Here is a 108,729-nt window from a genome sequence, read left to right as displayed (position 1 = left end):
GACGCGAAACCTCCTCGAACGCAACGGCCGCTCCATCGACGACTACGACCTCGTGGAGCTGAACGAGGCGTTCGCTTCCCAGGCGGTCTACGCGCGCGGCGAACTCGGCGTCGACGACGAGAAGTACAACGTCAACGGCGGCGCAATCGCGCTCGGCCACCCGCTCGGAGCCAGCGGCGCGCGCCTCCCCGTCGCAGTCGTCCACGAGATGATTCGCCGCGACGTCGACCGCGGACTGGCGACGCTCTGCGTCGGTTTCGGCCAGGGCGCGGCCATCGAGTTCTCGCGATAGATCGCGGGAGCGAAGCGGTGCAGTTCGGCGGGCGACTCACGGGTCGCCCGAGACGAAGGAGGGGGCGAGTCGGCTCAGTTGCGATGGGACCCGAGGCTTTTGCAGGTGGATGTGGACGTGCTACGCGGAAATGAGCCAGAAGAAGAAGGCGAGACAGGCTGAAACGACTCGGCGTGAACTACTGCGTACCGCGGGAGTCGGCGTCTTCGGCCTCGCCACGGTGGGTTCGTCCGCCTCCGTCGGGTCCGCACAGACGGTGACGACGACGGCGGCGATTTCGGACGACGCACCGACGTTCAGCGGCTCTGACTACACTGGGCTGTTCGTTCACGTCCGGAGCGTCTCGAACGACCAGAGCGTCTCCAGACTCGACAGCTGTGACTTCTTTAGCGGCGACGACGAGACCATCGTCTACGTCGCGCGCCTCATCGACCGCACCGCCGAAGACCACCCGAGCGAGGAGACGCTGCTCTACGCCGTCGAGGGGACAGACGAACTCGGCGTCGGCAATCTCTACGTGATAAACGGCCAGCAGTCCTGCGGCGGCCCGCTGGTCCAACTCGAACTCGAATCCGTCGGTGCCAGTGCGATAAACGTCTCCAGCGGTGACGGCGGCGGTGCGGGTACCGAGAGCGGTCCCGTCGAGGAGTCGACCACGACGGGCGGTGAGGGGGCCACCGACAGTGCGGAGACGACGGGGTCGACAGAGACGACGACGCCCGGCTTCGGCCCGCTCGCGGGCGCAGCGAGTCTCGGCGGCGCGGCCCTCTGGTTCGGGCGCTCCGCCGACCGCGAGTAGTCGCCGCGTCGCCCCCGTTCGCCCGAACTGAGAGACGTACTACCGTTTATTGGGATGGGGTCGGTCTCTCCTCGTATCAGCATGTCGGAGGCACACGAGACGACGGCGGGCGTGACGCGACGAGAGCTGGTCCGCGCTGCCGCGTCGGGGTCGGGGACGACGGCCGTCGGCCCGGCGTTCGGAGCCGCCACGAACGCCGGGCGGGCGGAGACGGTCACGGCCGAGGCGACCGTCGGTTCGGAGGCGACGAGCGACGACACCGACTCGTCGTTCGAGCGTCGCAGCGCGATGACCGCCGGCGTCGGCACGCTGTCGGCGGTCGTCGGTATCGTCGCGGTGTTGTACGCGTTCGGTCGATGGCTCGGCGGTCGGTGACCGCCGCAGGGCCTCAGTCGTCTGCGGGGGCCGAGTCGGACGAGTCGGCCGCGTCGGGAACGGTCCCGTCGGGGTTCCAGCCTCGGGCCTCGTAGTACTCGTCGAGCGCCGCCTCGAAGTCGGGGAGGTCGTACGGGACCGCGTCGTCGTCGCGGTCGAAGCCGCGGGCGTTGTTGAACGCGCGTTCGAGTTCGACGACGCGTGCACCGACCTCCTGCAACTCGTCGTACGGGGCGTCGAGCAGCGTCGAGAGCCGCTCCGGCGAGAGGAAGTCCCGGGAGAACTTGCAGGCGACGGCGCTGTCGAGCACCGCGTTGTGGTTCTCCTTTTCGACGACCAGCGGCGCTTTCCCGTCGAGGCCGTCGGGGGCGACCGCCTGGTCGCGGGGGACCAGCGGGTACTCCTTGGCGTACACTTCCGCGTACATGTGGTCCGCGCCGCGGTTGGAGGTGGCGAACGCGAGCCCCTGTCCGTTGAGGTGGCGACCGTCGTGAGCGGGGAACTCCATCCCTTTCACGCTCCAGTTCTCGACGCCCAGTTCCTCGTGGACGCGGGCGACGCCCTCCGCGAGCCTGTCGCCGACGCCCTCGCGGTAGGCGATTTGCTCGACGAGTTCGTGGACCAGGTCGGCGTCGCCGAAGGCGTCCTCGCTGGCGAGGTACGCCGAGACGGTGTCGCCGCAGGAGATGGTGTCCATCCCCAGTTCGTCGCACAGTTGGTTCGACTTCATGACGGCGACGAGGTCGGCGACGCCCGCGTTCGCGCCGAACGCCATCACCGTCTCGTACTCCGGCCCCTCAGTTTCGAGTCCGGTCTCCTCGTCGCGCGTCGGCAGTTTGCAGGCGAACGCGCAGGCCGAGCAGGTGCCGCGCTTGTACTTCTTCTCGGCGACGGCGTCGCCGCCGATGGCTTCCGCGCCCTCGAAGGAGAGCTCCGAGAAGTAGCGCGTCGGCAGCGCCCCGACCTGGCTCGCGTACTCGGTCATGCCCGCCGTCCCCGACTTCTTCATCGAGTGGTCGGCGGTGGCCGCCTCGCGGTGGACCTCCGCGGTCACGTCCGCGAGGTCCAGAGTGGATTCCGCGTCGCCGTCGAAGGTGACGAGCTTCACCCCCTTGGACCCGAGCGCCGCGCCGAGGCCGCCGCGGCCGAACGCGCGGTGCTCGGAGGTCATGATGGAAGCGAAGCGGACGCGGTTCTCGCCCGCGGGGCCGACGCAGAGCGTGTGGTCGGAGCCGAACTCTCGGGTCTCCTCGACGTACTCGGTGACCTCGGAGGTCGTCGCCTCGGCGAGTTCCGGGACCGTTTCGAACTCGACACCCTCGTCGGTGACGTGGACGGCGAGCAACTCGTCGCTCGCACCGGTCACCTCGACGGCGGCGTAGCCCGTTGCGACGAAGTTCCGCGAGAGGAACCCACCCGCGTTCGAGGAGAGCAACCCGTCGGTGAGCGGCGAGAGACCCGTCGCGCTCATCCGGCCGGTGAAACTCATCTGCGAGTGCTGCAGCGGACCGGTGGCGAAGAGGACGCTGTTCTCTGGCCCGAACGGGTCGGCGTCCGTCGGGATGCGGTCGGCGGCGAGTTTCGTGCAGACGCCGCGGCCGCCGACGAACGAGTCGAGCACGTCGTCCACGTCGACTTCCTCGGCGGTTCGGTCGCCGACGTCGATGGAGAGGAGTGGTCCCTGTGCGTGGTGCATACGCCCGGTTTCGCGTTCACGCCGATAAACGTTCGTGAACGTCAGCGATCTGAATCGAGCGACGACTCGGAGTTCGGTTCCGCGACGGCGCGCACCGGCGAGCCGTCGACGCCGACGAACGACAGCGGGTAAGCGTGGAGACGGAACTGGCCGGGGAGCTCGGCGTCTCCGAGGCGCAGATTCTCGAAAATCAGTCGGTTGGTGCCCGAGAGCGCCCGGTGCGCCCGGAGGTCGGTGCTTCCGAACGGGTCGGGGCTGGCGCAGTCGAGCGCCACGTCGTAGCCTCGGTCGGCACACCACGTCGCCGCCTCCGGCGGCAACGACGGGTGGTCGTAGTAACGGTCGGTGCCCCAGTGGACGTCCCACCCCGTCCGGAGGACGAGTAGATCACAGTCGGGGGCGGGGTCGGCGGCTTCGAGCGCCGCGATCGACACCGTCGCCCCCGCGTCGAGCGGTCGGAGGTCGACGAGCGCCGCGTCGAGACGGAACCGAGAGACCGGAAACGCCGAGAGCGGGTCGCCGTCTTCGAGGACGTGCGACGGCGCGTCGACGTGGGTGCCGGCGTGGCTGCCGACTCCGATGTCGGTGACGCGATAGCCGTCTGCGGCGTGGGTGGCGTGGGGGTCGAGTCGAACCGGTGGGTCGCCGGGGTAGACGGACGTGTCGGGCGAGAGCGGGTGCGAGAGGTCTTTCACGGGCACCGATTCGGCGACGACGGACAAGAATCGTGACGAGAGCGACCCGGCGAACGAGACGCCCGCCTACCCCCTCTCGGGGTGGACGTACGACATCGCCTCACGCACCGCACCGCGCCGCCCGAGGAGGGTGATGCGGTCGCCCTCGCGCAGCGTGTACTCGGCCGACGGTACTTCCGTCGTCTCGCCGTTGGAGACGAGCGCAATGAGGCAGCCGTCGGGGAGGTCGTCGCCGAGGTCGCGTATCTGCTTGCCGACGAGGTCGGCGGCGGTCACCGCAATCTCTTGGACGTCGCCGCTCTCGCCGAATTCGTCCATCCAGTCCGACAGCGTCGGCCGCTCGATGAAGTTGTCGATGGACTGCGCGGTGGCGACCGTCGACGAGATCGTCTCGACGCCCAGCTCGCGGAACGCGCGCGCGTTGTCGGGGTCGTTTGCGCGGGCGACGATGGTCTCGGGGGCGAACTTCGTCTCCGCCAGCTGCGTGACGAGCAGGTTCACGTCGTCGTCGCCGGTGGCCGCGACGACCACCTTCGCGTTGGCCGCTCCGGCGGCTTCGAGCACCGCCGTGTCGGTAGCGTCGCCTGCGTGGACGGTGAACCCCTCGTTTCGGGCGAGTTCGACGATGTCGGGGTCGTTCTCTATCAGTACGACGTTCTCTCCGCGGGTTTCGAGGCGTTCGGCGAGCGTCCGGCCCACCTTCCCACCTCCGATGACGAGTATGCGCATGGGTATCACATCGAGGTATTCCGCGATTCGGCGGGCGAAACCGCCCTCGAAGACGACGGTGGCGAGGATGACGAGAAAGACGGTGCCGACGAGGGTATGCGCCGCCTGGTCCATCCCCTGCGTCCGGAGTTCGATAGCGAACAGCGTGGCCACGGATGCGGGGATGATGCCGCGCGGGCCGACGAAGCTCATGAACAGTTTCTCGTTGCGGCTGAATCGGTCGCCGGCCGTCGAGACGAACACTAAGAGCGGCCGGAGGACGAGCGCGACGACGACGACGACGACCAACCCGCCGACCCCGAGCTGTCGGAGTTCGTTGAACTCCAACAGGGCCGCGAGCGTGATGAAGACGAACGAGAGGACGACTAGCGTGACGTCGCCTTTGAAGTCGGTCACGTCCTCCTCGTAGGGGATGTCGGCGTTGCCGAGGAGGACGCCCGCCGTCGCCGCGGCGGCGACGCCCGCCTCGGTGGCGATGGTGTCCGCCGTTCCGTAGGCGACGAGCGCGCCCGCGAGGACGAGCAGGCGAGCGTTTCGCGGTGCGCTCGCCGGCGAGAGGTCGATGTACTGCAGCACGTAGTAGAGCACGCCGGCGACGGTGAGCCCCACGAGGACGCCGACACCGAGCCGTTGGGCGAACAGTTCGAGCAGTTCGACAGGTGCGGTGACGCCCGTCCGGATGGCCTCGAAGACGACGATGGCGAGAATCGCCGCCGTCACGTCGTTGACGATGCCCTCCGTCTCCAGCGCCGCCCGGACGCGGTCGCGCGTCGGGACGACTTCGAGAATCGGCGTGATGACCGTCGGTCCGGTGGCGATCAGCAGTGCGCCGATGAGGAAGGCGACCGCCCACGTCGAACCGAGGACGTAGTGGACGGTGACCGAAGTGCCGACGAGCGCGATGAGCGCGCCGACCGTGACGAGACGAACAGTCGCCGCCGGGGCCTGCCGTAGTTTGTCCACGCTGAGGTGAAACGCTCCCTCGAAGACGATGATGGCGACCGAGAGGCCGACGATGGCCGACAGCGCGTCGCCGAATGCGTCCGGCTGCAGAAAGCCGAGTACCTCCGGACCCATCACGATACCGGCGGCGACGAGGAAGACGACGCTCGGCACGCGGTATCGGTCCGAGAGCACCTGCGCGACCACCCCGACGCCGATGATGGCGGCGACGAGCGGGATGAGATCACCTCCTGCTTCGGCCATTAGATCGCCCTCATATCTCTCTGCAGAGGTGACGCTCGGATAAAAACTACGGCGTCCCGGAAACGTTCGAGAGTACGACCGACGTCGACTGTCGGAGCGAGGACCGGACCGAAGCGGTCAGCGCGTCGTGGGGGTGTCGTACAGCAGGTCGACCTGCTCGGCGTAGCGGTCGAGGATGTTGCGCCGCTTCTTCTTCATCGTCGGCGTCATGAGGTCGTTGTCTTCGGTGAACTCCTCGGGGACGAGGCGGAACTGCTTTATCCGCTCGTAGGGCTCGAACTCCTCGTTTGCGGCCTCGATTTCCGCCTCGATACGCTCCCGAACGCGGTCGTTTCGACAGATGTCTTCCGGGTTCTCGGGCAGGTCGAGTCCTTCGCGGTCGGCCCACTCGCGGACGCCGTCGAAGTTGGGGACGACGAGCGCGCTGACGAACTTGCGACCGTCGCCGAGCACCATGCACTGTTCGACGAGCGCACTGGACGCGAACGCGTCCTCGATGGGCCCTGGCGCGACGTTTTTGCCCGTCGAGAGGACGAGAATCTGTTTGGCGCGCTCGCGGAAGGCGATGTAGCCGTCCGGCCGTATCTCGACCACGTCGCCGGTGCGGAACCATCCCTCGGCGTCGAACGCCTGCTCGGTCTCCTCGGGGCGGTTCCAGTACCCCTGCGCGACGTTGGGGCCCTTGACGAGTAGTTCGCCCACCTCGCCGGCCACCGACTCGCGGGTCTGTTTGCCGACGACGCTGTCGTCGACGCGCGTTTCGACACCGTGGACGGCCGGACCGATGGTGCCGATCTGGGGGTTCTCGGGGGGGTTGACGGCGATGACGGGTGACGTCTCGGTCAGCCCGTAGCCTTCGAGGATGGGCAGCCCTATGCCGTGATACAGCGCGCAGAGCTCCGGCGAGAGACTCCCGCCGCCGCTGATGAAGAAGTCGATGCGGCCGCCGAGCGCCTCCCGAACCTGCTTGAAGACGAGTCTGTCGGCGACGCGGTGTTTCGCCGAGAGCAGCGTCCCCGGGTTCTCCGTCGTGTGGTACTCGCGGCCGACGCCGATCGCCCACTCGAAGATGCGCTCTTTGACCGCGGACTCGGACGCCTGGGTCCGAATCGCGTCGTACAGTTTCTCGTAGACGCGGGGGACGCTCGTGCCGACGGTGGGTCGGACGAGTTGGAAATCCTCGCGGAGCGTGTCGGGGCTCTCCGCGTACGCCACGGTGGCACCCGCCGCGAACATCAGGAAGTGGCCCGCGAGACGCTCGAAGACGTGCGCCAGCGGCAGGAACGAGAGCGTCGTCGACTGCGTGTCGATGACCGGCAGGTCGCCCCTGTCGCGCCGCGGCCCGAAGCGTCGGTAACACTGGTTGACGTTCGAGCGGAAGTTCCAGTGGGTGAGTTGGACGCCCTTCGGTTGGCCGGTCGTCCCGGAGGTGTAGATGAGGCTCGCGAGCTCGTCGGGGTCGCGGGCGTCGAGCCACGACTGGTACTCGGCCTCGTCGAAGCGGTCCGCGCCGCGGTCGTGGAGCTCGCCGAGCGTGAGGATGTCGTCGCGGTCGCGGAGCGCCCCGCCCATCCCGCTGCCGTCGGCGAGGTCGTCGACGACGACGATGAACTCGAGGTCGAGCTCGTCTTCGACCGCGAGCACTTTTCGCAGAAGTTCGGCGTTCTCGACGACGACACCCGAGGCGTCGGGGTCGCCGAGCAGGTACCGCACCTGCTGCTCAGACGACGAGGTGTAGACGGTGGTGACGACACCGCCGGCGGCGAGAACGGCGAAGTCGCTCTGCGCCCACTCCATCCGGGTGTGACAGAGGATACCGACTCGATCGTCCGTTTCGAGGCCGAGGTCACGAAAGCCCGCCGCGAGATTGCGGACGATGTCGCGCATCTCTGCGTAGGTGACGGTGCCGTACTCGTCGGCCGACGCCGCCGGAACCACGTCGGGCGCGAGCGATCGGTCGTAGATGCCGCCCTTGTACCGCTGTGCGATGCGGTTGGCGTTGCGCTCGGCGCTCTCCTCGAACATTACGGGAAGCGTCGTTCGACCGATGACCTCGCTGTCGTACGCCGCTTCCGCGTCCCGCCATTCCATACCATCCAGATACGGTATTCCACATTGAAAAGAATGTACGTTTGCGAACACGACAACTCGGGGCGCGTTGCACGCGATTGAACCAGACGCGAAAGCGGTCGGCGGAGACGTTACTCGCGCTGGCCGTCTCGGTAGTCGAGATAGCCCAACACGCCGCGGACGTTCAACCGTTCCTCGGCGGTGGCTTTGCGCTCGCCCCACGTTCCGGCCATGTCGGTGTGTTCGACGAAGTGGTCGATGACCGCATCGTCGTCGTCGAGCGTCTCGCGGCGGCGCCGGACTGCTTCGACCCACTCGACGAGAGTGCGTTTGTACTCGCTCATCAGTTCCTCGCTGAACTCGCAGGGGCCGAAGTGGCCGAAACAAAGCGTCTCGGGGTCGCGTTCGACGATGGTGTTGACGTCTTCGAGACACTGTTCGAGGTCGAACTGCGACGGCGGCGACGTCTGACGAATCGTGTTCTCGCTCGGCACCCAGATACCGGCGGCGTCGCCCGTGTAGAGTGCGTCCGTCGACCGGTCGTGGAACATCACCTGGTGCGGGGCGTGCCCCGGCGCGTGAACCACGTCGAGCGTTCGGTCGCCGAGGTCTATCTCGTCGCCGCCGTCGATGCCGTCGATGCGCTCCTGTGGGACGGGTTTCGGTTCGACGTAGAACTCCCACTGGTCTTCGACGGCGGCTTTCGTCCCCTCGACGAGTCGCGAGGGGTCGACGAGGTGGCGGACGCCGATGTCGTGACAGAGCACGGTTGCGTTCGGGCACGCTTCGGCGAGAAAGCCCGCGCCGCCCGCGTGGTCGAGGTGGACGTGCGTCGGGAGAACGTACGCCACCGCTTCGGGGTCGATTCCCACTTCGTCCATCGCGTCGAGGATGTACTCGTAGTGGGTGCCGATTCCGGTGTCGATCACTGCGGGTCGGTCGGCGTCGACGAGGTAGACCGACCCGTACGACTCGGTGTCGTACATGCCGGTGTCGACGTAGTAGGTGTCCTCGGTGCCGGAAACTGGATCAACGTCGCCGATTGCCATGTACCGTTGGCGTCCGCGGCGGAGAAAAGCGTTCGGACGCTGGCGAGAAAGAGACCCGGCGCGGAGGCGACGATGAGACGCGGGCACACGGATGCGACACGGTTTTGCCGGGGCCGCCTGAATCTCGCACAAATGCTCAGCAGACAGTACCTCCGGGAGCACGCCGAGGAGGTCCGGGCCGCGCTCGACCAGCGAGGGATGGACGACGTAGACCTCGACCGGATTCTGGCCGTCGACGAGGAGTGGCGTTCGCTGAAGAGCGAAGGCGACGACCTGCGGCACGAGCGCAATCAGGTGTCGAGCGAGATCGGCCAACTGAAAGCCGAGGGGAAAGACGACGAGGCCGACGAAGCCATCGCCCGCTCGCAGGAGCTGAAAGGGAAGCTCCAAGACGTCGAGGAACGCGCCGACGAACTCGAAGCCGAGTTGCAGGAGTCGCTGCTCGAACTGCCGAACGTTCCGCACGAGGACGTCCCCGTCGGCGACGACGAAGACGACAACGTCGAGGACCGCCGCTGGGGTTTCGACGACCTGCGCGAGCTGCCCGGCGAGGTGACGCCGCACTTCGAGCTCGGCGAGGATCTCGACATCATCGACGAACAGCGCGCCGCGAAGACGACGGGATCGGGTTTCTACTTCCTCAAAGGCGAGGGCGCGATGCTCGAACACGCGCTCATCCAGTTCTTCCTCGACGTCCACCGCGAGCAGGGCTACGTCGACCTGTTCCCGCCGATTCCGGTCAAGAGCACGTCGATGGTCGGTACCGGGCAACTCCCCAAGTTCGCCGAGGACGCCTACCGCATCGGCGGCGGCGAGACCGAAGCGTACGCGGACGACGATCTCTGGCTCTGCCCGACCGCAGAGGTCCCGGTGACCAACATGTACGCCGACGAGATTCTGCTGAAGGACGATCTCCCGCTGAAGCACCAGGCGTACACGCCGAACTTCCGCCGTGAAGCGGGTGAACACGGAACCGAGACGCGAGGAATCGTCCGCGTCCACCAGTTCAACAAGGTCGAACTCGTCAACTTCGTCGAACCCGAGGAGAGCTACGACCGCCTCGAAGCGCTCGTCGAGGAGGCCGAGGAAGTGCTGAAGCGACTCGGGCTGCCGTACCGCGTGCTGACGCTCTGCACCGGCGACCTGACGTTTGCCTCGGCGAAGACGTACGACATCGAGGTGTGGGCACCGGGCACCGAGAGCGACGACGGCCCCGACCGCGGCGGCCGGTGGCTCGAAGTGTCGTCGGCGTCGAACTTCGAGGAGTTCCAGGCGCGCCGGGCCGGACTCCGCTACCGCCCCGAGCGCCACGAGTCGGCGGAGTATCTCCACACGCTCAACGCCTCGGGCACGGCCGTCGGCCGAATCATGGTCGCGCTGCTGGAGTACTACCAGAACGACGACGGCACTGTGACGGTTCCCGAGGCACTGCGACCGTATATGGGCGGCCGCGACGTCATCGAGGGCCACGAACCGGTCGGCGAGAGCGCCGTCGGTGCCGGAAAGAAGGACTGAACGGCGTCCCCGAACGACTCCTCGTTTCCGGGAATCGTTGACATCGGGTTTCTGCTCCGAGACCCCCTCATCCCGCTTCTCGCCGTACTGGCGGCTACCCGTTGGTCCGCGCGCTCGGCGACGGTGGTGAGCGCCGCGGTGATCGGGCGCTCGAAGCGCTTCGGGTCACCTACGCTCTCGGCGAACTGACCGACGAGGAGTACGAGACGCGTCGACAGCGCCTCGAGCGAGAGACGTAACGGCCATCGCTCACTCTTTTCTCGCGTACGTCCGGAGCGTGCCGACGACGCCGTCTTCGAACCGGTGGACGTCGACGAAGTCGAACAGGCGTTCGTCGTCGGCGTCGAGCAGACGGCCGCGGACGACGAGTTCCGAACGATCGCCGTTCTCGTACACTTCGTCGAGTTCGTGGCTCGTCTGCTTGTTCGGCCGTTCGTCGCGCATGAAGGAGACGAACGCTTCACGGCCGTCGAGCGTTCTGTCGGGTCGGTCGTGGACGAACGTCGGCGCGAGGAGGTCAGACAGCGCCGAGTAGTCGTGTTCGTCGAGCGCCGAGTAGTACGCGCGAACGACGGCGGCGTGGTCCATGTGTCCTCACTCCGTGGTGGTGCCGTATGATGGTTTTGGCGAACAGGCGAGCGTCCTCGTTACCCGTGTCGCACGCCGGATGCTCGCGCTCCCGCCTCGACCGGCGTGCGTCGGGTCGTCAGGTCACGAGGCGAGATGGCCCCCTCATCGGCTATAAACGCTCGCAGCGTCGCATTGTCGGTCGGCGAACGAGGCGTTTTTCTTCTACGGTCGTCCATCTCCGGTGTGGAGATTCACGTCCGGTACGAGGGTGACGACGACCCGACCAAATGCACGGCGAGGAAACTCGCCCGATTCGACCTCACCGAGTTACATCGTACCGACCGGGCCGCACCCCGTGGCGTCATCCTCAACCCCCACGCCGACCAGGCGCTGTCGCCCGCGGACGAACCGCGAGCGGCCGACCGTGGCCTCGTCGCGCTCGACTGCTCGTGGGAGTCCGCCGAACGGGCGATGTTCACGCTCGGCGGAATCCACCGCGCGCTGCCGTTTCTCGTCGCGGCGAATCCAGTAAACTTCGGCCGGCCGATGGAACTCACGACGGTGGAAGCGCTGGCGGCGGCGCTGTGTATCTTCGGCAGCGACGACTACGCCGAGGAGATTCTCTCGAAGTTCACCTGGGGTCACACCTTCTTGGAACTCAACGAGGAGCCGCTGCGACGGTACGCCGCCTGCGCCGACTCGACCGAGGTCGTCGAGGTGCAGGGCGAGTATCTCGACCGGGAGTGAGCGGGCGCTCGACTCGAAGAGTCTGCGAAAATCAAAAACAGTCGTAAAGTCTCTTCTCCGGTTCGTCAGCGGCCGGTCGGCTGTGCCCGGTCCGCGGGCGACGAGCGGTTCAACATCGCGCCGACCGCGCCGCCGACCGCGCCGGGGATGGCGTAGAGGCCGAGGAACAGGAGGGCGACGAGCGCGAACGAGAGGCCGGCGAAGCCGAACAGTACCGTCCCGAGTATCGTCAGCACCGCGTACACGAGTATCGCGCCGATGGTGGTCGCGACGAGACCGTTGACGGCCCCGTTACCCATTCCGTGGCCCGCGACGTATCCGGCTGCGAGACCGCCGACGACGCCCGTCAGGCCCCAGCCGATAACGGGAAGCGTGAGGTCGGTCAGCGGAATCGCGTTGCCGCTGAGCAGTCCGATTAGTAGCGTGACGACGAACCCGATGACGATTGCGAGCCAGTTCAACTGTGCCATAGCAGAAGAGAGAACGCGACGTAGAGTATTGAACTCGTCTGACGATTGGACGGACACTCCCGGAAACGGGCGAGAAGAGGTGACGACTCAGCTTTTCACCCACGCGCCGACCGCACCGGCGAGCGCGCTGTCGACGGCGAACAGCAGGGTCACTACCGCGCCGACGACGAGGATACCCCCGCCAGCGACGAGACCGCCGAGCGGCCCGCCGGCGAAGCCGAGGAGCCCACCGAGCAGCGCGACGAACACCGTCAGGACGATGCCCGAAATCGACCCCGCGACGAGGCCGTGCCACGCCCCGCGGCCGAGGCTGCCGCCTGCGAGGTAGCCCGCGGCGAACCCGCCGATGAGGCCCGCGCCGATCTGTCCGACTATCGGTACCGAGAGACCGACGGCCCCGACGACGAGGAGGACGACGAGGCCGACACCGACCGCGCGCCAGTCAGTCATAGCTGAGCGTAGAGCCTCAGAGGCCAAAAGCGTCGTGTCGATTCGCCGCCTGCGACTCCGCGACGTTCGGAGGCGGTGAGTCGGGCGTCCGTGAAACGTCGGCGCACGGGCCACACAAACGGACGCGCTTTAGTACGCCCGTCGTCAAGAACGAAGCATGATTTTCGAGAATCTTCCGACGACGCCCCGGTCGGAGGAGCTCATCGACAAGGCGTTCTCGCGGGCGGCGCGGGCCGGCCGGGCCAAATCGGGCCTGGAAGCCCAGGAGTCGATGCTTCAGACGGCGGCGAACATCCTCTCGGACAACGTCCAGAACGTCGTAACGGCGTGGCCTGACTTCGAGACGGTCGACCCGTTCTACTACGAACTCGCCGACGCCGTGCTCCGCAGACAGGGGACGTTCGCGGCCGAAGCCGACGAGCTCGAAGGCGACGGCGGCGTCGACACGCTCCGCCAGAGCCTCGCCAACCTCACGTGGGCCGGCCGACAGATCAAGGAACTGCACCGCGAGTACGTCTCGAAGCTACGCCGCAGCGACATCGACACGGCGCGAAAACACCGCAAACAGGCGTTCGCGCGGATGGCCGACATCGTCGAGCAGGTCGAAGGCGACCTGCTGCGCGTCAGCGAGGCGCGGGACGCGCTGAAGAACCTCCCGGACGTGCGCCCCGACGAACCGGCCATCGTCGTCGCCGGTTACCCGAACGTCGGCAAGTCGTCGTTCGTCAACACCGTCACTCGCGCGAGCAACGAAATCGCCTCGTACCCATTCACGACGAAAGGCGTCCAACTCGGTCACTTCGAGCGTAACCGCATCCGCTACCAGATCATCGACACGCCCGGCCTCTTGGACCGCCCGGAGGTCGAGCGCAACGACATCGAGCGGCAGGCGGTCAGCGCGCTCAAACATCTCGCCGACGCCGTGCTGTTCGTCGTCGACGCCAGCGGCGACTGCGGCTACCCGCTCGACGCGCAGCTCGAACTCAGAGACGAGATGCAGCGCCGCTTCGACGTGCCCGTACTCACAATCTGCAACAAGAGCGACCGGTCGACGGACGTCGAGGCCGACGCGTACATGAGCGTCACCGAAGGCGAGGGCGTCGACGACGTGCTCGACATGGCCGTCGACGCCGTCGGCTTCGAGCCGGATATCCCGCCGTCGCGGCGCGAGTGACCGTCAGTCGATTTCCCGCCGAAGGACGACGGCCTCGTACGGTTCTTCGAACGCCTCGCCCGACTCGCCGGACTCGTCAGCATCGTCGACTTCCCCCGCCCGGAGCAGTCGCTCCGCCTGTTTGCGGTGGAGCCGTCGAGCCGAGTCGACGGGCCCCGCATCTGCGTCGAGGGCGTCCGCGAGCACGTCGTCCCAGGTCTCTCGGTCGACCACGACGACGATGCGGTCGTCGACCGTGACGGGTTGGTTGTCGGCGACGGCGTAGTCGGCGTCGATGACCCGGCGACGCTCGATAGCCTCCAGCACGTCGACGAGGGCGGCGCGCGAGACGTCGGACTCGGCGACCATCTCGTCGATGAGGTCCGCATCGACGGCGGCGGCGACGGTCGCAGAGCGCGGTTCGGCGTTCTCGCCCCGTCGTTCGAGCGTCGCCTCCGCGATGGGGTCGCTCTCCCCGTCGACGTCGCGTCTCGGAACTGGTTCGTACGGCGTTCCGTCGGCGTAGCGAAGCGGAACCAGCGCAATCGGATTCGCCAACGTCGGCGCAGGTCGACGCGACGTACCGCCGCGCTCGCCGGTCTCCTCGCCGAGGGAGGCGGGGTAGAACAGGAGCGGAGTGTCGTCGGCGTAGGCGTCGAGGTCGAGATCGAGACCGTCGTCCGTCCCGAGCAGCGTCGGCGGGACGGAGAGGAGGAGGCGGTCGTCTTCGTGTAAGAACTCGGTCGGGAACGTAGCCGTCTCCGCCTCTTCGGCCTCGATCTCGCCGAAGACGAGCACCGGTCCCGCGTGCTCGGTCTCAGCTTCGACGTCTCGGTCGACCATCCAGTCGAGGGACGCGTCCTCGGGGAGGCCGGCGTCGCGCGCGGGGTCGGTCACGTCGACGAAGAACGCCCGGCCGTCGTCGGTCTCCTCGACGCTGAGTTCGACGAGTCGGTTCCGGTCGGCCACCGTCCCGATTGGGTTCTCGGACATGGCTGAGGAGTCAGTCTCGTCGCTGTTAAATCGCCGTTCACGGAAACCGACTGTTCGTCTACGGTGATAGGTGCAGTCGACGGCATCGGTCGCGGGCGGCGAAAAACGGTACGGAAAGGAGAGACCGAATCGGAGCGGGTTGGGAGGGAGCCGGCGTCAGCGGGGGACCCTGAGCGGGCGGACGGAGGGAGGCAGCGTCAGCGTGGATGCGGCGAACGAACGGTGGGAGGGAACGGCGTCAACGGGGTGAGCGGTGGAGGGATAGCGTCAGCGGGGGCGTAGCGAGCGGATGATGGGAGGGCAGCGGCGTCAGCGTGAGTGACCAATCTGGTTCGTCGCTCAGTCGACTCTATACGTCGCCTGCACCGTCACGGCCGCTTAATCGGCCGTGTACGTCGCCTGCACCGTCACCGTGACGGAGACCGGACCGGGACGGACGCTCGTCCCGGCCGCTCCGGCGTCGCTGGCCATCTCGTATCGGGGTGAGTACGGGTCGCTCGTTCCCGTCGTCGAGAGGGTACGGACCTCGCCGAGTTCGAGGCCGGCGGCCGCGGCGAGACTCGACGCCTCGCCTTCGGCGTCGGCGACGGCGGCGTCGATGGCTTCCTCGCGGAGTTCGGCGCGCTTCTCGTCGCTCAGGGTGAACTGAACGCCGTCGACGCGCGAGGCCCCGTTGTCGACGGCGACGTCGATGAGCTCGCCGGCGCGGTCGGGCGTCGTCTCCACGCGGTAGGCGTGGCGAGCGGTGTACCCGACGACTCGGCGTTCCTCGCCGCTGTGGTCGTACTCGGGGTGGACGGCGTAGTACTCCGTCGTGATGTTATCCTCGGCGACGCCGGCGTCGACGAGCGCCGAGACGAGCGTCTCGGATCGGTTGGCGACGGTGTCACGGGCTTCGGCGGCGCTGTCGGCACCCGCCTCGACGGTGACCGAGAGTACTGCGACGTCCGGGTCGGCGTTGGCTTCGCCTGTGCCGGAGACGGAGATCTGCTGGCCGTCGCCGGCGGCGGACGGAGACGAGGTCTGTAACGGTGCGAGACAGCCGGCCGTCAGCAACGCGACGGCCAACACGACTGCGGGTAATCGGAAGCGCATAGCAGTAGATAGCTGGCTGAAACTATCAAGCTGCGCTAAGCACAAAGAGCCGTTTTACATACTGCTTCGGGGCGCTCTGTCGGGTTCGCGTGAGCGTTCGACGCGGTGGTCTCGCCGGTCGAACGGTCTATCTCGACGTACCGGACGACAACCGTGACGCGGTCGGGAGTGACGATACCGAACGGCGCGTTCGTGTTGGCTTGGATTCGACTCAGGATGCCGTTCGCCACCGGTGGCGGGTCCTGACCGACCGGGTGGCCGACGGTGACGGTGACCTGCCGCGGTTGACGGAACGGAATCTCGTCGTCGTACTGCACCTCGATGCCGAGGCGCACGAGGTCGTCGTGCTGGTCGAGAGCCGCGTCCACTGACGTTCGAGCGGTCTCCTCGAAGCTGTTCGACCGGAAGCTGGCGTACGTGACGCCCCCGAGGAACGACGAGAGGACGAGAATCGCAACCCCCAGTCCGAGGATGCGCTTTAACGTGGCCCGAGACGCCGCCGGTCGCTGGAACAGCTGGACCGGTTGGTACCCCATGTACGAGAGCACGCCGAGGGCAGTGAAGTTGATCGAGATGAAGTTGACCAAGACGAGCACGAACGACCCCAGGACGGTCGCCGGACTCCCCCACGCGATGCCGATGCCGACGACGGCGATAGGTGGGACGAGCGCGGCGGCGATCATCACGCCGACGAGCGCCGCCGAGACGCCCGAGGAGATGCTCAGCGCGCCCGCGACGCCCGCGCCGAGCGCGACCGCCAGCGAGAGCACGTCGGGTGCGAGTCGGAGGCGGACCTGTTGTATGTCGAACACCTCTTGGGCACCGAACGGAACGATACCGGTCATTCGGAACAGAAAGGCGAAAATCGCAGCGCTCACGATGGCGAGCGCGCCGCCCGCGACCTGTTGTCTGGCCCCTCTCAGGAACAACTCGCGGTCGTCGACGACGCTGCCGACGCTCGTCGCCATCGCGGGCCCGACCAGCGGCGCGATGACCATCGACCCGACGATGACCGCGGCGTCGTTGAGCAGCAGACCCGCCGTCGCGACGACGGCGCTGATGACGGTCATTATCACGAACACCGGCATCTCCGGGGCGAGTTGCTGCGCCGACGCGACGAGTTCCTCGCGGGCGATTCGGTCGCCGTTCGACTCCTCCTTTTCGTACTTCTCGCGGAGACTGTCGAACCGCTGGGAGATGACCGTCTCGGCGTCGAGAACGACCGTGTACGCGTCCCGCTCGATACCCGCGTCGCGGAGTTGCTCCAGCACCGGCTCGACGGCGTTCGTCGGCAGCGGAATCGAGACGATAGCGATGTACTCTCGGCCGCTGGTCTCCTCGGAGAGCGCGTAGTCGATTCCCTCGCCGTCGAGGAGGCCGAGAATCGCCTCTCGCTTGCCCGCCGGAACCATCACCTGAACGAGTCGCACATCCGGTACTCACAGCGAGAGGGGAAATATCCTGAGGCGGAAGCTACTCGCCGAGAGTGGAGCGTTCAGTTCGGGTTCAGCCGGCGGAGGACCGGGATCTCGGACAGTTTCTCCGCGCCGAGCGCGTCCCAGTCGACGCCCGAGGGGCGGTGGGACGCCGTCTCGGTCCGAACCGTCCGCTCCGGCGTCACCACCAGGTCGAGCGGCACGTCGTGGTCGTCGGGCGTCACCTCGGCGTCGTCGACGACCTGCAGTTCGTGGACCGTCGTCGCCACCGTCGTCTCGTCGTCGACGGCCCCGAGTTCCCAGAGCACCGCGAATTCGAGGTCGCTGTACCCCTCACCCTTGCCGATTCGAGCGCCCGTCTCGGTGACCGCGACGCTCCCGGCGACGATGAAGTCGACGTGCGGGACCTCGTCGGGGCCGACGGGGACGCCGTACGTCGACGACCCGGAGATGGTCGTCGCGGCGTCGATATCGTCGATTTCGGCCGGGTCGAGTTTCAGAAACGGTTTCTCGTCGCGGAGTCGCGGCACAGCCATGTAGACGGTCATGCCGTCGCGGAGCGCTCGGCGTCGAACGGGCAGTTGCGGCGCGTCCGGGTTGGCCTTCACCGTCTCCGCCGCCCGCCACTCGTCGGTGTCGGCGAGTCCGTCGGCGGCCTCTTTCGCCCCGGCGAAGTTCGTGATTCGCCCCTCCGGCGGGTACGGAAACCGGTTGACGCCCTCGGTTTCGAGGGCGGTCCAGACGCGCTCGCGGAGGTTCTGTTTCTCCATCGTGACGGGGTTGTCGCCGCCGCCACGAAAAGTCCACGTAGTCGGGGCGAACTCGGCCCAACGAGAGCGGCGTCCGACGGCGCAGACGGGAGTCGCCGATGCCGAGAGGCGCGTCCCGCGGCGTTTATCCGGCCGAACGGAGTAGCGGGGGTATGTTCGAGAACCGACCGAACCGCGACGCCGAGGTGGTGTTCGCCGGCCGGTCGAACGTCGGGAAGTCGACGCTGATGCGCGAGTTGACCGGGCACAAGGGGTTCAGCACGGGGAAGAAACCGGGCGTCACTCGGAAGCCGAACCACTTCGACTGGGCCGCCGAGAGCTTCATGTTCACCGACTTGCCCGGGTTCGGCTTCATGTCCGGCGTCGAGGAGGGTCGCCGCGAGCAGATCAAGACGGACATCGTCCGCTACATCGAGGACAACGCCGACTCGATTCTCGCGGCCGTCCTCGTCGTCGACGGCAAGAGCGTCGTCGACATCATCGACCGCCACACGAACGACGACGAGATTCCGCACGACGTGGAGATGTTCTACTTCCTCGACGAGCTCGACGTTCCGGTCGTCGTCGCCGTCAACAAGATGGACAAGGTCGACGACAGAGACGAGCGACTGAACGAACTCTGCGACCGCCTCGGCCTGTTCCCGCCGTGGGAGCAGTGGGAAGGCGAGGTCATCGCGCCCATCAGCGCCAAACGCGGCAGCATCGAGCCGCTCAAAGAAGCACTCCGGTTTCACTTCCACGAGGCCAAGCGCGACGACCTGCTGAAGTTCGTCAAGTAGCAGCGCGGTCGCGTCGGCGGGTCGACGCTCGACGGCCGCACTCCATAGACCGGGCCGAAACTGTTTCTATATAGCCAAAAATACCCATATACAATTTATCACCCTTCGTGTTGTACTTACTACGTCGGTGATAACATGGCAACGAAACAGACTGAGACGGTGCTCTCACAGCACCTCACGAACGAACAGTACGCGAAAGTCACCGAGATCGCCGCGGAGGAGGGATGCTCCGTCGAGGACCTCCTCGCCGACATCGTCGACGAATACGTCGCGGAGTACGAGTCCGACGACGGTGATGGCAGCGAGATAGAACGGTCGCTTCACCCGCAGACGCGGGTCGGTCGCCACTCCAGCTACTTCTGACGTCGCGGCGTCTCGTCGGTCCAACGGCGCTCAGACGACTCGATTGACCATCTCCTCGCCGTCCCGTATCCGCTCGACGTTCGCCCGAATCAGCTCCGCGATGTCGTGGTGGTAATCGCGGGTCATCGCGCCGATGTGCGGCGTCAGGACGACCTGCTCGAACTCCCACAGCGGCGAGTCCTCGGGAAGCGGTTCCTCGGCGAACACGTCCAGGCCCGCGCCCGCAATCTCGCCCTCGCGCAGCGACGCGACCAGCGCGTCCTCGTCGACGACGGGGCCGCGGGCGACGTTGACGAGATAGCCATCCTCGCGCATCGCCTCGAACTCCGGCGCACCGACGAGACCCTCCGTTTCGGGGGTGAGCGGCGTCGCCAGCGCGACGAACCGAGCGTCCGAAACGGCCTCGCGGAGGCGGTCAGGGGTGTACACCTCGTCGACGCCGTCGACGGGGTCGCCCGACCGTCGGACGCCGACGACGTCCATCCCGAGTCCGTTCGCGCGTTCGACGATTCCCGTCCCGAGCGTTCCGAGGCCGACGACGCAGAGGCGCTCGCCGTCGAGGGTGAACGGCCGCTCGTACGGCAGGCGCGACCACTCCTGCCGGTTCTGCGCGTCGCGGTAAACGTGGAGACCGCGCGCGAACGAGAGCATCATCCCGGTCACCGTTTCGCCGATGGTCGTCCCGTGGATACCGGTGCTGTTCGTCAGCGCGACGCCCGCCGCCTCGTAGGCGTCGACGTCGAACTCGTCGTAGCCCGCGCGGATGCAGTGGACCCAGTCGGCGTCGAGAAAGCCCGTTCCGGGCCCGAACGCGACGACGGCGTCCCCGTCACCGAACTCGATGCCGTCTTCGACCTGCTCCACGGGGACGTCGAGGTTCGAGAGCGCGTCTACGAGCAGCGACGCCGGGAAGGCTTTCTCGACCGACTCGTGGATAGCGATTCGAGAGAGAGTCATACGAGCCACATCGCAGAGGGCGCTCCTGAACGTTTCGAGGGCGGTCGGATTCGCCGGAGTCGTCGCTGGCGGTAGTGAGGAAGGGCGACTCGGAGTGAGGGTGTCGTCACAAGGGGCTCGGTGGGGGTAACCCTCGTCACTGTCGCCCGTCGAGGCTACGCCGGGTGGGGTTTTGACCGTCACGGTCCGCCGTCGCGGAGAAAGACCGTCACGACGTGAGTCATACTCTCCGTTAGCTGACTGCCACAACGACTTTTGGGGTCGACGTGGCCTCTGTACCCATGCAGGTTGCCATACTCGGCGACACGCACATTCCGTCGAGCGCCACCGAACTTCCGGAGTGGGTTCGGACCCGACTGGCCGACGCCGATTACACGCTCCACGCGGGTGAGTTCGACTCGGTGGAGGCGTACGAGACAGTGTTGGCGCTCACCGACGGCATGCTGACGGCGGTGGCCGGTGACGCCGACCCGCCGGAGTTAGATCTCCCGCCGGTCGAAATCGCCGAGTTCGAGGGAATCACGTTCGTCGTGACCCGCGACCAGGAGCGTCTCGCCAGCGCCGTGCGAGAGCGCGTCGACGGCGTTCACGTCGGTGACGACTCCGAGGGCGACTTCGACGTCGTCGGCGTCCTCGGCGACGACCACGACCCGACAGACGAACGCATCGACGGCGTTCGAGTGCTCCATCCGGGCAGCGCGACCGGCGCGCCCCCGACTGCACAGCCGACGATGTTCGTCGTGCAGATCGAAGACGGCGAGTACGAGACGGTGCTGTTGCCGCACGAGAAGCTGCAGTTCGATTGACCGGCAGCGCGGCGTTTTTCACGCCGCTCCGCAACGTCTCGGTATGGAGCTGTTCGCCGTTCCCGACCTCCCCGAGATTCGGCCGGGCGACGACCTCGCGGCGCTGATCCGCGAGCGGGTCGATCTCGAACCGGACGACGTCGTCTGCGTCGCCAGTACCGTCGTCTCGAAGGCCGAGGGTCGCCTCGCGGACCTCTCGGAGTTTCCGGCGGGGCCGCGCGCCAGAGAGCTCGCCGCGCGCCTCGCCGAGATCTCCGGCGACGAGAAAGACCCGCGGTTCGCCCAGGCCGTCCTGGAGGAGAGCACCGAGATAATCGTGGAAGCGCCGTTTCTGCTGACGGAGTCGCGGTTCGGCCACGTCGGCGTCAACGCCGGCATCGACCGCTCGAACGTGGCGGGCGCGGATCTCCTGTTGCTTCCGAAACGACCCTCCGAGAGCGCCGCGCGCATCCGCGAGGGACTGCCCGTCGACCGCGTCGTCGTCACCGACACCTGCGGGCGGCCGTTCCGCCACGGCCAGCGCGGCGTCGCCATCGGCTGGGCCGGGATGCCCGCCTCCCGCGACTGGCGCGGCGAAGCCGACCGCGACGGCCGCGAACTCGGCGTGACGGTCCAGAACGTCGTCGACGAACTCGCGGCGGCGGCGAACCTCGTCGCCGGCGAGGGCGACGGCGGCACGCCCGTCGTCGTCGTCCGCGGCTTCGAGTTCGGCGACCACGACGGGTCGGACGCGCAGTTCCGCGAGGTCGAGGGCGACTTCGTCCGGCAGGCGCTCAGAGAGTGGGCGTTCGAGTCGAACTGAGGGGGTTCGGGGAGCCGGGGCGAAAAGCGGTGAGGCGACTCAGCGCTCGGAGAGCGCCCGCTCGATGCGGTCGAATCCGAGTTCGAGACGGTCGATGCTGTTGGCGAAACTGAGCCGAAGTTTGCCCGCGCCGGCGTCGCCGAAGCCGTCGCCGGGCGCGAGGACGACGCCGTACTCCGTCAGAAGCGTCTTTGCGACGTCGAGACTCGACCCCTCCATATCGACGTCGAGGAAGGCGTAGAACGCTCCCTGCGGCCGCGGGCAGCTGAGCCCGTCGATGTCGGCGATTCGGTCGACGACGTAGTCGCGCCGTTCGCCGAACGCGTCGTGCATCTCCTCGAAGGAGTCCTGCGGGCCGGTCAGCGCCGCGAGCGCGGCGTGCTGGGCGACGCTGGACGCACAGGAAGTGGTGCTCTCGTGAATCTTGGTCACCTCGTCGATGAGTTCGGGCGGCCCGCAGAGCCACCCGACGCGCCACCCCGTCATCGCGTACGTCTTCGAGCAGGAGTTGATTGTGAGGACGTGGTCGGGGTGGCCGGTGAGCGCCGCGATGCCCGTCAGGTCGCGGTCGTACGAGAGCCCCGCGTACACCTCGTCGGCGATGACGTAGGCGTCGTACTCGGCGGCGGCGTCGACGACCTCACGAATCGCGCCCTCGTCGTACACTCTCCCAGTCGGGTTCGACGGCGAGCAGAGCACGATCGCGGCGGTGTTCTCGTTCAGCGCGTCACGGACGCGGTCGACGTCCAGCGGATACCCCTCGTCGGCGGGCATCGGCACCTCGACGGGGACGCCGTCGGCGAGTCGCGCCTGCGCCCAGTAGTTCGGCCACCCGGGCGAGGGGATGAGCAGTTCCTCGCCGGGGCCGACCGTCGAGAGAACGGCGAGCAACAGCGCCTCCATCCCGCCGTTAGTGACGACGACGTCGTCGGGGGCGACCGCTACGTCGAATCGGTCGGCCATCGTCTCGCCGATGGCCTCGCGGACGACCGGAAGGCCGGCGTTCGAGGTGTAGTGCGTCTCCCCCGCGCGGGCGGCCTCGGCGGCGGCGTCGACGACGTGCTCGGGCGTATCGAAGTCGGGTTCGCCGACTTCGAGGCGGACCAGGTCGCGGTCTGTCGCCTCCGCGAGGTCGAACATCACGCGGATGCTGGAGCGGTCGACCGCCCGCACGCGTTCGGTGGGTGTTACCATGGTCGCCAGAGCGACTGCCGCGGGAAAAACGTTCGCGTGGCGGCGTGTTCGGTCACTTGTTCGATGCTCGCGTCCGACTGCTCGGCGAGGCTCTCGACAGTAGCCGCCCTGACTTCGCTCGCCCCGACGAGTACGGCAGACGCGGCGATTCTGCGTAATTCGTATGTGTCCGGTTCTCTCTCGCGGGGGGTTCAGTGTTTCTCCCTCTTACGGCAGAGCGGAGTTCACGGTGGGTCCCCACTGTCCGGTCAGTGGGTTGGTCAACAGCTACTTTGGAGGAGACATCCAATGGTAGGGCAGAGGCCGACTACGATAGCAACTGCGTACCGGCCGACACCGACGAACACTGATGGCAAACCTAACAGTCGTTACGACTATCGTTGCGCTTCCCTTCGTCGCCGCGGTCCTCTCACCGCTCCTCTATCGCGTCCTCGGCGAACGGACCGGCTATGCGGGGGCCCTCGTCGCGGCGGCGAGTTTCGGACTTCTAGCGACGCAGGCCGACAGTTACGGCACCGTCAGGGCGTCGTGGGTTCCCGCTCTCGACGTGGGGTTCCAGTTCACCGTCGATGGTTGGGGGCTCCTCTTCGCGCTCCTGGCCAGCGGCATCGGCGTCCTCGTGTTCGTTTACTCGGCGCGGTACATGCACGGCGAGGACGGCTTGGCGCGCTACTACGCAGCGCTGCTGGCGTTCATGGGCTCGATACTCGGCGTCGCGCTCGCCTCCGACCTCGTTCTCGTCTTCCTGTTCTGGGAACTGACCAGCCTCTGTTCGTTCGTGCTCATCGGTCACTATACCGACGACGCCGAGTCGCGCTACTCGGCACGGATGGCCATGGTCGTGACCGTCGGCGGTGGCCTGTGCCTGCTCGCCGGCCTGCTCGTGCTCTCGGTGGCGGCGCAAGACGCCCTCGGCGGCGTGACCTTCGACCTGACGGCGATGATCGCGAACGACGAAGCGATGCGCGCCGCCCTCCGCGAGTCGGGGCTGTTCGTGCCGGCACTCGTCCTCGTCGTCGTCGCCGCGGCCGCCAAGTCCGCGCAGGTGCCGCTGCACTTCTGGCTGCCGAACGCCATGGTCGCGCCGACGCCCGTCTCCGCCTTCCTCCACTCCGCGACGATGGTCAAGGTGGGCGTCTACTTCCTCGGGCGCGTGCGCCCCCTGCTGATGAGCCCCGAGTGGGTGCTGCTCGTCGCGACGCTGGGACTCCTGACGATGACCGTCGGAGCGCTGCTGGCGGTGGCCTCGACCGACATCAAGGAGTTGCTCGCCTACTCGACGGCGAGCCACCTCGGGCTGATGGTCGCGGGCTTCGGCTTCGACGTCGTCTACGGCGGCGAGGCGGGCACGTTCCACCTGCTCAACCACGCACTGTTCAAGGCGCCGCTGTTCCTCGTCGCGGGAATCGTCGCCCACGAGGCCGGCACGCGCAATCTCGACAACCTCGGGGGGCTCTGGCGGGAGCTCCCGATAACGGCCGCAATCACCGGGGTCGCCGCGTTGAGCATGGCCGGTATCCCCCCGCTCAATGGCTTCTACTCGAAGGAGCTGCTGTTCGAGGCGACCTACGAGGTTGCTCACGAGGCCGGCGGAGTCGCCTGGCTGTACCCCACCGTGGCGACGGTCGCGAGCGTGTTTACCGTCGTCTACTCGGTGAAGTTCCTCGGGATGTTCTTCGGCGAGCGGCGAGCGCCGCTCGCGGACATCCACCGGCCACCGGTCGCGCTGGTCGCACCCCCTGCCCTGCTGGCCGCCGCGGCAGCCGTCGTCAGCGTCGCGCCGCAACTAGCGGTCGACGCCATCGTCCAGGAGGCCGTCGAGGCCACAGCCATCGGCGAGGCTCACCTCGAGGCTGGACTGCCGACTCACTTCTCACCCCCGGTCGCGATGTCTGCCGTCGCTATCCTAGGCGGACTCGCCGCGTACCCGTTCGCGGGGCGTCTCGCGACGGCCATCGGACGCGGCGTCGATGCCCCGGTCCCCGTGCGGCCCCGCGGGTGGTACGACTGGGTCGTCTCGACGGCGGAGACGACCAGCGCCCGGTTCGGCCCGTTCGTCCACAACGGCCTCCTGCGGACGTACGTGACGTGGGTGGCGGCGGCCGGGAGTCTGCTCGCGCTCGCCGGCTTCGCCGCAACCAGAGGGGCTCTCGGAATCGATAGGCTCGGCGTGCCGCTGGCGGTCGCCGCCGTGCTGATGATCGCCATCCTCGCCGGTGTGGCGGTGACGACCGCCCCCTCCCACGTCGTCAGCGTCCTCACGCTGTCGATTCTCGGATTCATGCTCGCCATCTTCTTCATCCTCGCGAGCGCGCCGGACCTGGCGCTCACGCAACTGGTCGTCGAGACGCTCGTACTCCTGATCTTCCTGCTCGTCCTCCAACGGTTGCCGTCTTTTTACTCGGACGTCCGACCGCTCGCGCTCGCCCGAGATGCGGGCGTGGCGATTCTGGTGGGCGCGATGGCGTTCGTGTCCGTCCTCCTGACGGCACCTCGTCCCGACGCCGACCCGACGAGCGTCGCCACGTACTACACGGAGCAGGCGGTCCCGGGTGGTGGCGGCACGAACGTCGTCAACGTCATCCTCGTGGACTTCCGGGCGTTCGACACGCTGGGCGAGTTGCTGGTCGTCACGGTCGCCGCAATCGCCATCCTCGTGCTCGTGACGATGCGGACCCGGGGTGAAGAGACCGTGGGCGATAGCGAAGAGGGACCGATTCCCGACGGGGGTGACTCGCCGTGACGACGACGATAATGCGGACGACGGTCCGGGTGACCGTCCCCATCGTGCTCGTCCTCTCGATCTGGCTGTTCCTCCAGGGCCACAACCTGCCCGGCGGCGGGTTCATCGGCGGCGTCCTCACCACGGCGGCGTTCGTGCTCATCTACGTCGCCTACGACCTCGACTACTTGGAGTCGGGGGTCCTCGACAGGGAGGTCAATCCCGGCACCAGCATTTTCGAGCACCGCACGGTCGCCGCCTACCGCCGCACGTTGCTCTTGGGGCTGGCGGTCGTCATCGGCAGCGGAGTCGCCGGGATGCTCGTTGGCGACCCGTTCTTGACCCAGACGTACGTCCACGTCGGTGGTGTCCCGATCTACCACGATGTCGAACTCGCCAGCGCGCTCGTGTTCGATTTGGGCGTGTACCTCGTCGTCGTCGGCAGTCTTCTGACGATCATCTCGGTGGTGAGCGCCGAATGACTCGGAACACAGAGACGCCGCCTGCCCGACGTGGAGCTGATACCCGATGAGCGTCGCTCTGGCAGTTACGGTCGGCGGGTTGTTCGCCGTCGGGACCTTCCTGCTGTTGCGGCGGGACCTGGTGCGGGTCGTCGTGGGGGTCGCCGTCGTCTCTCAGGCGACGTTCGTCTATCTGATCGCGATGGGCGGCGTCGACGAGGGGACCCACGACCTCGTGCCCGTCCTCGAAACCCACGGCGGCGAGGTTCCCGTGGTCGCCGACCCCGTGGTGCAGGCGCTCGTCTTGACCGCTATCGTCATCAGTTTCGGGACGACCGCGCTGGCGCTCGTCCTGTCGTATCGGGCCTACGAGGAGAACGAGACCATGGATGTCACGGAGTGGATTGAATGAGCTGGATCGTCATCGCGCCGCTGCTAGTCGTGCTCGGTACCGCCGTGCTCACGCTCGCGCTCGGCCAGCGGCCACAGATGCAGCGCGCGGCGAGCGTGGCCGGCGCCGTCGGTTACGTCGTGGCTGTTTCCAGTGCCGCCTGGACGTTCGTCCTCGCGCCGGCGGCGCCCGGCGCGGCGGCCTACCAGGTGGGCGACTGGCCCGCCCCCTTCGGAATCACACTCGTCCTCGACGGGCTGTCAGCGTTCATGCTGACTATCGCCGCAGGCGTCGGTCTCGCGTCGATACTGTTCTCGGTCCAGTACGTGACCCCCGAGAACCAACGCGTGTACTACCACCCGCTGTTCCACATGCTCCTCGTTGGCGTGACCGGCGCGTTCCTCACCGCCGACCTGTTCAACCTGTTCGTCTGGTTCGAGGTGATGCTGATCGTCAGCTACGTGTTCGTCGCCTTCTACGGCACCGATCACGCCACCGCGGCGTCGTTCCGCTATCTGGTGATGAACGTCTTCGGAAGCGCGCTCATGCTCGTGGCCATCGGCGGCCTGTACGCCACGACGGGCACGCTCAACATGGCCGACATGGCCCAGCGGTTGGCCGACCCCGCCGCGTACGGCGTCGACCTCGCGCCCGCTGTCGGCCTGTCGGCCCTGCTGCTCGCGGTGTTCGCGCTGAAGGCCGGCCTCGTCCCCTTCCAGTTCTGGGTGCCCGCCGCCTACACCGCTGCCCCGCCACCCATCACTGCGATGTTCGCAGGCGTCACCAAGAAGGTCGGCATGTACGCGATCGTCCGCCTCTACTTCACGGTCTTCGCCGGCGCGCCCGTCTCCGTCGACTTGCTCGGTATCGCCGGCGTGTCACCGCTCGCCTTCCTCGCCCCGGTGCTGGCAGCGATGGGGGCGGCGAGCATCGTCGTCGGCGGGTTCGGTGCCGTCGGCCAGGACCGACTGGAGGGCGTGTTCGCGTACTCGAGCGTCGGCCAGGTCGGCTTCATCGCCATCCCCATCGCCGTCGCCGCGGCGGCCGACCCCACGGGGACTCTCCGCGGGGTCGCCATCGCGGCTGCGCTGGTGTTCGCGCTCCACCACGCGTTGGCGAAAGGACTTCTCTTCCTCTCGGCGGCCGCCGTCGAGAATGCGACCGGGACGGACAACCTGCGGGACCTCGGCGGCCTCGCCGGCCGCTTGCCGCTGCTCGCGGGGGCCGTTTTCGTCGGCCTCCTCTCGCTGATCGGCCTCCCGCCGTTGACAGGATTCTTCGGGAAGTTCCTCGCTTTCGACGCAGCAGTTCGGGGGCTCGCGTCCGGGTCCGGCGCGCTATCGGCAGTCGCGCTGGTCGCGTTGCTCCTCGGCGCTGTGCTCACGATTCTGTACGCGACGCGGGTGTGGGTCGGCGGCTTCTGGGGGTCCGAGACGCCGGCGGTCGAGGTCACTACCGCCGAACCGGGTCAGATATTGGTCCTCGTCGCACTCGCGGCGGCCGTCGTCCTCGTCGGCGTGGGGTTCGACCCGGTCTACCGGTTCGCCGAGACGGCGGCGAACGCCGCAATCGACACCGAGGCCTACGTCGACGTCGTGGGTCTCGGCGGAGGTGGTGACGCGTGACCCGCAGTTGGCCCGTCATCGGCGCCCTGTTCGGCCTCATCTGGGTATTCGTCGACGGGCCACCGCTCGAACCCGAACCGCTCGTCGGGTCGCTGTTGGTCGGCCTCGTGGTCGGGATCCCCCTGGCCTACGTCTTCCGGCGCCTGTATGCGGACACCCTCGATCTCCGCCAGGTGCTTCGTGGAATCCCGTACACGATACTGTACATGCTAACGTTCGTCAGGGAGGCGGTCGTCTCCAGTCTCGACGTCACGTACCGCGTGCTCGCGCTCTCCGAACCGCCGATCGAACCCGAGGTAATACTCATCCCGCTGCGGGTACAGACGGACCTCGGCGTGACCACTATCGCCAACAGCATCACGATGACCCCCGGCTCGCTCACGCTCGACTACGATTCGGAGGAGAACGCACTGTACGTCCACGTCATCGACGGGAGAGATCCCGAAGACATCGTCGCCCCGATCCGCGACTGGGAGGACTACGCGCTCGTCATCTTCGACGAGGAGCTATCGGCGGGCGACCCCGCGCCGGATTTCGCCGTCTACCCGACCGACCGGACTCATCCCGTCCTCAAACAGGCCGTACCCGAAACCGAGAGAGAGGCGGAGACGGAGGCTGAACCGCCGGCTGAGGAGGCCACAGGAGGTGACGACGATGGTCGCTGAGGGGACGATAGTGCCGGTAGTAGACGCCGCGATCGTCCTCGTAGTGCTTCTGAATCTGCTGTGCGGCTACCGCGCGGTCCTGGGCCCGACGATCCCCGACCGCGTGGTCGCATTGGACGCCATCGCGACGAACGTCGTCGCCATCGCCGTCCTGTTCGCCATCAAGACCGGCCGGGGCCTCTTCGTGACCGTCAGTCTCGTCCTCGCGATTATCGCGTTCCTCTCGACGGTCGCGGTTGCTAAGTTCGTCACCGAAGGCGACATCATCGTTATGCAGGAGTGACCACAGCATGTATCACGAACACCGAATGCGACGGGCCGTTCCGACGAGTCAGCGGGTTGCCGGAGGCGACCGCTGATGGTCGAATTGGAAGCGATACGGACCTGGGCTATCGTCGGCCTGGTCGTCGTCGGGACGTTCTTCCTCACGGTCGGGACGATCGGCCTGCTGAGACTACCAAACGTGTACAACCGGATGCACGCGACGAGCAAGCCGGCGACCATCGGTGCGGTCGCGGTCTTCCTAGCCGGGTTCGCGTACTTCGGTCCCGGGGGCGCCGGCCTCTCGTCGCTCATCGGTATCGTCTTCCTGTTCCTGACGGTGCCGACCGGCGCGCACATGATATCGCGAGCGGCAGAACAGACCGGCGTCCCGTTCCTGGGGTCCGTGACGTGGCCTGGCAAGTCCGACGACGAGTAGGGAACTTCGAGGTTCGGACCGATTCGCTACGCCCGTAATCGGGCAACAACTCCATCGAAGATAGCAGACGAAACTCTCGGACGTTCGTTCACTCCTCCTCGTAAACGTGCGGATAGAGAGTTGGCCTCGGCACTCATAGAACAACTCAACCTGGGTCCGTGCCGAACACACTCTCCGTTCAGCACGTGACATCTGTCACAGTTTAGCGGCTTCAACGGAGCCAAAACGCAGACAGAGGCAGGTCGTGACGGGACGCCTGTCTTTTTATTTGCGCGCTCCCTGGGCGCACACGAATGACGACACCCCGCAAGCGCCCCCGCTATCGACGGCGAACGAGACGAGGTGAGCGGTGATGCTCGGCATCGAACTGACGCCCGAACACCCGATTTCGGAACTCGTCGGCCTGGGCGTCGCCGCCGAGGAGACCGGGTTCGATTCGGTGTTCGTCTCCGCGCACTACAACAACCGCGACCCGTTCGCCGTCCTCTCGCAGCTGGCCGCCGCGACCGACGCGGTTCGACTCGGACCGGGCGTCGCCAACCCCTTCGAGACCCACCCGGTGACGCTCGCCTCGAAGGTGGCGACGCTCGCGGAGGCCAGCGAGGGCCGCGCGACGTTCGGCATCGGCCCGGGCGACCCCTCGACGTTGCGCAACTTGGGCCTCGAAGACGAACGCGGCCTCCGCCCCGTGCTGGAGGCGTTCAAAGTCGCACAGCGGCTCTGGGACGGCGAGCGCGTCGACCACGAGGGGACGTTCGAGGCGCGCGACGCCGGCTTGAACTACGACCCGCCGGGTGAGATTCCGGTGTACGTCGGCGGCGAGGGGCCGCACATGTGCCGGATGGCCGCCAAGCACGCCGACGGCCTGCTGTTCAACGGCTCGCACCCCGACGACCTCGCGTGGGCGCGAGAGCAGGTCGAGCAGGGGCTCGACGACCGACCCGACGAGCGCGGCGCGTTCGACCTCGCGGCCTACGCCTCGGTGAGCGTCGCCAAGGGCAGGGAGTCGGCGCGCGAGGCCGCCCGACCGCCGGTGGCGTTCATCGCCGCGGGGGCGGCCCCGCCGGTGTTGGAGCGACACGGTATCGACCGCGAACGGGCCGGCGAAATCGGCGAGAAGATAACTGCGGGCGAGTTTTCGGACGCCTTCGACCTCGTCACGCCCGCGATGGTCGACGCGTTCTGCATGGCCGGGACGGTCGGCGAGGTGACGACGCGGATGGAGAAAGTGCTTCGGCACGCCGACGGCATCGTCGCCGGGTCGCCGCTCGGTCCGAATCTCGAATCGGCGGTCAGTCTCGCCGGACGCGCGTACGACCGGGCGACGAGACGTTGACGCCGAACTCGCGGACGAACGCGCCGACGGCGAGGTAGCCCATGACGGCCACCGAGACGACGATGAGCGCGGTGCCGGAGGCTATCGAAACCGCGCGGAAGATGGTAGCGAGGATGTCGCCGCCGGACAGCAGCACGTCGGTGATAAACATGCCGATGAGTTGGAACGCACTCACGAGGAGTTGAGTGACGAATTCGAGTATCGTGACCATGCACGGGCGTTGGAACCGCCGGTATATGGGTGTTGGTGGTTAGCGCCCGTCGTCTCCTCGCTCCAGCTCGCCGGCCAACTCGCGGAGGCGCGCGACGCGTTCGGTCGCCGCCGGGTGCGTCTCGACGGCGAGCGAGAAGCCCTCGGAGTCGACGTCGCCGGTCTCGAAGCCGTGCGGGAGGAAACAGAGCCCGCGGACGCCCGCCGAGCGCCGGAGGTCGCGGTCGGGTGAGGCGGACACCGCCGAGTCCAGTCGCCGAATCGCCGCCGCCACCGCCGCGGGGTTGCCGGTCATGAGCGCGGCGGCGCGGTCGGCGGCGAACTCGCGCGAGCGGGAGAGTCGACCCGCCAAGGAAACGACCGGCGCGGTGAGCACGCCGAGGACGATACCGCCGAACAGAAGCGAGAACAGCGCGACGAGCGCGAGCCCCGACAGCGAACCGAGGCCGCCGGCGACGCCCGCCGTCGAGAGACCGAAGAGGACCGCCGCAGCGACGCCGAGGACCGCAACCGTCGCGCCGCGACTCCACCCCCGCGGCGTCACGCCGTCGAGAAGCGAGAACTCGCCGCTCGTCACCGCCGGGAGGAACGTCGCCAGTGTCATCACCGTCGCGTCGCGGTTCTTCACGTGCGCGAGTTCGTGCGCCAGCACGGCGTCGAGTTCCTCGTCGGAGAGCGACTCCAACAGTCCCGTCGAGACCACCAGCACCGACTCGCGGAGGCCGCCGACGGTGAAACTGTTCGGAACACTCGTCTCCGCGACGGCGAGCGTCGGCGGCGTGAGGTCGGCCTGCGAACAGAGTCGCGTGACGCGGCCGCGCGGGTCGACGTACTCGCCGTCGCCGACGAGGTGCGCGTCTGCGGCCGCGAGCGTCTGTCGCCGCGTGTAGCGCAGTTGCAACCAGAGGAACAACGCGACGGCCGGGACGGCGGCGGCAACGGCGCGGACGAGCGGCGGGACCGACTGGATACCGAGCGTTGCAGCGACCGCCGCAGCCAGCGGCGTCAGCCACGGCGCGAGCAGGAAGCCGACGACGGCGACGAACGCCGCGTCGAGCGCCACGAGGAGTACGAGTGTCGTGAGGATACGACGCGTCAGCTCTGAATCGCGAGTCGCAAGCGACCCCCGCCTCGTCATCGCGGTCCTCCGTTCGGTGTCGAGCGCGGAGTGTCGGCCCGAGAGAGGCCGCGACGAAGCCGGTGAGAGCGGCGGAGACGACGGTGGAGGGAGGGAGTGTTCACGGGGAATCGCATAGAGGAAAACATTTTATCGGACAGATAAGTAACCAGTGGTAACAGTGGCACACGACCTCCGCCGCGCAGCCCTCCTCTCTCTGTGCGCGCTCGCGGTCGTCGTCGCCGCCTCGCTGTTCCCCGCGACCGGCTTCGGCAGCTACCCCGCGGGAGTCGGCGGAGGCGGCGGCGACGGTCCGGCGTCGGGACCGGGCGCTGGCGCGACAGACGACGCGACCGAGACGACACCGAGCGGCGCCGACGGTAGCGACGGGGCGAGAACGACCGCTTCCGCGCCGGACGTCGACGAGACCGACGAGTCGGGAACGTCGGGCGGCACCGACGAAACCGGCGAGACGACTACCGCGACGCCGTCACCGACGCCGACCGAGACGCCCGCACCGTCGAACGCGAACGAGACCATCGGCGGCGGTCTCTTTCTGTTTCTCTTCGCCGCGCTCGCGGCGGTGGGCGTCCTCGTCGTCGGCGTCGTCAGCGGCCGCGAAGAGCGATACGGCGGCGACGTGGACGTTGACGTCGACGTGCCGTTCCCCCGTCTACGAACCGCGCTCCAGCGCATCCCGCAGTTGACGACGGCGTTCGTCGTCGGTCTCAGCGAGTCGGGGCCGACGTTCTTCGACCGCCTCGGACGGGTGAGCGCCGGCTTCCTCGGCGGACTCGGCGACGCGATGGCGGAGATGACGCGAGCGATGGGAACCGCCGCCGTCGCGTTGCCGCGGGCGTTCGGCGGCGGCCTGGTTGCGCTGTCGAGCGGATTCGGCACCGCGCTGTCCGGACTGCCGCGCGCGCTCGGCGACGTCGGCAGCGGCGTCTCGTTCCGCCGCGGCCGCGACCGGCGTTCGCGTCGACGCGACCGAACGACGACGCCGGCGGGCGAAGAGCCCGAAGGAGAGCCCGCACCCGAGATTCCGCCGACCATCGAGGAGGCGTGGGCGTCGATGGTGGAGGGGGTTCGCCTCCGCAATCGGCGGGCGGCGACCCCCGGCGAGTACGCCCGGGCGGCCGTCGAGAGCGGCCTTCCCGTCGACTCGGTGCGCCGGCTGACGCGCATCTTCGAGGGCGTCCGCTACGGGAGCGTCCGGCGGTCGGCGGCGCTGACCGCGGCGGCCCGCGCGGCGCTGGCGCACATCGACGACAGCCGCGAAGGTGACGACGCCGAGGGCGACGGAGACGGCGGAGGTCGGCGATGAGTCGAGCCATCGACCGGCATCTCGGCGTGCTGGCGGCGGCAGTCGGGGCGCTCGCGTTGGCCGTCGGCACCGTCTTCGTTCCGGTGGCACTGAGCCCGTCGCTGGCGACGTTCAGCCGCGTGTTCGTCTTCCTGCTCGCCGGAATCGCGGGACTGTTCGCGGTGGTCATTCTCACGGGTGTCGACGAGGACAACGCCCGCTGGACACCGGGACGCGACCCCGAGCGGGCGTACGACGGTGCGCGCGAGAGTGCCGGCGAGCGGTTCGACGACGCGCTGACGGGCCTCGAAGACCAGTCGGGGTGGAAGCGAAAGCGGGAGAAGACGGCGATAGAGCGCACGGTCCACGACGCCGCCATCACGACCATCGCCGCCCGGGGCGACTGTAAACAGCTGGAGGCCGCCCGCCGTATCGAGACCGGAACGTGGACGACGAACGTCCGCGCAGCGTCGTTTCTCGGCGGCGACGACGCGCCCTCGCTGCCGTTGCGGACCCGGGTCCGCGACTGGGTCGCCGGACGGCGCTTCGAGCGGGCCGTCGAGAAGACGGTGGCCGAGCTCTCCGCGTACGACGGCGGCGAACCCGGTGCCGAGGGGACCGTCGACGACTGGCCCGAACTCGCCGCGCTGGAGGCGCTCGACGACGATGTCCGCGGAAACGACGGTGACGGCGAAAACGACGACGAGTCCGGGGCCGAGGGCGAAGTCGCCCGCGACGGCGAGAGAGCGGTCGCGGTGGGCGGTGAGACGGCGTGAACCGGCGCGACATCCCGCGGTGGAACGTCGGACTGGCCGTCGCGCTGCTCTGCGGGGCCGCCGGCATCGCGCTCGGCAACACCGCGGTGTTCCTCGGCGCAGTCGTCGGGTTCGGCTACGCCGTCTACGGCAGCGTGACGCGCCCGCCGGAACTCGCCGTCGGCGTCGAGCGGACGCTCAGCGACGCCTCGCCGAAACCCGGGTCGACGGTGGACGTGACCGTCACGGTGACCAACGAGGGCGACGAACCGCTGGCGGACCTCCGCGTCGTCGACGGCGTTCCCGAGAGCCTCGAAGTCGTCTCCGGGACGCCGCGGCGCGCGACGAGTCTCCGACCCGGCGAGTCGGAGTCCTTTGCCTACAGCGTACCGGCGACGCGCGGCGAGCACACGTTCGAGGCGACGCACGTCGCCGCCCGCAACATCAGCGCGAGCGTCGAGCGAAGCGAGACCAAATCCGTAGAGTCGATGTTCTCCTGTGAGGCGACGGTCGAGGACCTGCCGCTGGCCGAGCAGACGATCCCCTTCGCGGGCCGCGTCGAGACGGACTCCGGCGGGGAGGGCGTCGAGTTCTACGCCATCCGCCAGTACACCAGAGAGGACCCGAGCAAGCGCATCGACTGGCGGCGGTACGCCCGGTCGGGCGAGCTCTCGACCGTCGAGTTCCGCGAGACCCGCGCCGCGACGGTCGCACTCGTCGTCGACGGCCGGAAGGAAGCCCACGTCGCCGACCACGACGGCGCGCTCGACGCGGTGAGTCTCAGCGAGTACGCCGCCGAGCGCGTGGCGGGCGTTCTCCTCGGGGAGAGCAACCGCGTCGGCGTCGCTCGCATCGGCGGTGGGGGTGGCTACGTCGCCCCGCGAGCCGGGCGGACGCAGGCCGTCCGAGTGAGTCGCTTCCTCGTCGACGGTGCCGCCGCGCTCCCCGAGGGAGCGGTCGTTCGCGGCGTCGGCAGACGTCGTCTCGCGACGCTTCGCAAGCGGTTGCCCCGCGACGCGCAGGTGATATTCTTCTCGCCGCTGGCGGACGACGAGGCCGTCGAGTTCGCCCGGCGGTTCGAGGCGTACGGCCACCGGACCACGGTGTTGACGCCCGACGTAACGCCGGAGACGCCGGGCGGGACGCTCGCACGCCTCGAACGCGAGGAGCGGTTACACGACCTGCGCAGCCACGGGGTCCGCGTCGCCGAGTGGTCGCCGGACGAACCGCTGCACGCCGCCGTCTCCCGCGGGTCGAAGGGGTGGGTTCGATGACCGAACTCGACCGGCGGCCGACTCGCTTCGCCTCCCGTCTCGCCGTCGTCGTCGCCGTCGCGGCGACGCTCGCGGTCTGTGCGGCCGCCGGTAGCGCGCTCGCGGGCCTGCTGGCCGTCGCGGGTGCGCTCGGCGCGACGTGGGCCGTCGAGCGTCTCGACGGCGAGACGAACGTCGAACGCGCGGGCGGCAGCGTCGTCCTCGTCGCGTCGGTGCTCTGTTTCGCCGTCGGCGTCCTGCGCTCGGCCGGAAGCGGCAGCGGATTGGCGGTGCCGCTCGGTGCGGGCGCGGTTCTCGCCGCGGCGCTCGGCGCCCGCGTCGAGATGGAGCGCGAGTCGGTCGAACCGGCCGAGAGCGCTCTCGGCCACTCGGCGCTCGTCGTCGGCATCGGCGTGTTCGCGGCAGCGGCGTTCCACCTAAACCTCGCCGGCGCGAGCCTCTCCGTCGCCGTCGCGGTAGTCAGCGGCGTCCACACCGTCGGGACGCTCGCGCAGTTCGTCTCACTGCAACTGCTGGCGCTCGTCGTCGCGCTGTTGCTGCCGCGGGCGCTGTCGACGCTCGACGAGTGGCTCCCCGGCGACGCGACGACCGAGGGATTCGGCTTCCTCGAACGCGTCGGCTTGGACCCCGGGGACGTGCCGCGAACGTACTGGGCGATTCTGGCGCTGCAACTGCTGTTTCTCGCCACCGGCTCCGCGGTGTTCGACCGGTTTCTCGACCTCCTGTCGGTGCTCGGAACGGCGGTTCGACTGCTGCTCGGGTCCGGCGTGCTCCACCTCCCGCTGGCGGGGTTCGCCGCGGCCGCCGGCGGCGTGCTCCTCGCCGAACTGTTCCGGCGCGGCCTCCTCGCGTGGGGCGGTAACTACCCGCCGAAGACGCTGGGATACGCCGCGGGTGGCGGCGTCGCCGTCGTGGTCGTTTCGCTCGCACTCGCCGTTCCGCGGGTCGCCGCCGCGGCGCAGACGGCGTTCGGCGGGCGGCCGTGGGTCGAACTGGGGGCTGCGACGGTGGTGTTGCTGGCCGTCCTCGTGACCCTCGTCGCAACGCTGCTCGTCGGCCGGTTCGTCGTCACGACGGCGTGGCTACCGTTCTCGCCGGTGTTGCCCGTCCACGGCGTCGGCTTCGCCGCTGCCGGCGGTCTGCTGTTCGTCGGTACGGTCGCCGTCGCCGAAGCCGACGCGCACCCGCTCGTCGTCGTCGCGGGCGTGGCCGCCTCAGTTTTCGTCTGGGACGCCGGCGACTACGCGACCCGACTCGGGCGCGAACTCGGCCGGGAGGCGGAGACCCGACGGGCCGAACTCGTCCACCTCACCGGTAGTGCGCTCGTCGGCGCGGTCGGACTCGTGGTGACGACGCTCGTTCTGTACGGCGTCGGCCCGGCGAGCGTCCCCGGCGGCGAGCAGACCGCCGTCGTGGCGCTGTTCGCGGCGCTGGCCGCGCTCGGTGTCCTCGTCTGGTTGCTCGTCACCGACGACGAACGCACCGCGTAAACCGACCAACGGAACCGCTTAAGCGTCGCCGCCGCCGACGAACGGACATGGGAGAGGACCGGTCGCTGGACGAGTTTCTCAGGACGGCGGACGCCGACAGCGTCGGCGACGAGGAGTCGACAGAGGGCGACGCCGAAGAGGAACTCGCCGAGAGAACCGAGAACGCCGAGTCGTCGAGCGACGGCGACGCCGAGGGGACGAACCCGGCGGTCGTGACGTTCCGATGGTCGCCGACGGGTGCGACGTGTGGCTCCTGCGGCGAGACGGTCCTGCGGCGCTGGCGCGACGAGGAGACGGACGAGTTCGTCTGTATCGACTGCAAGCCGTGGTAGCGAGAGCGAAGAGAAACGACAGCTGCCGCCCGACTACGCCAGTCGGGACTGCCCGCGCTGGAAGCCGCGGACCAGCGCCGACTCGTCGATAGAGAGCACCGTCGGGCGGCCGTGCGGACAGGCGTACGGCTGGTCGCACTGGCCGAGTCGCCGAAGGAGCGCCGCGGCCTCCTCGCCCGAGAGCGTATCGCCCGCCTTCAGCGACGGGTGGCAGGCGAGGTCTTTCAGCAACTCGTCGCGGAGTTCCTCCGGGCTCGCGCCCGCACGGAGGGTGTCGAGCGTGTCGCGGAGCGCGTCGGCGTCGAGCACGCGCCCGAGCGGTGCGGGAACGGCGGTGAGTCGGAACGCCGACCCGCCGAAGGGGTCGAGGTCGAAGCCGAGTTTCGACAGCGTCTCGCGGTGGGTCTCGACGGCCGCCGCCTCCGGCGGCGACAGCGAGAGCGTCTGGGCGGGGTCCACGTCGACCGACTCGATCTCCTCGCCGGCGAGCGCCGCCCGGAGGCGCTCGTAGTTGATGCGCTCGTGGGCGGCGTGTTGGTCGGCGACGAGCAGGTCGTCGCCGGCCTCGCAGAGTAAGTACAGTTCGCGGAACTGGCCGATGACGCTCACGTCGTCGAAGTCGGAGTCGCGCGAGACCGACGCCAGCGAGGAGTCGAGGTCCATCGCGATGGCGGCGGAGCGCCGGAGGTCGGCGGTCGTGAGCGCGTCGTTCACGGCCGTCTCGACGGCGTCGGCGACGGCCGACTCGTTTCTGAACGCGACCCGCTCTTTGGCGGGGTGGACGTTCGCGTCGACCAGTTCCGGCGGGAGGGAGACGGCGACGACGGCGACGGGAAAGCGTCCGTTCGACAGGAGGTTCCCGTACCCGCGGACGGCGGCCTTGCGGATCACCTCGTCGCGCAGCGCCCGCCCGTTGACGGCGGTGTGGACGTGGGTGTGTTGGGCGCGGGTGATAGAGGGGTAGACGAGAAGGCCTTCGACTTCGAGCGGATACTCCCCACCATCGGACCCGTCCGACGAGGCGTCGGTCGCTTCGCTCGCGACACGACCGTCGAACTCGACGGTCGTCCGGTGGTTGAACTCGGTGCTCTGACCCGCCACATCTCTCCCGTATGCGCCGAGGACGGCGTCGGTGTAGCCCGTTCCCGTGGTTTTGAACGTCTCGCGGCCGTCGTGGGTGAGCGAGAACCGGACGCGGGGGTTCGCCAGCGCGTACCGCGTCACGACGTCGCTGATGCGTCCGAACTCCGTTCGCGCCGCGGCGAGGCTCTTGCGGCGCGCCGGGCGGTTGTGAAACAGGTCCCGAACTTCGACGGTCGTGCCGACGGCGCGACCCGCCGGGTCGACGCGCTTCTCGCCGTCTTCGACGACGACGCGCGTGCCGCGCGGCCCGCCGTCGTTCGTCGTCACGTCGAGCGTCGCCACCGAGGCCATGCTCGGCAGCGCCTCACCCCGAAACCCGAGGGTGTCGACGGCGTCCACGTCGTCGGGGCCGTCGAGTTTGCTCGTCGTGTGACGTTCGACGGCGAGCGCGGCGTCGTCTTCGCTCATGCCCGCGCCGTCGTCGGCGACGCGGATGCGCTCGGTGCCGTCGCCGTCGACGGTCACGTCGATGCGGGTCGCGCCCGCATCGAGGCTGTTCTCCACCAGTTCGGTGACGACGCTCGCCGGGCGCGTCACCACCTCACCGGCGGCGATCTTCGCTATCGTTTCGCTGTCCAATCGTGAGATCATCTCATCTACTCGTCGAGGGTGCGTTGGAGGTCGTTCAGCAGGGTCAGCGCCTCCAGCGGCGTCGTCGTCGCCACGTCGACGCCGCGGAGAGTCTCGGCCACCTCTCGGAGGCGGTCGTCGGTGCCGTCTGTCGATTGTCGCTCCGCGGGCATGGAGGTTTCGTCGGTCCCCGCGGCGGAGTGTCCGTTCGTCGAGAACGACGTGAGCGAGGCGTTCGCGGGGCGAGCAGAAGGCATCTCGGCTCCGTCCGTCGCCGCCGATTCGACACCGCCGTCGTCTCCGGTTTGCGAGTCGGCGACGAGCTGTTCGGAGCGCGCGACGACCGAACTCGGCACGCCGGCCATCCGCGCGACTTCGACGCCGTACGACGAGGAGGACGCGCCCTCGGCGACGCGGTGGAGAAACGTCACCTCGGCGTCGTCTCCGCCTCTGTCCGAGTCGCCGTCGCGTCCGCGTTCGACCGTGAAGTGGAGATTTCGGACGCCCGATAGCTCGTCGGCGACGGCGGTGAGTTCGTGGTAATGCGTCGCAAACAGCGTCGTCGCGCCCACCTCGTCGTGGAGAAATTCGGTAGTGGCCTGCGCGATGGCGAGGCCGTCGGCGGTGCTGGTGCCGCGGCCGACCTCGTCGAGGAGGACGAGCGACTGTTCGGTCGCGTGGTGCAGAATCGTCGTCAGTTCGCTCATCTCGCGCATGAACGTCGACTGCCCGCCCGCGATGTCGTCGGAGGCCCCGACGCGGGTGAACACGCGGTCGACCATCGGGAGCCTCGCCGCCGTGGCGGGGACGAAACTGCCCACCTGCGCGAGGACGACGACGAGCGCGACCTGCCGCATGTACGTCGATTTCCCGCTCATGTTGGGGCCGGTGACGAGCGCGAGTCGCGCGTCGGTGAGGTCGGTCGGGTTCGGGACGAAGGAGTCCTGCTGTCGCTCGACGACGGGGTGTCGTCCGGCCTCGATGCGGATGCCGTCGGCACCGAGTTCCGGACGCGCGTACTCGTTCTCGACGGCGACGGACGCGAGCGTCGCCAGTACGTCGATGGTGGCGAGCGCGTCCGCGACCGACTGGATGCGCTCTGACTCCTCGCCGACGTCGCGTCGAACCTCCCGAAACAGTTCGTATTCGAGCGCGTCGGCGCGCTCGGAGGCCCCGAAGATCTCGTCCTCGCGGCGCTTCAGTTCGGGCGTGTAGAACCGCTCGGAGTTCTTGAGGGTTTGCCGCCGCGTGTAGTCGTCGGGCACCCGGTCGAGGTTCGGGTTCGTCACCTCGATGTAGTAGCCGTGGACCTGGTTGTGGCCGACCGACAGCGAGTCGATTTCCGTCCGCTCTCGCTCCCTGGCTTCGAGGTCGGCGACCCACTGCCGACCCTCGCGCTCGGTCGCGCGGAGCTCGTCGAGTTCGTCGTCGAACCCCTCCCGGATGACGCCTCCCTCCGTAATCTCCATCGGCGGGTCCGAGGCGATAGCCCGACCCACGAGGTCGCGGACGTCTTCGAGCTCGTCCAACGACTCGAAAAGCGAGCGGAGGCGGTCGCTCTCGGCGTCTTCGAGCGCCGCCTTCACGTCGGGGACCACGTCGAGCGTCGTCTTCAGCGAGCGGAGGTCGCGGGCGTTCGCCCGGCCGCGGGAGACGCGGGCGACCAGGCGTTCCACGTCGTACACGTCGCGCAGGCGGTCGTGGAGTTCCTCGCGGACGAGCGAACGCGACGCGAGTTCCTCGACGGCGTCCAGTCGGGCGTCGATGCGCTCGCGGTCGACCAGCGGGCGGCGGAGCCACTGCCGGAGGCGGCGGCGACCGAGCGCGCAGGCGGTGTCGTCGAGCACGTCGAACAGCGTCGGTCCCGCCGAGGGGCCCTGCGACTCGAACAGTTCGAGGCTCCGCAGCGCCGTCGCGTCGAGTCGGAGGCCGTCGCGCGGGTCGTAGCGCTGGATGCGCGAGACGTAGTCGAGCGTCTCGTCGCCCTGCGTGTACTCGGCGTAGGCGAGCAGCGCGCCGACCGCGCGGAGTTCGGCGTCGTTGCCGACGACCGCGTCGGGCCGCGGGACGTACTTTTCGAGCGTCTCGCGGGCGGCGGAGGAGGCGAAGGCGTCGGCGTCGAACTCGGTGCGCATCGCGTCGCCGTCGAGGTCTGCGGGGTCGACGGCGGCGTCGGGGCCGACGACGATTTCGGCGGGGGCGACGCGCTGGAGTTCTTCGAGGGCGCGTTCGGGCGTTTCGGCGCTCGTGACGAGACACTCGCCGGTGGAGACGTCAACGGCGGCGACGGCGTGGTGTGTGGTGGCTTCGGAGTCGTCGCGCTCCGCGCTGGCGACGCAGGCGACGTAGTTCGTCGACCCCGGCGAGAGGAGTTCGTCGTCGACGACCGTTCCAGGGGTGACGATTTGGGTGACCGCGCGGTCGACGAGACCCGACGCCTCGGCGGCGTCCTCGACCTGGTCGGCGATGGCGACGCGGTAGCCCGCGTCCAGAAGGGTCTCGACGTAGGAGGCGGCGTTGTCGATGGGAATACCCGTCATCGGGTAGGTGCCCGTCGAGTCCTCGCGCTGGGTGAGCGTCAGTTCGAGCACGCGGGCGGTCTCCTCGGCCGCCTCGCAGAACGTCTCGTAGAAGTCGCCGACCTGAAAGAGGACCAGAAACTCGTCGTACGCCGCGCAGAGCTCGTAGTACTGGCTCAACATCGGCGTCAGGTCCTCGCGGTTCGCCCGCATCTTCGCCGGAGGTCCCGTGACCGCAGTCATACCGAGAGAGGGGAGCGCGGGCGGTAAAAGCCACACGACAACGGAGCGCCGCACCGCGCGTGGCCGTGGCTGGAGACGGGGAGCGGCACGCCCGACGGTGAGCGGCCCGACGGTCGGTCGTCGAAATCGGGAGGACCACCGTCGGAGCGCGCCGCAAGAGGCGACGTACGCGACGGGGCCAGAGTGTATCACGCGTGCACGCCCGGCAAAGTTACGTGGATTCGACCGTTATAGAACAAACGAGAGACGTGTGCGCCTTAGCCTCACGGCCAGTTACCCGGACCGACGCGACGCCAGAGCAGTGCCGATCGTATCCTCACCCCGCATCACATGACTGACGCAGAGACGACCACCCACGGAGCGAGCGAACGCACAGCCTTACCCGTAGAGGAGACCGAGGACCTCGTCGACCGAATTTCCGAGAACGTCGAACGCGTCATCGTCGGCCACAGAGACGTTATCGAACACATTCTGATAACGCTTCTCGCCAGGGGTCACCTGCTGCTCGAAGACGTGCCGGGCGTCGGCAAGACGATGCTCGCGCGGTCTATCGCCCGCTCCGTCGACTGCTCGTTCAAGCGCATACAGTTCACCCCGGACCTACTCCCGTCGGACGTGACGGGCGTCAACGTCTTCGACCAGAAGACGCGCGAGTTCGAGTTCCAACCCGGCCCGGTGTTCGGCAACGTCGTCCTCGGCGACGAGATCAACCGCGCGCCGCCGAAGACTCAGAGCGCGCTGCTGGAGGCGATGGAGGAGTCACAGGTCACCGTTGACGGAACCACGCACCCGCTGCCGACGCCGTTTACCGTCATCGCGACGCAGAACGACGTCGAACTCAGTCGTACGTACGAACTACCGGTCGCCGAGATCGACCGCTTCATGAAGAAACTCCGCCTCGGCTATCCGAACGAAGCCGACGAGACGGAACTGCTGGGACGGGTCGCAAACCGGCACCCCATCGAGACGCTCGAACCGGTCGCGACCACCGAAGACGTGCTACGAGCGCGCGAGACCGTCGCCAACGTCGAAGTCTCCGAACCGGTTCGGTCGTACGTCTCGCAACTGGCGACGTACACGCGAGACAACGCCGAACTGGGCGTCAGCCCGCGCGGTAGCATCGCGCTGGTCCGCGCCGCACAGGCCCGAGCGGTGCTCGACGCCCGCGAGTACGTCGTCCCCGACGACGTGCAGACGGAGCTACAGAGCGTGTGGGCGCACCGCATCCACCCGGAGACGGGGAACGAAACCGGGCAGAGTGTCGTTCAGGCGGCGTTAGGGGCCGTCTCGGTGGAATGAGACCCACGCGACGCGGTGTGGTCGTCGGCGGCGTCTGCGTCGCGGGGTTCGCCGCCGCCGAACTGTACGGCGCCCGCTCGCTGAACGCCGTCGTCTTTCCCGCACTTGTCGCCCTCGTCGCCGCCTTCGTCCAACTCCGGTCGTTCGACGAACCGAACGTCCACCGCGCCGTGCCCGACGACGGCTTCGTCGGCGAGACGCACGAGGTGACGCTCGAACTCACGACCGACGGAACGCCGTACAGCGCGGACGTTGTCGACCACGTCGGCGACGGCCTCTCGCGCCGGACGGACGCGGCGAAAACCGAGACCACCGTCGGCGGCGACGCCATCGGCTACGACGTGACCTACGAGCGGCGGGGCGAGCGAACGCTCGGCCCCGTAACCGTCGTCGCGCGCGACGTGTTCGGGTTACTCGAGACGGAGCTCACCTGCCGCGACACCGACCGCGTGCTCGTGTATCCGACGCTGCGACGGGTTCCCGGGTGGGCGCGCGCGGAGCTCTCGGCCGTCCACGGCGTCGGACTCACCGAGGACCGCGACGAGTTCAGCAGCATCCGCGAGTACCGCCACGGCGACGCCCTGCGCGACGTGCACTGGCGCTCCAGCGCCAAGCGCGACGACCTCATCGTCACCCAGTACAGCGCCGACGAGGAGCGACGCGCGGTGACGCTCACCGCGGGCGGGCAGTCCGAGCGCGCCGATGCGATGGCCGAGGCGGTCGCCAGCCTCTCGTTCGCGCTGCTGGAGGCGGGCGTCCCGGTCACGGTTTCGGTACCCGACGGTCGGGCCGTCGCGGAACCGACCGCCCGCGACAGGCGACAGTTGCTCGAACTGCTGGCGCGAACCGGCGGGGGAGAACCGCCGGACGCGACGGCCGACGTGGTCGTCCGCGCCGAACGCGACGCGGTTCGGGTTCTCGTCGACGACCGGGAGACGTCGTTCGAGGCGCTGACAGAGAAGCGACGGACGGCCGACGGAAGCGGCGGCGAAGACGCGATATCGCCGGGCGAGCGAGCGGCGGAGGCACTCTCGGATGGCGGCCAGCGGTCGGCAGGTGAGACCGCATGAGTCGCCGCACGAGCCGACGCACCTTCCGCGGCGGAGCGCTCGCGGCCATCGCGCTACTGTTGTTCGCGCTCACGAGCGTACTCTACCACATCACCGACGTCGTCGGCGTCGGCGAGAGCAGGACGTATCTCGTCGTCGCCGCCGGAACGGTGCTGGCGGCGACGGTGGTCGCCCGGCTGCTCCGGCCGCGAACGGCGTTCGCGCTGGCGCTGCTGTTTCTCCTGGCCGGCTTTGCGGCGTACTTCTTCTCCTTACCGGAGGCTCAGCGCGCCGCGTTCTCCCTCGACAGGGCGCTCGCCGACGTGGTGGCGTTGCTCACCGGACTGTCGGTACTGCGACTGGCACAGGCGGACGTGTGGGCGCTCGCGGCGACGCCCGCGCCGGTGTTTTTCACCTGGTACCTCGCGCTCCGCCGTCGCTACGTGGGCGCGGCGACGGTCGGCGGCGCGACGCTCGGACTGCTGGTGCTGACGGGCGACGCGGACTCTCTGACGACGCTCGCCGGCGTCGTCGGCGTCGCCGGCGCTGTCGGCCTGGGAACGCTCGAAGCCCGCGGAGGCGTCACCGCCCAGCTTGACACGTTCGCTATCGTCGTCGCGGTGATGATCGTCGCCTCGGCGTCGCTGTCGGTCGTTCCGGGCGGTGCGGCGCAGCCGCTACTTCCGGAGACGAACGCGCCGACGAGCGAGCAGAATCTCGTTCAGTCGAGCGACCAGGTCGACATCGAAGGGAGCATCAGACTGTCGCCGGAGGTGCGGTTCACCGTCGAGAGCGCCGAACCGCGCTACTGGCGTACCTCGGTGTACGACCGCTACACCGGCGGCGGGTGGGTGCGGTCGGAGTCCGAGACCCGCGCGTACGACGGGCGGCTGGAGAGCGGCCCGGGCGAGCGTCGCGAACTCACCCAGCGCGTGACCGCGCGGACGCAGCTGGAGTCGCTGCCGGCGGCGGCCGAACCGGTCGAACTCCGGGGTGAACCCGCCGACGACGCGCTCGTCACCGACCAGGGGACGCTCCGCGCCGGCGGGACACTCCGCGAGAACGAGAGCTACACCGTCGTCAGCGAGCCGCCGCGATACACCCCCGAGCAGTTGCAGCGCTCCGGCGACGACTACCCCGACGAGGTGGCCGACCGGTACCTGCAGTTGCCCGACAGCACCTCCGACCGCCTCCGCGAGCGGACCGCGAACGTGACCGAAGGCGAGGACAACGCCTACGACAAGGCGGTCGCCATCGAGGAGCATCTGGAGTCGACCAAGGAGTACTCGCTGAACGTCGAGGATCCGAACGGCGACGTCGCCGACGCGTTCCTCTTCGAGATGGAGGCGGGATACTGTACGTACTTCGCGTCGACGATGGCCGTGATGCTCCGCTCGGAGGGGATTCCCGCGCGGATGGCGACCGGCTACACGCCGGGCCAGCGAGTCGCCGAGAACGAGTGGGTCGTCCGCGGACTGAACGCCCACGCGTGGGTCGAGGTGTACTTCCCGGGGGTCGGGTGGGTGCAGTTCGACCCGACGCCGAGCGACCCGCGCCAGTCCGCCGAGGACGTCCGCCTGGAGAGCGCGCGTCAGAACGACGAGAGCAACGTCGACACCGGCAACTCCTCGGAGAGCGAGTGGACGCCGACGCCGACCGAGACGCCCACCGAGACGACCGACAACGCGACGACCACCGCGGCCAGCGCGAACATCGACGGACCGCAGGCCGAACAGCCCGGTCCGAACGCGAGCCTTCCCGGCGGGGCGGTGAGCGGGCTCGGAGAGAACCAGACGGCCGCACCGACGACGAACGAGAGCGGCGGCGCGGGCGAGGGAGACGCCGGCGGCGGCCTCCCGTCGCGAGAGACGCTCGGCGTCGGGTTAGCGGCGCTCGTCGGGTTGGCCGCGGGCGCGCGCCGAACCGGCGTCAGCACGCGGACGTATCGGAGCGTCTGGGTGCGGTTCCAGGGACGTCGACGGACGCCCGAACGGGATGCCGAGCGGGCGTTCGAGCGACTCGAATACCTGCTGTCCCGGCAGTACCGGCCGCGCCGCCGGGGTGAGACGCCGCGGCGGTATCTGCGGAGCCTCTCCCGACTCGGCCTCGACGAGCGGGCGCTCCGCGTCGGTGACGTGTACGAGCGCGCCCGGTACGGACCGGGCGTCAGCCGCGAAGAGACGGAGTCGGCAATCGAGACGGTGGACGCGCTCGTGCGGCGGTCGACGCCGATACTGGGACGGTTCCGGTAGTAGCTCGGTCGCAACTTCGGTCGCAAGCGAGCGCCGCGGTGAAAGCCCGCGAAAGCGACCGAGGGACCGATTCCCGACACTGTTTTGTACCCCCATCGAGTAGTTCCGCCTTGTAATGTCGGAAGTCTGCTCGACGTGCGGGCTGCCTCAGGAACTCTGCGTCTGCGAAGACGTGGCGCGAGAGTCCCAAGAGATCAGCATCCGCATCGACGAGCGCCGCTACGGAAAGGAGGTAACGGTCATCGAAGGATTCGACCCCAAGGACGTGGACATGAGTAGCCTCTCCTCGGACCTGAAGTCGAAGTTCGCCTGCGGTGGAACCGTCGAAAACGATTCCATCGAACTGCAGGGAAACCACAGTGGTCGCGTGGAGGACTTCCTCCGCGACAAAGGGTTCAACGTTGCCTGACCACACCTACGTGACCGTCCTCTGACTCGGCCCGCGTCGAGTCTCCGTTTCTCGTAGGTCTACGTCGAAGAGACGTGAGTTCACTCAACGCTCGGATGGTGCGAGTGTTGTCAGCCGCGTGGTTTTTCGTGAGCCCGCAAGAAGGGGGTAGTATGCGCTCTGCGAGTCTCTACTCTGAAAAAAAACGGTGTAGGACGGTTGTGGGTCCGGGTGACGCTCGCAGTGTTCGCTGTGACCGGCGTCGTCGTCGCGTTAGCCGAGTGGGGCGTCCTCCCGAGAGACGTGACGATGGTCGGTGCGCCAGCGATTATCGCGACACTGCTCGTCGATACGTTCCTCTACAACGAGTTTCTCGTCAGCACTGGCGACGGAATCTGGCTCCTCGTCTACGGGTTTCTCTTCCTGCAGTCTGCCGTGGTCGCCGCCTTGGTGACGAAAGTCGTCTACCAGGGGGCGATAGGTGAGAGCTAGAACGGCGACTGCGGGCCTTCGTCGTCAGTCGGGCGCGCGGAGTCGACGTCACCGGTCCACTCGGTGAGACCGCCCTCCATGCTCTCGACGTGGGCGTCTCTCGTCCCCTCGTAGGATTTGATGAGGCGGGCGGCCTGTCGGCTGGCTTGGCCGTGCGGGCAGACGGTGACGATGCGCTCGGCGTCCGAAAGCGACTCGACGCGGTTCGGTAGCTCGGCAAAGGGGATGTTCTCGCTGCCGGGGATGTGCTCGCGGTCGAACGCCGCCGGAGAGCGGATGTCGACGACTCGCGGCGGCGCATCGCCGTCGAGGAGCGCCTCGACTTCTTGGGGCGTGATTTCGCCGTCCATATCACGACATTCCGGCGAAGACGGATAAGGACGCGGGTCGGGGAGAAACGGTTATATTTGAGCGCCAAAACGTTCGGATATGAAATACGTTCCCCAACGCATCGCTCTCCTCATCCTCACTGCCGTACTCGTCGTCGCCGCGGCGGGTACACTGGTCCTCCTCCCCTCTCCGACCGCCGACCACCGAGCCATCGCCGCCGACGACACGCCGACAGAGAAGGCAACGGCGGCGATGGAGAATCTGCGAGCGACGAACTACAGCTACAGCCTCGACGTTCGGTTCGAAGGCGGGACACACGACCAGTTCGCGTACGCCGTCGACGGGCGGAACGGGCGCGCTCACGGGAGCGTAGACATCGCAGACCAAGAGTACGAAACGATGCGGACGCGACACACGACGTGGACGCGAAATACCACGTCTGGAGCGCCGGGGGCGTGGACGAGCAAACCGAGTAAATCGTACACAGACGTCCACCTCCTCCGACCGCAACAGGTGGAGAACGTGACGTTCGAGCAGGTGTCAGCGGACCACGAAACCCTCGTCCTCCGCGCCGACCTCACGGGTGGCGAGACGAAAGCGATGTACTTCGGGCCGTGGAGTCAGAACAGCACCGCGACGTTGACGCTCCACGTCGACCGTGACCGGGAAATCGTCACCCGCGCGACGATGAACGTGACCAACGACGCCTCTGCCGGTCACTACCTGATGAAAAACGACGTCTCAACCGGTCACTACGACGCGACGGTGAGCGACGTGGGAGAGACGAGTGTGGAAAAACCCGACTCGATTCCGTCGCCGACGGTCGACGAGGTAGTCAACCGCCTCGTCGTCGGGTTGCAGCGACTCGGCGCGTAACGCGATAGCCGGCTACAACAGGCCCTCGTCTTTCGCCAACAGCAGTCCTTCGATAGTCGCGTCGTTCGTCGGTTGCGCCCGCGCCACGTCGACGGCGTCCTCGATGGGCACCGCCTTCGGCGTGAGAAACTCGTTGGAGTCGAGTTCGCGCTCGCCGGGGGTCAGCCCCTCCGCGAAGACGATGCCGCGGCGGTGTCTGAGCAGGCCGGTGCAGGTCCAGAAGTCCTGGACGAGCGAGAGACTCGACGCCTCGAACCCCGTCTCTTCGCGGAGTTCGCGTTCGGCCGCCTGCGTGAACGACTCGCCCCGCTCGACGATGCCCGCCGGCAGTTCCAACTGCGTCTCGCGGACGGTCGGACGGTACTGCTCGACGAAGAGGACGTGCTCCTCCGCCACCGCGACGACGACGACGGCCGTCGAGAGTTCCGCCCAGTAGTACTTTTTCTCGGTGCCGTCGGGTTGCCGGACCCGGTCGTAGCCGCCGGTGAACCACCCCGTCTCGTACTCGGTCTGCGAGTCGAGAACGGGCCACTCCGGGTCGCCGAGCGCGTCGCGGCGGCCGCTGTTTGTCGTCTCGTCTGCGCTTCTGTCGCCGTCGTCGCGTGTCTCGTCGGTCATGGTTCAGTTACTCTTGCTCCACGGCGACCCAGTAACGCGTCCCGTCGTACTCGACGAGCACACGGCCGTCGCGTTCGGCGTCCGGATTCTGCGTCGTGAGCGCGTCGCGTTCGTCGAACGGCGAGTGGGTGAAAGACTCCTTCAGGCCGAACGGTCCCCGCTGGTAGCCCTCCGAGCGGCCCGCTTCGAGCGCCGTGGCGAGGTACGGATACCGTTGGGCCGAAAAGTCGGTGACGTTCACCGCCGACCCGGCGGCGTCGGTCTCCTCGGCGGTGAGATAGTAGGGGTCGCCCGTGCCGAGATAGCTCGGGAGCGCTCCGAGCGCCAGCAGTCCGAGCGAGAGGAGGACGATAAACGCCAGGACGCGGCGCGTAATCGGTCGCACGCTCGTCGTTCGGACCGCCCGAGTAAACCGATTGCGCTCGCGGCGGCGCGAGAGGTCGTTCAGAACAGCTCGCGGTACACCCGGCCGAACGCCTGTCGTCGGAGCGTCCCGGCGGCCGCCTCCGGTTCGTTCTGGTACGTCGCCGCGAGCACGCGGTCCGCGAAGGGAATCACGTGCCAGACGACGTTGTCGACGTTCTCGCTGCCGAGCGTCTCGACCTCGTACTCGGCGTAGTCGTCGGCCCACGCCTCGAACTCCTCGTTCGTCCCGTCGTGGACGACGAGCAGCGACGCGAACAGCGCGTCGCGGGCCGTCTCGACCACCTCGCCGGTCACTCGCTCGCGGTACTCCTCGCGGTCGAACTCCATCGCCGTGGCCGTCTCGCGGACGACGACCTGCGCGGCGGGGCCGACCGACTCGTACAACTCGCGGGCTTCGTCTGCCGATTCGGGAGCGAACGCGCCGTCACTCTGCATGCGTTTCGCGTCGGAGCGCCGCGGTAAACGCGTTTCCGTCCCGTCTCGTCGAGGGTCACTCCTCCTCGGTGTCGCTCTCGTCCGCCTCGGTTTCGGTCGCTCCGTCGCTTTCGTCTCCGTCGGTGTCGCCGTCGCTTTCGTCTCCGTCGGCTTCGAGCATCTGCTGGGTCAGTTCCTGCGCCTCCCGGAGCACCTGCTGGGCCTCCGCGCTCATCGACCCCGACCCGCGCTGGGCGGCCGCACTCGGATCGAAGAAGCCGCCGGGCGCGTTCCCGTGGTCGTGACCGTGGCCGTGTCCGTGCTGGTGGTCGCGGCTCGCGTGCGTCGACCCGACCGTGTCCTCGAACACCTCGTCGTACTCGGTCTCCTCGGCGTGGCCGGTGACGACCTCGGCGAGTTCCTTCGATCCCCGTTCGTTCCAGCCGGGAACGTGCTCGTCCAGCCACGCCTCGTGTTCCTCGTGGCGGAGCATCGCCGTGAACGCGAGGTGGTTGGCGAGGTGTTCGGCGTCGCGCTGCGGCACGTCGCAGACCGGACAGGCGTATCCCATGGTCGTGGTTATCGTCGGAGCGAAAAAAGCGTGTTACTGTCCCGGCGGTCGTCGTTCGTCGGCGGCGACTACCTGTCGTCGCCGCCGCGCTGCCACTCGTCGGCGTCGACGACCATCACGAGCGCCGCCTCGCCGTCCTCGTAGTACCGGGGAATGCGGCGCAGGGGTTCGAAACCCTCGCTCTCGTACAGCGTCTTGGCGGGGTCGTTGTGTTCTCTGACTTCGAGCTTCACCAGATTCGCACCGCCGAGCGCCATCGAGACGAGCGACTGCCGGAGGAGCATCCGCCCGAGTCCGCGTCCGCGAGCGTCGGGATGGACAGCGATGTCCTTGACGTGGCCGATGTCGTGGCCGTAGTTCGGCATCACGTCGGCGACGACGTAGCCGACGACGCGCTCGGCGCGGTCGCCGCTCTGTTTCGACTGGGCGACGCCGTCGACGGCGACGAGGAAGCCGGGTTCGCCGAGAAACTGCTCGAACGCCGCGAAGGGCCACGGCTGTTTGAAGCAGGTCTTCTCGATGCGGAACACGTCGAGGAGGTCCGCCCGCTCGGCGCGTCGAACGGTCGTTCCTTCGGCGTCGGCGGGGGTGGTGGTCACGGAACGCCATTCGAGACGACGAACAATAAACGCGCTGGCAACACTCAGGTAATTGAAACTGGTCGGTGGGCCAGCAGTCCGAACGAGGAGACGACGGCGCGGCCGCTCGGCGGGCGAAAAACGAAAGAAAGCGGGGAGTGAACGCGCGTTCAGTCGTCGGCGGGCGTCGCGCCGCCCTGACCGTCTTCGTACTGCTGCTTCGTCCACGAGAGCTTGCCACCGGCGGCGAGAATCTCGCGCTCGCGCTCGGAGGCGTCGAGCTGGGCGGTCGCCTCCCAGTCGTCGTTCACGCGGACCGTGAACTCATCCTGGCCGGAGCGGACGCCTTCGCCGACGTCGTCGACGATCTCGATGTCGTCGCCCTGCTCGATCTTCTCGTAGGTCTCTACGTCGATGGTCAGCGGGACGAGACCGAAGTTGAACAGGTTCGCCTTGTGGATGCGGGCGAACGACTGCGCGAGAACGCCCTCGATGCCGAGGTACATTGGGCAGAGCGCCGCGTGCTCGCGGGAGGAACCCTGACCGTAGTTCTCGCCGGCGACGAGGAAGCCGCCGTCGGCGTCGAGCGCGCGCTGTGCGAACGTCTCGTCGACGCGCGAGAGCGTGAACTCCGAGAGCTTCGGCACGTTCGAGCGGAACTTGAGGATGTCCGACGTCGCCGGGATGATGTGGTCCGTCGTGATGTTGTCGGTCATCTTCAGGAGCGCCTCACCCGCGAGGTGCGACTGCAGGGGGTCCTTCAGCGGCACGTCGCCGATGTTGGGGCCCTTGATGAGGTCGTCGTCGACCGCTTCCTCGGGGCTGATGAGGTCGGCCTTCGAGCCGTTGTACTGGTCCGGGAGCTGGAAGCCGGGATCCTCGAGGTCGCCGAGTTCCTCGGCGAGGTCCCGCGGGTCGACGATCTCGCCCTTGAGCGCCGCCGCGGTGGCGACCTCCGGCGAGCAGAGGTAGACGGAGTCGTCCTCGATGCCGGAGCGGCCCTCGAAGTTGCGGTTGAACGTGCGCAGCGAGACGGAGTCGGAGGCGGGCACGTGACCGATACCGATACACGCGCCGCAGGTCGCCTCGGAGAAGTTGACGCCGGCGGCCATCATCTCCGCGGTCCAGCCCTGACGGGCCAGCAGTTCGGAGGCCTGCTTCGAGCCGGGGGCGACGATCATGTCCGTCTTCTTGTTGATCTCGCGGCCCTTCAGCATCTTCGCGGCCGGGAGGATGTCCGGATAACCGCCGTTCGTACAGGAGCCGATGATGACCTGGTCGACGGGCTCGCCCGCGACCTCGCGGACGGGGACGACGTTGTCGGGCATCGACGGCTTGGAGATGAGCGGTTCGAGGTCCGAGAGATCGATGACGATCTCGTCGGCGTACTCGGCGTCGTCGTCGGGCTGGAGGTCGACGTACTCGTCCTCGCGGTCGACGCGCTTCAGGAAGTCCTTCGTCTTCTCGTCGGTCGGGAAGATGGAGGAGGTCGCGCCGAGCTCGGTGCCCATGTTGGTGATGGTCGTGCGCTCGGGCACGGAGAGCGTCTCTACGCCGGGGCCGGTGTACTCGAACACTTTACCGACGCCGCCTTTGACGGAGAGCTGGCGGAGCATCTCGAGGATGACGTCTTTTGCCGTCGCCCACGCGGGCAGTTCGCCCTCGAGGCGGACGTTGACGACTTCCGGCATCTCGACGTAGTACGGGCCGCCACCCATGGCGACGGCGATGTCGAGGCCGCCCGCGCCGATGGCGAGCTGGCCGAGGCCGCCGGGCGTCGGCGTGTGGCTGTCCGAACCGAGGAGGGTCTTGCCGGGGGCGGCGAAGTTCTCCTTGTGGACGTTGTGGCAGATGCCGTTGCCCGGTCGGGAGAAGTGTGCGCCGAACGTTCCCGCTGCGGAGCGGAGGAAGCGGTGGTCGTCCGTGTTCTTGAAGTCGAACTGGTACGTCTGGTGGTCGCAGTACTGCGCCGCGAGTTCGGTCTGGACTTCGTCCAGTTCGAGCGCCTCGAACTGCAGCCAGACCATCGTTCCTGTCGTGTCCTGCGTGAGAACCTGATCGATCTCGATGCCGATCTCCTCACCGGGCGTGAGTTCACCCTCGACGAGGTGGTCGGCGAGAATTTTTTCGGTTACCGTCTGTCCCATAACGTTCGTTGGTCGTCTCCGGTTGGATATAAATCCCGCGTGTTTCCTACCCGAAGAACCGTGCGGAATGTCGCTCCCGCCGGCAATTTTCGCGGAGATGTCGAAGATGATTCGGTTACGAGTGAAACCTGTGCAGCGCGGAGTGTGCGGCAGTTCGACGATGGGTCGACGCCAAACGAGAACGGCTATCCGCTCGGAGTCGAGACGCCCGAGTATGTACCGAGCAGGTTCGTTCGTCGGCGACCAGGTCTCGCCCGTCTCGGAGGAGCAGCGACAACCGAACGGCGTCGACCTGACGCTCGAAGCCGTCTTCGAGCAGCGTGAGCCCGGCCGCATCGGCCACGAGGGCAAGGAGATCGGCGACAGACAGGCGGTCGAACGCGAGGAGACCGACGACGAGACGGAGACGTACTACCTCCCGCCGGGCGGTTACGTTGTCCGCTACGCGGAGACGGTTCGCATCCCCGAGGGACACGTCGGCTTCATCTACCCCCGGTCGTCGCTTCTGCGCAACTCCTGCATGCTGAACACGGCGGTGTGGGACTCGGGCTACGAAGGGAAAGGCGAGGGACTGCTCGAGGTCCACCACGACGTCGAACTGGAGCGCGGGGCGCGAATCGCGCAGTTAGTTCTCGCAGAGGCCGACCACGACGGTACGTACGACGGAAGCTACCAGGGCGAAAACCTGTAGCGGGCGTCTCGACCGTCTCCTCGGCAAACTTTGCCAGAGAGTTACTCTTTTTACCCCAAGAGGATTGGGTGCGCGTAGATGAGTCTCATCGGGGAGTTCGTTCTGGACACACCGATTCTCCAGCAGGCACTCTCCTCCAAACCCGGCGTAGCCGCCGACATCGAACTGATACAGGCGGACGAGTCGGGCGTGATTCAAATGTTCGTCTGGATTTCGGGTACCTCCACGGAGGAGTTCGCCGCCGCCGTCGACGACGACCCGACGGTGACCAACCTCACGCCGCTCGTCGACGTCAACGACAAGCGTCTCTACCACCTCGAATACACCGAGTACGGCCACAGTTTCTCGGCGTACCCGGCGGTGGTGGAGCTAGGCGCGATGAATCTCGACATGAGGTGGGAGAACGGCGTCTGGCAGATTCGGATGCGCTTCCCCAACCGCGCGTCGTTGCAGGAGTACTACAAACAGGACCTCGACGTCGACGTCACCCGCCACCTCACGGCGGTGTACAGCGAGGGCGGCGAACTCCCCGGCGAGTCGTTCGGCCTGACCGGACCGCAGCGCGAGATACTCACGCAGGCGCTCGACGAAGGCTACTTCGAGGTGCCGCGGCGCACGACGCTGAGCGAACTCGCGGAGGGGATGGGTATCTCCGCGCAGGCGGCGTCGGTCCGCCTCCGGCGCGCACACAGGACGCTCGTCCAGAACAGTCTCAACGGTGCCGACTCGGAGTAACCGAGACACCGAGCGACCACACATAAAGGATTGAACACTCAACCAGGGATGCTACACCACCTCTCACTGGAAGTAGGGTATGGTCGGAGAGGTCGAATCGATGGAACACTCAAACACGGAGGGCGGTGTTGACGCGGACGGGCACGCGAACGACACACTTGGAACATCAGAGGCATGGTATCGTCCGGGTGACTCCTTCGATTTGAGCGTCATCATTCTCGACGCTGTCGCCGATGCGGCGGACGTAGACCCGCTGCACAACGAGTTCTCCCCACTCTACGGTAGCGTCGACGTCAATGCGCTCGAAACAGCCCTCTTCGACCCTGATTCGCAACGGCCGCGAGACATCCGCGGCGAACTCGCCTTCGACTACGAAGGGTTCGAGGTCGCCGTGAGAGCGGACGGGCGAGTCAGCGTCAGTGCGCGAGATTGAGCGGAGCGTCCGGAGGCACCCCTAATCTGTCTCCGTTCGTCACGCCACTGACAGACATCGCGGTCGCGTTTGACCCGACAACGGCTGGCTGAACGAACGGTACCGGGTAAAACCGCCGTCCGGGACGGGCTGAATGGCTCGCGGTACGTGACAGAGCACGTACCGACCTTTTCTCCACCACCTTCGGTTCACATTCGGGAGTGAATCGACGGATGAGTAGCGAACGTAGAGCGTCTGCAGACGTACCGAAGCGAGTACAGTCTACTTCAACTCTCACTGAGGCGTTTTCACTGCTCACTTCGTCTGGGGGCGGCACGTGAGTCGCCTGCACGGCTTGCGAGACCTTCGGTCTCGCGCTGTTCGCAGAAAAACGGGCTGGGAGGGAGTTGAACCACCGGAACGTCGGTCGCTGCGCTCCCTCGTTCCGTAATACAACTCCCTCGGGAGCCGCTTCACTCCTCCCTTCGGTCGTCGTAGAAGCGGGCTGGGAGGGAGTTGAACCCCCGACCGTCTGGTTAAAAGCCAGACGCTCTGCCTAACTGAGCTACCAGCCCTCGAACTGAGTTACGCGAGAGTGCTGAAAAGTGTTTACATCGGTGGTCGCCCGACGAGGCGGTGAAACTCCCGGGCGTCCGAACGCTTAGGCGGGGAGGCATCGTCGGTGCGGGCATGGATATCCGACCCTTCACCGAGGAGTTTCTCCGCTTCGATACAACCGGCTGCCGCGAGGCGGCGGCGCAGTCGTGGTTCCGCGAGCGACTCGACGAGTTCGGCTTCGAGACCGTCGAGTGGACCGCCGACGCCGACCGTCTCGCCGAGCATCCATCGTTTCCGGACAGCCCCGCCGAGATAACGGTCGCCGACCGGCCGAGCGTCGCGGGCGTTCTGGAGTTCGGTGACCCCGACGCCGGACCGACGCTCGTACTGAACGGCCACGTCGACGTGGTTCCCGCCGAAGACGAACTGTGGGAGAGCGACCCCTTCGAACCGACGTGGAACGGTGACGATCTGACCGCCCGCGGGGCGGCGGACATGAAATCCGGCGTCGCCGCCTGCGTGTTCGCCGCACTCGACGTGCGCGACGCCGTCGACGCGGGCGAGTTCGACCTCGACGGCCGTATCGTCGTCGAGAGCGTCGGCGGCGAGGAGGAGGGCGGTATCGGGGCCGCCGCCGCGGTGCTCGACAACCCCTACTCGTTCGAGCGCGACGCCGCCGTCGTCGCCGAACCGACCGACCTGACCATCGTCACGGCGACGGAGGGGACGGTGATGAAGCGACTCCGTCTCACCGGCCGGTCGGCGCACGCGGCGACGCGGTGGGTCGGCGAATCCGTGCTCCCGCACTTCGAGCGGATTCGCCACGCGTTCGAAGACCTCGAAACCGAACGCGGCGAGCGGGTTCACCACCCGCTGTACGAGGAGTTCCCCGTTCCGTGGCCTCTCTGCATCGGCCGCGTCGAGGCCGGGTCGTGGGCGTCGTCGGTTCCGGCGTCACTGACGGCCGAGATTCGCATCGGCGTCGCCCCCGGCGAGACGGTGGACGAAGTAGAGGCGGAGTACGGGGAGCGCCTCGCGGAGGTGGTCGCGGAGAGCGAGTGGCTCACGGAACACCCGCCGTCGTTCGAGCGGTTCACCGTCCAGTTCGAGTCCGCCGAGATCGCCGCCGACGAACCGGTCGTTACGGCATTACAGGCGGCGATGGCCGACGCCGGTTTCGACGACACGGAGGTCCACGGCGCGACCTACGGCGCGGACTCGCGGCACTACGTCGAGGCCGGAATCCCGACCGTCGTCTTCGGTCCCGGGACGATAGAGCAGGCGCACTTCCCGAACGAGACGATTCACTGGCCGGACGTGGAGACGGCGCGGGAGACGATTGCGACGGCCGCACGGCGGTACCTCGGGGAGAACTGAGGGCGATTACTCCTCTCCGTCGCGGAGGTACGCGACGAGCGCGTCGCTCAGCACGTCGTCGGGCGACCGGTCCGAGAGCGACGCCCGGCGGCGGAGTTCGACGTACGCCTCCGGCGGAAGCGAGACGGAGAGGTGTCCCAGTTCGATTCCGTGGTCGCGGAGCGCCTCCTCGACGCTCTCGCCGTCGTTGACGGCGCTGGCGAGGCGTCGGACCTCGCGGACGGTGAGGTCACCGTCGAGCGTCGCCCACGCGAGCGCGAACCGCGCCTCGCCGGAGACGCGGGCGATGTGCTTCGCCGCGGTGGGCGCGATGTGGCCCAGCGCGACGTGTCGGCGAATCGACCGCGGGAGGTCGTGGACGCGCGCCCACTTGCGGATGAACGCGACGGAGACGTCACCGCCGGCCTCCTCGGCCGCCGCCTTGTACGACCCGACGCCGCGGACGAGCGCCGCACAGGCCGCGGCGCCGCGGAGCATGTAGACGTTGTCCGTGCTGCCGACGGACGAATCGGCGAACTGTCGGACCGTCTCCGCGGCGTGGGCGACGCTCTCGGGGTCGTCGGGGTTGAACCCGACGGCGTCGTGCGCCCGCTCGCCCGTCACCGCGGGGTCAGACCGGATGACCGGTTCGCCGACGGGCGAGGTGCGGTCGGCCTCTGACGGCGACACGTTCGGCGTCGGGTCGTCTCTCATCGACGGTCCGTTGGGCGGGGTCGGTCAAAAACGTCCCGTGCTCTGGTCGGCGGGGCGCGATACCGACAGGTCGGGATGTCGGCTACGAGCGGCCGTCGGCGGGACGCTGCGGGTCGGAGGGTTCGCGGTCAGTCGTCGGCGTTCTCGGCCGCCTTCGCCCGGCGCTCCGAGAGGTGCTCCCAGATTTCGGTACAGCCGGCACCGTCGTCGAGATCCGAGAGGTGGTCGTCGTCTTCGTCGGTCGGACGGTCGGTGTCGAGCGTCGCCTTTTCGGAGTGCGCCGGGTCACTCATCCACCGCATCGACCTCCTCGTACAGTTCGGGGGCGACGTCGGCGGACGCGTGTTCTCGATGGGTCGCGTCGGCGTAGAGATGCGTCACAGTACCCACTGAGAGCGGCGACCGAATAAGGCCGTCTTCGGTAGTAAACCGTGCCAGCACTCCCCGATACGGGAACCGATTGCCGCTACTCCGGACGGTCGAAACCAGGCAGTTCGACCGCCGTCCCTCGATTGTCCGCACATCCCTCGTCGTAGAGGTTCCGGATGCTTGCACCGACCGACGTAGACAGGTGTTCGGGGAACGAACGTCGGACAGTGACTGTCTCGCTCCGCATCCAAGACGACGGCGCGTGGCTCTCGGTCGACGACCAGCGACGCGTCGGCGTCGGCGAGCTGTGGCGCTTCTACGACCCCGGATTCTGCGACTGCGACCTCGCAGACGCGGTGGTCGAGAACCTCGTCGAACCCGGAGTCGACGGCCGAACGGTCGAGCTCCGGGCCGTCTCTCAGTGCATCGTCTGCGGGGAGAAGACGACGACCGGCTGGCTTCCGGTCGGCCGCGTCGTCGACGGTGAGTGGCGAGATGTCGACCGTGAGGGCCTGCTGCTGTCGAACGGGAGCCAGCGCCCGTAAGCCGGCAACGATATCCTCTTTCGGCGAGCACCGGGGATGGTTGACGGGGCAGCGAGTGGTTTAGGCGTGCGGGCGATAGGGACCTCCAATGCCGACCGACGTGGAGCGATGGAAGTCCGAGGTGTACGGTAACGAGATCCGGGAGCATCTGTTCGAGTTCGCCGAGAACGGGTGGGAGTCGATTCCCGAAGACGAGCGCGACGCCTGGTTCGAGCGCTTCAAGTGGTGGGGGCTGTACCACCAGCGAAACGGCCAGGAGAGCTACTTCATGATGCGCATCGGGACGCCCAACGGCGTGCTCGAACCGGGACAGGTCCGCGCCGTCGGCGAGATCGCCGACGAGTACGCCCGCGGTCCCGGCGTCAACCCCGAGTTCGGGGCGGCGTACGCCGACTTCACCACCCGGCAGTCCATCCAGCTCCACTGGATCCGCATCGAGGACATCCCGGCTATCTTCGAGAAACTCGACGAACACGGACTCTCCACGCAGCAGGCCTGCGGCGACTCCTGGCGGAACATCGTCGGCTGCCCCGTCGCCGGCAAGGACAAACACGAACACGTCGACGCGCTCCCCGTCGCGCTGGATCTCCACGAGACGTACAAAGGTCACGAGGACCACACGAACCTCCCGCGGAAGTGGAAGGTGTCGGTCACCGGCTGCCGCGAGGGCTGTGGCCAGGGCGACATTAACGACCTCGCCTACGAACCCGCAACCAAAGACGGCGAGAAAGGGTTCAACGTCCGTGTCGGCGGCGGTCTCGCCCGCAACGAACCGCGTTTGGCCCGCGGCCTCGACGTGTTCGTCACGCCCGAGCAGGCGGGCGAAGTCGGCGGCGCTATCTCCGCGCTGTTCCGCGACCACGGCGACCGCGAGAACCGCTACAACGCCCGCGTCAAGTTCCTGATGGACGAGTGGGGCCCCGAGAAGTTCCGCCGCGTCCTCCAGGAGGAGTACGTCGACTGGGAACTGCAGACGGCGGGCGAGGACCTCCGCGAGGAGTACTCGTACAACTCCGGCCACGCCAACGGCGGCCACTCCGACCACGTCGGCGTCCACGAGCAGAACGACGGTAACTACTACGTCGGATTGGACGTGCTAGTCGGCCGGATGGGTGCGGCGGACGTACTCGAACTCGCCGACCTCGCCGAGGAATACGGCTCCGGCGAGGTCCGCCTGACCCAGCGCCAGAACGCCATCGTCACCGACGTCCCCGAGGAGAACCTCGACGAGTTCCTCGCCGAGGAGCTCTTGGACAACTACTCGCCGGACCCGCATCCGTTCATGCGCGGCTCCATCGCCTGCACCGGCACGGAGTTCTGTTCGCTCTCCATCGTGGAGACGAAGAACCGGCAGGTGCGCTACGCGCGCTGGCTGAAGGAGAACGTCGAACTCCCCGACGGCGTCGAGGACTTCCACATCCACCTCTCGGGCTGCACGGCCTCCTGCGCGCAGCCGCAGATCGCAGACGTGAGCCTCCGCGGCATGAAGACGCGCAAGAACGGCGAGGCGGTCGAAGCGCTCGACATCGGCCTCGGCGGCGGCCTCGGCGAGAACCCGCAGTTCGCCGACTGGGTCGGTCAGCGCGTCCCCGCCGACGAGGTACCCGGCGCGATTAAGAATCTGCTCGCCAACTTCGAGGACGCCCGCGAGAGCGAGGAGACGTTCCGCGAGTTCGTCGAGCGCCTCGACGAGGAGGAGCTCGAAGCGCTCATCGAACCCGAGGAGACCGACTACGAGGACCCGATGATGCACAACACGAAGCTCACGTGGTACCCGTACGCCGACGAGGACGATATGGACGACAGCCCCGCGCCCGCGCACGCCGACGGAACGCCGATTGCGTCGGACGACTAGAACCGACCTTTTGCGCTGCGGGGCCGGCTTCGCCGCCCTCGGCAAAAGCTCTCTTCGCGGTTTCACCGCGAAGGCTTAGCAGACGCGAAGCGTCTGCTCTCGGACCAAAAGCACTCGTCGTTCGCTTCAGCCGCTTCGCGGCTTCCGTTCACTCCTCGGCCCGCTCGCTCCCTTCGGTCGCTCGCGTAGAGATACTTGTTGGCGGCTCTCTCGAAATCCTCAACCGATGAGGGGAACCATGTGCTGTATACAGAGGGTCATCTCTCATGGAGACTCGTTTATTCCGTCTACACAGCGTTGAACGAGCCGCGAAGTAACGTGTACGGATCACCGACTTATCCGGCCTGTGAAGGTGGTTGTACGGTGTGTTCGCAGCGGTTACGCCAATGAGCGACCCCACCGTTATCCGACTCGGTCACCTACTGTGAGGGATGGCAGACGACAGACAGAGCCGAGACGAGCAAGTAGGTGACGAGGAGCGACGCCAGTCAAAGCGGGAGACAGAGGAAGTACGTAACCGCGGCGGTGAAGACCGTGCAATGCGTGGTGACCTTGGTGGGCGACTTGGCGAACTTGATGAATCACTCGAAACCCACAGCTATCCAACTACAACGGACGAACTGGTCGAGACGTATGGTGATTACGAGATCGAAACACAGGGCGGGGAGGAATCCCTCGAGGAAGTGCTCGCTTCAACGGATAACCAACGGTACGACTCCGCCGACGACGTTCGAAGCCGGATACTGGGACTAATACATCGTTGATACAGACAGCCTAACACGCTCCGTATCACTTCAGATGAGGGCGGTTTCCGCACGAGCGAGATTCGTGTCCTCTATTCAGCAGCGACTCACTGTACTGATTCATATCCGACATGGATGCTATGACCGGCTTAGATGATGATTCGGAGTTCGATCAGATATCGAACAAGCTGTTGAGAACAAAGTAAGAGATGATGAGCCCCATGATGATGAGAATGGTTCCAAAGACACGGGCCCCAAATTTCTCTCCCGGTCCAACCTCCTCCGATTCGATAATATTCAGGTCACGTCCGCCTTGGAGTCTTGGATTAATGAACCCTGAAACGCCAATTCCGAGGAGTGTGAGTGCGAAGATCGAACTGATGATGACACCATAGTCTATCGTGGCCATACTAGTTCGAGTAATTGTGTGAGTCTGTTTTAATTACGCTTGTTGTGATGAGTCTCAGCGTCAAATTCACCCGAAGTTCGTTTTTTCACGCTCTACTACTCTTCTCCACAGCGAGATTTTCCGAGTGCTGCTGCTCTCTCACAGCGTCGTTATCGCCACCTCATCACCACGTCCGTGGTACCTGCGTTCGACTTCGACGTACCCCTCAGCTCGGCGACCGCGTGTTCGGTGAAGACGGCACGTCCTGTCCCTCATCGTTTTACTACCTCTATACTTTCCGCCTCTGGCAGCGCTCATAACAGATACGCGCGTTCTATCCAGCAAGACCGCTACAATCCATCACTTACAAAGGACTTCAATAAGGCTCGTTGGCTAATTTCGCCGTTGCCTTCGGAGAACACCCACCGAGTCGGACGTTCGTCGCTTCTCCGGCGACCCGTCACGTCCATTGTCGACCGCATACAAGGGCCAGTATGCCAGACCGACTGCTCCGCATCAACGCCTACACGACGTTCGACATGCTCGACGGCACCGCGACGGGCCACGAGTTCGAAGAGGAGGCGTTCGCCGTCCTCAACGTCACCGCGCCGCGGAAGAACCCCGACGCCGTGACGCTCGAACTCGAACTCGACAACACGCAACTGGAGCACCTCCCCGCGCACGCCGACCGGGTAACGCTCACCGCCGAACAGGCGCGAACGCTCGCCGGTGAGTTGGAGAAGTACGCCGACCGGGTCGACGCCGCGAGCGACGGCGAGTAGACGACCGTTTTCGAGCCTCCGCACTCGTCACCCCCAGACATCGAGTTGCGCTATGTGAACTCCACTCACGAATGAGTGCATGACTGTCACGCTACGAGAGCCCACGTTAGACATATAACCCTCGATATCGAAAATAGGTTCGAGGAAGTAAAGTATGTTTGCGAGATATCCTGACGTTCGTCATCCGACCGCCCCCCAAGCACGCCCCGGTTTCGAGGTTCCAGTCACGAATCACGCTGGCCGTCGGAACCCGGGGTGCACCGATGAGTAGCGACCGGACACTCTCGCTCTTCGTCGTCGCGTCGCTGTTTCTCGGCACCTCCTTCGTCGCCATAAAAGTCGGCGTGGCCGAGATTCCGCCGGTGCTGTTCGCCGCGCTTCGGTTCGACATCGGCGGCCTGCTGCTCCTTGGGTTCGTCGCCGCCGTCTACGACGACTGGGTTCCCCGGACGCGCAGCGACGCGCTCGCCATCCTCTCCAGCGGCGTCTTCGTCGTCGCCGTCAACAACGCGCTGTTGTTCGTCGGTCAGCAGGGGACAACCAGCGGCGCGGCCGCGGTGATGTACAGTTTACTCCCGCTGCTCTCGCCGCTTTTCGCCCTCGCGTTGCTGCGCGACGAACGTATCTCGTGGATCGGCGCGGTCGGTATCCTGCTCGGCCTCGTCGGCGTGCTGGTCATCGTTCAGCCGACATCCGCGATGCTCCGCTCGGGCGCGGAGGGGCAGGCACTCGTCGCCGTCGCCGCCGTCAGCATCGCGCTCGGGAGCGTGCTCATTCGCCGCGTGAAACCGCGTCTCGCGACGCTTCCCCTCTCCGCGTGGGCGTTCCTCTTCGGCGCGCTCTGTATCCACGCCGGGAGTCTCGCGCTCGGCGAGTCAGTCGCGATTGCATGGACGCCGAAACTGCTCGCCGCCGTCGCCTACGTCGGCGTCCTCGGAACCGGTGTCGCCTATGCCGCGTATTTCCTGCTCATCGAGCGCGCGGGGCCGATTCGCGCGAACCTCACCGCCTACGCCGTCCCCGCGGTGGCGACGCTCACCGGCTGGCTCGTGTTGGACGAGACGGTGGGCGAGACGACCGGTCTCGGCTTCGCCGTCATCCTCCTCGGGTTCGGGGTGCTCCAGCGCGAGCAGGTCGCCGACGCGCTCTCGCGGTTCGACGTACGGTTCGGCGGGAGAGGCGTCTACGAGGCGTACGAGAGCCTCGACGGGTACGACGCGTCCCCGGTCGACCACGGCGGCAGCGACGACTGATCCGCTTTTTTCTACGTTACTCTGATTTCCAGGCGTCGCTCTCGGCGCGCTCGCGCCACTCCGTCTGCTGGCGGCGCTCGGTCACGTGATCGAGTCCGTCGACGAGTTCGTCGCGGACCTCGGCCTCGTAGTCGGTTATCCCCTCGAGGAAACTTCGCCGGAAGTCGCCGACGATCTCGTACGACCAACGGTCGTCGAGCGCCCCTGAGGGGAGGTGTCGGTCCCGGAGTTCGTCCGCGAGCTCCTCGTGGCCCGCCGCCCGGAGCTGTTCTTCGGCGTCGGCCATCCGGTCCATCGCGTGCCCGAGGTGGTGGTGGAAGTCGAGAAGTGCCCCGTAGCCGCGATAGACGTACTCGATAGCGAGTTGGAACTCGTGCAGCGCTTGTCGCTCCGTTTCAGAGATATCCTCGTCGATGTCGCCTGCGTGTGGCATACCGAAGGTACGGCGAAACGGGGCAAAGCCCTTGGGTCGACCAGTTCGGCCGGGACTCGCAGACGATGTCGGCACGAAGCTATTTCAGAGATTCGCACGCAGAGGGAACATGGCCGACTCCACCGTCTACGACGAATCGGACGCCGACCTCGACGCGCTGACCGGGCGCACCGTCGCTATCATCGGCTACGGCAACCAGGGGCGGGCCCAGGCGAAGAACCTCCGCGACGCGGGCGTCGAGGACATCGTCGTCGGCAACCGCAAAGACGCCTCCTGGGAGGAAGCCCAGGAGGACGGGTTCCCCGTCTACGAGACCGGAGAGGCCGTCTCCATTGCGAGCGTCGTCTTCCTGCTCGTCCCCGACGAGGTCGCCCCCGCCGTCTACGAGGAGCACATCGAACCGAATCTCGAAGCGGGCGACGTGCTCAACTTCGCCTCCGGCTACAACGTCACCTACGAGTACATCACGCCGCCCGACGACGTCGACGTGGTGATGGTCGCGCCACGGATGGTCGGCGCGATGGTCCGCGAACTGTACGTCGACGGCCGCGGCGCGCCCGCCTTCCTCGCCGTCGAACGGGACGCCTCTGGCGAGGCGCTCGACGTGGCGCTGGCCATCGCCCACGGCATCGGCGCGACCCGCTCGGGCGTCATCGAGGGTGACTTCGAGACGGAGACGAAACTCGACCTCTTGACCGAGCAAGGTCTGATTCCGGTCATCGCCAACGCGCTCATCGCCAAGTGGGAAGTCGAACGCGAGGCGGGCGCGCCCCCCGAGGCCATCCTGATGGAGCAGTATCTCTCGCAGGAACTGAGCCACATCTTCCGGAAGGCGGCGACGATGGGGATAGTCGAGCAGATGCCGCTGCACTCGATGACGAGCCAGTACGGTCAGTTAGCGGGCATCGACGAGTTCGACCGCGAACCGCTCCGGGAGTTCATGCGCGAGAAGATGGGCGAGATCGACGACGGTTCGTTCGCGACGGAGTGGACGCTGCAACAGCAGGCGGGCTACCCGAAGCTCAAGCGCCTCTACAAGAAGTACCGCGGTCACGAGATGATCGAAGCCGAGCAGACGACCATCGACGAGTTCGGCCTCGACGAGCTCGACGAGGCGGGCGACGCGGACGCGAGCGACGCCGCCGAAGCCGACGAGTCCACCGACTGAACCGACCGGCGAATACGACCGCGCTCCAACGTTCTTTGCGGTCGAAGCCGTACGGAGAGCCATGGCGAGAGGCGACTGGACGGCCGCGGACATGCCTCGACTCGACGGACAGACGGTGGTCGTCACCGGCGCGAACAGCGGTCTCGGCTATCACGCGACGCGGGCGTTCGCCCACAGCGGCGCGCACGTCGTCATGGCGTGTCGAGATATGAAACGCGGCGAAGAGGCCCGGGTCGAACTCGCTGCGAACCGGCCGAGCGGTGCGCTCGAACTCCAGAAACTCGACTTGGCCGACCTGAGCTCGGTGCGGACGTTTGCCGAGACGTTTTCGGACGTCCACGACCGACTCGACGTGCTCTGCAACAACGCGGGCGTGATGGCGATTCCGCGAAGCGAGACCGAAGACGGCTTCGAGACGCAGTTCGGCGTCAACCACCTCGGTCACTTCGCGCTCACAGGGTTGCTCCTCGACCAGATGACCGGCGAGGACGCGCGCGTCGTCACCCAGAGCAGCGGCGTCCACGAGGCCGGCGAGATCGAGTTCGACGACATCCAGAGCGAGGAGTCGTACGACGAGTGGGGCGCGTACGCCCAGAGCAAACTGGCGAACCTCCTCTTCGCGTACGAACTCCAGCGGCGACTCGACGACGCCGGAGTCGAGCACGTCCGAAGCATCGGCTGCCACCCCGGCTACGCGGCGACGAACCTCCAGTACCGTCAACCGGAAGCGGAGGGGTCGACGGTGCGGAAGGCGGCGATGGGCGTCGCCAACGCCGTCCTCGCGCAGTCCGCCGCCTGGGGCGCGTTGCCGATGCTGTACGCGGCGACAGAAGACGTCCCCGGCGGAGGCTACGTCGGCCCGGGTGGCCTCATGAACATCCGCGGACATCCCGCGGTCCAGGAGTCGAGCGAGCGGTCGTACGACGAGGTGACCGCGGGGCGACTCTGGCAGGTCTCCGAGGAGCTCACCGGCGTCGAGTACGACTTCGAGTTGTTTTCGACCACCTTCGGCGAGGGGTGACCGGCAGGGACCCGGGCGCGGCCACGAGATACAACGTCCGTCGAATCGTCTACGGTTCGGCCGTCGAATCATCGTGGAATTGTGATTATATCGGTGAAAATCTGGAAAGATTGATATACTTTGGCGTGGACTAATCTGTATGGCTCGACGGCACTCTCGGCTGCGAGGGTTCTGTCCCTGCTGCGGGTTTCGGACGCTGAGCCGCGGCGAACGCGGGTCGTACGACGCCTGTGAAATCTGCGCGTGGACCGACGACCCCGAGCAGTTCGACTCGGTGACCGTGACTCGCGGCGAGAACCCCGACGCGCTCGTCGACGCGTGGCAGAACGTCAGACGGTTCGGCTGGGCGGGACGCGGACAGCGCCCCGAAAGCCTGCGAGAACCGACGGCGCGCGATCAACGCGACCCCGAGTGGCCGTATCGGGAAGCGCAGTAGCCCGGAAACGGCGCGTCGGCCCCAACCGCTACTGACACGTACGTAACCGGGTGACGCTCGCGTCAGCGAGTGTATTTCCGTTATCAGCGACTAGAGTGGCACATGAGCGACAACCAGCCGACGACAGAGCTCGAAGTCACCGCCGACCTGCCGGATGCGCCGTTTCACACCGCCGGCGTCGACCACATCACCTTCATCGGTAGCAACGTCGAGGACACCGTCGCGTTCTACCGCGACGTTCTCGGCATGCCGCTGGTGCTGAAACAGCCGAACCTCGACGCGCCGCACGTCACCCACCTGTTCTTCGACACAGGCGACGGTCGGATGCTGACGTTCTTCGTCGAGGAGGGGCGGCAGTCGAACCGCGGCCCGCAGCGCACGCCGCTGGGCGGCGTCCACCACGTCGCCTTCCAGTTCGAACCGGGACGCATCGAGGAGATAAAGCGGGCCTTGGAGGAGCGCGGCCACCACTACAACGAGTTCGACCGCGGTATCTTCCACTCGCTGTACACCACCGACCACAACGGGTTCGTCATCGAACTCTCCACCGACAAGTTCGAGATTCCCGACGAACACCGCGGCGAGGTGCTGGCGCTGGCGCAGAAAAAACGCGTCGAGGAGGGCGCGGAGTACGCCGAGGGCAAGCATCTGAAGGAAGCGCTTGAGGAACTCGGCCTGCCGGTCGAAGAGGCGAATCTCCCCGACGCCGACTCCGGCGCGGGCGGACTGTAAACCGAGTTTCGGCCGACTCGCGTCGTCAGCTCGCGCGGTTCAAACGTGTACCGTCTCGCCGAGCTCCGGCGCACTGGCGTCGTAGCCGTCTTCTCGTAGCTCCGCGGCGAACGCTTCGCAGCGGTCGCCGTGATTGACGAGCGCTCTCGCCCCTCGGTACTCGTCCAGAAACGAGCGGAGGCCGTCGGCGTCGGCGTGCGCCGAGAAGTCGTACGCCTCGGCCTGCGCGGCGACGGGGACGACGCCGCCGTTCAGTTCGCAACGTCCGCGTTCGAGCAGTTGGCGGCCGGGCGTCCCCTCGACCTGATACCCGGTCATGGTTATCTTGTTCACCGGGTCGGTCCGAATCTCGGGGATGTACGTCATCGCGGGACCGCCCGAGAGCATCCCCGAGGTGGTGATGATGACTGTGTTCTTGCGGGCGATACGCTTGCGTTGGCCGTCGCGGCCGGTGACGAAGCGCGCGTTCGACACCGCTCGCTTGAGCGCGTCGGCGTCGCGGACGAACTCCGGGTAGCTACGGAGCATCCGCGTGACGCGCTGTCCCATCCCGTCAACGTAGCAGTCGATGTCGTGGGCCGCGCAGACGAGCATCAGTTCCTGCGTGCGGCCGATGGCGAACGCCGGGACCACCACGGTGCCGCCCTCCCAGAGCGTGGTCCGCACCGACTCGACGAAACGTCGCTCGACGTCGGCGCGGTGGTCGTGTTCGACGTCCGAGTACGTGCTCTCGCAGACGACGACGTCGGCGTCGGGGCGGGCGGTCGATCCCGAGACGAGGCGCTGTCCGCGAATCGACTCGCCGAGTCGATTCGCGCGGCTCGCGGAAGCGAAGCTTCCGCGGGGGGAGTCGGTGTGGAAGTCGCCCGTGTAGAGCAGCCGCGTCTCGCCGTCGTCCACGAGGACGTGCGCGCTACCGGGGATGTGACCCGCGTTGTAGAACGTCACCTCGTGCCCCGCGGCCTCGAACGTCTCGCGGTAGCCGTGGGTCTCGGCGACTTCGGTGACGCGCTTGAGATCGTTCTCGGTGAACGGACAACTGTAGGTGCCGCCGTGGAGTTTGAGCATGTCGCGCGCGAGCGTCATCGCCAGTTCGTACGTCGGCGGCGTCCAGTGGAGAGGCGGGCGGGCGTCGCCCGACAGGAGGGTGGGAATCGCACCGACGTGGTCGAGGTGACCGTGAGAGACGACGACGGCATCGGGGTCGACCGACCCGACGGGAAACTGCGGGGGGTTACCCGTCAGCATCCCGTAGTCGAGGAGGAGGCGGTCGTTGACGAGGATGGCGCTGCGGCCCACCTCGCGCGCGCCGCCGAGAAACTGGAGTTTCACTGGCGTCGCTAGCCGATAGGACGGTTTGGGTCCGTCGGTTCCGCTCGGAGGCGGCCGAACTACGAAGCGACTCTCGCCGACGATCCGCCCGACAGGGGTATTTTGTCCGGTTCGGACGTAGAACAGGCGTGCACACCCTCGGCGCCGCGTTGTTCGACCTCGACGGGACGCTCTGTCGGCAGGACCAGGACGGTGAGACCATCTACTACGGAGCGTTCGAGCGGGCGGATATCGACCCGTTCGGCGAACCGGCGGACCTCTGGGCGGCGCTGGACGGGCCGCCGCACCCCGGCGACCAGCTGGGATATCTCGCCAGCGGGTTCACCGTCGTCGCTGCGCGGTACGGCCGCCAGTCCGCCAACGCGTTGACCCGCGCTTTCTCGACGTCGTCGATTACTCGAGGGTGTCGTTTCAGCCCGGAGCCACGACGGCGCTGCGGCGAGCGCGGGAGGCGGGCCCGGTCGGCCTCGTGACGAACGGCCCCGAGTCGCGGCAGTCGGTCAAACTGTCGTCGCTCGACCTCCGCGACGCGTTCGACGTCGTCGTCTACGCGGGCGACATGCCGCGGCGGAAACCGCACCGCGAACCGTTCGACGCCGCCGTCGAGGCGCTCGGCGTCGCGCCCGAGTCGACGCCGTCGAGTTCCACAACGGCCGACTCCGCGACCGGCTGAACGGAAAGTAGTGTGATTTCTGATAGTACTGCCAGACAGTTAACAGAAGGCTTACAACGTCAAAATCGCAGATACGGCCGTGGATTCCGACGATTTAGACAGCTATTTGATTCGAAATCGAGCTGCCGCCTCAGCCGGAGGTGCCATGCGTGGGTGACCGAGAGTCGGCAGACGACGCGTCGTCTACCGTCGCCGGCGTCTGTCCCGTCGACGACTGCGGGGAGTCGTTCGTCGGCGTCTCCGTCGCGGCGCTCCGAAGACACGTCATCGACGCGCACGGCTACCTAGCGCTGATAGAGACGCCCGGCCTGACGCTCGTTCCTGAACAACCGCGCTCGCGGCGACAGCGCGACTGAGTGCGCCGAATCGACGACAGAAATCCGACCGCGTCGGCGACTGCTACTCCTTCGGAATCCGTCGCACCTGAAACGGTTCGTAGTCGCCGTAGGCGGCTTCGAGCGCCCCCATCCACCAGTTCCACCGGCTCGCGACGCTCTCGTCGGGCGCGTCCGAGAGGTTGTCGACGATCTCGTCGACGGTGAGCGGAACGCCCCTCTCCGCCTCCGTTTTTCCCGCATCCGCGAGGTCACTGGCCTGTCTGACGACGACGCGTCGTTCGGCGTCGGTGCCCGAAAACTCGCGGCGAAGCGCCGCGTCGAGTTCGTCGAGGTTCACGCTCTGACGTTTGCGCGCGAGCCACAAAACGCTGTGCGGGCCGCGTGACGCTCACGCCCGCCACGCGGCGAACAACAACAGTGCCGCGAACAGACCGAGAATACAGACGGCGTAGACGGAGAGTCGCGGGTCGGCGACGACGAACACGACGAACATCGTCACGCCGAGAAACAGCAGGCCCAGCGCCGCGGCGGCGACTCGAACCGCCGGATCGGACGCGGCGTCCTCGCCCGCTGCGGTTCGAATCTCGTCGAGCGTAGTCCGGATCGCAGGAAACGACGACGCCGGGAAGACGAGGAGTCGCGGCGCATCGAACGCCACGTCGTCGTACTGCAGCCAACAGACGACGTACACGCCGATGCGGAGCGAGCGCAGTTCCGAGAGCGACGACAGGTCGTGTCGCCGTTCGGCTCCGGCGGCCGGGCGAGCGAACGTCGCCGACGCGGCGTCGAGGCTGCCCTCGGTGTGTCGTGCCCTGTCGAAAACGTACAGACCGACGAGCGCAATGCCGTAGACGACCGGTAACAGCGGGTGCAACAGCGCCGTCGAGAGGACGACGCCGCCGACGAGGGTCGCCGCCGTCACGCCCGGCAACGAGAGCGTCTCGACGCCCGGAAACAGCGACGCCACCGACTCGCTTCCCTCGACGCCGACAGCGGCCGCCAGATACAGCAGCGACGTCGGACCACCGACGAACACCAGTACGGAGAACAGCCAGCCGTACCCGAAACCGTCGCCGGACGCGCCGAACGCGAGATACGCCGCACTGGCCGCCACGAGCGAGAAGAACGCGACGGAGAGGCCGACTAACCCGTGTTTGGCGAGTTGGTCGAGTTCGCCGTCGGGGACGTCGCGCCACTCGACGCGGTGGCCGTCGTCGCAGTCGTCGTGGGGCGACGGCACCGAGAGGGAGACCGTACTCCGTGGGGAGGGGACCGGGGCCATACCGTCTGTTTAGAGGGGGGTGAAATGATTGTATCGGCTACTGGCATTACCACCGCGAAACAAACAGGAACAGCGAGGCGAAGAGCGAAATCAACACGGAGAACCCGAGCGGGACGGCCTCGACGGGCGTCAGTGCGACACCGACGCCGAGAACGAACAGGCCGAATCCCGTCAGCACCACGCGCTCGGCGGGTCCGATGCCGCCGGCGTCGTAGCTCTCGTACTCATCCTCTCCGTCTTATCGCGTCACTCCCACCAGTTACTGCGTCGTTCGTTGTAACCGGCGTCACGGAACGGTTCCGGCTTGTCGGCGGGGTCCTCCGCGCCGAGGCCGTACGTGGCGAACCACGCGCCGACGTGCCAGCCGATGGCGTCGCTATCGAGTTCGACGAGCGTGATATCGAGGTGTTCGTACTCCTCTATCGCGCCGTCACCGTCGGGGTCCGGCCCCGACGACACCGCGCACGAACCGGGGCCGTCGCCGCAGGCGGAGCCGTCGGCGAACCGGATTCTCACGTCGGCGTCCTCCGGCGAGTCGACGTACTCGAACGTCAGGTTGCCGGGAACGTTCTCGTCGGCTCCTTCCTCGTAGTAGTCGAAAGTGTGGCGAATCTGCTCGCGAGCGGCCTCGGGGTCGGAGGCGTTGTCGGGGTCGGCGTAAACGGTGAAGTGGGGGTCGGGCCACGGGAACGCCCGCTCGGTGGCGTTCGGTTGCGGTTCGGTGTGCAGCACCGACGAGGCGGCCATCACGTCCGTCGGTTCGTCGTCGTGATTCAGCCCGAGCGTGTGGCCGAGTTCGTGACGCAACACGAGTTCCGTCGACTCGTCGGAGAGACCGGTTCGGACCGAGACGGTCTCGGGACGTTGAATCTGTCGCGAGTCGGTGATGTGCGGCGCACAGCCAGCGGCGTGGGTCACGTTGTTACAGTTCGGCACCTCGGCGACGAACCGAACGACGATGTCGGGGTTCTCCGCGTCGGGGACGACCCGGTAAGCGACGTCGAAACCGGCGTACTCGCGGGCGTTCTGCTCCCAGTACTCCGTCGCCTCGCGGACCAGCGGCGTGAACTCGCGGTCGGGTTCGTCGCGGTTCTCTATGGCGACGACGATGGGGTCGTCGCCCCACGGGTTGGGTCCGGTGCTGGCGGCCGCACCGTCGTGGTCGGTGGAGGTAGACGAACTGCTCGGAAGAGGCACGTCCGACGACCCGCCGCCGTCGGCGAGCGACCCCAGACACCCCGCGACGAGGAGGAGGGCGACGACAGCGAGCGTCGGCAGTCGAGACGACATGCGAAGAGGTGCTTCGGGAGAACGTATGAGCGTTGCGAACGTTCGGACGGTCGAAGAGTCGGGGTTCAGTCGTCGGTCCGAGCGGCGACCGCCTCGGGCGCGCTGTCCTCGGGTTCGACGCCCGCGAGCCGGAGCGCGTTGCCCGTGACGCCGAGGCTCATCCCCATGTCGCCGATGACGACGGCGTGGATGACCTGCACGACGCCCAGCGGGGCGCCGACGGCCAAGATGGCTTTGACGGCCAGCGAACTCCAGATGTTCTGGCGGATGACGCGCCCGGCGCGCGTCGAGAGGTCGTAGAGGTACGGCATCCGCGAGAGGTCGTCGCCCATCAGCGCCACGTCGGCCGTTTCGAGCGCCGTGTCGGTGCCGGCCGCGCCCATGGCGATACCGACGGTGGCGGTGGCGAGCGCGGGCGCGTCGTTGACGCCGTCGCCGACCATGGCGACGTGTTCGTACTCCTCGCGCAGCGCCTCGACGGCCTCGACTTTCTGTTCGGGCAGGAGGTCCGCGCGGACGTCGTCGACGCCGACCTGCTCGCCGATGACGCGAGCGGTGTGTTCGTTGTCGCCGGTGAGCATCACGACGCGCTCGACGCCGAGTTCGTGGAGGCGGTCGACGGCGCGCTCGGCCTCGGGGCGGACGGTGTCGGCGATGGCGACAACGCCCTCCAGTTCGTCTTCGGTGCCGACGACGATGACCGTCTTCCCCTCCGATTGGAGGCGCGGAATCGTCTCGTTGACGAGGTCGAGATACGTGCCGTGATGGCAGTCTTTCGTCTCGGACTCCTCGCCCTCGCTCACGACCCCCCCGTCCGTCTCGACGTGGGCGTGTTCGAGGTCGAACCCGAGGTCGGCGAACAGACCGGGCTTTCCGGCGTAGTGGGTGCGGCCGTCGAGGTCGGCCTTCACGCCCTTTCCGGTGATGGACTCGAAGCTCTCGACGTTGCGGTCTTCGACCCCTTCGCGTTCGGCGTGGTCGACGATGGCCGCCGCGATGGGGTGTTCGCTGCGCTGTTCGATAGCGCGGGCGCAGCGGAGTACTCCGGTCTCGTCGTTGCCGTTGAGCGCGATGACGTCGGTGACGCCGAGTTCGCCCGTCGTGAGCGTTCCCGTCTTGTCGAAGGCGACGGCGCGGACGCGACCCATCGCTTCGAGGTGCTGACCGCCCTTGATGAGCACGCCGTTTCGCGCGGCGCTCGTGATACCGGAGACGACGGAGACGGGCGTCGAGATGACGAACGCGCAGGGGCAGGCGATGACCAGAAGCGTCAGCCCGCGGGTGAACGCCTCGGTCCACGCGACGCCGAAGACGAACGGCGAGGCCACCGTCGTGACGATGGCGGCGGCGACGACGACCGGCGTGTAATAGTTGGCAAATCGGTCGACGAACTGCTCGCTTTCGGTCTGGCCGCGCTGTGCGTCCTCGACCATCTCGATGACTTTCGAGAGCGTCGACTCGTCGGCGGTGGCGGTCGTCTCCACCTCCAGATAACCTTCGGCGGTGATGCTGCCGGCGAACACCTCGTCACCGGGCGACTTGTCCACGGGAACCGACTCGCCGGTGATGGGCGACTCGTCGACGGCGCTCTGGCCGTCCGTGACGGTGCCGTCGAGCGGCACCTTCTCGCCCGGGCGGACGACGACAGCCTCGCCGACGGTCACCTCTTCGACGGGGACGGTGAGCTCCTCGCCGTCTCTCAGAACGGTCGCCGTATCCGGTGACAGCTCCATCAGCGTCTCCAGCGAGTTGCGCGCGCGATCCATCGAGTAGCGTTCGAGCAGTTCGGCGACGCTAAACAGTACCGCGAGCGTCGCCGCCTCGAACGGCAAACCGACGAGCACCGCCCCGACGATGCCGGTCCCCATGAGGAAGTCGATGTCGAGGCTGCGGTTCTTCGCTGAGTAGTAGCCGTTGCGGACGATTTCCTGCCCGGCGACGGCAGCCGCACCGAGGAAGAACAGCCACGCGACGGTCACCTCGTAGACGAACGTGAACAGCGTCGCGTCGAGTCCCGTCGGCAGTATCCACTCGAAGAGGATGCCGCCGAAAAGCAGGACCGCCCCGGTCCACGTCTTGAGCGCGCGAGGGCTCCGCCAGATGGACACCGTCGAGTCCGTCGTCTCCTCGACGGCGTAGCCCGCGGACTCGACTGCGGCGACGAGGCCGCCGCGCGAGACGCGCTCGGGGTCGTACGTCACCTCGACGCGACCGGTCGTCGGTTGCGTCTCGACGGCGACGATTCCGGGCGTCGATTTCAGCGCGTTGTCGACTTTCCCCGCGCAGGAGGGACAGTCCATCTCGGGGACGAGAAGCGTCTCCTGCGCGGTCGTTTCGACGGCGTACCCCGCCGCCTCGACGCGGTCTCTGACCGCCTCGGAGGTCGTTCGTTCGGGGTCGTAATCGACGAGCAGCGTGCCGGTGGTCGGCTGCGTGTCGATGCGCTCGATACCGCCGAGCGTCTCGACGCTCCGCTCGACCTTCCCGGCGCAGGAAGGGCAGTCCATCTCGGGGACCGAGAGGCGGAGATTCGTCTCGCCGCCGTCGGCGTCACCACGGCTCGAAGAAGAGGCGTCGTGGCGGTGTGGCGAGTCGAGACTCTGGTCGTGGTGGTCGTGACCGTGACCAGCCGACGACCCCGAGTCCGAATCGGCCTCGTGGTCGTGCGCCGAGCAACACCCACAGTCGTCGGTGTCGTTCGGGCGTGAATCGGTCATCGACCCGAAGTAGTCGGCCGAGGCTTATTAATCGAACTACCAGCATCGGCGGTTGGTTTACGTCGAGACTATTACTGATTCGGCTTTAGATTATTAACTCGGCGGGAAGCGAGTCGCGTCGCTCGGCGCGAAAACGGCTGAGAGGAGTAAGCCCCCTTCTGTTCGTCCCGACATTCGGCTGAGCGTCCGCGTCCGTCGTCCGAACTACCGTGCGGCCGGGCGACGCACGAATCGCGCCGCGTCGGCCGCGTGGCGCGGACTTGCACCGGTGAGGTTTCGCCGTTCCATCCGTTCTCGGTCGTCAGCGTGACGGCGGTGCCGCCACGCTACCCTCTGTGGGTTAACTCCCCTCCCTTGCGGTCGGGTTCGCGCACGTCATCGGTCGGACCGAGGGGTCTCGTTTCTGTTCCAGAGCCAGCCGTCTCCGACTCCGGGCTTGCGCCCGGTCACCTGTTCGGACGGTGGGGGGACTTTCCTCATGTCCCGGCGACGCGCGACCGCGCCGCGGGTCACGGTGGTCGGGCTCTCTCTGCCGAGTCGAAGTAGTCTCAGGAGTCGAATAAGTCGTTCGGTCGGGTTCTACACTGTTATGCAGCCATTAAAATCCGTCAAAACCGTGTCTTGTGTGAAGGGAAGCGTTCAAGTCAATAGCGCTCCAGAATGGTTGTATGTCCGAGGCGCAAACCATACGCCTCTCCTACGAGGATGGGGCTCGGGCGGTTGAACTCGCTCGGGAGTCGGTCGAATCGTTCGTCTTGCATGGCCAACGAGAGCAACCGGGGAGCATGCGCGATGCGTTCTATGCTCGAACGGGCGCGTTCGTACGGTTACAGTCGACACGCGGGCGAAGACAGCTCCGTGGTTGTGCAGGGGCGTATCGGGGTAAAGACCAACTCGGCCACGCGATAGTCGACGCCGCCATCCAAGCGGCGTCGGGCGATTCGTGTGGCTCGGAGGTCGAGCCACCGGAGCTCCCGAATCTGAACATCTCGGTCTGCATCGTCAACAACACTATTCTCACCAACGACCCCCTCGCTGACCTCGAACTCGGGAGCCACGGGGTCGCCGTCGACAACGGCGGACAACACGGCTGGCTCTACCCGACGATTCCCGTCGAGAACGGCTGGAGCAAAGAGGAGTACCTCACGCGCGTCTGCCGAAAAGCGCGTCTCTCGCCGTTCGCCTGGAAGGACGACGACACGATGGTGACGCTGTTCGAGGGTCAGGTGTTCCGCGAGCGGTCCGACGGCGGCAGCGTCGAAGAGCTGTAACTCGCCGATTCCGATTTCGATTTTTCCAGACTCGACTCGACCCAGCAACAGCTACACCGCTGCGCCTCCGCTTCGCTTCGACACGGTTTTATCAGGTCCGGAAATCTTGAAAAGCAATGGTTGAAACAGATGTAACCAGGTCCTACCCGGCGTTCAGATACTCGGTTCGGTTCGTTCCGCACGCGTTGGTCCTCGCTGTCGGGTCGCTCTCGGTCAGTGTCGCCGTCGGGAGCGTTCTCGCCGGATTGCTCGGGGCCTGGTTCCCGATTCAGGGTGGCGTGCCGCAGCTCTGTCTCTTCCTCGTCGGGGTCGTCGTCAGCGTGCTCTCGACTGTCGCTATCGTCGCCGAGTTCCTCGGATTCGATTCTCGGTAGTCGACCTTCGTTCGACCCGGGAGTCGCTCTCACTCCGCGCCGAATCCGGTTCGCGCTGCGTCGGCCAGCGCGCGTTCTGCGGCCGCGTCGACGTCGAACGACCGGACGACCTCGCCGCCGCGGACCAACGGCTCCATCAGCGATTCGGCGTCGGCCGGTGCCGCTGCCCCGCGGAGGCCGACGTGGTGGCGGCCGTCGGGCGTCCGGTACACCTCCTTGACGCCGGAGAGTTTGCCCCGCTTGGCGATGGCTTCGCCGTCGATCTCGACGATGTCGAGCGCGAAGTCGACGGGCGTCGCGTTCGAGACGTAGCCCCCCACGCCGAAGCCGTCGACGACGTCGCGGAGGTGGCGGAGGTCGGTCGGTCCCAACCCGCCGCTGACGAAGACGTCGACGCCGTCGATGTCGCGGGCCTTCAGTTCCCAGCGCACCTCGCGGACGATGTGGCGGAAGTCGCCGCGACGCGAACTCGTCGTGTCGAGACGGACCCCCGAGAGGCGGTCGCCGAGCGCCTCCGCCGCCCGGACGACCTCGTCCTTCTCGTCGGAGAACGTGTCGCAGAGCGCGATGCGCGGCACGTCCTCGGGCACCGCCTCGTCGAACGCCAGCCACGCCCCCTCCTGGTTTCCGCGGCCGAAACAGAGCAACAGCGCGTGCGGCATCGTCCCGCTCGCCTCGCGGCCGAGTACGTCACCGGCGGCGACGTGCGAGAAGCCGTCGAGTCCGCCGAGAAGTGCGCTCCGCTCGACCATCGCCGCGATGGAGGGGTGGACGTGGCGCGCGCCGAACGAGAGCACGTTCGACTCCGGCGCGGCGACGCGGGTTTCGAGCGCGGCGGTGGCGACGCCGGAGGCGTGCGAGAGAAAGCCCAAGAGGGAGGTTTCGTAGCGCGCGAAGTCGAGGTAGTCGCCCTCGATTCGCATCACGGGTCCGCCGTCGAACAGCATCCCCTCGGGGAGGGCGTCGACGCGGACGCCGAGCGGGGCCAAGAGGGCGGCGGCGTCCTTCACGCCAGCGAGTAGCTCGAAGTCGCCGGAGGGGAACTGGTCGGCGGTGACTTCGGCGACGACGGGCGGGTTCTTGTCCGCGTGTCGGAGCGTCGTCTCGGTTCGGTCGAAGTAGGCGTCGGTGGCGCGACCCTCGCGAATGGCCTCGGGACCGACGATGTCGAACTCGCTGTCGCTCATACCGTCGCGTTCGGACGGACGACGCAAAAAGTCACCCTGTTGTTCGTCGGAGGAATCCGGAAACGAGACGACTCAGTCCGCGTCGTGCACCGCGTCCAACTGCTCGGTCGTCGGCGCGTTGACGACGGTGACGGTCGTCCCGTCCTGCGTCACGCGGAACGCGTCGCCGAACGGACTCTCCTCGGGGACGCGGTAGACGCCGTCGCCGACCTGCTCTGCGCCGAGGCGGTTCGTCAGCGTCGCGCGGTAGGCGTCGGCGAACTCGCGGGCGTCCCGCTCGGAGTCCCACTCGCTTTCGAAGACGTAGCCGTACTCGCCGTCGTCGGTCTGGTAGGGGACGACGGCGTCGCCGGCCCAGCCTTCGGTCGCCGGGTGCGAGTAGTTGTACGGCGAGTACTCGTCGGGACTGTCGCGGAGGCTCTCCTGGCTGATGTGGCCGTTCTGCCAGAACATCGCGTACAGCGACGCCTCGCCGACGGTGTCGGCGGCGGATCGGGTGTCGAAGCGCGACCACTCCGCCGACGACCGGTCCTCGACGGTGACGTTCACCGGTCGTTCGTCGGGATACTTCTCCGGGTGGATGATCTGTTCGGTACTCTGCGGTTTCTCGTCGTAGACGGCGTTGACCGCCTCCCAGCCGCCCTCCTGGTGGAGCATGTGCACGAACTGCGGGCCGTCGGCGTACGGCGTATAGATGGTGAGGAAGACGCCGGGCGCGCCGCTGTCGCCGCCGCCACCGCCGCCGCCGCTGTTCGGGCGGGGGACACAGTCCCACTCGGTTCCGCAACGCTGTTCGAACAGCGTCTCGGTGTAGCGGGCGTCGCCCTCGACGATGCCGTTTCGCGCGAGTTGCCGGTCTTGCGTCGCCGCGTTACTTTCGAGGCCGAAGTGCTGGTCTTGCAGCGCGTGGACGAGTTCGTGCGCCAGCGTCGTTCGGTCGATGACGGGCGTCTCCGAGTCGCTGACGATGACGATGCGGTTCTCGCTCGGCGAGTAGTAGCCCAGCACCGAGCCGCCGTAGACGGAGTCCATCACGTCCGAGACGTTCCGGTCCTCGCCGACGAGCAACAGCGACTCCCACACCTGGTTGTTCCACGCCTCGTACTCGGCGTCGCCCGCCCCGCCCCGTTGCTGTCTGTACTCTGCGCGGGAGATGACTTCGACCGGAACCGGCTCTTCGAACTCCAACTGCCGGACCAGTTCGACGCGGGCCATCGTCCGGGCGACGAACGCCTCGCGCTCGGTCTCGTTCAGTCCGTCGGACTGATCGATGTCGAGCGGGTCGGCGGCGGCGTAGCCGTTCTCCCAGCCGAGGCGGTCTTCGCCGTCGCTTTGCCCGAATCCGTCGTCGAACGGCGACCCGTCCGTCAACGGCGCGGCGCACCCGGCGAGGACCACGCAGACGACGAGTGCGACTGTGATGCGCGTGTTCACACCTCTACGTTGGGGTGCGCCGCGAAAAGCGTTCCCACAGGGCGGCTCCGGGTCGAACCGCCGGCTACGGCGGGAACCGGCGGAAGCGAGAAGAACGGAGTTCAGACGCGATCCGGTCCGCGCGGGCTACGACTGCGTCGCCCGGACGTCTGAGAGCTGTTCGACGGTCGGCGCGTTGACGATGTAGACGGTGTCGCCGTCCTGGACGACGCGGAACGCGTCCGCGAAGCCGTTGTCACCCTCGGCGATGCGGTAAACCGTCCCGGGTCCGGCGGCGTCTCGGAGCTCCTGTGCGCTTCGGAACTGCAGGAGTCGCTCGTAGCCGTCGACGAACTCACCGGCCTCCGAGGAGTTGTCCCAGACGAGTTTCCAGACGTAACCGGTTTCGCCGGCGTCGTTCTGGTAGGCGACGAAACGGTCACCGCGGAAGCCGTCGGTGTACGGGTGGTCGTAGTTGAACGGGTCGAACTGTTCGATTTCGCCGCTCTCGTTGAGGTTGTACCAGTGACGGGCGGGGATTATCTGCGTCTGTCCCCGCGTCTCGTACAGCGGGTAGACGAGCATCGCGTTGACGCCCGCCTCGCCGAGTTCGCCGTAGTTCGGCCGACCCTCGGGTTCGAGTTGCTGCCACGTGCCGCTCGTCCGGTCGGTCACCGTGGGTTCGACCGGTCTGTCGTCGGGGTAGCGCTCGGGGTGGATGACCTGTTCGGTGCTGGCCGGCGGATTCTCGTAGGCTGCGTTGACCGCCTCCCAGCCGCCCTGTTCGCGGAGTTGGCGGACGAACGTCGGCCCGTCGCTGTACGGCTGATACTGGATGAGGTACGGGCCGTAGTTGGCGAGGCCGCCGCCACCGCCGCTTCGGGCGCTGTCTTCGAGGCAGTCCCACTCGGCGTCGCAGCGCCGCTCGTACAGCCAGTCGACGTAGTTGCCGTCACCCTCGACGAGACCGTCGACGGCGTTGTGCTTCTCGCGCGTCGACTGGTTGTAGCGCGTCAGGTCGAACTGCTGGTCCTGCAGCGCGTGGAACAGCTCCTGAGCGAGCGTCACCTCGTTCAGCTTCGGCGAGGTGGTGTTCTCGCTCACGACGACGATGCGCTTCTCGGCGGGGCTGTAGTAACCGCCGACGGAGGCACCGGTGTTCGAGTTCTGGACGGCGATGGAGTCCGTCGACTCGTTTATCATGAACAGCGCCTCGAACTGCGCGTTGTCGAACGCGCGGCGCTGCGGCGGGTAGTTCTCCGCGCTGCCGGCCGACTGGTTGCGGAACTCCGCCCGCGAGATCACTTCGACGGGGACCGACTCCTCGAACTCCAGGCCGCGAATGCGCTCGACGCGCGCCATCGAACGGTTGACGACCGCGTCGAGTTCCGACTCGTTGAGGCCGTCGGACTGGTCGACAGTGAGCGTCTCGTTGTACCAGTAGCCGCCCTCCCAGCCGAGTCTGTCGGAGTCGGGGTCCGGCGGCGCGTCGGCCATGCCGTCGCCGGAGGGAGGCGCGTCACCGGCCGGCGGGGCGCTGTCGGTCGAATCGGCCGTGTCAGCCGTGTCAGTGGCGGTCGACGGTGCGCCGTCCGTGTCGTCGGGGGCGGCGGGCGTCGAGTTCGGTTCCTCCGAACCGACGAACCCGGCACAGCCCGACAGCACCATCAGCACGGCGACCGCAACCGCGAGCGTACGTCGCATACGTCTCCATCGGGGTCGAGCGTGAAAAACCGTCGCTCGAACGTCATCGCCTGCGACGACGTCGCGCCGTCAGCGCCGATACGTGACGGGGACTTCGACCTGCCAAACGGTTTACTCGCCGCGAACCGAGAGAAGCGTATGTACGATCCGGACCGAACCGCCGTCGTCGTCGTCGACATGCAGAACGGGTTCTGTCACCCCGACGGCAGCCTCTACGCCCCCGCCAGTGAGGATGTGACCGACCCCGTTTCGACGCTCGTAGAGCGCGCGCACGACGCCGGTGCGCGCGCCGTCTACACCCGCGACGTCCACCCGCCCGAGCAGTTCGACGGTAACCACTACTACGACGAGTTCGACCGCTGGGGCGAACACGTCGTCGAAGGGACGTGGGAGACCGAACTCGTCGACGAACTCGACGTCCGCGAGGACGACCACGTCGTCACCAAACACAGCTACGACGCATTCTATCAGACAGAACTGGAGGGTTGGCTGAACGCCCACGGCGTGAAGGACCTCCTCATCTGCGGGACGCTGGCGAACGTCTGCGTGCTCCACACCGCCGGGAGCGCCGGCCTCCGCGACTTCCGGCCGATTCTGGTCACCGACGCGGTCGGCTACATCGAAGAGGGACACAAGGAGTACGCCGTCGACCACGCCGACTGGCTGTTCGGCGAGACGACGACGCTCGACGACGTGGCGTTCGAGTAATTCGAGGTGGCGGCCGAGCAATCAGCGGAACAGTCGGTAGGCGGCCTGGCCGGTGGCGACGGCCTCGGTTCCCCCGTCGGGGGTTGGGCTCTCGACGGTGATGTCGCTGACGCCGATGCTCCCGCCCGCCCGGACGACGTCCGCCGTCGCCGTCAGGTCACCCGAGGCGCGGCGCAGGTAGTTGACGTTGAGGTTCACCGTGGCGACGCCACCCTGCGTCGGGTCGTCGAACGTCGACCGCTGGGCGACGCCGCCCACGGTGTCGACGAGCGTCGCAGCGACGCCCCCGTGAATCGTCGGCGGCGACGTGGTGTTGGTGAGTTTCTCGTCGTACGGAATCGACATCACGACGCGTCCGCGTTCGATGCTGTCGACGCGCGTGTTCAACCACGAGAGGTAGCCGTGTTCCTGTTCGATGAACTGCTGGAGGAGCGCGGCGGCGTCCGACGGAAACGACTCGGAATCGTCCATGCTCGCGTTCGTCCACCGAGGCGTTTGTAGCCGCCGATTTGTTCGAGACGAGTTGCGACGGTGGAGTGATACGGGAGAACGGCGTATCGAGCGCATGGACTCAACGTCGGGCGGAAGTCGGGCGGACGACGAGTCAAGGGCGAGCGGAACCGAATCGACCGAATCGAACGCCGCAGCGACCGAAACGACGTCGTCGGAGGAGACGCCGGACGACTCCCGTTCCGGAAGCGGCGGCGGTAGCGGACCCGAGTACGAGACGAACTTCCGGGACCACCCCGACTGTTACTCGGTCGGCCGCGGCGAGGAAGGCGTCTTCAAGGTCCAACCGTACAAGGGCGAACTCCTGGCGTTGTGGAGTTACGCAGACCGGGCGACGGCCGACGAGTCCGGCGACGCCATCTACGGTCGGTTCCTCGACTACCGCGACGCCGGCGACTTCGTCGGAATGGACATGGCCCGAAAGTACCTCCAGATGGGTTACACTCGGTCGATGCGCTACGCGCGCTATCCCGGCGGCAAGAAGTACGACGACGACGGCAAGGAGCGCGACGCCCAACACTGGGCCGACGACGACAAACGCGAAGCGGCGCTCGTCTACGAAGCCTGGTGGAGTAAGGCCGAAGCCGACGAGACGTACGCCGAGCGGAAGAAAGAACACCGCGAGAAACACGGATAACCCCCGACGCCGTGCCCGCCCGCCGCTCTGGCGGCGTGCTTACCCCAGACGAATCGGGTCGTCGCTCGACACGAGTTCGACCCGGACGTCGTCGCCGACGGCGAACGCGTGACCCTCGTGGAAGACGAGTTTCGCCCCGAACGCCGAGTCCTGCGCGAGAAACAGCGAGAGTCCGGTCGCTCGTTCGCCGTCGGCTACCACGTCGAAAGAGTTCCAGCGGACGTCGCGTCCGGCCACGGACCCGACCGGAAAGTCGAGAAACGAGAGCGGTGCGTCCGCCGCTTCCCGACCCGTGCGGCCGCCGGTGAGCGCCCTCTCGCCGGTAGGGACCCCATCGCCGGTGAGTACCCCACCGCCAGTGTAGTGCGCCAACCCGCCGTCGAGAACGCGCCCGTCGTCGGCGGCGATGCCGGCGAAGTACGCGCCGGGGTCGGGATGCGACGGCGCATCGAGCAGCACGTACGTCTCTCCCACCTCGACGACGGTCCCGGTGCCGTCCCAGCCGAGCGGTTCGACAGGCGCGTCGAGCGTCAGCGGGAGCGACCCGCCCGCGCGGTAGGCGTTCTGGTCGGCGCGGCGGAAGCCGAGGTGGACGTGGTTGTCGACCCACTGGCCGAAGAACCCCGATCGGACCATCTCGCCGAGCGACTCGCCCGCTTCGACGTACTGACCGGGTTCGACCGCCGGGTCGACGTGGAGGATGCGGGCGACGTAGTCGCTCTCGTGGTCTCCGTCACCGGTCCTCTCTCCGCCGTCGAACCGAACCCCCGGCGAGTTCGCCTCATCGACGGCGACCACGATGAGGTGGTCCGCTTCGACTGCGTACGGTTTCGGCGGCGCGCGCACCGACTTCGTGTCGAGGACCTCGCCCGAGATCGGCGAGAGTCCGTCGTTCGTCTCGGGGTAGAGGTCGACGGCACAGCCGCGGTCGTGCGCCGGGTACGGCGAGTTGTACAGCGAGAAGCGCCGGTAGCGTTCGACGACGGGCGAGGAGAGCGTGACCGTCATTGACGGGAGGTGGGCGTTCGGGGCTATAGCCCCGTCGAACTGAAAGACCGGGAAGCCGAGACAGCCGGGAAACCGGGGGACGGCCGGAAAGCCGGGGGGCCGGAAGCCGAGACGGTTAGGTACGCCGAGCGCGCAGGGGCGGTATGCGAGTCGTACGCGGCAGGGCGAGCGACCCGGAGGCCGACCGCGACGCGACGGCGACGCTGCTCGAAGACGCCGCCGAGACGGGCGTTTCGGCGCTCCGCGTCTGGTCGCCGCACCGCCAGCTCGCGTTTGGGCGGCGCGACGCGCGCGCCGAGGGTTACGACGCCGCCCGCGACGCGGCCGAGGAGCGGGGGTATCCGCCCTTAGAGCGGAGCGTCGGCGGCCGCGCCGTCGCCTACACGGGGGCGACGCTCGCGTTCGCACACGCCTGCCCGGTCAAGAATATGCGTCGCGGGTTGGACGAGCGGTACGACGACGCGGTGTCGACGGTGATTCGTGCACTCGAAACGGTCGGGGTCGACGCCGATCGGGGCGAACCGCCCGAGTCGTTCTGCCCGGGCGCGCACTCCGTGCAGTGCGATGGCAAAATCGCGGGCATCGCACAACGCGTCCGCAAGGGTTCGGCGCTCGTCTCCGGCTGCGTGCTCGTCGCCGACCACGAGGAGATCTCGCGGGTTTTAGAGCCGGTGTACGCGGCGCTGTCAGTGCCGTTCGACCCCGAGTCGGTCGGCAGCGTCGCTCACGCTGGCGGCGACGGAGACGCGGAAAAAGTCGCTCGGGCGCTGGAGGCGGCGTTCGTCGGAGACGAAGCGGCGGTCGAGCGCGTCGAATCGGTGACGGGGTGAGCGTCGGCTACCGAAGTCGCCGGTAGAGACGGAGCAGCACCGAGAGGGCCGTGCCGATGCCCGGTACGCGCGACGAGAGCGCGGCCGCCGCGAGGAGCAGGACGCCGCTCACGCGCCGGCCCTTGGAGAACGCCACGATGGCGTCGACGAGCGTCGAGACGATACTCAGTTTGTTCATCGAGTTGACGTTGGTAGTCATCTACGGGGAAGACGACGCGCGAGGTAATAAGCGACTACCGAGCGCGCCGGACGCTTCGCCGACGGCTCGCGCGGACCGCCACCGTTTACCACCCCGCCCGACGACACGCAGACAGTCCGAAAATGCTCATCACACACGCACGCCTCGCCGACGGCCGGGAGGTCGACGTCCGGACCGAGGGCGAGACCATCGCGGCGGTCGAACCCGCGGGGTCGCTCTCGCCCGACGGCGACGAACTCGAACTGGAGGCCGACGACCGACTGCTTCTGCCCGGTGCCATCGACGCGCACGTCCACTTCCGCGAACCCGGCTACTCGCACAAGGAGACGTGGGAGACGGGGTCGAAGAGCGCCGCCGCAGGCGGCGTCACCGCCGTCGTCGACCAGCCGAACACCAGTCCCCCGACCATCGACGGCGACGCGTTCGACGAGAAAAGCGAGTTGGCCGAAAAATCGCTCGTCGACTACGGCATCAGCGGCGGCGTCACGGAGTCGTGGGACCCCGACTCGCTGTTCGACCGGCCGCTGTTCGCGCTCGGCGAGGTGTTTCTCGCCGACTCGACCGGCGACATGGGTATCGACGCCGGCCTGTTCGCCGAGGCCGTCGCCCGCGCCGCCGACGCCGGTGTGACTGTGAGCGTCCACGCCGAGGACGCCGAGCTGTTCGACGAGAGCGTGAAGGGCCAGGATGCAGGGGGCGAAGGCCGCAAGGCCGACGCCGACCCGTGGAGCGCCTTCCGGACCGCGGAGGCCGAAGCCGCCGCCGTCGAGCGAGCACTCGACGTGGGCGCGGAGTCGGCCGCGTCGATTCACATCGCCCACACCAGCACGCCCGAGGGCGTCGACGCCGCGAGCGAGGCGGGCGCGACCTGCGAGGTGACGCCGCACCACCTGCTGTTGTCGCGCGACGACCTCTCCGAATTGGGCACCTACGGCCGGATGAACCCGCCGCTGCGGAGCGAGAAGCGCCGGGAGGCGGTCTACGAGCGCGTCGCCGACGGCACCGTCGATATTATCGCAACTGACCACGCGCCGCACACCCGCGAGGAGAAGGAGACCGACCTCTGGAGCGCCCCCAGCGGCGTCCCGGGCGTCGAGACGATGCTACCGCTCCTTTTGAACGAGGCCCGCGAGGGTCGATTGACGTACGAGCGCGTCCGCGACCTCACCGCTGCGAACCCGGCGCGCATCTTCGACTTGCCGCGGAAAGGCGCGGTCGAAGTCGGCAGGGACGCCGACCTCGTGCTCGTCGACCCCGAGGATCCGAGAGAGATTCGCGGCGACGACCTCCACAGCAACTGCGAGTGGACGCCGTTCGAGGGCTTCTCGGGGGTGTTCCCGCAGGTGACGACGGTCCGCGGACGAGTCGTCTACGACCCCGAGGGCGAGACGGGCACGCTGTCGTCGACGTTCGGCGACGCTGCGGGCGCGAACGTCAGAGAGTAGTCTGTGAGCGGAGCACCTCCGACAGCGAGTCGTTCGGAAAAATGAGCCGCAACCGTCGAAACCCGAACTGCCTCGGGAATACGTTTCGTCGCCTATCGGTCGTCTGTCGTCGCGCGGCGTTACTCGAGGACGCGGCTCAGCAGACCCTGACTCTCGGGGTTGACGACGACCGAGTTCTCGAGTCGGTCGGCCATCCCCTTCTGCCGCATGTAGCTGGCGAACGCGAGGAACGTCGGCGGCCAGAGGCCAATGAAGATGCCCTGCGTCTTGTTGCCGCGGACGTAGAACTGATACCACGACAGCGCCACCGAGAGCGCCGACGCGATGAGCGCGACGTCAGCGCCGGACTCTTCGGCCTCGGCCATTTGTTTCTGCGACCCTTGCGACATCTGATTCTGCGATTGCCCTAAAATCGACATTGCATACAATAGGGCCACGAGCATACGTAAGATGGTTGTGCCTTATTTTTCGATGAAAACAAGTAGCGGACGCCGAGTGTCGCTTCTCGAAGTCTGTCGCCGAGAGCAGAGTCACCGCGCCGCCGAAACGAAGCTTTTTGCCCTCGCTCCGGCACGGCGCTGATATGAACGACCATCCACTGATGGGGAAGGAGGCGGCGTGGGAAGCCGTCGTCGCCGACATGGAGGCAACCGCCGAGGCGTACCGAGAGGGGGGATGGGAGACGGTCGAACTCCACCCGGGCGACGTGCTCCCGCTCTCCGGCGTAGATATCGGGGTGGACGTCGGCGACGAGCCCGGTGGCGACGCGACGGACGCCTCCGAGGAACGCGCCGACTGGAGCGGACTCGACGTGCTGCTGCCGGGCAACGAGTTCAGTGCCGTCGAAGCCGTCGTCGAGGCGTCGACGTTCGACGAGTCGGAAGTGCTCCGGACGCGAGAAGACGGCGTGGTTCTCGCCGTGGTGGTGATGAAAGCCTCGGCCGAAAAGCAGGCCGTGTTCGTCCCGCTGTACTACGATATCGCCGACATCGCGGGCGTGGCGAACGCCGCGCGGAGCGCCGGGCGTCTCGAACTGGCGCTGCGGCCGCTGTCGAACGACCAGCGGGTGTTGTTCGCGCTGGACGACCCCGAGCTGGTGTTACCGGAGTAGCCGTGAACTGAGGGACACAGTCACACCCCGAAACGGCCGACAACGGCCGGGAGGGGGCGCGAGTATCCGGCGACGCCTTTCGACGTTCTTTTTATCCGCGACCGTTTCGTACCCCGTATGGCAGATTTCAAAGTCGTCGTCGCCGACCCCGAAGACGGCTCGACGCACCAGTTCGACGTGGACGGACAGGACGCGAACCGATTCCTCGGCCGAGATCTCGGCGACGAAGTCGACGGCGGTGCCGTCGGCCTCGACGGGTTCTCCCTCGAACTCACCGGTGGCTCCGACAAAGCCGGCCGTCCGATGCGCAAGGACGTCCCCGGTCCGAACCTCAAGTCGCTGCTGCTCGAAGGCGGCGTCGGCTACAAGCCCTCCCGCGACGGCGAGCGCAAGCGGATCAGCGTCCGCGGCCGCGAGATCAGCGACGAAGTCGTTCAGATCAACGCCAAAGTCGTCGACGGCGGCAGCGTCACCGACGCGCTCGGCGGCGACGAAGACGACGACGAGGAAGGCGGCGACGAAGACGACGAGTAATCCGCAGTCCGATTCCGACCGTTTTTCCCCACCGCAGCCCGAGTGACGACCATGCCGGACCGCGTCTCGCACGACAACCCCTCGGTGACGACGTACCGCGCTCGACTCGAACGAAGCGGCGGCACGCGGCGTCCCTGCCTCCGCCTTCCAGACGAAGTCGAAGCCGAGGGCGGCGACGTCGTCCGACTCGTTCTCGACGGCGACGAGCGCCACGCGAAAGTCGACAGCGACGCTCAGGGACCGCTGATTCGCGGCGCGTACGACAACCGCCGCCTGGCTCGCACGCCCGGCGCGGGCGAGAACCGACTGGTCGAGTGGGCCGAGTCGAACGACCGAAAACCGGGTACGAGCGTCGAACTCGACGAAGTCGAACCCGGCTACCTCTACGGTCTCCGCGTGCCGGGCAAACGCGCCGTCTACAGCGTCACCCACCAGCCGAAGTCGTCGTTGGCGGATATCGCGCGGCAGTTGGACGAGTAGCGAGAGCCACGAGAGAGCGATTCACCGGGATCGAGACCGGCACGAAGAGCTATGTTGTCAGTGAATCAATCAGTAGCTATGGAAGTACTCTCGCCGGCCTTCCGTCGAACCGTGCGTGACCACTCGACCGGTCTCGCGTTCGCGTTCCTCCTCCTCGTCTGGATTCCCGTCTCCGAAGGCTGGCTGGTCGAACCGCTGTACGCCATCCTATATCCCGTCTGGTTGCCGGGGTATCTCGCCGTCCTGGGCGCATCGGCCGTTCGCAACCTCTATCTCCCCTGGCTGGGCAGCGGACTGTCGTTCTACACCATCGCGCTCGCACTGTTGTTTCTCGAAGCGGCGTTGGTGGCCCGCCTCCTCCGGTTCGTCGCGTGGGCGTATCGGGCGCGACGCGGCGGCGGAGGAAACGGCGGTAACCGCGGACACGACAAACGGAACGACGGCCCAGTCGCGTAACCTACTGGCGACTCGCAGTCACGCGCTTTTTACCGCTGGCGAGCCGACACGATTGCATGAGCGACCGACTGGAGTTTTTCGCCGGCGAGCGCCTCGACGACGTGGCGCTGTTTCTGACCGACGACTACCTCGACGAACAGGGAAAAATCGCAAACTACGGCGAGACGGTCGACGGCGGGGTCGTACTCGTCGAGCCCGGCGACAAGGGCCGACAGCTGTTCGCCGCCGGAACCGGGATGAAAGCGATGGAGTTCGCACAGAGTGCGATGGGCAACGAGGGAGTCATCGCCGACGATCTGAGCGGCGGGGAGTGTCCGGCCGCCGAAGGTGAAGCGGAAAGCGGAGCCGACGACCACCGCGTCAAGTTCGTCTTCGCGTTCGCGGAGGCGAAAAACGAGGAAGTCGGCGGCATCTACGCCGAAGGCGACGTGATTCACGCCTACGCGCAGTGCGAATGCGGGCAGTCGTACTCGGACCGCTGGGTCGTCGAGTAGCGAGTCGGCAGGCGGTGAGCCGACGACCGTCCGACCTGGGAAGCCGTCGGGAAGCGCCACCAAAGTGTGTCACAGAATTAATATTGAAAGAGAAAAGTTCATATTCTGAAGGAGTATGCAGGTCTCATGTCTTCGCAGAGACCGAACAACAAACGATTTGACAGTAATGGGTCCCTCTCGCGCCGCTCGCTGTTAGCGGCGCTCGGAGTCGGGGCGGCGGTCGCGGCCGCTGGTTGCGTGTCGCAAGCGGAGGCCGACAGCCCGCAGGCGACCGACTCCGGCGAGGAACTCGATGCGCAGTTCGGATACGTCGGTCGTTCGTTGGACGCCACCCCGCCCGTCGAGCCGGACCACGAGGTCCAACTGCTCATCGCTCCCCGGGAGGGAGCGCCCGTCCCCGAGTTCTACTTCGAACCGGCCGGGCTCCTCGTCGAACCGGACGACGTCGTCCAGTTCACGCTCGGGACGCCCGACCACACGATCACCGCTTACCACCCGCAGCTCGGACGGACCCAGCGCGTTCCCGACGGCGTACCCGCGATCTCTTCGCCCGTGCTCGGCGCAGGCACGTACTGGCTCTACAGGTTCGAGACGCCCGGCGTCTACGACCTCTACTGCGCCCCGCACGAACCGTACGGCATGGCGTTCCGCGCCGTCGTCGGCGAAGCCAGCGGCCCCGGCGCCGACCCGGTGTCGATGGAGGACCCCGCCCACGGCGAACTGCGGCCGCCGTTCCAGACGTCGGCGACGGTGCTCGCCGACCCCGCGCTTGACCCCGACGCCATCGTCGACGCCGGAAGCGTCTCGTGGAGCGACCTCGACCCAGAGAGCAAGCGCCTACAGATGTGAGAGGCGAGAGCCCGAGCTAATCGCGTCGCGCCGTTCGACGCCTCACAGTTCGGTCTCGACGCCTTCGTCTTCGGGTTCCGCTTCTTCCTCTTCTTCGGCTGTTTCGGCGACGCGCTCGAAGGCGGCCAAGATGACGCGTTTCGCCGCGCTGCCCTGCGTGCTCCAGTGGTTCGCGTAGTCGAGCATGTCGTCGTAGATGTCGGGCTTACAGCCCGCCGCGCGCGGGTGGCCGCCGCCGTCGACGTAGGCGGCGACTTCGTGCGCGCGCTCGAAGCTCTCGGAGCCGCGGATGCTCGCGCTCCCGGCGGGTTTGACGATGACCGCGGCGTCGGCACCCTGTTCGCGGAGCGCCTCGGCGACTTCGTTCTGCGAGCAGCGGCCGTAGGTGACGCCGACGGTCCACTCGCCGACGCGCTTGAACTCCGCCCGCGAGACGGCGAGCTCGATGAGTTGTCCTTTCTCGACGCGTCGGTGTTCGACGTACGCCAGCGCCTGCTCGGGGAGGTCCGCGCCGTAGGCGGCGACGATGGCGACGTACTCCTCGTTGCCGACCCAGTAGGCGTAGTCGGCGAGGTCGTCGCTTCGGGCGTCCTCGCGGATCCAGAGGTCGTGGTCGCGCGTCACCGCGGCGAGTTCCTCGAACTGCTCGGAGAAGTCGTAGTCGAGCGAGCGAAGCGCCACGTCGGTCGTACACTCCTCGTCGGAGTCGCCGACGACGAGGTCGACGCCCGCTTCCCGGACCGCCGCCGCGACGTCGTCGCCCCACTGGTGGTGGTCGAACCACCGGACGCTGTCGACGTGAGCGACGAGCGATTCGAGCGCCTCCTCGACGTACTCGTACTTGTCGGGGCAGAGGTCGCAGACGTAGACGTCGATACCGTCGTCGGCGTACTCCGCGACGCGTTCGAGCGCGTCCTCGACGTTGTGCGGCCCGGCACCGACGAGCGCTACCGACGAGTCGAGCGCCGCGTCTTCGTCGGCTTCCTCGTCTTCGTCCTCCTTGTCGGCGACGGGATCGTCGTCTTCGAGACGGCGTTCGATATCCGCGAGGAACGGTTCGGGGTCGAGCGCCGCGTCGTACAGTTCTCGAATCAGCGCCGCACAGCCGAGTCCGTCGGCGTCGAGGTCGGCGACGACGACGGCTTCGGCGCCCTCGACGGCCTCTTTGACGCGTTCGTCGGCGCGCTCTTCGTCGAGCGAGTCGGGGTAGAAAAAGCCCGTCCCGGGAAGGAGCGATTTCCGCGAGAGGGGGAGCAGTCCGGAGTCGATGAGGTCGTCGTCCATAGGGGACCGAAGTGCGGCGAGGTGAAAACGGCGGTGATTTGGCGAGCGTCGGCGAGCAGAAGCCGGAGAATCTCTCAACCCCCGCGATTCGATCACACCCGAGCCGAATCTACCACTGTCAGAAGCGAAGCGCGTGTCCGACCGCCTCCTCGGCATCGGATTTTCGAGAGTACCGCGAGCGACCGCCACGCGTCAAACGGGAGATAAAGCATTCGTTGACACAAACAGTAGCCAGTCAGTAACTAACGTCTGACAGTCCGAAGGCAGAACCGATGTCAGAGAGTGTGCAGGGCGGTCGACCCGGCGGAGAGCCGGGCGAACCGACGTTGGGGTTACCCGTCTACGGAGTATCGCAGCGGACGCCGTTGGCCGCGCTGGCCGACGGACTCGACCCGAGCGGGTGCGTCGTCGTACTGGACGGCGAACGGCCGCTCGGCGTGTACAGTCCGCGACAGGTGCGACGCGACGAGGCGGACCCGCTGGCGCCCGAGACGGTCGGTGACCTCACCCCAGAGAAGCCGCTGGTCGTCGGGGCGAGCGTTCCGACCGAAACGTGTCTCGAACGCGCGCTCGACTCCGAGGAGCGGTTCGTGTTGGTCGTCGACGACGCAGACCGCCTCGCCGGCGTCGTCACGCGGTGGCAACTGCTCGCGGCGCGAGAGCGCGACGAACCCGACGCGCCTGTCGTCGAGCTGCTCGTCGACGACGAGTAGCGGCGGACGACTCGCGGACGTCGACGCCGAGAGACGAGAGGTCGGAAAAGAGAGGAGAGGAGGTGAACAGCGCGTCCGGTACGGGGCCGACGCGCGGCTCAGGCGCTCTCCGAGCTGTCGAGTTGTCGCACGGTCAACACGGGAACCGGGCAGGTTCGGACGACGCGTTCGGTGACGCTGCCGATGAGAAACCGGTTCTCGCCGTGGCGGCCGCGCGTCCCCGTGGCGACGAGGTCGGCGTCGTGCTCGCGGGCGTACTCGCCGATGACGGCCGCGGGGCGGCCCTCGCGGACGGCGGTGGTCACGTCGCGGGCCGCCTCCGCGCGGACGGTTTCGAGCGCCTCCTCGCCGCGTTCGTGAAGCGCGTCGCGCATCTCCTCGCGGAGTCGCTCCGGCGACGAGTCGACTTCCCCGCTGTCGACGACGTAGAGTGCGTGAACCGTCGCGTCGAACGTCTCCGCGAAGTCGAGTGCGACGGCCACCGCGCGCCGGACGCTCTCGGAGCCGTCTGTCGCGATAACGATGGTGTCGAACATATCGCCGGGTTCGCCCGGGCACGGCATAAAACCACGCGCGACCGAGCGAACGCGGGGCGGTGTACGTTCGCGTCCGCGCGGGGGGAGCGTTTTTGAGGCAGGCCCGCCCAGAGAGGGGTATGACGACGCCCTTGGAACTCGACCTCGTGTTGGTACCGGTCGACGGGAGCGACGAGTCGACTGTCGCCATCGAGTACGCCATCGGCATCGCCGAACAGTACGGCGCTGCCGTCCACGCTGTCTACGTGCTCGGCGAGGAGATGGCCCGCGCAATCGAAACCGGTGCCGTCGAGGAAGACGAGATCGCCACCGAGACGGAGGCGTTCACCGACAACGTCGCAGAGATGGCCGAATCGAGTGACGTCGAGGTGGCCACGTCGACGGCCTACGGGTTCTCGACGAACGTGAAGACCCGCCATCCCGGCAGCGTGGTCCTCGACACCGCAGAGGAACTCGACGCCGACTTCATCGTCGTCCCGCGTGAACCCGTCTCGGGTGACCCCGGCGAAGTGCTGGAGAAGGCCGCCGAGTACGTGCTGTTGTACGCGAGTCAGCCCGTACTGTCGGTCTGAGCCGTCTCGGCCCGAATCAGACCGCGTCGCGTTCGGCCTCGATTCGGTCGACGTACGCGTCAGTCAGTTTCGAGAAGATCGCCTCGCCGGCCTCGGACGTCGCCTCCCGCGGGTCGCCGAGGACGCCGTTCTCCGTTATCGCCGCAAAGCCGTCGCTGAGCAGCCGCGAGACGGAGATGTCGCCCTCGCGGCCGAGTTCCAGTCGGTCGGTTCGGACGAGTTCTTCGGCGGCGGCCAGCACCATCGCCGTCTCCGCCGCGCCTGCGTGAATGACCGGTTCCTCGTACTCGACGCCCGCCTCGCGCAGACCCTCGTTCATCAGTTCCATCATCGTGTCGAGCTCTGCGAGTGCGACGACGTTCGCGTCGAGCTCGCGCGCGAGCTCGGGGGCGACGGTGTTGACCGGCGCGAAGTTACCGCCGTGGGTCGGCACGAGCACGAGATGCTCGAATCCGTGGGTGTCCAGCGACCGGCAGTACGACCGAATCAACTCCATCAGCGTCTCCGGCGGAACCGTAATCGTGCCGGGGAACTCCATGTGGTGTCCCGAACAGCCGGGGCGAATCGTCGGCGTGGCGAAGGCGTCGCCGAGTTTCTCGGCGATGCGCCGCGAGAGCTCGTCGCCCGCGAGGGTGTCCATGATGAGCGGGAGGTGCGGTCCGTGCTGTTCGACGGAACCGACGGCGATGATCGCGGTTCGCGTCCCCGCTTCGAGTGCGTCTTCAACGTCCGTCCACGTCCGGTTCTCCAGTAGCACGTCGGATGTGCGCGTCATACACAGAGTGCTATGCGGTAACGTGCTTAGTCGTACGCTTCTCGGAAGAACGCGTTCGGCGAAAGCGCGCTGCGAGACCCCTCTATCGTCTCTCGGCCGTCTCTCGGCCAGTGTCGGATCAGTTCAGTCGAAGTGCCATCTCCAACTCGAAACTCTCGGCGTTGCTCACCTCGAAGCCGATCTTCTTGTAGAGCGCGACGGCCGCGCGGTTCCACCGCTCGACGGTGAGCCACACTTTCTCGGCACCGCTGGTCTGGCCGTGTCCCAGGAGGGCCTCCATGAGGTAGGTGCCGATGCCGGCGCGCTGGTACGTCTGGAGCACGAAGATGGCGAGTTCGTAGGCGTCCTCGTCGGGGACGAGCGTCGCGTGGCCCGCCGCCTCGTCGCCGTGCCACGCGACGACGTTCAGACAGTCCGAGTCGAGAATCGTGTCGAGCCACGACCGGATGCGCTCCTCGCGGCCCGGCGGGATGCCCTGCGCGCGGTCGGCGGGGTCGAACTCGGCGTACATCTCGACGAGGCGCTCGTAGTCGTCGCCGTCGGGGTCGTAGGCGCGAATCTCGATGGAGCGGCCCTCGCGGTCCTCGAACTCGATGGGCGGCGCGTCGAACGGTCCCGCCGGTTCGTCGGGGTAGAGACGCTCTCGCTTCATCGCACCAGTTTCACCGTCTTGTGGGAGTTCAGGAGCACGAACTCGGCGATGCCCCCGATACTGATCTTGCCCATCGGACTGCGCTGGCCGCCGCCGAGGACGAGCTGGTCGAAGCCGCCGCTCTCGGCGAGGTCGACGAGGCTGCTGCCGGGGTCACCCTCGACGTGCCGAATCTCGGCGTCGATGGCGGCGCTCTCTAACTGCTCGCGGACGCGCGTCTCGATCTCTTCGGGCGTCGCCTCCGAGTTCGGGTTCTCGACGATGGCGACGGTCAGGTCGTCGTCCGCGGCGACCGCTCGTTCCACCGTGCGTTCGAGCGCCTGATACGAGTCCTCGCTCCCGCCAATTCCCAGTAACACCTTCATATGGGGGGCAGTTGCAGGCGGAAGCCAAAACAGTTATCGCCGAAATCGGCGGTTGGTCGCCCGTGGGCCTCCGACGCCGCCCGACCGGGCCGCCGGTATCCGACGCTCGGCCGACGCCGACAACCCTTTTGTACCCGGTTCACAAGGGCGGAGTATGGCAGACGACCCCGCGACGCCCTCGGAGTCGCCCGAGCGAGAGACGGAAAACGGCGCGCGCGACGAGGCAGTCGAGACCGACGAACGCGCGGCGGAGACGGAGAAGAGCGAGACGAAAAACGGCGCAGCAGCGACCGACGAGGCGAGCGACGCCCCCATCGACGCCCACGAACCCGTCGACGACACCGCCGCCGAAGACGTCCCCGAAGACGTCCAGAAGTACGCCCGGTTCAAGAAGATGGACGGCGCGCAGTACGACCGCGTCAACGGCTTCCTTCGGGACCGGACGTACATCACCGCCCGCGAGTGGGCCATCGCCCGCCTCTGCGCGGACTTCCGGACCGAGACGGGCGTCGAGATGACGAAAATCGGCGAGAACCTCCCGCGCCTGGTGCCCTTCATGACCGACACGTACACCCCGCAGGCGGTCAACCAGGCCCGCGCCTCCTTCGAGGGGAAGGTGAAGAAGTCGGGCGCGACGTTCCTCTACGGCGCGATGAGCGGCTTCTTCACGGCCGAAGAGTTGGACGAGACGATGTACGAGGTGACCGAAATCGCCAAGTTCCTCCTGGAGGTCGAAGGTGTCGACTTGGCGGTCGCCGAGGAACTCGACGCCGAGGAGCGGATTTCGAGCGTCATGCGCGAGGTCCGCCAGTCGAGCGCCCAGCTGCGTGCCGAAGAGGTGGAGTGCCCCGAGTGTGGGCACGTCCACGAACCGAAACAGGAGTAGTCGAGAGCCGCGTCTCGGCGCGTCAGCGACACCGACCGTCTCGCGGCGACCCACACTACTTCGTGTCTGGGCGCTCACTCTTACCTATGGTCGACAAAGAGCTCGGAGAGGCGACGATAGTGTACGAAGACCCCGACGGCGAGACGATCGAACAGAACGTCCAGAACGAACACGTCGCGTACTTCCAGGACCACTGGCTGGTGAAAGTCGGCGAGGACAACGAGGGCCGCGACATCGTCCGCCGAATCCCGGCGACGCGGGTGTATCACGTCGAGCGAACGGTCGAGCGGTTCGAAGAGGAGGTCAAGACCGTCCGCGACCAGGTCCAGTCGTTCACCGACGACCTCCGGTCGAGGCTCCTCGGCGGCGACCAAGAAGAGAACGACCGGAGCGGACCGCTCAGCATCAACGTCGACAAAGACGAGTCGAACGACGGGAGTCGGTAGGGCGCGGACGACTACCCCTCGAAGCCGCCCTCCCACCGGAACGTTCCGTTGCACCTTTTTGCCTCGCTCGTGGGACTCGCTCGGCAAAAATCTGCACCAAAAAGAGACTAACTACCCCTCGAAGCCGTCCTCCCACCGGAACGTTCCGTTGCACCTTTTTGCCTCGCTCGTGGGACTCGCTCGGCAAAAATCTGCACCAAAAAGAGACTAACTACCCCTCGAAGCCGTCCTCCCACCGGAACGTTCCGTTTCGCTGGACGACTTCACCGTCGACGAGCAGCCGCGAGTCCTCGCTCATGTCGGTGATCATGTCGACGTGGACCGCCGACTGGTTGCCCGCTTCGCCCTCGGGGAGACAGGAGTCGTACGCCCGGCCGACCGCGAGATGGACGGTGTCGCCCATCTTCTCGTCGAAGAGGATACTGTCGGTGAAGCGGTCGATGCCGCGGTTCATCCCGATGCCGAGTTCGCCGAGGCGACGCGCGCCCTCGTCGGTGTCGAGGATGTCCGCGAGCACGCCCTCGTTCTGGCCGGCGCTGAAGTCGACGACCTCGCCCGCCTCGAACGCGAGGTGGACGTCGGTGAGACGCTTGCTCTGGATAGTCATCGGCACGTCGAAGTACACCTCGCCCTCGGTGGCGTACGGAGCCGTGAAGACCTCGCCCGACGGGAGGTTGTGCGAGTCGTAGGCGACGGAGGCGGCGGAGTTCACGGCGGTCCGGCCCTCGACGGACATCGTCAGGTCGGTCTGCTCCTTCTCGATTCGGACTTCGCTGCCGGCGTCGAGCACCTCCTTCATCTGCGTCATCTCGTCGGCGAGCGACTCCCAGTCGCGGAGGACGGCGTCGTAGACGAACCGCTGGTACTCCTCGTAGGCCATCCCGGCCTGCTGGGCGAGCGAGCGCGTCGGGTGAACAGTCGCCACCCAGTCGGTGTCCATCCGCGCCTCGCGGGGTCCTTCGCGTGCGCGGGCGAACGCGCGCTGGGTCTCTCCGGGCACGTCCGCCGTCGCGGTCGTGTTTCGGCCACCGCCGAGGCGGAGGTAGGCGTCGGCGTTCTCCAGAAGTGCGAGTTCGTGCGCCGGGTCCTCGTCGAACTCGCCGTCGTGGTTCTTCAGGTAGGCCCGCGACACCTCCGCGGAGTCGTACAGCGTCACCACGTTCGCGCCGCGCTCGCCGAGTTTCTCGGCGACGGCGACGGCGAGGTCGTGGGCGTCCTCGGCGACGCTGACGATAACGTCGTCGCCGGCTTCGATGCGCGCGCTCCAGTCGACGAGCACCTCGGCGTGCTCGCGTACCCTCTCGTCCATGCGCGTCCGGAGGGCGGGCGGGTGGTAAGAGACTCCGGTTCCGCGCCGCGGCCGCGACTGGACGCCCTCAGTCCGACGCGACGCTCCGACAGACCTCCCCGAGCGCCTCCGGCCGCCGCCTCCGTCACCCGTCGAACATCGACAGAATCCGAGTCAAATCCTCGCCGTACTGAACAAGCGCGTCTTCCAATCGGACGACGCCGACGAAGTCGCCCGCGTCGTCGACGACGGCGGCGCGACGAGCGTTCTCGTCTGCGAGGTGTGCGACCAGCGCCGAGAGGTCCTCGGACTCGCGGACAGTGACGAGGTCGCCCGAGAGGACGTCGCTGGCGGTCTTGTCGTCGAGATCCTCGCCGGCGACGTACGCGCGGCCGATATCGGCGGGCGTCAGCAGGCCGAGCGGTCGCTGCTCGTCGAGGACGGCGACGAGTTCGAGCGAGTTCCTCCGCATCGCGGCGGTCACGTCGCCGACAGGCGTCGTCGGCGCGGCGGTGGCGACGGTCGCGTCGAGGATGTCTGTGAGTGTCATGTCGAGGACTGTACGGGTGCGGGAAGCGTAAGTCCAGCGACGCTGCGGCCGACGACGAGACGCACTCCGGCGGCTCCGGCGAACCACAACCCCTTACCTCCCTCCGATAAACCTCCGACCATGCAACTGGGCGTCATCGGACTCGGTCGGATGGGCCAGATAGTCGTCGAACGAGTGGTCGCCGCGGGCCACGACGTGGTCGCCTTCGACCTCAACGAACGGGCGATAGAGACCGCCGCCGAGGCGGGCGCGGACCCCGCCGAGAGCGTCGAAGACCTCGTCGAAAAACTCGGCGACGAGAAGCGCATCTGGCTGATGGTGCCGGCCGGCGACGCCGTCGACGCGACGCTCGCGGACCTCGACCCGTATCTCGACGACGACGACGTGGTCGTTGACGGCGGCAACTCCCACTTCGAGCGCTCCGTCGAGCGCGCGAAGGCGTGTCGGGCGGCGTACCTCGACTGCGGCACCAGCGGCGGCCCCGCGGGCGCGGAACTCGGCTTCTCGCTCATGGTCGGCGGCCCGCAGTGGGCGTACGACGAGCTGACGCCCGTCTTCGACGCCGTCGCCACCGGCCCCGACGGCCACGACCGGATGGGCGAATCGGGGTCGGGCCACTACGTGAAGATGGTCCACAACGGCGTCGAGTACGCGCTGATGCAGGCGTACGGCGAGGGCTTCGAACTCCTCGCTGACGGCCGCTACGACCTCGACCTCGAAGCCGTCTCGCGGACGTGGAACAACGGCGCGGTCATCCGCTCGTGGCTGCTCGAACTCTGCGAGGAGGCGTTCGCGGAGGAAGGGTCGGACCTCGGCGACGTCGCCGACCACATCGCCGGCGGGTCGACCGGCACGTGGACCGTCCAGGAGGCGCTCGAACAGGAGGTTCCGGTGCCGCTCATTTACCAGGCGCTCGCCGAGCGCTTCGACAGCCGAAACGAAGGGCGGTTCTCGCGGCGGTTGGCGAACCGACTCCGCTACGGCTTCGGCCGCCACGAAGTCACCCGCCAGTGAGTGTCTCGGGGAGGGACGGTCCGTAGAGCGGACCGCGAGCGCGAGGCTATCTCCTCGGCGAGCGTACTACCGAGGAGGAGAAACGAACTATGATATCGGGTTTCGGACGGATGGAACAGCTCCGCAGAGCGGGGCTTCTGTTCGGATACGGCGTGGCGCTCGCGGCGGCGACGCTTCTGGCGGCAGTCGTCGCGCTCTACGCGGTGCAGCTGACTCCGCGCGGGGCGCTCAGTTGGTACGGGCTGGCGTTCGGTGCGGGCCTCATCGGCGCTGCGCCGGCGGTCGCCAACGAACTGCTCGGGCGAGTGGTCGAGGCGCGTCGGACCGCGACTGCGCGACGACGGCACGCCGTCTCGCCATCGGCAGCGAGTCCGTAAAGTCACGGCGACGGACTGAGAACAGCGTTATTTAATCCGGCGGCGTATGCTTGCCCATGGGCAAACTATCCGTTCGTCTCCACCGTGTCCTGAGCCGCGTTCGGTACGCGGCCATCGGCGGAGCTATCGGCGGCGCGGTCGGGGCAGTACTGAGCAAGAAAGCCGCCAGTACGGGCGCGGCCATCGGCGCACTCGTCGGGGCGACGTTCGGCGAGACGCAAGTGACCGCTCGAAGCCAGTTCGACCGGGTGAAAGAGCGCGGCGAGGAGGAACTCAAACGGATTCCACTGGAGTAGTCGGCCCGCAGCGAGAGTCGACTTCGAGTCTCGTCGCGCAGAGTCCCCGAGAGCGGCCGTACAGTGGGTGAGCCGTCGGTGGAATCACAACTGTTGTAAACCAGTACTCCGTAGCCGCCGATATGGCTCTGATCGACCCAGTGGCGGTAGGACTGGGCGCGGCGCTGACGGCGCTCGCCGTCGCGATGCACTTTTCGAAGGGGACGGGGTGGACGTCCACCGCGGACATCTCCCAAGAGGTGCTCGAACAGCGCGCGTCGACGGTCCCCGAGACGGACTTCCCCGAACCGATGAACCGCTCTATCGGCGGCGGCGGTGCCGTCGCCGTCGGCGGTGCGACGGCAGGCGAGGAAGGTGAACTCGAAGAGGGTGCTGCCGAAGAGGAGAGTTCGAGTCCCGCCGACATCCCCGAGGACGAAGTCGAGTACTTCGAGGTGGAGTTCGTCAAGGAGGGTGCGACCATCGAGATCCCGAACAACAAGACGGTCCTCGAATCCGGCGAAGAGGAGGGCTGGGACCTCCCGTACGCCTGCCGACAGGGACAGTGCGTCTCCTGTGCGGGCCAGATCTCCTCCGGCGGCAACTCCGAGGACTACGTCGTCCACGACAACCAACAGATGCTCGACGACAACGAACTCGAAGAGGGCTACACGCTCACCTGCGTCGCCTACCCGCGCGCTGACTTCACCATCGAGACCGGCACCGCGCCGTAATCGGCGACGAACGCTTTCGATTTTCGTTCTTCTGGAGAGACTACAGAGACGACAGCGCCGCCACCGAGAGACAGGGCACAACCGTTATAGCCAGTTATCGTGTACGTTGCGGTGAGGGCCCGTAGCTCAGTGGACAGAGTGCTTGGTTCCGGACCAAGATGTCGCGGGTTCAAATCCCGTCGGGTCCGTTCGCTTTGCTCACTCCCCCGACGTAGTTCGCAAACGCTTCGCGTTTGTTCACTCCCGTCGGGTCCGTTTTGGCCGTTTCCACGAAACGACGAGCGACAGCGACACGTCCACGGACAGACCGTGCCGTTGGTTTGTCTCGCCGGGCGCCATCGACCAGTCGTACGACCCTCACACAGACTCCCCGCTCCGAGCGACAAAACACCTCCATTCATACACATCATCCGAGATGACGACCTATGGCCAGCGCGGCACCGCTCTCGGAACCGGAGGTCCTCGTCCACGCCAAGCGCCGTCTCTTTCCCGACCCAACTCAGCCGGACACCTACTCGGTCGTGGACACGCAGTTCGCGATGGACGAGTGGCTCCCCGGCCAGCCGATTTCGTCGGCGGTGCGCGAGCGTCTCGCGCCGTTCAACCACGTTCGGTTGGGTTCCGGTTATCCGGACCTCGTCGGCGTTCGTCCGTTGGAACCGGAGCTACTCGCCGTCGAGCGCTTCGGAGACCAACCGCCACTGATCGCCGTCGAGGCGAAGGGCCACACCGGGTCGGGGGCCGTCGACGTCGAACGCGGAGTCGTCCAGGCGTACGACCGCCTCCACGAGGCCAACGCTGTGTACGTCGCGGCACCCGTCGAGTCGATTTCGCAATCGGTGCGAACGCTCGCCCGCGAGCTCAACGTCGGCGTCCTCGGCGTCGACGTGGACGGCGACGTCGAACCCCTCGAGGTCCCGCGCGTCGTCGGTAATCGAACCTCGGACGACGCGACGGCCATCCGATTTCAGGCCACGGCACAGGGAGTCGCCGACAAGTCGTTCGGTCTCAACCACCCGAAGAACTACCTCGGCGTTCCGCTCGCGCTGTACCACGACGGCGTCACCGACGAGATACTCGCCGAGCGCGTCGTCGGGGCGACGACCGACGCCCGGCGAGGAGCGGCGTTTCTCGGGCTAACTGACGAACGGCCCGACCGCACCGAACTCACGTCGCTCGGCGAGGAGGTGGTTCGGTTCGCACTGCACCGCTACGACTCGGTCGACGCCGCGCTTGCGACGTTCGACGACTGGCGAGGGTCTCGAAAGCGGTTCTGCGACCTCGCTCCCGAGTGGGGGCTGGTGGCCAGACGCGTCGTCTGGGCGTACCCCGCGACCCAACTGTTAGTCAAGGAACTGCAGACGATGCACGACGACGGCATCCGTGACCCGTCGCTTCTCGACCTCGTCGAGTGGGTGCACGTCCTACACCCGACGTTCACCGTGGAACTGTTCGTACGCGGAACCGACGAGGCGCGCCGCCGAGTGCTGGACGAGGAGGGCGGTCTTCGAGTTGAAGCGCTGCGAGACGGGAACGTCTTTCACTCGCCGACCGTCTTCCAGCTGAAGGCGATGCTGTACCACGCCGGTATCCTCACCGAACGAGGGGCCGAACCGCACCGACTCGAACCGGAGACCGACGTCTGGCGACTGCGCGAACCGCTGACGTTCGGCCCCTGAGTTGCGGCTCTCGACGGGTCCTTCACCCGTGGCAGCGATACGTTACGACGCGAATCACCTTGTACGGCGAGAAGTGGTTCTGCTCGAGCGTCGACGACAGGGGGCGCTCATCCGCTGACTGAAGGAGAAGCTCGGGACACTCTCGGTGCCGACGGGCGAGATCGAGTTCCGCGGAGCGACGGGTTTCCGCGTCGGCGACGAGGGGACGGAAAGTTTGACGCTCACGCTGACGCCGGTCTCACTTCGGTTCGACCACGGACTGTTCGTCGCCGTAGTCGAGCGAGACGGCGTGGTCGGTGTGTCTGGCGTGCGTCTCCGCCCACCGACGGGCGGGGCGCTCCGAGAGGAACTGCTCGCCGTCGGGACACTGTCGACAGGTGGCGATCCACGGCGTCACGTCGTCGGGGAAGTGGCCGGTGTGGCGTCTGTGGTCGAGCGCGAACTGTTCGAACGACTGGTTGCCGACGTTCAACTCGTCGAGTTCGTACTCGAGGTCCCAGGTGCGGTCGCAGCGCGTACAGCGAATCGTCGGCGTGTCGTCGACGTCGGCGGCCGGCGGCATCTCCTGGTCGTCGTTGGATTCGGACACACTCACTGTTGCACCGCGAGACACTTTTATCCGACCGTCGGACGCAGCCACCATTCATGCTATGCGGTGACATAGGACTATGTGGTGGTCGACTGTGTACGATACGATACTGGTTCCGACCGACGGCAGCGCCTGTGCGACGGCGGCGGCCGAACACGCGGTGGCTATCGCCCGCACGTTCGACGCCGAACTCCACGCGCTCTCGGCGGTGAATCTCGTGGAAGCGGGCGGACTGTTCAGCGCGGGCGGTGTCGAAAGCGGCTTCGTCGAACGACTCGACAACCGTGCGCGGGAGGATGCGGAGGCGGTCGTCGAACGCGCCCGCGACTCCGGAATCGACGGCAAGGCCGCGGTCGTCCACGGCGTTCCCCACGAGCAGATCGGCGAGTACGTCATCGAGAACGATATCGACATAGTGGTGATGGGGACGCACGGTCGCAGCGGCGTTCGGCGGTATCTGCTCGGCAGCGTCACCGAGCGCGTGCTTCGGACCGTCCCGGCACCGGTCCTCGCGGTTCACCAACGAGACGATCGCTGAGTCGAGCCGTCGCCGGGACAGTCGTCTCGCTATCGCTCCGAACAGTGCCGAAAGAAGTGGAAAAACCGGAGCCGAGTTGCGTTCCTCGTTCAGTACCGCGAGGGGAGATACGCCAGTCCGATGAGCAGGACTGCGAGCGACGCAGAGAGGATGGTGACGCCCTGTAGGCCCTTCATGTGGCGGTTGAAGGTCGCTATCTCTTGCTGTTGTGCGTCGTAGCTGGCTCTATCCTGCGTGAGGTAGACGGTGTCGTTACTCGGGAAGTACGCCAGATACTGCTGGTCGCCCACGGTGACGGTAGACTCGTCTTCGAGGTCGATGGTGTTGTTTCGTGGAGCGGTCCACGTCAGCGTCGCCTCGCTGGTAGTGACGTTCTGGACGGTAGTCTGGTTACCCTCGTAGTCGAACTGCTGGCCTTCGTTGTACTGCGTGCTGCTCGGTTCCGGGAAGAACTGTTCTGCGGGGATGAGCGTCGGGTTCCCGCTACCGTCGTTGTAGACGACGTACTGTTGGCCGTCACGCGTGACCATCTCGTTGTCGACCGACTCGTTCGCCTGCAGCAGTGCGGTCTGGTTCAGTTCCTCGCGGAGCGCAAACGTGTTGGGGTTCGACTCGTTGGGGATGACTACTTGGTAACTCTCGTTGGAGACCGAGACCGAGGAGTTGTTCCCCCACGTTTGGGTGTACTGGGCGGACTGATTGGTCCACGCGAGTTGACCGCTTCGTTCGAGCGTCGCCGCGCTTCCGTGGTCACCACCCTCTACCGTTGCGTCGAGCGACGTGACCGTGTACTGCTGGCCGCCCTGGGTGAACTGGTCACCCTGTTGGAGTTCGTGTTCAGCGTTCTCGAACTGTATCGTCGGTTCCTGGGCCGTCGCGATGAGCGAGTACGAGGCCGCTCCGATCAACAGGAAGAACGCGACGGAGATAGCTGCGGCGCGTCGTTGCATAGTTTTGGCAAAGGAGAGACGGGGTATAACGATTACTTTTCGCGGACACGTGGGACGATACCTGGAGACGACGCGCCGAAGTCACACCGTCGACTCCGAACTGCCGGTGACCGAAACACAAAACGTCGAAGGGCGGCTTCGTCGCCGATGTCGGGTTCGGGAAAACCGTCGAACCACCGCTGGACTGACAAACAGTACAGACTCACTTCAGGACTCCACAAATCGCCAACCAAGCGACTGAACACCGTCGGTGGGCATGGTTCTCTCCTGGCTGGCAGAAGCACGATAGATACGCATGAGCTATCTCCCAGTCGTTGTACCACGAACGCGGTGAATAGAAGGCCGGTTGGTTGCTAAACACACACTCTATCTCCACAATGTTTCTATCCTTGACTGAGGGTTTCGACAGGGTCAAAGACGGTCAGTGGACGCGAAATACACACCACTTCCGACAACGGTAGTCTCTACCCGAGGCCACCTATCCAATTATCCCCTCTCTGCGAGACGAGAGTGTATGGCAGAGATACCTGCGGAGGATATCGATCGCTTTGTTCGTCTGATGGGCCCTGACCCCGATGAGACGCTTATCGAGATGGACGAATATGCTGCCGCAGAGGGGTTTCCTCACGTAGGCCCTGAAGTTGGAGCCACGTTACGTCTACTTGCGCGAATGACGGACGCAAAGCGCATTTTCGAGTTTGGTTCTGGCTACGGCTACTCAGCATACTGGTTCGCACAGGCGCTTCCTGAAGACGGCGAGATTATCCTCACAGAAGTTGACCGAGACGAACTCGAACTCGCCCGTCACTATCTATCTAAAGGCGGTTTCGATGCGCTCGCTCGATACGAATTAGGTGACGCCTTGGAGACAATCGAGCGCTACGACGGCCCCTTCGACGTTGTCCTTATCGACCACCAGAAACATCGATATCTCGAAGCGTTCGATGCCGTACGAGAAGACGTTCCCGTCGGCGGTGTAATCGTCGCTGACAATGCCATTACAGCCGGTCCAATTGAGTTTGACAAACTGGTAGCGGTCGCAACGGGCGCTGAGCGCGACGACCTAAACAAGTTCACACGAGGAATTGCTGACTATCTCCAGACTGTAAAAGAGGATTTGGCCTTCGAGACAGTCGTTTTACCGATCGGTAACGGAATCGCCGTGAGTTATCGAGTTCAATAGCGGTAGTAGATCCGTGTGAACTACCCACCCTACTCGTCAGGTGATGTCGTACTCCCACTCGGTATCGTAGCGCTGCTGGTGGGCGGTGTAGACGACTTGGAGAGTAGGCGAGCTGTCGGTCCGTGTATTCGCTACGGCGACGCTCAGCGGCCGAGAACACCAGACCGATTCTAGCGTCGAACAGTTCTCGGAGCACCTAGGAGTTACGACGATACCGTGGCGCGTGGCAGGCTGGTGGTGTGCAGTCTTAATGCCGCCAGAACGCTTCCTAAACCACGATTGAAGCGATGAAGACCCAATACTACACAGCATCGAGCATCAACGGGTACCTCGCCGATGAGGAGAACTCACTCGACTGGCTCTTCCAGTTCGGGGATATCGGCGATATCGAAGGTGTACAGGACGACTACCCGCAGTTCATAGACCAGGTTGGTGCCCTGGCCATGGGTTCGACGACCTACGAGTGGGTCATCGAGCATGAGAACCTACTGGAGGAACCGGCAAAGTGGCCATATGAGGTTCCGGCTTGGGTGTTTAGCAGTCGGGAGTTACCCGTGATTGATGGTGCGGACATTCACTTCGTGCAGGGAGACGTTGCGCCTGTTCATGCGGACATGGTGAGGGCCGCAGACGGGAAGAACGTCTGGCTTGTCGGTGGTGGTGATCTCGTAGGACAGTTCCATGATCAGGGTCTCCTCGACGAGCTCATTCTCACCGTTGCTCCCGTCATGCTTGCTTCGGGTGCGCCACTACTGCCGCGGAGGATCACCACCCCGCCTCTGAAACTGGCTAACGTGCAAAAATATGGCGATGTTTTTGCAGTTCTAACCTATGAAGTGTGACGGGTTTATCCGCTCTGTTCAATACTTGAGGCTTTCAGTAGAACCTATCGAGATGATAATTATCGAGAGTAGACCCTGCTAATCGAGTGGAGAAGCGTACCACACTCGCGTCGGTATTCTGAATTGGTGAACTGATGTAGGCGACGGCGAATTGATCGGGCCCCGAAGGCGTGCGGGACGCTCCAGTAGAGGTGAGCGTTCCGCTGAGAGGCATCTCGACGAATATCAACAATCGAAGAGAGAACTGTTTCGCGTGAGAAGTTAAGCCAAGGGCCGGATTTGAACCGGCGATGGGCGGCTCTGCAGGCCGCTGCGTTCGGCCGGACTCTGCCACCTTGGCGCGTCTGATTCTATTAGCGTCGGCCGCTTAAGGATAGCGATGTGTTTCGAAATGAAGAACGCCCGCAGAGCGCGTGCTCTGTGGGCGATGAATGAAGTATGAGTGAGAGGCGGCGAGAACGTGTTTCCAGAGGCTCGCGCACTCCAGTAGTTGCGTTCACGCTGGTGAGCTTAACTTCCGTGTTCGGGATGGGTACGGGTGTTACCTCACCGCTGTGGCCGCCTTAACGCCGACGAACGGAGTCGAACCGTTCTTTCTTCCAAAGTCGGTTGTGCAAGACGAATGCTGTCTTGGGCTTGCGGAAACCGTAGTGTACGTGCAATCCAGTGAACGCCTGGACCCATTCGATCGAATGGATGCAGCGTCTGAAAACCTCTATACCCATGCGGTATGAGTGATGGCTGGTCTGTTAGTGCTCGCGGGCTGAACAACTCGTTGCCTCGTTGCGCACACCCCGAGTCTATCGAACTCGTCTTCTACGAGTGACCTTGGTGGTATCTCTTTTCCATGTGGGTTTCGAGCTTAGATGCGTTCAGCTCTTACCCCGTGTTGCGTGGCTGCCCGGCAACTGCCCTGTCGGACAACCGGTACACCAGTGGCAACCAATCGTAGTTCCTCTCGTACTATACGATCGTTCACGTCAGATACCTCGCACCCCCAATAGATAGCAGCCGACCTGTCTCACGACGGTCTAAACCCAGCTCACGACCTCCTTTAATAGGCGAACAACCTCACCCTTGCCTGCTTCTGCACAGGCAGGATGGAGGGAACCGACATCGAGGTAGCAAGCCACCGGGTCGATATGTGCTCTTGCCGGTGACGACTCTGTTATCCCTAAGGTAGCTTTTCTGTCATCGACGGGCCCCATCTATGGGCCTCGTCGGTTCGCTAGACCACACTTTCGTGTCAGCGACACTCGTTGGGAATGTCACTGTCAGGCTCTCGTTTGCTCTTGCGCTCTTCTTCGGGTTTCCGACCCGAATGAGAGAACCTTCGGGCGCGCTCGATATCTTTTCGAGCGCGTACCGCCCCAGTCAAACTGCCCGGCTACCGGTGTTCTCCTCCCGGAGTGAGGGTCGCAGTCACTGACGGATAGTATTTCAATGGCGTCTCGGCGGCCCGCTAGCGCGGGTGCCTGCGTAACGACTCCTATCTATGCTGCACATCAGCGACCACGTCCCAGCGACAGCCTGCAGTAAAGCTCTATAGGGTCTTCGCTTCCCCTTGGGGGTCTCCAGACTCCGCACTGGAATGTACAGTTCACCGGGTCCAACGTTGGGACAGTGACGCTCTCATTGATCCATTCATGCAAGCCGCTACTGAAGCGGCAAGGTACTACGCTACCTTAAGAGGGTCATAGTTACCCCCGCCGTTGACAGGTCCTTCGTCCTCTTGTACGAGGTGTTCAGATACCTGCACTGGGCAGGATTCAGTGACCGTACGAGTCCTTGCGGATTTGCGGTCACCTGTGTTGTTACTAGACAGTTGGAGCGTCCGAGTCACTGCGACCTGCCCTGTGAGGGGCAGGCATCCCTTCTTCCGAAGGTACGGGACTAACTTGCCGAATTCCCTAACGTCGGTTATCCCGACAGGCCTTGGCTTTCTCTGCCTGAGCACCTGTGTCGGATCTCGGTACGAATATCACGCTCGTCTTTTCACGGGCCCGAGGTTGGATCGACTTTCGCTATTTCACCGTTCTTCCGCTTCGTGCCATGACGGCTTCCACGGAGTTTGGTGATTCGACTGAGCGACTGCTCAGCTCGATCTACCCCCAGGCGTCGACTTTGAGTGGTGATAG

The 108,729-nt window shown here is 66.7% G+C and carries 119 protein-coding genes, 3 tRNA genes, 2 rRNA genes, 1 other RNA gene and 1 pseudogene (2 of these 126 cut by a window edge); 70 read left to right on the top strand and 56 right to left on the bottom strand.

Annotated elements, in window-relative coordinates:
- From LAQ73_RS08730 to LAQ73_RS08720, 3 genes are all read left to right on the top strand, one after another.
- A protein-coding gene (locus LAQ73_RS08730) for a thiolase family protein (protein WP_224267900.1) crosses the window boundary here: on the top strand, positions 1–292 show its end. The gene continues 842 nt to the left of window position 1, outside the view; the window shows 292 of its 1,134 coding nt (coding positions 843–1,134); its start codon lies off the left edge, out of view; its stop codon occupies positions 290–292.
- A gap of 130 nt (positions 293–422) precedes the next feature.
- Positions 423–1,091: a hypothetical protein gene (locus LAQ73_RS08725; RefSeq protein ID WP_224267899.1), complete on the top strand. Its 669-nt coding sequence runs from the start codon at positions 423–425 to the stop codon at positions 1,089–1,091.
- Between the two features lie 81 nt (positions 1,092–1,172).
- On the top strand, positions 1,173–1,466 hold the full coding sequence (locus LAQ73_RS08720; RefSeq protein WP_224267898.1) for a hypothetical protein: 294 nt from the start codon (positions 1,173–1,175) through the stop codon (positions 1,464–1,466).
- A 13-nt stretch (positions 1,467–1,479) separates the two neighbouring features.
- Here the strand turns inward: LAQ73_RS08720 and LAQ73_RS08715 are convergent, their stop codons facing one another.
- From LAQ73_RS08715 to LAQ73_RS08695, 5 genes are all read right to left on the bottom strand, one after another.
- Positions 1,480–3,162, bottom strand: coding sequence for an aldehyde ferredoxin oxidoreductase family protein (locus LAQ73_RS08715; protein WP_224267897.1), 1,683 nt, complete (start codon positions 3,160–3,162; stop codon positions 1,480–1,482).
- 41 nt (positions 3,163–3,203) lie between these two features.
- Entirely contained in the window at positions 3,204–3,857 is a 654-nt protein-coding gene (locus LAQ73_RS08710; RefSeq protein WP_224267896.1) for a cyclase family protein, read from the bottom strand.
- Positions 3,858–3,923: 66 nt separating this feature from the next.
- Complete coding sequence (locus tag LAQ73_RS08705; protein ID WP_224267895.1) at positions 3,924–5,792, bottom strand: cation:proton antiporter domain-containing protein; 1,869 nt, start codon at positions 5,790–5,792, stop codon at positions 3,924–3,926.
- Between the two features lie 117 nt (positions 5,793–5,909).
- Positions 5,910–7,883 carry an AMP-dependent synthetase/ligase gene (locus LAQ73_RS08700; protein ID WP_224267894.1) on the bottom strand — a complete coding sequence of 658 codons (1,974 nt, stop codon included), beginning with the start codon at positions 7,881–7,883 and terminating at the stop codon, positions 5,910–5,912.
- Between the two features lie 110 nt (positions 7,884–7,993).
- Positions 7,994–8,911, bottom strand: coding sequence for an MBL fold metallo-hydrolase (locus LAQ73_RS08695; protein WP_224267893.1), 918 nt, complete (start codon positions 8,909–8,911; stop codon positions 7,994–7,996).
- A gap of 132 nt (positions 8,912–9,043) precedes the next feature.
- On the opposite strand from LAQ73_RS08695, the gene serS reads away from it, so the two are divergent.
- Both serS and LAQ73_RS08685 read left to right on the top strand, forming a co-directional pair.
- The gene (gene serS / locus LAQ73_RS08690; protein ID WP_224267892.1) at positions 9,044–10,426 is read left to right on the top strand and encodes a serine--tRNA ligase; all 1,383 of its coding nucleotides are present in this window, start codon (positions 9,044–9,046) and stop codon (positions 10,424–10,426) included.
- A gap of 101 nt (positions 10,427–10,527) precedes the next feature.
- The gene (locus LAQ73_RS08685; protein WP_224267891.1) at positions 10,528–10,665 is read left to right on the top strand and encodes an SHOCT domain-containing protein; all 138 of its coding nucleotides are present in this window, start codon (positions 10,528–10,530) and stop codon (positions 10,663–10,665) included.
- 10 nt (positions 10,666–10,675) lie between these two features.
- Here the strand turns inward: LAQ73_RS08685 and LAQ73_RS08680 are convergent, their stop codons facing one another.
- The gene (locus tag LAQ73_RS08680; RefSeq protein ID WP_224267890.1) at positions 10,676–11,014 is read right to left on the bottom strand and encodes a nuclear transport factor 2 family protein; all 339 of its coding nucleotides are present in this window, start codon (positions 11,012–11,014) and stop codon (positions 10,676–10,678) included.
- A gap of 225 nt (positions 11,015–11,239) precedes the next feature.
- Between LAQ73_RS08680 and LAQ73_RS08675 the strand changes: the two genes are divergently transcribed.
- Positions 11,240–11,743, top strand: a complete 504-nt coding sequence (locus LAQ73_RS08675; RefSeq protein WP_224267889.1) for a DUF367 family protein — start codon at positions 11,240–11,242, stop codon at positions 11,741–11,743.
- Between the two features lie 65 nt (positions 11,744–11,808).
- Here LAQ73_RS08675 and LAQ73_RS08670 read toward each other — a convergent pair whose 3' ends face one another.
- Positions 11,809–12,213, bottom strand: a complete 405-nt coding sequence (locus LAQ73_RS08670) for a DUF5518 domain-containing protein (RefSeq protein WP_224267888.1) — start codon at positions 12,211–12,213, stop codon at positions 11,809–11,811.
- Positions 12,214–12,300: 87 nt separating this feature from the next.
- Positions 12,301–12,663 carry a DUF5518 domain-containing protein gene (locus tag LAQ73_RS08665; RefSeq protein WP_224267887.1) on the bottom strand — a complete coding sequence of 121 codons (363 nt, stop codon included), beginning with the start codon at positions 12,661–12,663 and terminating at the stop codon, positions 12,301–12,303.
- A 157-nt stretch (positions 12,664–12,820) separates the two neighbouring features.
- Between LAQ73_RS08665 and LAQ73_RS08660 the strand changes: the two genes are divergently transcribed.
- The gene (locus LAQ73_RS08660) at positions 12,821–13,837 is read left to right on the top strand and encodes an NOG1 family protein (protein ID WP_224267886.1); all 1,017 of its coding nucleotides are present in this window, start codon (positions 12,821–12,823) and stop codon (positions 13,835–13,837) included.
- Between the two features lie 3 nt (positions 13,838–13,840).
- On the opposite strand, the gene LAQ73_RS08655 is transcribed toward LAQ73_RS08660, so the two are convergent.
- The 4 genes from LAQ73_RS08655 to LAQ73_RS08640 all read right to left on the bottom strand — a co-directional run bounded on the left by LAQ73_RS08655 (position 13,841) and on the right by LAQ73_RS08640 (position 18,110).
- Positions 13,841–14,809: a DUF8048 family protein gene (locus LAQ73_RS08655; RefSeq protein ID WP_224267885.1), complete on the bottom strand. Its 969-nt coding sequence runs from the start codon at positions 14,807–14,809 to the stop codon at positions 13,841–13,843.
- A 378-nt stretch (positions 14,810–15,187) separates the two neighbouring features.
- Entirely contained in the window at positions 15,188–15,904 is a 717-nt protein-coding gene (locus LAQ73_RS08650; protein WP_224267884.1) for an SIMPL domain-containing protein, read from the bottom strand.
- Positions 15,905–15,939: 35 nt separating this feature from the next.
- Positions 15,940–17,334 (bottom strand): TIGR00341 family protein, encoded by a 1,395-nt coding sequence (locus LAQ73_RS08645; RefSeq protein WP_224267883.1) that lies wholly within the window; start codon positions 17,332–17,334, stop codon positions 15,940–15,942.
- Positions 17,335–17,399: 65 nt separating this feature from the next.
- Entirely contained in the window at positions 17,400–18,110 is a 711-nt protein-coding gene (locus tag LAQ73_RS08640; protein ID WP_224267882.1) for a 5-formyltetrahydrofolate cyclo-ligase, read from the bottom strand.
- A 152-nt stretch (positions 18,111–18,262) separates the two neighbouring features.
- On the opposite strand from LAQ73_RS08640, the gene engB reads away from it, so the two are divergent.
- Both engB and LAQ73_RS08630 read left to right on the top strand, forming a co-directional pair.
- Positions 18,263–18,889: a GTP-binding protein EngB gene (engB, locus tag LAQ73_RS08635; protein WP_224267881.1), complete on the top strand. Its 627-nt coding sequence runs from the start codon at positions 18,263–18,265 to the stop codon at positions 18,887–18,889.
- A gap of 135 nt (positions 18,890–19,024) precedes the next feature.
- Positions 19,025–19,252: a hypothetical protein gene (locus tag LAQ73_RS08630; RefSeq protein ID WP_224267880.1), complete on the top strand. Its 228-nt coding sequence runs from the start codon at positions 19,025–19,027 to the stop codon at positions 19,250–19,252.
- A 30-nt stretch (positions 19,253–19,282) separates the two neighbouring features.
- Here LAQ73_RS08630 and ddh read toward each other — a convergent pair whose 3' ends face one another.
- Positions 19,283–20,209 (bottom strand): D-2-hydroxyacid dehydrogenase, encoded by a 927-nt coding sequence (gene ddh / locus LAQ73_RS08625; protein ID WP_224267879.1) that lies wholly within the window; start codon positions 20,207–20,209, stop codon positions 19,283–19,285.
- Positions 20,210–20,490: 281 nt separating this feature from the next.
- Between ddh and LAQ73_RS08620 the strand changes: the two genes are divergently transcribed.
- Both LAQ73_RS08620 and LAQ73_RS08615 read left to right on the top strand, forming a co-directional pair.
- Complete coding sequence (locus tag LAQ73_RS08620) at positions 20,491–21,015, top strand: YfcE family phosphodiesterase (protein ID WP_224267878.1); 525 nt, start codon at positions 20,491–20,493, stop codon at positions 21,013–21,015.
- A gap of 43 nt (positions 21,016–21,058) precedes the next feature.
- A complete protein-coding gene (locus LAQ73_RS08615) occupies positions 21,059–21,817 on the top strand; it encodes a coenzyme F420-0:L-glutamate ligase (protein WP_224267877.1) in 759 nt (252 codons plus the stop codon).
- Between the two features lie 39 nt (positions 21,818–21,856).
- On the opposite strand, the gene LAQ73_RS08610 is transcribed toward LAQ73_RS08615, so the two are convergent.
- The gene (locus LAQ73_RS08610; RefSeq protein ID WP_224267876.1) at positions 21,857–23,011 is read right to left on the bottom strand and encodes a pyridoxal phosphate-dependent aminotransferase; all 1,155 of its coding nucleotides are present in this window, start codon (positions 23,009–23,011) and stop codon (positions 21,857–21,859) included.
- 349 nt (positions 23,012–23,360) lie between these two features.
- Between LAQ73_RS08610 and mbhE the strand changes: the two genes are divergently transcribed.
- The 8 genes from mbhE to LAQ73_RS08570 all read left to right on the top strand — a co-directional run bounded on the left by mbhE (position 23,361) and on the right by LAQ73_RS08570 (position 30,911).
- On the top strand, positions 23,361–25,754 hold the full coding sequence (mbhE, locus tag LAQ73_RS08605) for a hydrogen gas-evolving membrane-bound hydrogenase subunit E (RefSeq protein WP_224267875.1): 2,394 nt from the start codon (positions 23,361–23,363) through the stop codon (positions 25,752–25,754).
- On the top strand, positions 25,751–26,215 hold the full coding sequence (locus LAQ73_RS08600) for an MnhB domain-containing protein (protein ID WP_224267874.1): 465 nt from the start codon (positions 25,751–25,753) through the stop codon (positions 26,213–26,215). Before mbhE ends, LAQ73_RS08600 begins: the two co-directional genes overlap by 4 nt.
- Before the next feature lie 46 nt (positions 26,216–26,261).
- Positions 26,262–26,606 (top strand): sodium:proton antiporter, encoded by a 345-nt coding sequence (locus LAQ73_RS08595; protein WP_224267873.1) that lies wholly within the window; start codon positions 26,262–26,264, stop codon positions 26,604–26,606.
- Positions 26,603–28,210 (top strand): complex I subunit 5 family protein, encoded by a 1,608-nt coding sequence (locus LAQ73_RS08590; RefSeq protein WP_224267872.1) that lies wholly within the window; start codon positions 26,603–26,605, stop codon positions 28,208–28,210. The genes LAQ73_RS08595 and LAQ73_RS08590 overlap by 4 nt, the downstream gene beginning before the upstream one ends.
- Positions 28,207–28,875: a Na+/H+ antiporter subunit E gene (locus LAQ73_RS08585; protein ID WP_224267871.1), complete on the top strand. Its 669-nt coding sequence runs from the start codon at positions 28,207–28,209 to the stop codon at positions 28,873–28,875. The genes LAQ73_RS08590 and LAQ73_RS08585 overlap by 4 nt, the downstream gene beginning before the upstream one ends.
- Positions 28,865–29,158, top strand: a complete 294-nt coding sequence (locus LAQ73_RS08580; RefSeq protein WP_224267870.1) for an MrpF/PhaF family protein — start codon at positions 28,865–28,867, stop codon at positions 29,156–29,158. The genes LAQ73_RS08585 and LAQ73_RS08580 overlap by 11 nt, the downstream gene beginning before the upstream one ends.
- Before the next feature lie 75 nt (positions 29,159–29,233).
- The gene (gene mnhG / locus LAQ73_RS08575; protein WP_224267869.1) at positions 29,234–29,575 is read left to right on the top strand and encodes a monovalent cation/H(+) antiporter subunit G; all 342 of its coding nucleotides are present in this window, start codon (positions 29,234–29,236) and stop codon (positions 29,573–29,575) included.
- 352 nt (positions 29,576–29,927) lie between these two features.
- Positions 29,928–30,911: a 5,10-methylenetetrahydromethanopterin reductase gene (locus LAQ73_RS08570; protein ID WP_224267868.1), complete on the top strand. Its 984-nt coding sequence runs from the start codon at positions 29,928–29,930 to the stop codon at positions 30,909–30,911.
- Here the strand turns inward: LAQ73_RS08570 and LAQ73_RS08565 are convergent.
- Together LAQ73_RS08565 and LAQ73_RS08560 are read right to left on the bottom strand one after the other, a co-directional pair.
- Positions 30,868–31,122, bottom strand: coding sequence for a DUF8024 family protein (locus tag LAQ73_RS08565; protein ID WP_224267867.1), 255 nt, complete (start codon positions 31,120–31,122; stop codon positions 30,868–30,870). The genes LAQ73_RS08570 and LAQ73_RS08565 overlap by 44 nt on opposite strands.
- 39 nt (positions 31,123–31,161) lie before the next feature.
- A complete protein-coding gene (locus LAQ73_RS08560) occupies positions 31,162–32,259 on the bottom strand; it encodes a M48 family metalloprotease (protein ID WP_224267866.1) in 1,098 nt (365 codons plus the stop codon).
- Positions 32,260–32,419: 160 nt separating this feature from the next.
- On the opposite strand from LAQ73_RS08560, the gene LAQ73_RS08555 reads away from it, so the two are divergent.
- The 5 genes from LAQ73_RS08555 to LAQ73_RS08535 are packed head-to-tail and all read left to right on the top strand — an operon-like array spanning position 32,420 to position 37,395.
- Positions 32,420–33,565 carry a DUF4129 domain-containing protein gene (locus tag LAQ73_RS08555; RefSeq protein WP_224267865.1) on the top strand — a complete coding sequence of 382 codons (1,146 nt, stop codon included), beginning with the start codon at positions 32,420–32,422 and terminating at the stop codon, positions 33,563–33,565.
- On the top strand, positions 33,562–34,320 hold the full coding sequence (locus LAQ73_RS08550; protein ID WP_224267864.1) for a DUF7269 family protein: 759 nt from the start codon (positions 33,562–33,564) through the stop codon (positions 34,318–34,320). Before LAQ73_RS08555 ends, LAQ73_RS08550 begins: the two co-directional genes overlap by 4 nt.
- On the top strand, positions 34,317–35,573 hold the full coding sequence (locus LAQ73_RS08545; protein ID WP_224267863.1) for a DUF58 domain-containing protein: 1,257 nt from the start codon (positions 34,317–34,319) through the stop codon (positions 35,571–35,573). The genes LAQ73_RS08550 and LAQ73_RS08545 overlap by 4 nt, the downstream gene beginning before the upstream one ends.
- Complete coding sequence (locus tag LAQ73_RS08540) at positions 35,570–37,063, top strand: DUF7519 family protein (RefSeq protein ID WP_224267862.1); 1,494 nt, start codon at positions 35,570–35,572, stop codon at positions 37,061–37,063. Before LAQ73_RS08545 ends, LAQ73_RS08540 begins: the two co-directional genes overlap by 4 nt.
- Before the next feature lie 47 nt (positions 37,064–37,110).
- On the top strand, positions 37,111–37,395 hold the full coding sequence (locus LAQ73_RS08535) for a DUF7573 domain-containing protein (RefSeq protein ID WP_224267861.1): 285 nt from the start codon (positions 37,111–37,113) through the stop codon (positions 37,393–37,395).
- A gap of 33 nt (positions 37,396–37,428) precedes the next feature.
- Here the strand turns inward: LAQ73_RS08535 and mutL are convergent, their stop codons facing one another.
- Both mutL and mutS read right to left on the bottom strand, forming a co-directional pair.
- A complete protein-coding gene (gene mutL, locus LAQ73_RS08530; protein WP_224267860.1) occupies positions 37,429–39,129 on the bottom strand; it encodes a DNA mismatch repair endonuclease MutL in 1,701 nt (566 codons plus the stop codon).
- A gap of 5 nt (positions 39,130–39,134) precedes the next feature.
- Positions 39,135–41,870, bottom strand: coding sequence for a DNA mismatch repair protein MutS (mutS, locus tag LAQ73_RS08525; RefSeq protein WP_224267859.1), 2,736 nt, complete (start codon positions 41,868–41,870; stop codon positions 39,135–39,137).
- A 330-nt stretch (positions 41,871–42,200) separates the two neighbouring features.
- Between mutS and LAQ73_RS08520 the strand changes: the two genes are divergently transcribed.
- The 5 genes from LAQ73_RS08520 (at position 42,201) to LAQ73_RS08500 (ending at position 47,350) form a co-directional block, all read left to right on the top strand.
- Positions 42,201–43,169: an AAA family ATPase gene (locus LAQ73_RS08520; RefSeq protein WP_224267858.1), complete on the top strand. Its 969-nt coding sequence runs from the start codon at positions 42,201–42,203 to the stop codon at positions 43,167–43,169.
- A complete protein-coding gene (locus tag LAQ73_RS08515) occupies positions 43,166–44,239 on the top strand; it encodes a DUF58 domain-containing protein (protein WP_224267857.1) in 1,074 nt (357 codons plus the stop codon). The genes LAQ73_RS08520 and LAQ73_RS08515 overlap by 4 nt, the downstream gene beginning before the upstream one ends.
- Complete coding sequence (locus LAQ73_RS08510) at positions 44,236–46,470, top strand: transglutaminase TgpA family protein (RefSeq protein WP_224267856.1); 2,235 nt, start codon at positions 44,236–44,238, stop codon at positions 46,468–46,470. Before LAQ73_RS08515 ends, LAQ73_RS08510 begins: the two co-directional genes overlap by 4 nt.
- A 115-nt stretch (positions 46,471–46,585) precedes the next feature.
- Entirely contained in the window at positions 46,586–46,879 is a 294-nt protein-coding gene (gene yciH / locus LAQ73_RS08505; RefSeq protein ID WP_224267855.1) for a stress response translation initiation inhibitor YciH, read from the top strand.
- A gap of 210 nt (positions 46,880–47,089) precedes the next feature.
- Complete coding sequence (locus LAQ73_RS08500) at positions 47,090–47,350, top strand: hypothetical protein (RefSeq protein ID WP_224267854.1); 261 nt, start codon at positions 47,090–47,092, stop codon at positions 47,348–47,350.
- Here LAQ73_RS08500 and LAQ73_RS08495 read toward each other — a convergent pair.
- Positions 47,347–47,700, bottom strand: a complete 354-nt coding sequence (locus tag LAQ73_RS08495) for a rhodanese-like domain-containing protein (protein ID WP_224267853.1) — start codon at positions 47,698–47,700, stop codon at positions 47,347–47,349. The genes LAQ73_RS08500 and LAQ73_RS08495 overlap by 4 nt on opposite strands.
- A gap of 79 nt (positions 47,701–47,779) precedes the next feature.
- On the opposite strand from LAQ73_RS08495, the gene LAQ73_RS08490 reads away from it, so the two are divergent.
- The gene (locus tag LAQ73_RS08490; RefSeq protein ID WP_224267852.1) at positions 47,780–48,556 is read left to right on the top strand and encodes a hypothetical protein; all 777 of its coding nucleotides are present in this window, start codon (positions 47,780–47,782) and stop codon (positions 48,554–48,556) included.
- Between the two features lie 12 nt (positions 48,557–48,568).
- Here the strand turns inward: LAQ73_RS08490 and LAQ73_RS08485 are convergent, their stop codons facing one another.
- From LAQ73_RS08485 to LAQ73_RS08460, 6 genes are all read right to left on the bottom strand, one after another.
- Complete coding sequence (locus tag LAQ73_RS08485; RefSeq protein WP_224267851.1) at positions 48,569–49,174, bottom strand: NUDIX hydrolase; 606 nt, start codon at positions 49,172–49,174, stop codon at positions 48,569–48,571.
- A gap of 7 nt (positions 49,175–49,181) precedes the next feature.
- Positions 49,182–49,559 (bottom strand): hypothetical protein, encoded by a 378-nt coding sequence (locus tag LAQ73_RS08480; protein WP_224267850.1) that lies wholly within the window; start codon positions 49,557–49,559, stop codon positions 49,182–49,184.
- Between the two features lie 59 nt (positions 49,560–49,618).
- Positions 49,619–50,035: a DUF5809 family protein gene (locus tag LAQ73_RS08475; RefSeq protein WP_224267849.1), complete on the bottom strand. Its 417-nt coding sequence runs from the start codon at positions 50,033–50,035 to the stop codon at positions 49,619–49,621.
- A 55-nt stretch (positions 50,036–50,090) separates the two neighbouring features.
- On the bottom strand, positions 50,091–50,585 hold the full coding sequence (locus LAQ73_RS08470; RefSeq protein WP_224267848.1) for a DUF5810 domain-containing protein: 495 nt from the start codon (positions 50,583–50,585) through the stop codon (positions 50,091–50,093).
- Between the two features lie 68 nt (positions 50,586–50,653).
- Entirely contained in the window at positions 50,654–51,184 is a 531-nt protein-coding gene (locus LAQ73_RS08465; protein WP_224267847.1) for a GNAT family N-acetyltransferase, read from the bottom strand.
- Between the two features lie 149 nt (positions 51,185–51,333).
- Complete coding sequence (locus LAQ73_RS08460) at positions 51,334–53,310, bottom strand: aconitate hydratase (protein WP_224267846.1); 1,977 nt, start codon at positions 53,308–53,310, stop codon at positions 51,334–51,336.
- A gap of 160 nt (positions 53,311–53,470) precedes the next feature.
- On the opposite strand from LAQ73_RS08460, the gene LAQ73_RS08455 reads away from it, so the two are divergent.
- The 3 genes from LAQ73_RS08455 to LAQ73_RS08445 all read left to right on the top strand — a co-directional run bounded on the left by LAQ73_RS08455 (position 53,471) and on the right by LAQ73_RS08445 (position 55,169).
- Positions 53,471–54,001: a deoxyuridine 5'-triphosphate nucleotidohydrolase gene (locus tag LAQ73_RS08455; RefSeq protein ID WP_224267845.1), complete on the top strand. Its 531-nt coding sequence runs from the start codon at positions 53,471–53,473 to the stop codon at positions 53,999–54,001.
- A gap of 78 nt (positions 54,002–54,079) precedes the next feature.
- Positions 54,080–54,736: a helix-turn-helix domain-containing protein gene (locus LAQ73_RS08450; protein WP_224267844.1), complete on the top strand. Its 657-nt coding sequence runs from the start codon at positions 54,080–54,082 to the stop codon at positions 54,734–54,736.
- Positions 54,737–54,815: 79 nt separating this feature from the next.
- The gene (locus LAQ73_RS08445) at positions 54,816–55,169 is read left to right on the top strand and encodes a HalOD1 output domain-containing protein (protein ID WP_224267843.1); all 354 of its coding nucleotides are present in this window, start codon (positions 54,816–54,818) and stop codon (positions 55,167–55,169) included.
- 480 nt (positions 55,170–55,649) lie between these two features.
- Here the strand turns inward: LAQ73_RS08445 and LAQ73_RS08440 are convergent.
- Positions 55,650–55,723: transfer RNA gene (locus LAQ73_RS08440), tRNA-Lys, on the bottom strand.
- 115 nt (positions 55,724–55,838) lie between these two features.
- Between LAQ73_RS08440 and LAQ73_RS08435 the strand changes: the two genes are divergently transcribed.
- A complete protein-coding gene (locus tag LAQ73_RS08435; RefSeq protein ID WP_224267842.1) occupies positions 55,839–57,083 on the top strand; it encodes a M20/M25/M40 family metallo-hydrolase in 1,245 nt (414 codons plus the stop codon).
- Positions 57,084–57,089: 6 nt separating this feature from the next.
- Here the strand turns inward: LAQ73_RS08435 and LAQ73_RS08430 are convergent, their stop codons facing one another.
- A complete protein-coding gene (locus LAQ73_RS08430) occupies positions 57,090–57,776 on the bottom strand; it encodes a DUF7119 family protein (protein ID WP_224267841.1) in 687 nt (228 codons plus the stop codon).
- 128 nt (positions 57,777–57,904) lie between these two features.
- Complete coding sequence (locus tag LAQ73_RS08425; protein WP_224267840.1) at positions 57,905–58,069, bottom strand: hypothetical protein; 165 nt, start codon at positions 58,067–58,069, stop codon at positions 57,905–57,907.
- A 303-nt stretch (positions 58,070–58,372) separates the two neighbouring features.
- Here LAQ73_RS08425 and LAQ73_RS08420 point away from each other — a divergent pair, with 303 nt between their 5' ends.
- The 3 genes from LAQ73_RS08420 (at position 58,373) to LAQ73_RS08410 (ending at position 61,309) form a co-directional block, all read left to right on the top strand.
- The gene (locus tag LAQ73_RS08420; protein WP_224267839.1) at positions 58,373–58,690 is read left to right on the top strand and encodes a DUF8134 family protein; all 318 of its coding nucleotides are present in this window, start codon (positions 58,373–58,375) and stop codon (positions 58,688–58,690) included.
- Between the two features lie 88 nt (positions 58,691–58,778).
- Positions 58,779–60,545: a nitrite/sulfite reductase gene (locus tag LAQ73_RS08415; RefSeq protein WP_224267838.1), complete on the top strand. Its 1,767-nt coding sequence runs from the start codon at positions 58,779–58,781 to the stop codon at positions 60,543–60,545.
- Positions 60,546–60,976: 431 nt separating this feature from the next.
- Positions 60,977–61,309 carry a DUF5789 family protein gene (locus tag LAQ73_RS08410; protein ID WP_224267837.1) on the top strand — a complete coding sequence of 111 codons (333 nt, stop codon included), beginning with the start codon at positions 60,977–60,979 and terminating at the stop codon, positions 61,307–61,309.
- A gap of 151 nt (positions 61,310–61,460) precedes the next feature.
- Here LAQ73_RS08410 and LAQ73_RS08405 read toward each other — a convergent pair whose 3' ends face one another.
- Complete coding sequence (locus LAQ73_RS08405; RefSeq protein WP_224267836.1) at positions 61,461–61,697, bottom strand: hypothetical protein; 237 nt, start codon at positions 61,695–61,697, stop codon at positions 61,461–61,463.
- A gap of 473 nt (positions 61,698–62,170) precedes the next feature.
- On the opposite strand from LAQ73_RS08405, the gene LAQ73_RS08400 reads away from it, so the two are divergent.
- Positions 62,171–62,458, top strand: coding sequence for a DUF6360 family protein (locus LAQ73_RS08400; protein ID WP_224267835.1), 288 nt, complete (start codon positions 62,171–62,173; stop codon positions 62,456–62,458).
- A gap of 263 nt (positions 62,459–62,721) precedes the next feature.
- Complete coding sequence (locus LAQ73_RS08395) at positions 62,722–63,711, top strand: DMT family transporter (protein ID WP_224267834.1); 990 nt, start codon at positions 62,722–62,724, stop codon at positions 63,709–63,711.
- Positions 63,712–63,727: 16 nt separating this feature from the next.
- Here the strand turns inward: LAQ73_RS08395 and LAQ73_RS08390 are convergent, their stop codons facing one another.
- Positions 63,728–64,144 carry a hypothetical protein gene (locus LAQ73_RS08390; RefSeq protein WP_224267833.1) on the bottom strand — a complete coding sequence of 139 codons (417 nt, stop codon included), beginning with the start codon at positions 64,142–64,144 and terminating at the stop codon, positions 63,728–63,730.
- A gap of 109 nt (positions 64,145–64,253) precedes the next feature.
- Here LAQ73_RS08390 and ilvC point away from each other — a divergent pair, with 109 nt between their 5' ends.
- From ilvC to LAQ73_RS08370, 4 genes are all read left to right on the top strand, one after another.
- On the top strand, positions 64,254–65,312 hold the full coding sequence (gene ilvC / locus LAQ73_RS08385) for a ketol-acid reductoisomerase (protein ID WP_224267832.1): 1,059 nt from the start codon (positions 64,254–64,256) through the stop codon (positions 65,310–65,312).
- A 61-nt stretch (positions 65,313–65,373) separates the two neighbouring features.
- Positions 65,374–66,333 carry an oxidoreductase gene (locus LAQ73_RS08380; RefSeq protein WP_224267831.1) on the top strand — a complete coding sequence of 320 codons (960 nt, stop codon included), beginning with the start codon at positions 65,374–65,376 and terminating at the stop codon, positions 66,331–66,333.
- Between the two features lie 139 nt (positions 66,334–66,472).
- Positions 66,473–66,769, top strand: a complete 297-nt coding sequence (locus tag LAQ73_RS08375) for a CPCC family cysteine-rich protein (RefSeq protein ID WP_224267830.1) — start codon at positions 66,473–66,475, stop codon at positions 66,767–66,769.
- Positions 66,770–66,871: 102 nt separating this feature from the next.
- Positions 66,872–67,501: a VOC family protein gene (locus LAQ73_RS08370; protein ID WP_224267829.1), complete on the top strand. Its 630-nt coding sequence runs from the start codon at positions 66,872–66,874 to the stop codon at positions 67,499–67,501.
- 39 nt (positions 67,502–67,540) lie between these two features.
- Here the strand turns inward: LAQ73_RS08370 and LAQ73_RS08365 are convergent, their stop codons facing one another.
- Positions 67,541–68,833, bottom strand: a complete 1,293-nt coding sequence (locus LAQ73_RS08365; RefSeq protein ID WP_224267828.1) for an MBL fold metallo-hydrolase — start codon at positions 68,831–68,833, stop codon at positions 67,541–67,543.
- Between the two features lie 128 nt (positions 68,834–68,961).
- On the opposite strand from LAQ73_RS08365, the pseudogene LAQ73_RS08360 reads away from it, so the two are divergent.
- Positions 68,962–69,446: pseudogene (locus LAQ73_RS08360) on the top strand (HAD family hydrolase); the annotation flags it as partial.
- Between the two features lie 209 nt (positions 69,447–69,655).
- Positions 69,656–69,862 carry a hypothetical protein gene (locus LAQ73_RS08350; RefSeq protein WP_224267825.1) on the top strand — a complete coding sequence of 69 codons (207 nt, stop codon included), beginning with the start codon at positions 69,656–69,658 and terminating at the stop codon, positions 69,860–69,862.
- Between the two features lie 43 nt (positions 69,863–69,905).
- Here the strand turns inward: LAQ73_RS08350 and LAQ73_RS08345 are convergent, their stop codons facing one another.
- The 6 genes from LAQ73_RS08345 to rnpB all read right to left on the bottom strand — a co-directional run bounded on the left by LAQ73_RS08345 (position 69,906) and on the right by rnpB (position 75,667).
- Positions 69,906–70,181, bottom strand: a complete 276-nt coding sequence (locus LAQ73_RS08345) for a WNWW family protein (protein ID WP_224267824.1) — start codon at positions 70,179–70,181, stop codon at positions 69,906–69,908.
- 51 nt (positions 70,182–70,232) lie between these two features.
- Positions 70,233–71,126, bottom strand: a complete 894-nt coding sequence (locus LAQ73_RS08340) for a hypothetical protein (RefSeq protein WP_224267823.1) — start codon at positions 71,124–71,126, stop codon at positions 70,233–70,235.
- Positions 71,127–71,172: 46 nt separating this feature from the next.
- Positions 71,173–71,307, bottom strand: a complete 135-nt coding sequence (locus LAQ73_RS17620) for a hypothetical protein (RefSeq protein WP_255634711.1) — start codon at positions 71,305–71,307, stop codon at positions 71,173–71,175.
- A gap of 65 nt (positions 71,308–71,372) precedes the next feature.
- Positions 71,373–72,416, bottom strand: coding sequence for a matrixin family metalloprotease (locus LAQ73_RS08335; protein ID WP_224267822.1), 1,044 nt, complete (start codon positions 72,414–72,416; stop codon positions 71,373–71,375).
- Between the two features lie 65 nt (positions 72,417–72,481).
- A complete protein-coding gene (locus LAQ73_RS08330) occupies positions 72,482–75,133 on the bottom strand; it encodes a heavy metal translocating P-type ATPase (protein ID WP_224267821.1) in 2,652 nt (883 codons plus the stop codon).
- 135 nt (positions 75,134–75,268) lie between these two features.
- An RNA gene (rnpB, locus tag LAQ73_RS08325) (RNase P RNA component) lies at positions 75,269–75,667 on the bottom strand.
- A gap of 134 nt (positions 75,668–75,801) precedes the next feature.
- On the opposite strand from rnpB, the gene LAQ73_RS08320 reads away from it, so the two are divergent.
- Positions 75,802–76,404 carry a TIGR00296 family protein gene (locus tag LAQ73_RS08320; RefSeq protein WP_224267820.1) on the top strand — a complete coding sequence of 201 codons (603 nt, stop codon included), beginning with the start codon at positions 75,802–75,804 and terminating at the stop codon, positions 76,402–76,404.
- Between the two features lie 116 nt (positions 76,405–76,520).
- Complete coding sequence (locus LAQ73_RS08315) at positions 76,521–76,778, top strand: hypothetical protein (protein ID WP_224267819.1); 258 nt, start codon at positions 76,521–76,523, stop codon at positions 76,776–76,778.
- Positions 76,779–76,807: 29 nt separating this feature from the next.
- On the opposite strand, the gene LAQ73_RS08310 is transcribed toward LAQ73_RS08315, so the two are convergent.
- The 3 genes from LAQ73_RS08310 to LAQ73_RS08300 all read right to left on the bottom strand — a co-directional run bounded on the left by LAQ73_RS08310 (position 76,808) and on the right by LAQ73_RS08300 (position 81,082).
- On the bottom strand, positions 76,808–77,965 hold the full coding sequence (locus LAQ73_RS08310) for a nicotinate phosphoribosyltransferase (protein ID WP_224267818.1): 1,158 nt from the start codon (positions 77,963–77,965) through the stop codon (positions 76,808–76,810).
- Positions 77,966–78,037: 72 nt separating this feature from the next.
- Positions 78,038–79,399, bottom strand: coding sequence for an Hvo_1808 family surface protein (locus LAQ73_RS08305; protein WP_224267817.1), 1,362 nt, complete (start codon positions 79,397–79,399; stop codon positions 78,038–78,040).
- A 126-nt stretch (positions 79,400–79,525) separates the two neighbouring features.
- Entirely contained in the window at positions 79,526–81,082 is a 1,557-nt protein-coding gene (locus LAQ73_RS08300; RefSeq protein WP_224267816.1) for an Hvo_1808 family surface protein, read from the bottom strand.
- 138 nt (positions 81,083–81,220) lie between these two features.
- Here LAQ73_RS08300 and LAQ73_RS08295 point away from each other — a divergent pair, with 138 nt between their 5' ends.
- Positions 81,221–81,790: a cysteine hydrolase family protein gene (locus LAQ73_RS08295; protein WP_224267815.1), complete on the top strand. Its 570-nt coding sequence runs from the start codon at positions 81,221–81,223 to the stop codon at positions 81,788–81,790.
- Positions 81,791–81,811: 21 nt separating this feature from the next.
- Here LAQ73_RS08295 and LAQ73_RS08290 read toward each other — a convergent pair whose 3' ends face one another.
- On the bottom strand, positions 81,812–82,261 hold the full coding sequence (locus LAQ73_RS08290) for a PaaI family thioesterase (protein ID WP_224267814.1): 450 nt from the start codon (positions 82,259–82,261) through the stop codon (positions 81,812–81,814).
- 94 nt (positions 82,262–82,355) lie between these two features.
- On the opposite strand from LAQ73_RS08290, the gene LAQ73_RS08285 reads away from it, so the two are divergent.
- Positions 82,356–82,937, top strand: coding sequence for a DUF4385 domain-containing protein (locus LAQ73_RS08285; protein ID WP_224267813.1), 582 nt, complete (start codon positions 82,356–82,358; stop codon positions 82,935–82,937).
- Positions 82,938–82,976: 39 nt separating this feature from the next.
- On the opposite strand, the gene LAQ73_RS08280 is transcribed toward LAQ73_RS08285, so the two are convergent.
- Positions 82,977–83,945 (bottom strand): M23 family metallopeptidase, encoded by a 969-nt coding sequence (locus LAQ73_RS08280; protein ID WP_224267812.1) that lies wholly within the window; start codon positions 83,943–83,945, stop codon positions 82,977–82,979.
- A 143-nt stretch (positions 83,946–84,088) separates the two neighbouring features.
- Between LAQ73_RS08280 and LAQ73_RS08275 the strand changes: the two genes are divergently transcribed.
- Entirely contained in the window at positions 84,089–84,775 is a 687-nt protein-coding gene (locus tag LAQ73_RS08275) for a lipoate--protein ligase family protein (protein ID WP_224267811.1), read from the top strand.
- Positions 84,776–84,782: 7 nt separating this feature from the next.
- Here LAQ73_RS08275 and LAQ73_RS08270 read toward each other — a convergent pair whose 3' ends face one another.
- Positions 84,783–84,974, bottom strand: coding sequence for a hypothetical protein (locus tag LAQ73_RS08270; protein ID WP_224267810.1), 192 nt, complete (start codon positions 84,972–84,974; stop codon positions 84,783–84,785).
- A gap of 122 nt (positions 84,975–85,096) precedes the next feature.
- Between LAQ73_RS08270 and LAQ73_RS08265 the strand changes: the two genes are divergently transcribed.
- Entirely contained in the window at positions 85,097–86,419 is a 1,323-nt protein-coding gene (locus LAQ73_RS08265; protein WP_224267809.1) for a dihydroorotase, read from the top strand.
- Between the two features lie 119 nt (positions 86,420–86,538).
- On the opposite strand, the gene LAQ73_RS08260 is transcribed toward LAQ73_RS08265, so the two are convergent.
- On the bottom strand, positions 86,539–86,784 hold the full coding sequence (locus tag LAQ73_RS08260) for a hypothetical protein (protein WP_224267808.1): 246 nt from the start codon (positions 86,782–86,784) through the stop codon (positions 86,539–86,541).
- A 218-nt stretch (positions 86,785–87,002) separates the two neighbouring features.
- Between LAQ73_RS08260 and LAQ73_RS08255 the strand changes: the two genes are divergently transcribed.
- From LAQ73_RS08255 to LAQ73_RS08230, 6 genes are all read left to right on the top strand, one after another.
- Entirely contained in the window at positions 87,003–87,530 is a 528-nt protein-coding gene (locus LAQ73_RS08255; RefSeq protein ID WP_224267807.1) for a DUF7529 family protein, read from the top strand.
- 117 nt (positions 87,531–87,647) lie between these two features.
- The gene (locus tag LAQ73_RS08250; protein ID WP_224267806.1) at positions 87,648–88,064 is read left to right on the top strand and encodes a 30S ribosomal protein S6e; all 417 of its coding nucleotides are present in this window, start codon (positions 87,648–87,650) and stop codon (positions 88,062–88,064) included.
- Positions 88,065–88,115: 51 nt separating this feature from the next.
- Complete coding sequence (locus LAQ73_RS08245; protein WP_224267805.1) at positions 88,116–88,544, top strand: DUF7112 family protein; 429 nt, start codon at positions 88,116–88,118, stop codon at positions 88,542–88,544.
- 78 nt (positions 88,545–88,622) lie between these two features.
- Positions 88,623–89,000, top strand: a complete 378-nt coding sequence (locus LAQ73_RS08240) for a hypothetical protein (protein ID WP_224267804.1) — start codon at positions 88,623–88,625, stop codon at positions 88,998–89,000.
- A gap of 56 nt (positions 89,001–89,056) precedes the next feature.
- Positions 89,057–89,494: a DUF5807 family protein gene (locus tag LAQ73_RS08235; protein ID WP_224267803.1), complete on the top strand. Its 438-nt coding sequence runs from the start codon at positions 89,057–89,059 to the stop codon at positions 89,492–89,494.
- Positions 89,495–89,620: 126 nt separating this feature from the next.
- Complete coding sequence (locus LAQ73_RS08230; RefSeq protein ID WP_224267802.1) at positions 89,621–90,343, top strand: cupredoxin domain-containing protein; 723 nt, start codon at positions 89,621–89,623, stop codon at positions 90,341–90,343.
- A gap of 42 nt (positions 90,344–90,385) precedes the next feature.
- Here the strand turns inward: LAQ73_RS08230 and LAQ73_RS08225 are convergent, their stop codons facing one another.
- The gene (locus LAQ73_RS08225; protein ID WP_224267801.1) at positions 90,386–91,627 is read right to left on the bottom strand and encodes a DHH family phosphoesterase; all 1,242 of its coding nucleotides are present in this window, start codon (positions 91,625–91,627) and stop codon (positions 90,386–90,388) included.
- Positions 91,628–91,899: 272 nt separating this feature from the next.
- Between LAQ73_RS08225 and LAQ73_RS08220 the strand changes: the two genes are divergently transcribed.
- Positions 91,900–92,340, top strand: coding sequence for a CBS domain-containing protein (locus LAQ73_RS08220; RefSeq protein ID WP_224267800.1), 441 nt, complete (start codon positions 91,900–91,902; stop codon positions 92,338–92,340).
- Between the two features lie 98 nt (positions 92,341–92,438).
- On the opposite strand, the gene LAQ73_RS08215 is transcribed toward LAQ73_RS08220, so the two are convergent.
- Positions 92,439–92,876 (bottom strand): universal stress protein, encoded by a 438-nt coding sequence (locus tag LAQ73_RS08215; protein WP_224267799.1) that lies wholly within the window; start codon positions 92,874–92,876, stop codon positions 92,439–92,441.
- 119 nt (positions 92,877–92,995) lie between these two features.
- Between LAQ73_RS08215 and LAQ73_RS08210 the strand changes: the two genes are divergently transcribed.
- On the top strand, positions 92,996–93,448 hold the full coding sequence (locus LAQ73_RS08210) for a universal stress protein (RefSeq protein ID WP_224267798.1): 453 nt from the start codon (positions 92,996–92,998) through the stop codon (positions 93,446–93,448).
- Between the two features lie 16 nt (positions 93,449–93,464).
- On the opposite strand, the gene LAQ73_RS08205 is transcribed toward LAQ73_RS08210, so the two are convergent.
- The 3 genes from LAQ73_RS08205 to LAQ73_RS08195 form a co-directional block, all read right to left on the bottom strand.
- Positions 93,465–94,223, bottom strand: coding sequence for a creatininase family protein (locus tag LAQ73_RS08205; RefSeq protein WP_224267797.1), 759 nt, complete (start codon positions 94,221–94,223; stop codon positions 93,465–93,467).
- Between the two features lie 118 nt (positions 94,224–94,341).
- Complete coding sequence (locus tag LAQ73_RS08200; protein ID WP_224267796.1) at positions 94,342–94,875, bottom strand: GNAT family N-acetyltransferase; 534 nt, start codon at positions 94,873–94,875, stop codon at positions 94,342–94,344.
- Positions 94,872–95,240 (bottom strand): universal stress protein, encoded by a 369-nt coding sequence (locus LAQ73_RS08195; protein ID WP_224267795.1) that lies wholly within the window; start codon positions 95,238–95,240, stop codon positions 94,872–94,874. The genes LAQ73_RS08200 and LAQ73_RS08195 overlap by 4 nt, the downstream gene beginning before the upstream one ends.
- 154 nt (positions 95,241–95,394) lie before the next feature.
- Here LAQ73_RS08195 and LAQ73_RS08190 point away from each other — a divergent pair, with 154 nt between their 5' ends.
- Positions 95,395–96,126, top strand: coding sequence for a DUF5806 family protein (locus LAQ73_RS08190; RefSeq protein ID WP_224267794.1), 732 nt, complete (start codon positions 95,395–95,397; stop codon positions 96,124–96,126).
- An 86-nt stretch (positions 96,127–96,212) separates the two neighbouring features.
- A complete protein-coding gene (locus LAQ73_RS08185) occupies positions 96,213–96,572 on the top strand; it encodes a hypothetical protein (RefSeq protein ID WP_224267793.1) in 360 nt (119 codons plus the stop codon).
- A 211-nt stretch (positions 96,573–96,783) separates the two neighbouring features.
- Here LAQ73_RS08185 and LAQ73_RS08180 read toward each other — a convergent pair whose 3' ends face one another.
- Together LAQ73_RS08180 and LAQ73_RS08175 are read right to left on the bottom strand one after the other, a co-directional pair.
- Complete coding sequence (locus LAQ73_RS08180; protein WP_224267792.1) at positions 96,784–97,881, bottom strand: aminopeptidase; 1,098 nt, start codon at positions 97,879–97,881, stop codon at positions 96,784–96,786.
- A 124-nt stretch (positions 97,882–98,005) separates the two neighbouring features.
- Positions 98,006–98,410 (bottom strand): CBS domain-containing protein, encoded by a 405-nt coding sequence (locus LAQ73_RS08175; RefSeq protein WP_224267791.1) that lies wholly within the window; start codon positions 98,408–98,410, stop codon positions 98,006–98,008.
- A gap of 120 nt (positions 98,411–98,530) precedes the next feature.
- Here LAQ73_RS08175 and gnd point away from each other — a divergent pair, with 120 nt between their 5' ends.
- From gnd to LAQ73_RS08145, 6 genes are all read left to right on the top strand, one after another.
- Positions 98,531–99,424 (top strand): phosphogluconate dehydrogenase (NAD(+)-dependent, decarboxylating), encoded by an 894-nt coding sequence (gene gnd / locus LAQ73_RS08170; protein WP_224267790.1) that lies wholly within the window; start codon positions 98,531–98,533, stop codon positions 99,422–99,424.
- A gap of 89 nt (positions 99,425–99,513) precedes the next feature.
- Positions 99,514–99,801 carry a hypothetical protein gene (locus LAQ73_RS08165; RefSeq protein WP_224267789.1) on the top strand — a complete coding sequence of 96 codons (288 nt, stop codon included), beginning with the start codon at positions 99,514–99,516 and terminating at the stop codon, positions 99,799–99,801.
- Positions 99,802–99,857: 56 nt separating this feature from the next.
- Positions 99,858–100,097 carry a YMGG-like glycine zipper-containing protein gene (locus tag LAQ73_RS08160; RefSeq protein ID WP_224267788.1) on the top strand — a complete coding sequence of 80 codons (240 nt, stop codon included), beginning with the start codon at positions 99,858–99,860 and terminating at the stop codon, positions 100,095–100,097.
- A 122-nt stretch (positions 100,098–100,219) separates the two neighbouring features.
- A complete protein-coding gene (locus tag LAQ73_RS08155; RefSeq protein ID WP_224267787.1) occupies positions 100,220–100,810 on the top strand; it encodes a 2Fe-2S iron-sulfur cluster-binding protein in 591 nt (196 codons plus the stop codon).
- A 115-nt stretch (positions 100,811–100,925) separates the two neighbouring features.
- Positions 100,926–100,998 (top strand) — tRNA-Arg (locus LAQ73_RS08150).
- 237 nt (positions 100,999–101,235) lie between these two features.
- A complete protein-coding gene (locus tag LAQ73_RS08145) occupies positions 101,236–102,489 on the top strand; it encodes a hypothetical protein (protein WP_224267786.1) in 1,254 nt (417 codons plus the stop codon).
- A gap of 238 nt (positions 102,490–102,727) precedes the next feature.
- On the opposite strand, the gene LAQ73_RS08140 is transcribed toward LAQ73_RS08145, so the two are convergent.
- Positions 102,728–103,078 (bottom strand): DUF8062 family protein, encoded by a 351-nt coding sequence (locus LAQ73_RS08140; protein WP_486606344.1) that lies wholly within the window; start codon positions 103,076–103,078, stop codon positions 102,728–102,730.
- Positions 103,079–103,172: 94 nt separating this feature from the next.
- On the opposite strand from LAQ73_RS08140, the gene LAQ73_RS08135 reads away from it, so the two are divergent.
- Complete coding sequence (locus LAQ73_RS08135) at positions 103,173–103,616, top strand: universal stress protein (RefSeq protein WP_224267785.1); 444 nt, start codon at positions 103,173–103,175, stop codon at positions 103,614–103,616.
- An 89-nt stretch (positions 103,617–103,705) separates the two neighbouring features.
- Here LAQ73_RS08135 and LAQ73_RS08130 read toward each other — a convergent pair whose 3' ends face one another.
- The gene (locus LAQ73_RS08130) at positions 103,706–104,566 is read right to left on the bottom strand and encodes a hypothetical protein (RefSeq protein WP_224267784.1); all 861 of its coding nucleotides are present in this window, start codon (positions 104,564–104,566) and stop codon (positions 103,706–103,708) included.
- Between the two features lie 514 nt (positions 104,567–105,080).
- On the opposite strand from LAQ73_RS08130, the gene LAQ73_RS08125 reads away from it, so the two are divergent.
- Together LAQ73_RS08125 and LAQ73_RS08120 are read left to right on the top strand one after the other, a co-directional pair.
- On the top strand, positions 105,081–105,749 hold the full coding sequence (locus LAQ73_RS08125; protein WP_224267783.1) for an O-methyltransferase: 669 nt from the start codon (positions 105,081–105,083) through the stop codon (positions 105,747–105,749).
- Between the two features lie 287 nt (positions 105,750–106,036).
- On the top strand, positions 106,037–106,591 hold the full coding sequence (locus LAQ73_RS08120) for a dihydrofolate reductase family protein (RefSeq protein ID WP_224267782.1): 555 nt from the start codon (positions 106,037–106,039) through the stop codon (positions 106,589–106,591).
- A gap of 264 nt (positions 106,592–106,855) precedes the next feature.
- Here LAQ73_RS08120 and LAQ73_RS08115 read toward each other — a convergent pair.
- The 3 genes from LAQ73_RS08115 to LAQ73_RS08105 all read right to left on the bottom strand — a co-directional run.
- Positions 106,856–106,931: transfer RNA gene (locus tag LAQ73_RS08115), tRNA-Cys, on the bottom strand.
- Between the two features lie 104 nt (positions 106,932–107,035).
- Positions 107,036–107,157, bottom strand: a 5S ribosomal RNA gene (rrf, locus tag LAQ73_RS08110).
- 163 nt (positions 107,158–107,320) lie between these two features.
- A 23S ribosomal RNA gene (locus LAQ73_RS08105) occupies positions 107,321–108,729 on the bottom strand; it runs 1,507 nt beyond the window's last position.

The sequence above is a fragment of the Haloprofundus salinisoli genome, assembly GCF_020097815.1.
GTDB lineage: Archaea > Halobacteriota > Halobacteria > Halobacteriales > Haloferacaceae > Haloprofundus > Haloprofundus salinisoli.
Note: the sequence above shows the minus strand (reverse complement) of the source record. Positions and strands in the feature narration are given on the sequence as shown.

Excerpts from the sequence above, each read along its gene's own strand:
- LAQ73_RS08120 (WP_224267782.1), top strand. The coding sequence starts at position 106,037 with ATGAAGACCCAATACTACACAGCATCGAGCATCAACGGGTACCTCGCC.
- LAQ73_RS08485 (WP_224267851.1), bottom strand. The coding sequence starts at position 49,174 with ATGACCGACGAGACACGCGACGACGGCGACAGAAGCGCAGACGAGACG.
- LAQ73_RS08715 (WP_224267897.1), bottom strand. The coding sequence starts at position 3,162 with ATGCACCACGCACAGGGACCACTCCTCTCCATCGACGTCGGCGACCGA.
- LAQ73_RS08640 (WP_224267882.1), bottom strand. The coding sequence starts at position 18,110 with ATGGAGAAACAGAACCTCCGCGAGCGCGTCTGGACCGCCCTCGAAACC.
- LAQ73_RS08160 (WP_224267788.1), top strand. The coding sequence starts at position 99,858 with ATGGGCAAACTATCCGTTCGTCTCCACCGTGTCCTGAGCCGCGTTCGG.
- LAQ73_RS08455 (WP_224267845.1), top strand. The coding sequence starts at position 53,471 with ATGGGTCGACGCCAAACGAGAACGGCTATCCGCTCGGAGTCGAGACGC.
- LAQ73_RS08620 (WP_224267878.1), top strand. The coding sequence starts at position 20,491 with ATGCAGGTTGCCATACTCGGCGACACGCACATTCCGTCGAGCGCCACC.
- LAQ73_RS08615 (WP_224267877.1), top strand. The coding sequence starts at position 21,059 with ATGGAGCTGTTCGCCGTTCCCGACCTCCCCGAGATTCGGCCGGGCGAC.
- LAQ73_RS08535 (WP_224267861.1), top strand. The coding sequence starts at position 37,111 with ATGGGAGAGGACCGGTCGCTGGACGAGTTTCTCAGGACGGCGGACGCC.
- LAQ73_RS08720 (WP_224267898.1), top strand. The coding sequence starts at position 1,173 with ATGTCGGAGGCACACGAGACGACGGCGGGCGTGACGCGACGAGAGCTG.
- LAQ73_RS08225 (WP_224267801.1), bottom strand. The coding sequence starts at position 91,627 with ATGGACGACGACCTCATCGACTCCGGACTGCTCCCCCTCTCGCGGAAA.
- LAQ73_RS08295 (WP_224267815.1), top strand. The coding sequence starts at position 81,221 with ATGTACGATCCGGACCGAACCGCCGTCGTCGTCGTCGACATGCAGAAC.
- LAQ73_RS08405 (WP_224267836.1), bottom strand. The coding sequence starts at position 61,697 with ATGGCCACGATAGACTATGGTGTCATCATCAGTTCGATCTTCGCACTC.
- LAQ73_RS08125 (WP_224267783.1), top strand. The coding sequence starts at position 105,081 with ATGGCAGAGATACCTGCGGAGGATATCGATCGCTTTGTTCGTCTGATG.
- LAQ73_RS08240 (WP_224267804.1), top strand. The coding sequence starts at position 88,623 with ATGGAAGTACTCTCGCCGGCCTTCCGTCGAACCGTGCGTGACCACTCG.
- LAQ73_RS08660 (WP_224267886.1), top strand. The coding sequence starts at position 12,821 with ATGATTTTCGAGAATCTTCCGACGACGCCCCGGTCGGAGGAGCTCATC.
- LAQ73_RS08550 (WP_224267864.1), top strand. The coding sequence starts at position 33,562 with ATGAGTCGAGCCATCGACCGGCATCTCGGCGTGCTGGCGGCGGCAGTC.
- LAQ73_RS08165 (WP_224267789.1), top strand. The coding sequence starts at position 99,514 with ATGATATCGGGTTTCGGACGGATGGAACAGCTCCGCAGAGCGGGGCTT.
- mbhE (WP_224267875.1), top strand. The coding sequence starts at position 23,361 with ATGGCAAACCTAACAGTCGTTACGACTATCGTTGCGCTTCCCTTCGTC.
- LAQ73_RS08590 (WP_224267872.1), top strand. The coding sequence starts at position 26,603 with ATGAGCTGGATCGTCATCGCGCCGCTGCTAGTCGTGCTCGGTACCGCC.
- LAQ73_RS08725 (WP_224267899.1), top strand. The coding sequence starts at position 423 with ATGAGCCAGAAGAAGAAGGCGAGACAGGCTGAAACGACTCGGCGTGAA.
- LAQ73_RS08285 (WP_224267813.1), top strand. The coding sequence starts at position 82,356 with ATGGACTCAACGTCGGGCGGAAGTCGGGCGGACGACGAGTCAAGGGCG.
- LAQ73_RS08400 (WP_224267835.1), top strand. The coding sequence starts at position 62,171 with ATGCCAGACCGACTGCTCCGCATCAACGCCTACACGACGTTCGACATG.
- LAQ73_RS08130 (WP_224267784.1), bottom strand. The coding sequence starts at position 104,566 with ATGCAACGACGCGCCGCAGCTATCTCCGTCGCGTTCTTCCTGTTGATC.
- LAQ73_RS08250 (WP_224267806.1), top strand. The coding sequence starts at position 87,648 with ATGGCAGATTTCAAAGTCGTCGTCGCCGACCCCGAAGACGGCTCGACG.
- LAQ73_RS08375 (WP_224267830.1), top strand. The coding sequence starts at position 66,473 with ATGGCTCGACGGCACTCTCGGCTGCGAGGGTTCTGTCCCTGCTGCGGG.
- LAQ73_RS08200 (WP_224267796.1), bottom strand. The coding sequence starts at position 94,875 with ATGAAGCGAGAGCGTCTCTACCCCGACGAACCGGCGGGACCGTTCGAC.
- LAQ73_RS08270 (WP_224267810.1), bottom strand. The coding sequence starts at position 84,974 with ATGACTACCAACGTCAACTCGATGAACAAACTGAGTATCGTCTCGACG.
- LAQ73_RS08265 (WP_224267809.1), top strand. The coding sequence starts at position 85,097 with ATGCTCATCACACACGCACGCCTCGCCGACGGCCGGGAGGTCGACGTC.
- LAQ73_RS08470 (WP_224267848.1), bottom strand. The coding sequence starts at position 50,585 with ATGGGATACGCCTGTCCGGTCTGCGACGTGCCGCAGCGCGACGCCGAA.
- LAQ73_RS08445 (WP_224267843.1), top strand. The coding sequence starts at position 54,816 with ATGGTCGGAGAGGTCGAATCGATGGAACACTCAAACACGGAGGGCGGT.
- LAQ73_RS08655 (WP_224267885.1), bottom strand. The coding sequence starts at position 14,809 with ATGTCCGAGAACCCAATCGGGACGGTGGCCGACCGGAACCGACTCGTC.
- LAQ73_RS08220 (WP_224267800.1), top strand. The coding sequence starts at position 91,900 with ATGTCAGAGAGTGTGCAGGGCGGTCGACCCGGCGGAGAGCCGGGCGAA.
- LAQ73_RS08230 (WP_224267802.1), top strand. The coding sequence starts at position 89,621 with ATGTCTTCGCAGAGACCGAACAACAAACGATTTGACAGTAATGGGTCC.
- LAQ73_RS08205 (WP_224267797.1), bottom strand. The coding sequence starts at position 94,223 with ATGACGCGCACATCCGACGTGCTACTGGAGAACCGGACGTGGACGGAC.
- LAQ73_RS08155 (WP_224267787.1), top strand. The coding sequence starts at position 100,220 with ATGGCTCTGATCGACCCAGTGGCGGTAGGACTGGGCGCGGCGCTGACG.
- LAQ73_RS08290 (WP_224267814.1), bottom strand. The coding sequence starts at position 82,261 with ATGGACGATTCCGAGTCGTTTCCGTCGGACGCCGCCGCGCTCCTCCAG.
- LAQ73_RS08310 (WP_224267818.1), bottom strand. The coding sequence starts at position 77,965 with ATGAGCGACAGCGAGTTCGACATCGTCGGTCCCGAGGCCATTCGCGAG.
- mnhG (WP_224267869.1), top strand. The coding sequence starts at position 29,234 with ATGGTCGAATTGGAAGCGATACGGACCTGGGCTATCGTCGGCCTGGTC.
- yciH (WP_224267855.1), top strand. The coding sequence starts at position 46,586 with ATGTCGGAAGTCTGCTCGACGTGCGGGCTGCCTCAGGAACTCTGCGTC.
- LAQ73_RS08190 (WP_224267794.1), top strand. The coding sequence starts at position 95,395 with ATGGCAGACGACCCCGCGACGCCCTCGGAGTCGCCCGAGCGAGAGACG.
- LAQ73_RS08180 (WP_224267792.1), bottom strand. The coding sequence starts at position 97,881 with ATGGACGAGAGGGTACGCGAGCACGCCGAGGTGCTCGTCGACTGGAGC.
- LAQ73_RS08700 (WP_224267894.1), bottom strand. The coding sequence starts at position 7,883 with ATGGAATGGCGGGACGCGGAAGCGGCGTACGACAGCGAGGTCATCGGT.
- LAQ73_RS08410 (WP_224267837.1), top strand. The coding sequence starts at position 60,977 with ATGGCAGACGACAGACAGAGCCGAGACGAGCAAGTAGGTGACGAGGAG.
- LAQ73_RS08460 (WP_224267846.1), bottom strand. The coding sequence starts at position 53,310 with ATGGGACAGACGGTAACCGAAAAAATTCTCGCCGACCACCTCGTCGAG.
- LAQ73_RS08695 (WP_224267893.1), bottom strand. The coding sequence starts at position 8,911 with ATGGCAATCGGCGACGTTGATCCAGTTTCCGGCACCGAGGACACCTAC.
- LAQ73_RS08495 (WP_224267853.1), bottom strand. The coding sequence starts at position 47,700 with ATGGACGGCGAAATCACGCCCCAAGAAGTCGAGGCGCTCCTCGACGGC.
- mutS (WP_224267859.1), bottom strand. The coding sequence starts at position 41,870 with ATGACTGCGGTCACGGGACCTCCGGCGAAGATGCGGGCGAACCGCGAG.
- LAQ73_RS08330 (WP_224267821.1), bottom strand. The coding sequence starts at position 75,133 with ATGACCGATTCACGCCCGAACGACACCGACGACTGTGGGTGTTGCTCG.
- LAQ73_RS08450 (WP_224267844.1), top strand. The coding sequence starts at position 54,080 with ATGAGTCTCATCGGGGAGTTCGTTCTGGACACACCGATTCTCCAGCAG.
- LAQ73_RS08235 (WP_224267803.1), top strand. The coding sequence starts at position 89,057 with ATGAGCGACCGACTGGAGTTTTTCGCCGGCGAGCGCCTCGACGACGTG.
- LAQ73_RS08520 (WP_224267858.1), top strand. The coding sequence starts at position 42,201 with ATGACTGACGCAGAGACGACCACCCACGGAGCGAGCGAACGCACAGCC.
- serS (WP_224267892.1), top strand. The coding sequence starts at position 9,044 with ATGCTCAGCAGACAGTACCTCCGGGAGCACGCCGAGGAGGTCCGGGCC.
- LAQ73_RS08705 (WP_224267895.1), bottom strand. The coding sequence starts at position 5,792 with ATGGCCGAAGCAGGAGGTGATCTCATCCCGCTCGTCGCCGCCATCATC.
- LAQ73_RS08280 (WP_224267812.1), bottom strand. The coding sequence starts at position 83,945 with ATGACGGTCACGCTCTCCTCGCCCGTCGTCGAACGCTACCGGCGCTTC.
- LAQ73_RS08680 (WP_224267890.1), bottom strand. The coding sequence starts at position 11,014 with ATGGACCACGCCGCCGTCGTTCGCGCGTACTACTCGGCGCTCGACGAA.
- LAQ73_RS08320 (WP_224267820.1), top strand. The coding sequence starts at position 75,802 with ATGTCCGAGGCGCAAACCATACGCCTCTCCTACGAGGATGGGGCTCGG.
- LAQ73_RS08370 (WP_224267829.1), top strand. The coding sequence starts at position 66,872 with ATGAGCGACAACCAGCCGACGACAGAGCTCGAAGTCACCGCCGACCTG.
- LAQ73_RS08580 (WP_224267870.1), top strand. The coding sequence starts at position 28,865 with ATGGTCGCTGAGGGGACGATAGTGCCGGTAGTAGACGCCGCGATCGTC.
- LAQ73_RS08255 (WP_224267807.1), top strand. The coding sequence starts at position 87,003 with ATGAACGACCATCCACTGATGGGGAAGGAGGCGGCGTGGGAAGCCGTC.
- LAQ73_RS08475 (WP_224267849.1), bottom strand. The coding sequence starts at position 50,035 with ATGCAGAGTGACGGCGCGTTCGCTCCCGAATCGGCAGACGAAGCCCGC.
- LAQ73_RS08300 (WP_224267816.1), bottom strand. The coding sequence starts at position 81,082 with ATGCGACGTACGCTCGCGGTTGCGGTCGCCGTGCTGATGGTGCTGTCG.
- LAQ73_RS08595 (WP_224267873.1), top strand. The coding sequence starts at position 26,262 with ATGAGCGTCGCTCTGGCAGTTACGGTCGGCGGGTTGTTCGCCGTCGGG.
- LAQ73_RS08650 (WP_224267884.1), bottom strand. The coding sequence starts at position 15,904 with ATGCGCTTCCGATTACCCGCAGTCGTGTTGGCCGTCGCGTTGCTGACG.
- LAQ73_RS08665 (WP_224267887.1), bottom strand. The coding sequence starts at position 12,663 with ATGACTGACTGGCGCGCGGTCGGTGTCGGCCTCGTCGTCCTCCTCGTC.
- LAQ73_RS08390 (WP_224267833.1), bottom strand. The coding sequence starts at position 64,144 with ATGCCACACGCAGGCGACATCGACGAGGATATCTCTGAAACGGAGCGA.
- engB (WP_224267881.1), top strand. The coding sequence starts at position 18,263 with ATGTTCGAGAACCGACCGAACCGCGACGCCGAGGTGGTGTTCGCCGGC.
- LAQ73_RS08315 (WP_224267819.1), top strand. The coding sequence starts at position 76,521 with ATGGTTGAAACAGATGTAACCAGGTCCTACCCGGCGTTCAGATACTCG.
- gnd (WP_224267790.1), top strand. The coding sequence starts at position 98,531 with ATGCAACTGGGCGTCATCGGACTCGGTCGGATGGGCCAGATAGTCGTC.
- LAQ73_RS08570 (WP_224267868.1), top strand. The coding sequence starts at position 29,928 with ATGCTCGGCATCGAACTGACGCCCGAACACCCGATTTCGGAACTCGTC.
- ddh (WP_224267879.1), bottom strand. The coding sequence starts at position 20,209 with ATGACTCTCTCTCGAATCGCTATCCACGAGTCGGTCGAGAAAGCCTTC.
- ilvC (WP_224267832.1), top strand. The coding sequence starts at position 64,254 with ATGGCCGACTCCACCGTCTACGACGAATCGGACGCCGACCTCGACGCG.
- LAQ73_RS08245 (WP_224267805.1), top strand. The coding sequence starts at position 88,116 with ATGCCGGACCGCGTCTCGCACGACAACCCCTCGGTGACGACGTACCGC.
- LAQ73_RS08415 (WP_224267838.1), top strand. The coding sequence starts at position 58,779 with ATGCCGACCGACGTGGAGCGATGGAAGTCCGAGGTGTACGGTAACGAG.
- LAQ73_RS08510 (WP_224267856.1), top strand. The coding sequence starts at position 44,236 with ATGAGTCGCCGCACGAGCCGACGCACCTTCCGCGGCGGAGCGCTCGCG.
- LAQ73_RS08670 (WP_224267888.1), bottom strand. The coding sequence starts at position 12,213 with ATGGCACAGTTGAACTGGCTCGCAATCGTCATCGGGTTCGTCGTCACG.
- LAQ73_RS08515 (WP_224267857.1), top strand. The coding sequence starts at position 43,166 with ATGAGACCCACGCGACGCGGTGTGGTCGTCGGCGGCGTCTGCGTCGCG.
- mutL (WP_224267860.1), bottom strand. The coding sequence starts at position 39,129 with ATGATCTCACGATTGGACAGCGAAACGATAGCGAAGATCGCCGCCGGT.
- LAQ73_RS08435 (WP_224267842.1), top strand. The coding sequence starts at position 55,839 with ATGGATATCCGACCCTTCACCGAGGAGTTTCTCCGCTTCGATACAACC.
- LAQ73_RS08260 (WP_224267808.1), bottom strand. The coding sequence starts at position 86,784 with ATGGCCGAGGCCGAAGAGTCCGGCGCTGACGTCGCGCTCATCGCGTCG.
- LAQ73_RS08560 (WP_224267866.1), bottom strand. The coding sequence starts at position 32,259 with ATGACGAGGCGGGGGTCGCTTGCGACTCGCGATTCAGAGCTGACGCGT.
- LAQ73_RS08380 (WP_224267831.1), top strand. The coding sequence starts at position 65,374 with ATGGCGAGAGGCGACTGGACGGCCGCGGACATGCCTCGACTCGACGGA.
- LAQ73_RS08145 (WP_224267786.1), top strand. The coding sequence starts at position 101,236 with ATGGCCAGCGCGGCACCGCTCTCGGAACCGGAGGTCCTCGTCCACGCC.
- LAQ73_RS08335 (WP_224267822.1), bottom strand. The coding sequence starts at position 72,416 with ATGTCGTCTCGACTGCCGACGCTCGCTGTCGTCGCCCTCCTCCTCGTC.
- LAQ73_RS08430 (WP_224267841.1), bottom strand. The coding sequence starts at position 57,776 with ATGAGAGACGACCCGACGCCGAACGTGTCGCCGTCAGAGGCCGACCGC.
- LAQ73_RS08340 (WP_224267823.1), bottom strand. The coding sequence starts at position 71,126 with ATGGCCCCGGTCCCCTCCCCACGGAGTACGGTCTCCCTCTCGGTGCCG.
- LAQ73_RS08195 (WP_224267795.1), bottom strand. The coding sequence starts at position 95,240 with ATGAAGGTGTTACTGGGAATTGGCGGGAGCGAGGACTCGTATCAGGCG.
- LAQ73_RS08425 (WP_224267840.1), bottom strand. The coding sequence starts at position 58,069 with ATGAGTGACCCGGCGCACTCCGAAAAGGCGACGCTCGACACCGACCGT.
- LAQ73_RS08565 (WP_224267867.1), bottom strand. The coding sequence starts at position 31,122 with ATGGTCACGATACTCGAATTCGTCACTCAACTCCTCGTGAGTGCGTTC.
- LAQ73_RS08630 (WP_224267880.1), top strand. The coding sequence starts at position 19,025 with ATGGCAACGAAACAGACTGAGACGGTGCTCTCACAGCACCTCACGAAC.
- LAQ73_RS08215 (WP_224267799.1), bottom strand. The coding sequence starts at position 92,876 with ATGTTCGACACCATCGTTATCGCGACAGACGGCTCCGAGAGCGTCCGG.
- LAQ73_RS08490 (WP_224267852.1), top strand. The coding sequence starts at position 47,780 with ATGAAATACGTTCCCCAACGCATCGCTCTCCTCATCCTCACTGCCGTA.
- LAQ73_RS08540 (WP_224267862.1), top strand. The coding sequence starts at position 35,570 with ATGACCGAACTCGACCGGCGGCCGACTCGCTTCGCCTCCCGTCTCGCC.
- LAQ73_RS08210 (WP_224267798.1), top strand. The coding sequence starts at position 92,996 with ATGACGACGCCCTTGGAACTCGACCTCGTGTTGGTACCGGTCGACGGG.
- LAQ73_RS08175 (WP_224267791.1), bottom strand. The coding sequence starts at position 98,410 with ATGACACTCACAGACATCCTCGACGCGACCGTCGCCACCGCCGCGCCG.
- LAQ73_RS08275 (WP_224267811.1), top strand. The coding sequence starts at position 84,089 with ATGCGAGTCGTACGCGGCAGGGCGAGCGACCCGGAGGCCGACCGCGAC.
- LAQ73_RS08610 (WP_224267876.1), bottom strand. The coding sequence starts at position 23,011 with ATGGTAACACCCACCGAACGCGTGCGGGCGGTCGACCGCTCCAGCATC.
- LAQ73_RS08185 (WP_224267793.1), top strand. The coding sequence starts at position 96,213 with ATGGTCGACAAAGAGCTCGGAGAGGCGACGATAGTGTACGAAGACCCC.
- LAQ73_RS08395 (WP_224267834.1), top strand. The coding sequence starts at position 62,722 with ATGAGTAGCGACCGGACACTCTCGCTCTTCGTCGTCGCGTCGCTGTTT.